This window comes from Pseudomonas sp. GW821-FHT11G12 (assembly GCF_058808055.1).
The window spans coordinates 179,083-294,425 of the sequence record NZ_JBXARH010000003.1; the positions used below are offsets into that span (position 1 = coordinate 179,083).

Annotated in this window: 88 protein-coding genes, 1 tRNA gene and 1 riboswitch (1 of these 90 running past the window's edge); of the genes, 28 read left to right on the plus strand and 61 right to left on the minus strand. The window is 61.5% G+C overall.

Annotated features, from left to right (window positions below; genetic code table 11):
- Nucleotides 1-255: 255 nt before the first annotated feature.
- The 3 genes from AC1RR7_RS12155 to AC1RR7_RS12165 all read left to right on the plus strand — a co-directional run bounded on the left by AC1RR7_RS12155 (nucleotide 256) and on the right by AC1RR7_RS12165 (nucleotide 3,110).
- A tRNA-Leu gene (locus AC1RR7_RS12155) sits at nucleotides 256-342 on the plus strand.
- 192 nt (nucleotides 343-534) lie between these two features.
- Nucleotides 535-1,545: an iron ABC transporter substrate-binding protein gene (locus AC1RR7_RS12160; protein ID WP_096819814.1), complete on the plus strand. Its 1,011-nt coding sequence runs from the start codon at nucleotides 535-537 to the stop codon at nucleotides 1,543-1,545.
- Nucleotides 1,545-3,110: an ABC transporter permease gene (locus AC1RR7_RS12165; protein WP_273539096.1), complete on the plus strand. Its 1,566-nt coding sequence runs from the start codon at nucleotides 1,545-1,547 to the stop codon at nucleotides 3,108-3,110. Before AC1RR7_RS12160 ends, AC1RR7_RS12165 begins: the two co-directional genes overlap by 1 nt.
- Nucleotides 3,111-3,153: 43 nt before the next feature.
- Here AC1RR7_RS12165 and AC1RR7_RS12170 read toward each other — a convergent pair whose 3' ends face one another.
- From AC1RR7_RS12170 to AC1RR7_RS12225, 12 genes are all read right to left on the minus strand, one after another.
- Nucleotides 3,154-5,088, minus strand: coding sequence for a methyl-accepting chemotaxis protein (locus AC1RR7_RS12170; protein ID WP_249482574.1), 1,935 nt, complete (start codon nucleotides 5,086-5,088; stop codon nucleotides 3,154-3,156).
- Nucleotides 5,089-5,228: 140 nt separating this feature from the next.
- Nucleotides 5,229-6,518, minus strand: a complete 1,290-nt coding sequence (locus AC1RR7_RS12175) for an adenylosuccinate synthase (RefSeq protein WP_085711159.1) — start codon at nucleotides 6,516-6,518, stop codon at nucleotides 5,229-5,231.
- A 54-nt stretch (nucleotides 6,519-6,572) separates the two neighbouring features.
- Nucleotides 6,573-7,760, minus strand: a complete 1,188-nt coding sequence (locus AC1RR7_RS12180) for an ATP phosphoribosyltransferase regulatory subunit (RefSeq protein WP_085746509.1) — start codon at nucleotides 7,758-7,760, stop codon at nucleotides 6,573-6,575.
- Nucleotides 7,761-8,073: 313 nt separating this feature from the next.
- Nucleotides 8,074-8,943, minus strand: a complete 870-nt coding sequence (hflC, locus tag AC1RR7_RS12185) for a protease modulator HflC (protein ID WP_007950723.1) — start codon at nucleotides 8,941-8,943, stop codon at nucleotides 8,074-8,076.
- Nucleotides 8,943-10,112 carry an FtsH protease activity modulator HflK gene (hflK, locus tag AC1RR7_RS12190; RefSeq protein ID WP_085685164.1) on the minus strand — a complete coding sequence of 390 codons (1,170 nt, stop codon included), beginning with the start codon at nucleotides 10,110-10,112 and terminating at the stop codon, nucleotides 8,943-8,945. The genes hflC and hflK overlap by 1 nt, the downstream gene beginning before the upstream one ends.
- Before the next feature lie 96 nt (nucleotides 10,113-10,208).
- The gene (hflX, locus tag AC1RR7_RS12195) at nucleotides 10,209-11,510 is read right to left on the minus strand and encodes a ribosome rescue GTPase HflX (protein WP_096819817.1); all 1,302 of its coding nucleotides are present in this window, start codon (nucleotides 11,508-11,510) and stop codon (nucleotides 10,209-10,211) included.
- A 12-nt stretch (nucleotides 11,511-11,522) separates the two neighbouring features.
- The gene (hfq, locus tag AC1RR7_RS12200) at nucleotides 11,523-11,783 is read right to left on the minus strand and encodes an RNA chaperone Hfq (protein WP_007902656.1); all 261 of its coding nucleotides are present in this window, start codon (nucleotides 11,781-11,783) and stop codon (nucleotides 11,523-11,525) included.
- Nucleotides 11,784-11,876: 93 nt separating this feature from the next.
- Complete coding sequence (gene miaA, locus AC1RR7_RS12205; protein ID WP_085732663.1) at nucleotides 11,877-12,848, minus strand: tRNA (adenosine(37)-N6)-dimethylallyltransferase MiaA; 972 nt, start codon at nucleotides 12,846-12,848, stop codon at nucleotides 11,877-11,879.
- The gene (gene mutL / locus AC1RR7_RS12210) at nucleotides 12,848-14,749 is read right to left on the minus strand and encodes a DNA mismatch repair endonuclease MutL (protein ID WP_493157764.1); all 1,902 of its coding nucleotides are present in this window, start codon (nucleotides 14,747-14,749) and stop codon (nucleotides 12,848-12,850) included. Before mutL ends, miaA begins: the two co-directional genes overlap by 1 nt.
- Before the next feature lie 5 nt (nucleotides 14,750-14,754).
- Nucleotides 14,755-16,143, minus strand: a complete 1,389-nt coding sequence (locus AC1RR7_RS12215; protein ID WP_493157766.1) for an N-acetylmuramoyl-L-alanine amidase — start codon at nucleotides 16,141-16,143, stop codon at nucleotides 14,755-14,757.
- Between the two features lie 51 nt (nucleotides 16,144-16,194).
- Nucleotides 16,195-16,665 carry a tRNA (adenosine(37)-N6)-threonylcarbamoyltransferase complex ATPase subunit type 1 TsaE gene (gene tsaE, locus AC1RR7_RS12220; protein ID WP_096819821.1) on the minus strand — a complete coding sequence of 157 codons (471 nt, stop codon included), beginning with the start codon at nucleotides 16,663-16,665 and terminating at the stop codon, nucleotides 16,195-16,197.
- Entirely contained in the window at nucleotides 16,653-18,152 is a 1,500-nt protein-coding gene (locus AC1RR7_RS12225) for an NAD(P)H-hydrate dehydratase (RefSeq protein ID WP_493065812.1), read from the minus strand. Before AC1RR7_RS12225 ends, tsaE begins: the two co-directional genes overlap by 13 nt.
- A 63-nt stretch (nucleotides 18,153-18,215) precedes the next feature.
- On the opposite strand from AC1RR7_RS12225, the gene queG reads away from it, so the two are divergent.
- Nucleotides 18,216-19,295 (plus strand): tRNA epoxyqueuosine(34) reductase QueG, encoded by a 1,080-nt coding sequence (gene queG, locus AC1RR7_RS12230; RefSeq protein WP_102620135.1) that lies wholly within the window; start codon nucleotides 18,216-18,218, stop codon nucleotides 19,293-19,295.
- Here queG and AC1RR7_RS12235 read toward each other — a convergent pair.
- Together AC1RR7_RS12235 and orn are read right to left on the minus strand one after the other, a co-directional pair.
- Complete coding sequence (locus tag AC1RR7_RS12235) at nucleotides 19,277-19,888, minus strand: trimeric intracellular cation channel family protein (protein ID WP_096819823.1); 612 nt, start codon at nucleotides 19,886-19,888, stop codon at nucleotides 19,277-19,279. The two genes, queG and AC1RR7_RS12235, sit on opposite strands and share 19 nt — an antisense overlap.
- A gap of 84 nt (nucleotides 19,889-19,972) precedes the next feature.
- Entirely contained in the window at nucleotides 19,973-20,515 is a 543-nt protein-coding gene (gene orn, locus AC1RR7_RS12240; RefSeq protein WP_493157534.1) for an oligoribonuclease, read from the minus strand.
- Nucleotides 20,516-20,622: 107 nt separating this feature from the next.
- Between orn and rsgA the strand changes: the two genes are divergently transcribed.
- The gene (gene rsgA, locus AC1RR7_RS12245; protein WP_102620136.1) at nucleotides 20,623-21,654 is read left to right on the plus strand and encodes a small ribosomal subunit biogenesis GTPase RsgA; all 1,032 of its coding nucleotides are present in this window, start codon (nucleotides 20,623-20,625) and stop codon (nucleotides 21,652-21,654) included.
- A gap of 104 nt (nucleotides 21,655-21,758) precedes the next feature.
- Here the strand turns inward: rsgA and dinD are convergent, their stop codons facing one another.
- The 3 genes from dinD to motA form a co-directional block, all read right to left on the minus strand.
- Nucleotides 21,759-22,610: a DNA damage-inducible protein D gene (dinD, locus tag AC1RR7_RS12250; RefSeq protein WP_102620137.1), complete on the minus strand. Its 852-nt coding sequence runs from the start codon at nucleotides 22,608-22,610 to the stop codon at nucleotides 21,759-21,761.
- A gap of 166 nt (nucleotides 22,611-22,776) precedes the next feature.
- On the minus strand, nucleotides 22,777-23,856 hold the full coding sequence (gene motB / locus AC1RR7_RS12255) for a flagellar motor protein MotB (RefSeq protein WP_493157536.1): 1,080 nt from the start codon (nucleotides 23,854-23,856) through the stop codon (nucleotides 22,777-22,779).
- Nucleotides 23,857-23,859: 3 nt separating this feature from the next.
- Nucleotides 23,860-24,711: a flagellar motor stator protein MotA gene (gene motA, locus AC1RR7_RS12260; RefSeq protein WP_007952169.1), complete on the minus strand. Its 852-nt coding sequence runs from the start codon at nucleotides 24,709-24,711 to the stop codon at nucleotides 23,860-23,862.
- A 166-nt stretch (nucleotides 24,712-24,877) separates the two neighbouring features.
- Here motA and AC1RR7_RS12265 point away from each other — a divergent pair, with 166 nt between their 5' ends.
- From AC1RR7_RS12265 to asd, 3 genes are read left to right on the plus strand one after another with little or no spacing between them, the layout of a single operon-like run.
- Nucleotides 24,878-26,416 carry an HDOD domain-containing protein gene (locus AC1RR7_RS12265; protein WP_192559625.1) on the plus strand — a complete coding sequence of 513 codons (1,539 nt, stop codon included), beginning with the start codon at nucleotides 24,878-24,880 and terminating at the stop codon, nucleotides 26,414-26,416.
- A 39-nt stretch (nucleotides 26,417-26,455) separates the two neighbouring features.
- Nucleotides 26,456-27,271, plus strand: coding sequence for a rhodanese-like domain-containing protein (locus AC1RR7_RS12270; RefSeq protein ID WP_493157538.1), 816 nt, complete (start codon nucleotides 26,456-26,458; stop codon nucleotides 27,269-27,271).
- Nucleotides 27,272-27,289: 18 nt separating this feature from the next.
- Nucleotides 27,290-28,150, plus strand: coding sequence for an archaetidylserine decarboxylase (gene asd / locus AC1RR7_RS12275; protein WP_096819830.1), 861 nt, complete (start codon nucleotides 27,290-27,292; stop codon nucleotides 28,148-28,150).
- A 60-nt stretch (nucleotides 28,151-28,210) separates the two neighbouring features.
- Here the strand turns inward: asd and AC1RR7_RS12280 are convergent, their stop codons facing one another.
- A complete protein-coding gene (locus AC1RR7_RS12280; protein WP_096819831.1) occupies nucleotides 28,211-28,612 on the minus strand; it encodes a lectin OAA family protein in 402 nt (133 codons plus the stop codon).
- 222 nt (nucleotides 28,613-28,834) lie between these two features.
- Here AC1RR7_RS12280 and AC1RR7_RS12285 point away from each other — a divergent pair, with 222 nt between their 5' ends.
- Nucleotides 28,835-30,589: a cyclic-di-GMP receptor FimW-related protein gene (locus AC1RR7_RS12285; RefSeq protein ID WP_493157540.1), complete on the plus strand. Its 1,755-nt coding sequence runs from the start codon at nucleotides 28,835-28,837 to the stop codon at nucleotides 30,587-30,589.
- 39 nt (nucleotides 30,590-30,628) lie between these two features.
- Here AC1RR7_RS12285 and serB read toward each other — a convergent pair whose 3' ends face one another.
- The gene (gene serB, locus AC1RR7_RS12290; protein WP_096819833.1) at nucleotides 30,629-31,843 is read right to left on the minus strand and encodes a phosphoserine phosphatase SerB; all 1,215 of its coding nucleotides are present in this window, start codon (nucleotides 31,841-31,843) and stop codon (nucleotides 30,629-30,631) included.
- A gap of 134 nt (nucleotides 31,844-31,977) precedes the next feature.
- Here serB and AC1RR7_RS12295 point away from each other — a divergent pair, with 134 nt between their 5' ends.
- Nucleotides 31,978-33,492, plus strand: coding sequence for an AhpA/YtjB family protein (locus AC1RR7_RS12295; RefSeq protein WP_102620142.1), 1,515 nt, complete (start codon nucleotides 31,978-31,980; stop codon nucleotides 33,490-33,492).
- A gap of 390 nt (nucleotides 33,493-33,882) precedes the next feature.
- On the opposite strand, the gene AC1RR7_RS12300 is transcribed toward AC1RR7_RS12295, so the two are convergent.
- The 9 genes from AC1RR7_RS12300 to AC1RR7_RS12340 form a co-directional block, all read right to left on the minus strand.
- Entirely contained in the window at nucleotides 33,883-34,593 is a 711-nt protein-coding gene (locus tag AC1RR7_RS12300) for a PqiC family protein (protein WP_102620143.1), read from the minus strand.
- A gap of 231 nt (nucleotides 34,594-34,824) precedes the next feature.
- Nucleotides 34,825-37,089, minus strand: coding sequence for a DNA topoisomerase IV subunit A (gene parC / locus AC1RR7_RS12305; protein WP_096819836.1), 2,265 nt, complete (start codon nucleotides 37,087-37,089; stop codon nucleotides 34,825-34,827).
- A gap of 7 nt (nucleotides 37,090-37,096) precedes the next feature.
- Complete coding sequence (locus AC1RR7_RS12310) at nucleotides 37,097-37,621, minus strand: retropepsin-like aspartic protease family protein (RefSeq protein WP_096819837.1); 525 nt, start codon at nucleotides 37,619-37,621, stop codon at nucleotides 37,097-37,099.
- Entirely contained in the window at nucleotides 37,618-38,607 is a 990-nt protein-coding gene (locus AC1RR7_RS12315) for an esterase-like activity of phytase family protein (protein WP_192559620.1), read from the minus strand. Before AC1RR7_RS12315 ends, AC1RR7_RS12310 begins: the two co-directional genes overlap by 4 nt.
- Nucleotides 38,607-40,514 carry a DNA topoisomerase IV subunit B gene (gene parE / locus AC1RR7_RS12320; protein ID WP_457382956.1) on the minus strand — a complete coding sequence of 636 codons (1,908 nt, stop codon included), beginning with the start codon at nucleotides 40,512-40,514 and terminating at the stop codon, nucleotides 38,607-38,609. Before parE ends, AC1RR7_RS12315 begins: the two co-directional genes overlap by 1 nt.
- A gap of 50 nt (nucleotides 40,515-40,564) precedes the next feature.
- A complete protein-coding gene (locus AC1RR7_RS12325) occupies nucleotides 40,565-41,173 on the minus strand; it encodes a YqiA/YcfP family alpha/beta fold hydrolase (protein ID WP_085711138.1) in 609 nt (202 codons plus the stop codon).
- A gap of 96 nt (nucleotides 41,174-41,269) precedes the next feature.
- Nucleotides 41,270-42,085, minus strand: coding sequence for a 3',5'-cyclic-AMP phosphodiesterase (gene cpdA / locus AC1RR7_RS12330; RefSeq protein WP_273538407.1), 816 nt, complete (start codon nucleotides 42,083-42,085; stop codon nucleotides 41,270-41,272).
- A gap of 126 nt (nucleotides 42,086-42,211) precedes the next feature.
- Nucleotides 42,212-42,664 carry a DUF1249 domain-containing protein gene (locus AC1RR7_RS12335; RefSeq protein ID WP_096819841.1) on the minus strand — a complete coding sequence of 151 codons (453 nt, stop codon included), beginning with the start codon at nucleotides 42,662-42,664 and terminating at the stop codon, nucleotides 42,212-42,214.
- Nucleotides 42,655-43,272 (minus strand): NUDIX domain-containing protein, encoded by a 618-nt coding sequence (locus AC1RR7_RS12340; RefSeq protein WP_096819842.1) that lies wholly within the window; start codon nucleotides 43,270-43,272, stop codon nucleotides 42,655-42,657. The genes AC1RR7_RS12335 and AC1RR7_RS12340 overlap by 10 nt, the downstream gene beginning before the upstream one ends.
- A gap of 228 nt (nucleotides 43,273-43,500) precedes the next feature.
- Between AC1RR7_RS12340 and AC1RR7_RS12345 the strand changes: the two genes are divergently transcribed.
- Nucleotides 43,501-44,247 (plus strand): RsiV family protein, encoded by a 747-nt coding sequence (locus AC1RR7_RS12345; RefSeq protein ID WP_096819843.1) that lies wholly within the window; start codon nucleotides 43,501-43,503, stop codon nucleotides 44,245-44,247.
- Here the strand turns inward: AC1RR7_RS12345 and cytX are convergent.
- Entirely contained in the window at nucleotides 44,216-45,508 is a 1,293-nt protein-coding gene (gene cytX / locus AC1RR7_RS12350) for a putative hydroxymethylpyrimidine transporter CytX (RefSeq protein WP_192559617.1), read from the minus strand. The two genes, AC1RR7_RS12345 and cytX, sit on opposite strands and share 32 nt — an antisense overlap.
- A gap of 79 nt (nucleotides 45,509-45,587) precedes the next feature.
- Nucleotides 45,588-47,477 (minus strand): phosphomethylpyrimidine synthase ThiC, encoded by a 1,890-nt coding sequence (gene thiC, locus AC1RR7_RS12355; protein WP_096819845.1) that lies wholly within the window; start codon nucleotides 47,475-47,477, stop codon nucleotides 45,588-45,590.
- 146 nt (nucleotides 47,478-47,623) lie between these two features.
- A riboswitch (TPP riboswitch) is annotated at nucleotides 47,624-47,729 on the minus strand.
- 219 nt (nucleotides 47,730-47,948) lie between these two features.
- Here thiC and AC1RR7_RS12360 point away from each other — a divergent pair.
- On the plus strand, nucleotides 47,949-49,382 hold the full coding sequence (locus AC1RR7_RS12360; protein WP_102620150.1) for a TolC family outer membrane protein: 1,434 nt from the start codon (nucleotides 47,949-47,951) through the stop codon (nucleotides 49,380-49,382).
- 31 nt (nucleotides 49,383-49,413) lie between these two features.
- Here AC1RR7_RS12360 and waaA read toward each other — a convergent pair whose 3' ends face one another.
- Nucleotides 49,414-50,694, minus strand: a complete 1,281-nt coding sequence (gene waaA, locus AC1RR7_RS12365; protein ID WP_493157544.1) for a lipid IV(A) 3-deoxy-D-manno-octulosonic acid transferase — start codon at nucleotides 50,692-50,694, stop codon at nucleotides 49,414-49,416.
- An 11-nt stretch (nucleotides 50,695-50,705) separates the two neighbouring features.
- On the minus strand, nucleotides 50,706-51,608 hold the full coding sequence (locus AC1RR7_RS12370; protein WP_096819848.1) for a LysR family transcriptional regulator: 903 nt from the start codon (nucleotides 51,606-51,608) through the stop codon (nucleotides 50,706-50,708).
- 102 nt (nucleotides 51,609-51,710) lie between these two features.
- On the opposite strand from AC1RR7_RS12370, the gene AC1RR7_RS12375 reads away from it, so the two are divergent.
- From AC1RR7_RS12375 to AC1RR7_RS12390, 4 genes are all read left to right on the plus strand, one after another.
- A complete protein-coding gene (locus AC1RR7_RS12375; protein WP_096819849.1) occupies nucleotides 51,711-52,043 on the plus strand; it encodes a DMT family transporter in 333 nt (110 codons plus the stop codon).
- A 135-nt stretch (nucleotides 52,044-52,178) separates the two neighbouring features.
- Nucleotides 52,179-53,354 (plus strand): FAD-dependent oxidoreductase, encoded by a 1,176-nt coding sequence (locus AC1RR7_RS12380; RefSeq protein ID WP_273536195.1) that lies wholly within the window; start codon nucleotides 52,179-52,181, stop codon nucleotides 53,352-53,354.
- Entirely contained in the window at nucleotides 53,351-54,163 is an 813-nt protein-coding gene (locus AC1RR7_RS12385; RefSeq protein WP_096819851.1) for an aldo/keto reductase, read from the plus strand. The genes AC1RR7_RS12380 and AC1RR7_RS12385 overlap by 4 nt, the downstream gene beginning before the upstream one ends.
- A gap of 31 nt (nucleotides 54,164-54,194) precedes the next feature.
- Nucleotides 54,195-55,163: a metal ABC transporter ATPase gene (locus tag AC1RR7_RS12390; protein WP_096819852.1), complete on the plus strand. Its 969-nt coding sequence runs from the start codon at nucleotides 54,195-54,197 to the stop codon at nucleotides 55,161-55,163.
- Nucleotides 55,164-55,229: 66 nt separating this feature from the next.
- On the opposite strand, the gene hldE is transcribed toward AC1RR7_RS12390, so the two are convergent.
- The 4 genes from hldE to msbA form a co-directional block, all read right to left on the minus strand.
- Nucleotides 55,230-56,654 carry a bifunctional D-glycero-beta-D-manno-heptose-7-phosphate kinase/D-glycero-beta-D-manno-heptose 1-phosphate adenylyltransferase HldE gene (gene hldE, locus AC1RR7_RS12395; protein WP_096819853.1) on the minus strand — a complete coding sequence of 475 codons (1,425 nt, stop codon included), beginning with the start codon at nucleotides 56,652-56,654 and terminating at the stop codon, nucleotides 55,230-55,232.
- Between the two features lie 102 nt (nucleotides 56,655-56,756).
- On the minus strand, nucleotides 56,757-57,368 hold the full coding sequence (gene cysC, locus AC1RR7_RS12400) for an adenylyl-sulfate kinase (protein WP_096819854.1): 612 nt from the start codon (nucleotides 57,366-57,368) through the stop codon (nucleotides 56,757-56,759).
- Complete coding sequence (locus AC1RR7_RS12405) at nucleotides 57,361-58,065, minus strand: sulfotransferase family 2 domain-containing protein (protein WP_096819855.1); 705 nt, start codon at nucleotides 58,063-58,065, stop codon at nucleotides 57,361-57,363. Before AC1RR7_RS12405 ends, cysC begins: the two co-directional genes overlap by 8 nt.
- Before the next feature lie 164 nt (nucleotides 58,066-58,229).
- Nucleotides 58,230-60,032 (minus strand): lipid A export permease/ATP-binding protein MsbA, encoded by a 1,803-nt coding sequence (gene msbA, locus AC1RR7_RS12410; protein ID WP_102620153.1) that lies wholly within the window; start codon nucleotides 60,030-60,032, stop codon nucleotides 58,230-58,232.
- A gap of 154 nt (nucleotides 60,033-60,186) precedes the next feature.
- Between msbA and AC1RR7_RS12415 the strand changes: the two genes are divergently transcribed.
- Together AC1RR7_RS12415 and AC1RR7_RS12420 are read left to right on the plus strand one after the other, a co-directional pair.
- The gene (locus AC1RR7_RS12415; protein WP_493157545.1) at nucleotides 60,187-62,052 is read left to right on the plus strand and encodes an O-antigen ligase family protein; all 1,866 of its coding nucleotides are present in this window, start codon (nucleotides 60,187-60,189) and stop codon (nucleotides 62,050-62,052) included.
- A 2-nt stretch (nucleotides 62,053-62,054) separates the two neighbouring features.
- Nucleotides 62,055-63,275, plus strand: coding sequence for an acyltransferase family protein (locus AC1RR7_RS12420; RefSeq protein ID WP_102620155.1), 1,221 nt, complete (start codon nucleotides 62,055-62,057; stop codon nucleotides 63,273-63,275).
- Nucleotides 63,276-63,279: 4 nt separating this feature from the next.
- On the opposite strand, the gene AC1RR7_RS12425 is transcribed toward AC1RR7_RS12420, so the two are convergent.
- The 17 genes from AC1RR7_RS12425 to AC1RR7_RS12505 form a co-directional block, all read right to left on the minus strand.
- Nucleotides 63,280-63,903, minus strand: coding sequence for a CatB-related O-acetyltransferase (locus tag AC1RR7_RS12425; RefSeq protein WP_493157546.1), 624 nt, complete (start codon nucleotides 63,901-63,903; stop codon nucleotides 63,280-63,282).
- Between the two features lie 3 nt (nucleotides 63,904-63,906).
- Entirely contained in the window at nucleotides 63,907-64,791 is an 885-nt protein-coding gene (locus tag AC1RR7_RS12430) for a glycosyltransferase (protein ID WP_493157768.1), read from the minus strand.
- 14 nt (nucleotides 64,792-64,805) lie between these two features.
- On the minus strand, nucleotides 64,806-65,960 hold the full coding sequence (locus AC1RR7_RS12435) for a glycosyltransferase family 4 protein (protein WP_096819860.1): 1,155 nt from the start codon (nucleotides 65,958-65,960) through the stop codon (nucleotides 64,806-64,808).
- Complete coding sequence (locus tag AC1RR7_RS12440) at nucleotides 65,957-67,402, minus strand: PIG-L family deacetylase (RefSeq protein WP_493157548.1); 1,446 nt, start codon at nucleotides 67,400-67,402, stop codon at nucleotides 65,957-65,959. The genes AC1RR7_RS12435 and AC1RR7_RS12440 overlap by 4 nt, the downstream gene beginning before the upstream one ends.
- 8 nt (nucleotides 67,403-67,410) lie before the next feature.
- Nucleotides 67,411-68,307 (minus strand): antimicrobial resistance protein Mig-14, encoded by an 897-nt coding sequence (locus tag AC1RR7_RS12445; RefSeq protein WP_096819862.1) that lies wholly within the window; start codon nucleotides 68,305-68,307, stop codon nucleotides 67,411-67,413.
- Nucleotides 68,307-69,437, minus strand: a complete 1,131-nt coding sequence (locus tag AC1RR7_RS12450) for a glycosyltransferase (protein ID WP_096819863.1) — start codon at nucleotides 69,435-69,437, stop codon at nucleotides 68,307-68,309. The genes AC1RR7_RS12445 and AC1RR7_RS12450 overlap by 1 nt, the downstream gene beginning before the upstream one ends.
- Nucleotides 69,421-71,178, minus strand: a complete 1,758-nt coding sequence (locus AC1RR7_RS12455) for a carbamoyltransferase family protein (protein ID WP_007952261.1) — start codon at nucleotides 71,176-71,178, stop codon at nucleotides 69,421-69,423. Before AC1RR7_RS12455 ends, AC1RR7_RS12450 begins: the two co-directional genes overlap by 17 nt.
- Nucleotides 71,179-71,350: 172 nt before the next feature.
- Nucleotides 71,351-71,686, minus strand: coding sequence for a YceK/YidQ family lipoprotein (locus tag AC1RR7_RS12460; RefSeq protein ID WP_102620161.1), 336 nt, complete (start codon nucleotides 71,684-71,686; stop codon nucleotides 71,351-71,353).
- A gap of 159 nt (nucleotides 71,687-71,845) precedes the next feature.
- Nucleotides 71,846-73,297: a lipopolysaccharide kinase InaA family protein gene (locus AC1RR7_RS12465; RefSeq protein ID WP_493157550.1), complete on the minus strand. Its 1,452-nt coding sequence runs from the start codon at nucleotides 73,295-73,297 to the stop codon at nucleotides 71,846-71,848.
- Nucleotides 73,297-74,049 (minus strand): lipopolysaccharide kinase InaA family protein, encoded by a 753-nt coding sequence (locus tag AC1RR7_RS12470; RefSeq protein ID WP_493157552.1) that lies wholly within the window; start codon nucleotides 74,047-74,049, stop codon nucleotides 73,297-73,299. The genes AC1RR7_RS12465 and AC1RR7_RS12470 overlap by 1 nt, the downstream gene beginning before the upstream one ends.
- Complete coding sequence (locus tag AC1RR7_RS12475) at nucleotides 74,046-74,780, minus strand: lipopolysaccharide kinase InaA family protein (protein WP_102620164.1); 735 nt, start codon at nucleotides 74,778-74,780, stop codon at nucleotides 74,046-74,048. Before AC1RR7_RS12475 ends, AC1RR7_RS12470 begins: the two co-directional genes overlap by 4 nt.
- Nucleotides 74,780-75,586 carry a lipopolysaccharide core heptose(I) kinase RfaP gene (gene rfaP / locus AC1RR7_RS12480; RefSeq protein ID WP_096819869.1) on the minus strand — a complete coding sequence of 269 codons (807 nt, stop codon included), beginning with the start codon at nucleotides 75,584-75,586 and terminating at the stop codon, nucleotides 74,780-74,782. Before rfaP ends, AC1RR7_RS12475 begins: the two co-directional genes overlap by 1 nt.
- Nucleotides 75,587-76,708, minus strand: a complete 1,122-nt coding sequence (locus AC1RR7_RS12485) for a glycosyltransferase family 4 protein (protein WP_102620165.1) — start codon at nucleotides 76,706-76,708, stop codon at nucleotides 75,587-75,589.
- Nucleotides 76,708-77,769, minus strand: coding sequence for a lipopolysaccharide heptosyltransferase I (gene waaC, locus AC1RR7_RS12490; RefSeq protein ID WP_085711109.1), 1,062 nt, complete (start codon nucleotides 77,767-77,769; stop codon nucleotides 76,708-76,710). The genes AC1RR7_RS12485 and waaC overlap by 1 nt, the downstream gene beginning before the upstream one ends.
- A 1-nt stretch (nucleotide 77,770) precedes the next feature.
- The gene (gene waaF, locus AC1RR7_RS12495) at nucleotides 77,771-78,805 is read right to left on the minus strand and encodes a lipopolysaccharide heptosyltransferase II (protein ID WP_039766536.1); all 1,035 of its coding nucleotides are present in this window, start codon (nucleotides 78,803-78,805) and stop codon (nucleotides 77,771-77,773) included.
- Nucleotides 78,806-78,856: 51 nt separating this feature from the next.
- Entirely contained in the window at nucleotides 78,857-81,796 is a 2,940-nt protein-coding gene (glnE, locus tag AC1RR7_RS12500) for a bifunctional [glutamate--ammonia ligase]-adenylyl-L-tyrosine phosphorylase/[glutamate--ammonia-ligase] adenylyltransferase (RefSeq protein ID WP_493157555.1), read from the minus strand.
- The gene (locus AC1RR7_RS12505) at nucleotides 81,793-81,918 is read right to left on the minus strand and encodes a hypothetical protein (protein ID WP_255261909.1); all 126 of its coding nucleotides are present in this window, start codon (nucleotides 81,916-81,918) and stop codon (nucleotides 81,793-81,795) included. Before AC1RR7_RS12505 ends, glnE begins: the two co-directional genes overlap by 4 nt.
- A gap of 262 nt (nucleotides 81,919-82,180) precedes the next feature.
- Between AC1RR7_RS12505 and aceE the strand changes: the two genes are divergently transcribed.
- From aceE to msrA, 5 genes are all read left to right on the plus strand, one after another.
- Nucleotides 82,181-84,826, plus strand: a complete 2,646-nt coding sequence (aceE, locus tag AC1RR7_RS12510) for a pyruvate dehydrogenase (acetyl-transferring), homodimeric type (protein WP_096819872.1) — start codon at nucleotides 82,181-82,183, stop codon at nucleotides 84,824-84,826.
- An 11-nt stretch (nucleotides 84,827-84,837) separates the two neighbouring features.
- Entirely contained in the window at nucleotides 84,838-86,796 is a 1,959-nt protein-coding gene (gene aceF / locus AC1RR7_RS12515) for a dihydrolipoyllysine-residue acetyltransferase (RefSeq protein ID WP_493157557.1), read from the plus strand.
- A gap of 279 nt (nucleotides 86,797-87,075) precedes the next feature.
- Nucleotides 87,076-88,473 carry an alkaline phosphatase D family protein gene (locus tag AC1RR7_RS12520; protein WP_493157559.1) on the plus strand — a complete coding sequence of 466 codons (1,398 nt, stop codon included), beginning with the start codon at nucleotides 87,076-87,078 and terminating at the stop codon, nucleotides 88,471-88,473.
- Nucleotides 88,474-88,711: 238 nt separating this feature from the next.
- On the plus strand, nucleotides 88,712-91,408 hold the full coding sequence (locus AC1RR7_RS12525) for a putative bifunctional diguanylate cyclase/phosphodiesterase (protein WP_102620169.1): 2,697 nt from the start codon (nucleotides 88,712-88,714) through the stop codon (nucleotides 91,406-91,408).
- A 107-nt stretch (nucleotides 91,409-91,515) separates the two neighbouring features.
- On the plus strand, nucleotides 91,516-92,181 hold the full coding sequence (msrA, locus tag AC1RR7_RS12530) for a peptide-methionine (S)-S-oxide reductase MsrA (protein ID WP_102620170.1): 666 nt from the start codon (nucleotides 91,516-91,518) through the stop codon (nucleotides 92,179-92,181).
- 169 nt (nucleotides 92,182-92,350) lie between these two features.
- Here the strand turns inward: msrA and AC1RR7_RS12535 are convergent, their stop codons facing one another.
- The 5 genes from AC1RR7_RS12535 to putP all read right to left on the minus strand — a co-directional run bounded on the left by AC1RR7_RS12535 (nucleotide 92,351) and on the right by putP (nucleotide 98,772).
- A complete protein-coding gene (locus tag AC1RR7_RS12535) occupies nucleotides 92,351-93,190 on the minus strand; it encodes a 23S rRNA (adenine(2030)-N(6))-methyltransferase RlmJ (protein ID WP_007952304.1) in 840 nt (279 codons plus the stop codon).
- 504 nt (nucleotides 93,191-93,694) lie between these two features.
- Complete coding sequence (locus AC1RR7_RS12540) at nucleotides 93,695-94,012, minus strand: hypothetical protein (protein ID WP_493157562.1); 318 nt, start codon at nucleotides 94,010-94,012, stop codon at nucleotides 93,695-93,697.
- 335 nt (nucleotides 94,013-94,347) lie between these two features.
- On the minus strand, nucleotides 94,348-95,055 hold the full coding sequence (locus AC1RR7_RS12545) for a DUF4123 domain-containing protein (RefSeq protein WP_493157564.1): 708 nt from the start codon (nucleotides 95,053-95,055) through the stop codon (nucleotides 94,348-94,350).
- Entirely contained in the window at nucleotides 95,045-97,060 is a 2,016-nt protein-coding gene (locus AC1RR7_RS12550) for a type VI secretion system Vgr family protein (RefSeq protein WP_493157566.1), read from the minus strand. Before AC1RR7_RS12550 ends, AC1RR7_RS12545 begins: the two co-directional genes overlap by 11 nt.
- 227 nt (nucleotides 97,061-97,287) lie before the next feature.
- On the minus strand, nucleotides 97,288-98,772 hold the full coding sequence (putP, locus tag AC1RR7_RS12555; RefSeq protein WP_493065834.1) for a sodium/proline symporter PutP: 1,485 nt from the start codon (nucleotides 98,770-98,772) through the stop codon (nucleotides 97,288-97,290).
- Nucleotides 98,773-99,230: 458 nt separating this feature from the next.
- Here putP and putA point away from each other — a divergent pair, with 458 nt between their 5' ends.
- Complete coding sequence (gene putA / locus AC1RR7_RS12560; protein ID WP_493157568.1) at nucleotides 99,231-103,184, plus strand: trifunctional transcriptional regulator/proline dehydrogenase/L-glutamate gamma-semialdehyde dehydrogenase; 3,954 nt, start codon at nucleotides 99,231-99,233, stop codon at nucleotides 103,182-103,184.
- A 278-nt stretch (nucleotides 103,185-103,462) separates the two neighbouring features.
- Nucleotides 103,463-105,265, plus strand: coding sequence for an acyl-CoA dehydrogenase (locus AC1RR7_RS12565; RefSeq protein ID WP_493157570.1), 1,803 nt, complete (start codon nucleotides 103,463-103,465; stop codon nucleotides 105,263-105,265).
- 219 nt (nucleotides 105,266-105,484) lie between these two features.
- Here AC1RR7_RS12565 and AC1RR7_RS12570 read toward each other — a convergent pair whose 3' ends face one another.
- The 3 genes from AC1RR7_RS12570 to AC1RR7_RS12580 form a co-directional block, all read right to left on the minus strand.
- Nucleotides 105,485-107,422, minus strand: a complete 1,938-nt coding sequence (locus tag AC1RR7_RS12570) for a methyl-accepting chemotaxis protein (protein WP_102620177.1) — start codon at nucleotides 107,420-107,422, stop codon at nucleotides 105,485-105,487.
- Between the two features lie 99 nt (nucleotides 107,423-107,521).
- Nucleotides 107,522-107,824 carry a cell division protein ZapA gene (locus tag AC1RR7_RS12575; protein WP_096819884.1) on the minus strand — a complete coding sequence of 101 codons (303 nt, stop codon included), beginning with the start codon at nucleotides 107,822-107,824 and terminating at the stop codon, nucleotides 107,522-107,524.
- Nucleotides 107,821-108,051, minus strand: coding sequence for a hypothetical protein (locus AC1RR7_RS12580; RefSeq protein ID WP_007952320.1), 231 nt, complete (start codon nucleotides 108,049-108,051; stop codon nucleotides 107,821-107,823). Before AC1RR7_RS12580 ends, AC1RR7_RS12575 begins: the two co-directional genes overlap by 4 nt.
- A 277-nt stretch (nucleotides 108,052-108,328) precedes the next feature.
- Between AC1RR7_RS12580 and AC1RR7_RS12585 the strand changes: the two genes are divergently transcribed.
- The 3 genes from AC1RR7_RS12585 to mscK all read left to right on the plus strand — a co-directional run.
- The gene (locus AC1RR7_RS12585; RefSeq protein ID WP_096819885.1) at nucleotides 108,329-109,954 is read left to right on the plus strand and encodes a methyl-accepting chemotaxis protein; all 1,626 of its coding nucleotides are present in this window, start codon (nucleotides 108,329-108,331) and stop codon (nucleotides 109,952-109,954) included.
- Between the two features lie 312 nt (nucleotides 109,955-110,266).
- Entirely contained in the window at nucleotides 110,267-112,009 is a 1,743-nt protein-coding gene (locus AC1RR7_RS12590; protein ID WP_096819886.1) for a potassium/proton antiporter, read from the plus strand.
- Nucleotides 112,010-112,043: 34 nt separating this feature from the next.
- Nucleotides 112,044-115,343, plus strand: partial view of a mechanosensitive channel MscK gene (mscK, locus tag AC1RR7_RS12595; protein WP_493157572.1) — the 5' portion only. 54 nt of this gene lie beyond the right edge of the window; the window shows 3,300 of its 3,354 coding nt (coding positions 1-3,300); the start codon lies at nucleotides 112,044-112,046; the stop codon falls past the right edge of the window.

Consider the following 115,343-nt stretch of genomic DNA (forward strand, 5'->3'; position numbering starts at 1 on the left):
AAATTGGTAGACACGCCAGCTTCAGGTGCTGGTGACCTTACGGTCGTGGAAGTTCGAGTCTTCTTCTGGGCACCAATTTCGAGTTTGAGACTAGATCAGTTTCAAGACTCACACAAAAACCCGCGAAAGCGGGTTTTTTGCATTCTAAGCCGTCATTTTCTTAAAACTGATTTATTAAAATCAAATCAGGGGTTTACAGATCAAAAGACGCTCCGTATAGTGCGCCACATCAACAGCGGCAACGCTGAAGATGAAGCCCAGATGGTGAAATTGGTAGACACGCCAGCTTCAGGTGCTGGTGACCTTACGGTCGTGGAAGTTCGAGTCTTCTTCTGGGCACCAATTCAAATTCAAGGTCACGATCTTGAATCTCACAAAAACCCGCGAAAGCGGGTTTTTGCGTTTCCGGGGTTTGGAAAAGCCCGAGACACAGCGCCTACCAGACACACCCTCTCCCCGCAAGGAGCATTTGAGAAACGATATCGTTTATCATTGTTGCAAGTTTTTGCAATGCGACAGTGAGGAACCCTGCGAATGATGTTTCGAAATACCCTGCGCCGCGGCTTGACCTTCACCCTGCTCGGCCTGGCACTCGCCACTCCCCTCACCCAGGCTGCCGACGCGGTTTCCCTGACGCTCTACAACGGTCAACACAAGGAAGTCGGCGATGCGATCGCCAAAGCCTTCGAAGCCAAGACCGGCATTCACGTCAATGTACGCAAGGGCAGCAGCAACCAGCTCGCCAGCCAGATCATCGAAGAAGGCGACCGCTCCCCTGCCGACGTCATCTACACCGAAGAATCCCCACCGCTGAACAACCTCGGCGAACAAGGCCTGCTGGCCAAGGCCGACGATGCAACCCTGGCCGTTCTGCCAAAAGAATACGTCGCCGGCAACGGCACCTGGATCGGCGTCACCGCCCGGGTTCGCGTGGTGGCCTTCAACCCGAAACTGGTCGATGAAAAGGACCTGCCGAAATCGGTCCTGGATTTCGCCGATCCGCAATGGCAAGGCAAGGTCGGATTCGTGCCCACCAGCGGCGCGTTTCAGGAACAGGCCGTCGCCATCATCAAAAAGCACGGTCGCGAAGCCGCCGAAGAATGGCTGACCGGCCTGCGCGCCTTCGGCAAGACCTACAGCAACAACATGGTCGCCCTCAAGGCTGTGGAAAACGGCGAAGTCGCCACCGTACTTGTGAACAACTACTACTGGTTCGCCCTGCAACGGGAGAAAGGCAAGCTTGACTCTAAACTGCATTACTTCACCGGCGGCGATGTGGGCGGTTTGATTACCGTCTCCAGCGCAGCCGTGCTGAAATCCAGCAAGCATCCAAAAGAAGCCCAGCAGTTCCTCGCGTACATGGCCAGCGAAGAAGGCCAGCGTGTGATCACCCAGACGACTGCCGAGTATCCGCTGCACAAAGGCATGGAGTCGGATCGCGGCCTCAAGCCTTTCAGTGAACTGGAAGCGCCGGACGTCACGCCCGCCGACCTGGGCAATGCCGAAGAAGCGCTGGACCTGGAACGCGAAGTTGGCCTGAACTGATGACCGCATCGCTATCCGCCTCCGCCGCTCGCGGGGGTTACGTGCCACGCCGCAAGCGGCCATCGATCTGGCTGGTGCTGCCGGTGTTGCTGCTGGTGGTCATGAGTCTGCTGCCGCTGGCCTACGTCGGGCTCAAAGCCTGGCAGGCCGGCTGGAGCGAAGCGCTGCACTTGCTGTGGCGCCCCTACGTGTTCGGCCTGCTGCGCAACACGCTGGCACTGATGGTTGGCGTAACCGTAACTTGTGGCGTGATCGGCCTGTCGCTGGCCTGGCTGCTGGAGCGCAGCAATCTGCCGGGCCGGCGCCTGTGGGGCGTGATTCTATGCTTGCCGTTCGCGGTGCCGGCCTTCGTCAGCAGCTTTACCTGGGTTTCACTCAGCGCGCAGTTCGAAGGGCTCGGCGGGGCGATTCTGGTGATGAGCCTGTCTAAATACCCGCTGATCTTCCTGCCGGTCGCAGCCACGCTGCGCAATCTCGATCCGTCCCTTGAAGAGTCCGCCCGAACGCTGGGGCAGAATCGCTGGGGCGTGTTTTTCCGCGTCACCCTGCCGCTGCTCTGGCCGTCTTTGCTGGCGGGCTCATTATTGATTGCGCTGCACATGTTGGTGGAATTCGGCGCACTGTCGATCATTGGTCTGCAAACCTTCACCACCGCGATCTATCAGCAATTCGAACTGGAATTCAGCAATGCCAACGCGGCGATGCTGTCAGCGGTGCTGCTGGCGTTGTGTTTGATGCTGTTGTGGCTGGAACTGCGAGTGCGCGGCAAGGGCCGTCATGTGCGTACCGGCCAAGGGGCTGCGCGTCGCGCCGAGCAAGTGCAATTGGGACCGTGGGCCACTGCGGGTCAGCTGTACTGCCTGATGCTGGCGATTGTCGGCAGCGGGATTCCACTGGGGATGCTGGCGTACTGGCTCGCCGTGGGATCGTCAGCGGCGTTCCCGGTTGCAGCGATCACTGAAGCTTTGCTGTCTTCATTGGCGCTGTCTCTGGGTGGCGCAGGATTGTGTCTGGTGCTGGCGGTGCCGGTCGGGTTGCTGGTCGTACGTTACAAAGGCCAATTGGCGATCTGGGCCGAGCGCCTGCCTTATCTGCTGCACGCGCTGCCGGGGCTGGTGATCGCCCTGACACTGGTGTATTTCGCCCTGCATTATGTGCCGGCGCTGTACCAGACCTCCGCGTTGCTGCTGATCGCTTATGCGCTGCTGTTCCTGCCGCTGGCTCAAGCGCCGATCCGCACGGCGCTGAACAAGGCAGCACCACAACTGGAAGAGGCCGCCCGCACACTGGGCGCGTCTTCGTTCACCGCGTTCTGCCGCGTGACTTTACCGATCATCTTCCCGGCACTGGGCGCAGCGTTTGCGCTGGTATTTCTGGATGCCATGAAGGAACTGACGGCGACGCTACTGCTGAGTCCGACCGGGCTCAACACCTTGGCGACCGAAGTCTGGGCACACACCGCGAACGTCGAATTTGCCGCGGCAGCGCCTTATGCGGCGTTGTTGATTGTGGTGTCGGGCTTGCCCGTGTATCTGCTGACGACCCGAATGTATTTGAGCCGATAAAAAAATCGCAGCCGAAGCTGCGATTTTTTTTGCCCGCAATATATCAAGCCCGGAACTGACCCAGACTGGCCTTGAGCTGCGCCGCCAGCCCGTCCAGCACCTTGCCGCTGGCCGTTGTTTCGACCACCGCCTGAGCGGCTTTCTCGGCCTGGGCATGAATCGTCTCGACGCGCCCACGCACAGCCTGCGCGCCCTGCGCCTGATGCGCCGCGGCCTGAGTCGCCAGACCAATCGCCGCATGCACCTGCTCGACCGACGCCTGTACCGATTGCTGCAGCCGTGCACTGTCACGCAGCACCAGCAAACCTTCGCTGGCCTGGCGCCCGGCCTGCCCGATCGCCTCAACCGCCTCACGAGCGCCCTGCTGCAAGGCCACGATGTGCGCCTGGATGTCGCCAGTGGAGCTTTGGGTCTTGCTCGCCAGCGCACGGACTTCATCCGCCACCACCGCAAACCCTCGTCCGGTTTCACCGGCCCGGGCCGCTTCGATGGCGGCGTTGAGCGCCAGCAGGTTGGTCTGCTCGGCGATGCCGTGAATCACGGTCAACACCACTTCGATCTGCTCACTTTGCTGCGCCAGGCGCTCGATGACTTTCGCGCCGGTATCGACCTGCCCTGCCAGCGCCTCGATCAGGCTGCCGACCTTGGCCGACGTGCGAGTGTTCTCGTCAGTGGCCTGACGAATATCCACCACCTGCTTCAGCGCCGCCTGCATCGCATGGCTTTCCGACTGCGCCTCATCAGCCATTTGCGACAGCGCGCGCAAGCTCTCGGCCACTTCATCACGCTGCATCCCGGCCGCCGCGTCGGCACCGGCATTGCGCAACGTCATCGCGCCGATTTCCACACCGGTACGCTGAGCCACATCCCCGGCCTCGCGCACGATTGGTTGCAACTTATCCACAAAGCGGTTGACCGCCGAAGCCATGTCGCCGATTTCGTCTTTGCTGTTGATCTGCACACGCTTGGTCAGATCGCCCTCACCCGCCGCGAGATCATCCATGGCGGCGTTGAGCATCTTCAAGCGGTTGACCACACGGTGACCAAGTACCACGGCCAGCAGCAACAGCACGCCGGCACCAACCAGCGCCAGACCCATGCCGATGCGCCAGCGCAGCGTCGCGGCGGCGTCCTGTACGGTGCTGGTGGTGTTGGCTTTCATCTCGGCAGCGGTGGACTGCGCCGATTGCAGGCGCGCGCGCATGGCCGTGGCGCTGTCGGCGGCCGCGCCCTTGAGGCTGTCGCCGACCAGTTGATCGCTGCTGGCGATCAGCGCCGAGAAGCGTTGATCGAGCGCCGCCAGATCGGTATCCACCGAGGCCGTCGAGACGCCCATCAGCACCTTGCCGATTTCCACCCCGTTGGGATTGATCGACGCTTCTAGGTAATAGACCGAGGGATCGTGCTTCGCCGCATCCAGCACCTTATCCAGCGCCCGCTCACCCTGGCCTTTTTCCAAAAGGGCCTTGTTGATCGGGTTTTCGCGGTTGAGATAGCGGGTCAGATGCTGGCCGGTGGCGTCGTCGTAAACCACGAACAGCACGTTGGGATTGCGCTGGGCTCGGCGGGCGAATTCGGACAGGGTCGGCACGTCGCTGTCCCACATGGCGCGAGGCGCTACGGAGGCGAGCAACTGGGCCATGTCGTTGGCCGAGTCCTTCAGGTCTTTTTCCAGGGTCGCACGCAGTTGTGCCTGCTCGTCCTTCAGACGCGAGGACAGGCCGGCAGTCAGCCGCTGACGAGTATTGGTGGATAGCGTATCGAGGCTCGACGTGACTTCCCGCCCGGCCTGCTCCAGCTCACCGGACAGCTTCTGGCTGTCGACGCCCAGGCGAGCACCGAGATCGGCTTCCAGCGCGGTGACGGTGCTCCGCGTCAGGGCGACGGCCACCAACACTTGCACCAAAAGGGCGATACCAAGGGTAACGAATACGGGCCGCAACAAACGGCTTTGTAACAGTGAGAGAACGGCCGACACTGTGAATCCCTCTACTTCTGACGCCATTAATTTGATGGCACTCTTGTAGACAGATTCACAGCAAAGGTCATGCCGTCCAACAGGCATAAACGACAAAGGCCCCGATGAAGGGGCCTTTGTGTTTTTACATCAACGACTTATCAAGCGAACGGATGACGCAGAACGATGGTTTCGTTGCGGTCCGGGCCCGTCGAAATAATGTCGATCGGCGCGCCGATCAACTCTTCAACGCGTTTGATGTAGGCACGAGCGTTGGCCGGCAGCTCTTCCAGGGTCTTGGCACCCACGGTCGATTCGGTCCAGCCCGGCACTTCTTCGTACACAGGCTGCAGGCCCACGTAGCTGTCAGCGTCAGTCGGCGCAACAGCGTTGCCTTGCGCGTCTTTGTAGCCGGTGCAGATGTTGATGGTTTCCAGGCCGTCGAGTACGTCCAGCTTGGTCAGGCAGATGCCCGAGATGCTGTTCACATCGATAGCGCGACGCAGGATAACGGCGTCGAACCAGCCGCAACGACGGGCACGGCCGGTGGTAGCACCGAACTCGTGACCTTGTTTGGCCAGGTGTGCGCCCACTTCGTCGAACAGCTCAGTCGGGAATGGACCCGAACCTACGCGAGTGGTGTAAGCCTTGGTGATGCCCAGGATGTAGTCCAGGAACATCGGGCCAACGCCCGAACCGGTCGCCACGCCACCAGCAGTGGTGTTGGAGCTGGTCACGTACGGGTAGGTACCGTGGTCGATGTCGAGCAACGAACCCTGGGCGCCTTCGAACATGATGTCTTTGCCGGCGCGACGCAGGTCGTGCAGCTCGGCAGTGACGTCCAGCATCAGCGGCTTGAGCAGCTCAGCGTATTCCTTGCACTCGGCCAGGGTCTTTTCGAACTCGATGGCAGGCTCTTTGTAGTAACCAACCAGCATGAAGTTGTGGTAGTCCACCAGTTCACGCAACTTGTCTTCAAAGCGCGGCATGTTGAGCAGATCGCCAACACGCAGGCCACGACGTGCAACCTTGTCTTCGTACGCCGGGCCGATGCCGCGACCGGTCGTACCGATCTTCAGCTCGCCACGGGCCTTTTCACGGGCCTGGTCCAGCGCCACGTGGAAGGACAGGATCAGCGGGCAGGACGGGCTGATACGCAGGCGCTCGCGCACCGGTACGCCTTTCTCTTCCAGCTTGGTGATCTCGCGCAGCAGGGCGTCGGGTGCAACCACCACGCCGTTGCCGATCAGGCACTGCACGCCTTCGCGCAGCACGCCCGACGGGATCAGGTGCAGGACGGTTTTTTCACCGTCGATCACCAGCGTGTGGCCAGCGTTGTGGCCACCTTGGTAGCGCACTACGGCGGCAGCATGTTCGGTCAGCAGATCAACGATCTTGCCTTTGCCCTCATCACCCCATTGGGTGCCCAGGACTACGACATTCTTACCCATAACACTTGTCCTCATTCGCGCAAACTTGGTGCCGGCGGTGGCCGGCAGGAAAACTCAAGAAGCCAGTGGCGATACTTGCCAAAGCCCGTTCTGCTGGATCAATTGCCGGTCGCAGTCCGCATCACGGGCGGCGGCCAAAGGTTGTCCAGGCAACGCCTGAACGACACGCTGACCCTCACTGCGCAACTGGCAAACCTGCTGCCAGAGTGCCGCATCCGTACTGTCAGGCATCCAGATACCGCCAGACGGTAGCTCGATCTCAGCACGCCCCAGGGTCACCAGGGTTTTCAAATCGGTGGAAAAGCCGGTGGCCGGACGGGCGCGACCGAAGTCGGCGCCGATGTCGTCGTAACGACCGCCCTGAGCGATGGACTGACCAACACCCGGTACGAACACCGCAAACACCACACCCGTGTGGTAGTGGTAACCGCGCAACTCGCCCAGATCGAAGTACAGCGGCAGCTCCGGGAAGCGCGCCGACAGCCGCTCGGCGATCGCCAGCAAATCTTCCAGCGCGGCCAGTACCGGCGCCGGCGCATTGGCCAGACGCTCACGGGCAGCGCTCAATACTTCACGGCCGCCGCACAGGTCGACCAGCGCACGCAGCATGCCGGACAGATCGGCCGGCAGGCCTTCGGTCAAGGTAATGACCTCGTCGATAGCCTTGCGTTGCAACGCATCGAACAACTGCTGCTCGACCTCACCCGACAGACCGGCCGCCTGGGCCAGACCGCGGTAGATGCCGACATGCCCCAGGTCCATGTGCACGTCCGGCACATCGGCCAGTTGCAGCATGGCCAGCATCAGGCTGATGACTTCAACGTCGCTGCTCGGGCTCGCATCGCCGTACAACTCGGCGCCCAACTGGATCGGGCTGCGCGAGGACGACAAGGCACGCGGCTGGGCATGCAGCACGCTGCCGGCGTAGCACAGACGGCTCGGGCCTTCGCGACGCAGGGTGTGCGCATCGATGCGCGCCACTTGCGGCGTGATGTCGGCACGGAACCCCATCTGCCGGCCCGATTGCGGGTCGATGACCTTGAAGGTACGCAGATCCAGGTCCTGGCCCGCGCCGGTCAGCAGGGATTCCAGGTACTCGATATGGGGAGTCACGACAAACTCGTAACCCCAGCTCTGGAACAGATCCAACACCTGACGACGCGCGACTTCAATGCGCGCCGCTTCCGGTGGCAGTACTTCTTCGATGCCATCTGGCAGCAGCCAGCGGTCTACCGTTGCCATTACGCCATTCCCCTTAGATCCGGGCGGCCAGCCCGAGGGCGAGCCTTGAGTGAAGCAGAAAATGACCGGCCCGTTCAAAACGCACGCGCATGAACGACGCGGCGAAAGGCCTGTTACCGGCTTCGCCCATCACTTTCCTCGAAAAACTGTCGGGTCATTCAACCCGATCTTCTGCAACAAAAACAGCAATCAAACGTGCAGACGCAAAAAAGCCGGGAATTTCCCGGCTGCCGCATCATACACACGTTTTCCCAAAGGATCACCCCGCCCGAGGTTTTAGCCGCCGGGCGGAATGATTCAGGTCAACGTCGTATCAAGGCTTGGACTTTTCCAGGTAACGGAAGAAGTCGCTGCTTGGGTCGAGGACCAAGACGTCGGATTTGTTCGCGAAGCTTTCACGGTAGGCACGCAGGCTACGGTAGAAACCGTAGAATTCCTGATCCTGACCGTAGGCCTTGGAGTAGATCGCAGCAGCCTGGGCGTCACCGTCACCGCGAATCTCTTCGGATTCACGATAGGCTTCAGCCAGCAACACGCGGCGTTGACGATCGGCGTCGGCACGGATGCCTTCGGCCAGCTCGTTACCCTTGGCGCGGTGCTCGCGAGCTTCACGCTCACGCTCGGTGCTCATACGTTCGAACACACTGCGGTTCACTTCTTTCGGCAGATCGATGGCCTTGACCCGGACATCGACCACTTCGATACCCAGCTCTTTTTCCGCCATCTTGTTCAACGACGCCGTGATATCGGCCATCAGCGCATCGCGCTCACCGGACACCACTTCGTGCAGGGTACGTTTACCGAACTGGTCACGCAGGCCCGATTCCAGACGACGGGACAGACGCTCGTCGGCGATCTGCTTGAGGCCGGAAGTCGCGGTGTAGAAGCGCTCGGCATCCTTCACGCGCCACTTGGCGTAGGCATCGACCATCACGGCTTTCTTTTCCAGCGTCAGGAAGCGTTGTGTCGGTGCATCCAGCGTCATCAGACGTGCGTCGAATTTACGCACCTGGTTAACGTAAGGCACTTTCACATGCAGACCTGGCTGAACATCAGCCTGAACCACACGACCGAACTGCAGCAGCACCGCACGCTCGGTCTGAGCCACGATGTAGAAGCAGTTCCAGCCGACCAGTACCACAACAACGCCAACGATCAGGGCGATCAGCGATTTATTGCTCATCAGCGGGTCTCCCTTGTGCGCGACTGCGGCAGGTCAGTGACATGCGGCGTGACGTCCGTGTTGTTGCTGGCGGCAGCCGAGCCGGTGACCGGTGCATTGCTGCCCGAACTGTTCTGAATCATTTTGTCCAGCGGCAGGTAAAGCAGGTTGCTCTGGCCGTTCTTGTTGCCGGTCACGAGTACCTTGCTGGTGCTGCTGAAGACTTCCTGCATGGTGTCCAGGTACAGACGCTGACGCGTGACCTCGGGCGCCTTGCGATACTCGGCAACCAGCTTGGTGAAGCGATCAGCCTCACCCTTGGCGCGCGAGACCGTTTCGTCGCGGTAGCCGTTGGCATCTTCGAGGATGCGCTGGGCCTGACCACGGGCTTCCGGCACCACGCCGTTGGCGTAGGTTTCAGCCTGGTTGCGCGAACGCTGCTCGTCTTCACGGGCGCGGATCACGTCATCGAAGGCTTCCTGCACTTCACGCGGTGCGGCTGCGCTCTGTACGTTGACCTGGGTGACGGTGATACCGGTGCGATAGGTATCGAGGAAACGTTGCAGACGCTCCTTGATCTCGCTGGCCATCAGCTCACGACCTTCGGTCAGCACCTGGTCCATCGCGGTGGAACCCACCACATGGCGCAGCGCACTGTCGGTCGCATGTTGCAGGCTGATTTCCGGCTGGTCGACGTTCAGCACGAAGTCCTGCAGGTTGCTGATCTTGTACTGCACGGTCAGCGGCACTTCGACGATGTTCTCGTCTTCGGTCAGCATCTGGCCCTGCTTGGTGTAGGCACGCTCACGCGTGACGTTTTCCATGTACTTCTTGTCGATCGGCGGGAAATAGATGTTCAGGCCCGGGCCGACGGTCTCGTAGTACTTGCCGAAGCGCAGCACCACGGCTTGCTCCTGCTCGTCCACCACGTACACCGCGCTGTACAGCCACACGGCCGCCAGCACGACGAGGCCGATGCCGAGCAGGCCGCCGAAGCCGCCACTCTTGCCCGAACCACCGCCATCGTCACCCCGTTTCTTACCACCACCGAACAACCCGTTCAGGCTTTCCTGCAGCTTTCGGAAGGCCTCGTCGAGATCTGGTGGTCCCTTGCGGTCGCCGTTATTGCGGCGCTTGCCACCCCAAGGATCCTGATTGTTCGAGTTGCCACCCGGCTCATTCCAAGCCATAGCGCTCTCCATCTGATAAAGCAAAGACGCACCCACGGCGCGCCGACCAATGCTACAGAATGCCTGCCGTTGCGGCACAACCGCTTTTTCAGGCTTTTATTGCAAAGTGTGTTGCTCGATGAACTCCGTCGGCACAACGCCTTCACGACTGACCAGTCGATTGAGCTCCGAGCGTGGCAATCGAATGGCCAGCAAGCTGACACCTTCTTCGTCGTATTCTTCTTTCTGTACCGCGCCCAGCTCGAAGAACTGTGCACGCAGACGCGCAAACCGCTGGGGCAAACGCAAGGTTCCGACAAACAAATCACTGCCCAGCAATTCGGCAATGGCTTGCTCAAGCAATTCCAGACCAGTGCCATCCCGCGCCGACAGCCAGACCCGTTGAGGCCTGCCGTTTTCGTCGCGCTGGATTTGTGGCTCAACGCCTTCAAGCAAATCGAGTTTGTTATAGACCTCGAGGATCGGCAAGTCCTGGGCACCAATCTCGCCCAGCACCACCATCACCTGCTCGATCTGCAACATGCGATCCGGTTCGGCCGCATCGATCACGTGCAACAGCAGGTCGGAATTGCTCGACTCTTCGAGCGTAGACCGAAATGCCTCGACCAGCTTGTGCGGCAAATGACGAATGAAACCCACGGTGTCGGCCAGGACAATCGGCCCCAGGTCGTCCAGCTCCAGACGGCGCAGGGTCGGGTCCAGCGTGGCGAACAACTGGTCCGCCGCGTACACGTCGGATTTCGTCACGTTATTGAAGAGCGTGGATTTGCCGGCGTTGGTATAGCCCACCAGAGACACGGTTGGTATATCCGCACGCGAGCGGCCGCGACGCGACTGTTCGCGCTGGCTGCGCACTTTTTCCAGCCGCCCCTTGATCTGGCGCAGGCGAACCCGCAGCAGTCGCCGGTCGGTTTCGAGCTGGGTTTCACCCGGACCGCGCATGCCGATACCGCCACCCTGACGCTCAAGGTGAGTCCAGCCGCGAACCAGCCGGGTGCTCATGTGGTCAAGCTGGGCCAGTTCGACCTGGAGCTTGCCTTCATGGGTGCGGGCGCGCTGGGCGAAAATATCGAGAATCAGACCGGTACGGTCGATCACGCGACACTCGAAAACACGTTCGAGGTTACGTTCCTGACTGGGCGTGAGGACGTGATTGAAGATCACCAGATCGGCTTCTTCGGCGTGGACCAGGTCGCGCAGTTCCTCGACCTTGCCGCTGCCAATCAGGAATTTGGCCGTTGGCCGATGACGCGGCACGTTAAAAAACGCAACGGTCTCGGCGCCGGCCGAATTTGCCAACTCCTGAAACTCCTGCGGATCTTCGCGCGCCTCAGGGTCCTGTCCATCCAAGTGAACGAGGATGACTCGCTCACCACCACCGTGGCGCTCAAAGAACAAAGGAGACTCCTATCAGGCGTTACCTGGCTCAGCGTCACCTGCTTCGGATTCGGTTGCGCTTGGCAGACGAATTGGACGAACCGGCACGACTGTAGAGATAGCGTGTTTGTAAACCATCTGGCTGACGGTGTTCTTCAGCAGGATAACGAACTGGTCGAACGACTCGATCGTGCCTTGCAGTTTGATACCGTTGACCAGGTAGATGGAAACCCCAACTTTCTCTTTACGTAAAGTATTCAAGTAAGGGTCTTGTAGCGAATGCCCTTTTGACATGTGCCGCACTCCTTTAAGGATTCAATATAAAAAATAGGTAATCAGATGGCTTTTGCCGCCACACCCCCAAGGATAGACGGCAATTGCAAGGACTCAGCTCAATATGGAGATGGTCCCAAGGTATTTCAAGGCGCGTGGCAGATTGTCGCAATCCAGACTGTCGAGCCAGTGTAAATCGTCCCAGCTGCGCAGCCAGGTAAACTGGCGTTTGGCCAATTGGCGCGTGGCAATGATGCCCCGCTCCTGCATTTCAGCCGACGTCAGCTTGCCATCCAGGTAATCCCAGACTTGGCGATAGCCTACCGCACGTATAGACGGCAACCCGGCATGCAGGTCACTTCTATTACGCAGGGCTACGACCTCGTCGATGAATCCCTGTTCCAGCATATTTGTGAATCTTTGTTTAATGCGGTCGTGCAGTACCTGACGATTTGCCGGAGCAATGGCCAAGTTCGCGACAGTATAGGGCAATTGTTGCAGTCCCGATGCCGCAGCTTGGGTACTTTGTTCAGATTGTTTCAGCCGCAGTTCAGTCATGCTCTGACCGCTGACCCGATAGACTTCCAGCGCACGACTCAGGCGCTGAGGATCATTCGGGTGAATACGCGCCGCCGATTCCGGGTCGATCACTGCCAACTGATCGTGCAAGGCTTGCCAGCCAAGGCGTGCAGCCTCTTCCTCGATCTGCGCACGAACCTCGGGATCCGCCGCCGGCATATCCGCCAGACCTTCGACCAAAGCCTTGTAATAGAGCATCGTGCCGCCTACCAGCAGCGGAATTTTTCCGCGTGCGGTGATTTCGGCCATGGCTTGCAGGGCATCGCGGCGGAAATCGGCCGCCGAATAACTCTCGGCCGGGTCGAGAATGTCGATCAGCCGATGAGGATGTTCGGCGAGCAGTTCTTTGGACGGTTTGGCCGTGCCGATGTCCATGCCGCGATAGACCAGCGCCGAATCGACGCTGATCAACTCGCACGGCAGCACCTTGGTCAGCTCGATGGCCAGGTCGGTCTTACCCGCAGCGGTCGGGCCCATCAGGAAAATCGCTGGAGGAAGCTGGCTCATCAACGACCGCGCAGAAACAGTTTGTCCAGATCGTCCAGGCCCAGTTGGGTCCAGGTCGGTCGGCCATGGTTGCATTGACCGCTGCGCTCGGTGTTTTCCATGTCGCGCAGCAGACCGTTCATTTCCGGCAAGGCCAGGCGGCGGTTGGCGCGGATCGCGCCGTGGCAGGCCATGGTGCCGAGCAGTTCATTCAGGTGCGCCTGGATCCGGTCACTGGTGCCGTATTCCATCAAGTCCGACAGTACGTCGCCCACCAGACGGTTGGCCTCGGCCTGTTTGAGCAGGGCCGGAATCTGGCGGATCGCCAGGGTTTCCGGGCCCAGACGCTGCAATTCGAACCCGAGACGCTGGAACCACGCCGCATGCTCTTCGGCGCAATCGGCCTCGCGCTGACTGACCGCCAGCGACTCCGGCACCAGCAACGGCTGACCGCTCAGGCCTTCGCTGGCCATGGCGATCTTCAGGCGCTCATACATGATCCGCTCGTGAGCGGCGTGCATATCCACCAAAACCAGGCCCTGGGCGTTCTCGGACAGAATATAGATACCCTTGAGCTGCGCCAGCGCATAGCCAAGTGGCGGAATGTCTTCCTGACCGGCCGGTAGCGCATTGGCATTCGCCTCGGGCAGCGGCGCGAAAAACTCGCGGTACGCAGCCTGAGCTTCAGCGGCCGGCGGCACCGCAGATTGCGGACGCGGCGTGTATTGATACTGATAAGCGCCACCAGTGCTGGCGCCCGACGAGGTATTGAAAGTCGGTTGTGCCTGCGGCTGCTCCAGCAGCGCATTGGCGGCCAGACGCATTTCACCCTGCGGACCAAACTCACCGGCTTCGAGGCCGGTTGGCCGCACGATTGCGGTAGTGACCGAACCGGCAAGCTGATCTTCCGGTCGCACATCGCCGAGGGCACGGTGCAAGGTGCCATACAGGAAGTCATGCACCATGCGCCCGTCACGGAAGCGCACTTCGTGTTTGGTCGGGTGCACGTTGACGTCGACCGCTGCCGGATCGACCTCGAAAAACAGCGCGAACGTCGGATGCCGGCCGTTGAACAGCACATCGCGATAGGCCTGACGCACCGCGTGGGCCACCAGTTTGTCGCGCACCGCACGGCCGTTGACGAAGAAATACTGCAAGTCCGCCTGACTGCGGTTGAACGTCGGCAGACCGACCCAACCCCACAGATGCAAGCCATTGCGCTCGATCTCGATCGGCAAGGCCTGTTCAAGGAAGCCCGAACCGCAGATCGCCGCCACACGCCGGGCGCGGGCCGCGTCATCGTGAGCCTCGTGCAGGCTGAGGATGGTCTTGCCGTTATGGCGCAGATGAAACGCCACGTCGAAACGCGCCAGCGCCAGACGCTTGATCACTTCTTGCAGATGATCGAATTCGGTTTTTTCGGTCTTGAGGAATTTGCGCCGTGCCGGGGTGTTGAAGAACAGGTCACGGACTTCCACCGAGGTGCCGACCGGATGCGCCGCCGGCTGCACGCGGGGTGCCATGTCGCGACCTTCGGTCTCAACCTGCCAGGCCTGATCGGCATCGCGGGTACGCGACGTCAGGGTCAGGCGCGCCACGGAGCTGATCGACGCCAGTGCCTCGCCCCGGAAACCCAGGCTCATCACCTGTTCGAGGTCTTCAAGGTTGCGGATCTTGCTGGTGGCGTGACGGGCCAGCGCCAGCGGCAGGTCATCGGCGGAAATGCCGCTGCCATCGTCACGCACCCGCAGCAGCTTGACGCCGCCCTGCTCGACATCGACGTCGATGCGCCTGGCGCCGGAGTCGAGGCTGTTTTCCAGCAATTCCTTGATCACCGAGGCCGGGCGCTCAACCACCTCGCCAGCGGCGATCTGGTTCGCCAGCCGTGGACTGAGCAGTTCAATGCGGGCAGCGTTCAACACCTGATTCATTCTTTGGACGCCAGTTCGGTACCAGGAATGGTCAGGTGCTGACCGACCTTCAGCTCATCGCTGCTGAGGTTATTGGCACTGCGCAAAGTGGCTGGCGACACCTGATAACGCACGGCAATCATCGCCAGGGTTTCGCCCGGGTTGACGCGGTGATCACGTGGCCCCTGGGCGATCTTGCCTGAGTCACGCAGCCAGGCAATGTAAGTGCCCGGTGGCGGGTTCTGCTGGAAGAACTGGCGCACGCCGCTGCTGATCGAACGCGCCAGCGCCTGCTGGTGGCTTGAGGCCGAGAGCTTGTTCGCTTCGTTGGCGTTGGAGATAAAGCCGGTTTCCACCAGGATCGACGGGATGTCCGGCGACTTCAGCACCATGAACCCGGCCTGCTCAACGCGTTGCTTGTGCAACGGCGTGACGCGACCAATGTTGGTCAGGACTTTCTGGCCGACGTTGAGGCTGGAGGTCAGCGAGGCGGTCATCGACAGGTCGAGCAGCACGCCGGCAAGCATCCGGTCCTTGTCGTCGAGGCTGACGTTGCCGGCACCACCGATCAAGTCAGAACGGTTTTCACTGTCTGCCAGCCAGCGGGCGGTTTCCGAGGTGGCGCCACGGTCGGACAAGGCAAACACCGAAGCACCGAAGGCCGCCGCAGACGGCGCGGCGTCGGCGTGGATCGAGACGAACAGATCGGCGCCTTTCTTGCGGGCGATTTCGGTACGGCCACGCAACGGGATGAAGTAGTCGCCGGTACGGGTCAGTTCGGCGCGGAAGCCTTTCATGCCGTTGACCTGACGCTGCAACTCACGGGCGATCTGCAGCACCACGTCTTTCTCGCGCTGACCGCGTGAGCCGGACGCGCCCGGGTCTTCGCCGCCGTGGCCGGCGTCGATCACCACAATGATGTCGCGCTTGCCGGCCGGGGCCGGAGGCAGTTTGATCGCCGGTTCTGTCGGGGTGACCGGCACGGCCGGAACGGTCGCAACTGTCGGTGTCGGCGCAGGTGTGGGTGGTGGCGGCGCGGCATCGGCCGGGTTATCGAACAGGTCGACCACCAGACGGTTGCCATACTGCGCGTTTGGCGCCAGCGAGAAACTCTTCGGGGTGACGGCTTTTTTCAGGTCGATGACCACCCGCAGGTCGGTCGGCGTACGCTGGGCCGAACGCATCGCAGTGATCGGCGTATTGGCGGTGGAGACTTTCAACGGCGCGCCGAGGGTGGCGCCATTGATGTCGATGACCAGGCGGTCCGGCGACGTCAGGGTGAAAACGCTGTGCTGCACCGGACCGGTCAGGTCGAACACCAGACGCGTGTTGTCCGGCGCCCGCCACAGGCGCACGCTGTTGACCTTCGTGTCGGCCACAGCGTTGACGGTTACTGCCATCAACATCAGTCCAGCGGCAGCCACCAACGCGCGAAAGCGCATACCTAACCCCATCATTTAATTGGTTTCCAATGCCAAAGCGGCACACCAGGCCTCGCCACGCGAGCCCTGGGACAAAATAGTCAGCGAACGCCCGCTGTCTTGCGGGCTAATGGTAATGGTCAGGTCAGGCTTTGGCAAAAAGCCTGCACCTTTATCGGGCCACTCGATCAGGCACAGGGCGTCGTCTTCGAAATAGTCGCGAATGCCGAGAAACTCCAGCTCTTCCGGATCGACCAGACGATACAGATCAAAGTGGAAGGCGCGGATGTCACCGATCTCGTAGGGCTCGACCAGCGTGAAGGTCGGACTTTTCACCGCACCGACGTGCCCCAGCCCTCGAATGATGCCCCGCGACAGCGTGGTTTTACCCATGCCGAGGTTGCCTTCGAGGAAGATCAGGCCATGCCCCCCGGTCACGCGGGCGATCCGTGCGCCAAAGTCGCTCATCGCCTGTTCATCGGCCAGGTACAGGGTTACTTCAGACACGGTGCATGCTCCTCCAACAACTGACGAATGGCTGGAATCAGATCACTGGCCGCCAGCCCACGGCCGAATTTACCTTGTTGCGCTCCTGCGTTGGCGTGCAGCCAGACCGCCAGGCACGCCGCATCGAACGCATTCATGCCCTGAGCCAGCAACGCACCGACCAGACCGGCCAGCACATCGCCGAGGCCCGCAGTGGCCATGGCCGGGTGGCCTTGATGACACAACGCCAGACGCCCGTCGGGATGAGCGATCAGACTGCCGGCGCCCTTGAGCACCACCACCGCTGTATATTTTTTGCTCAAGGCCAGTACTGCCGCAGGACGATCGGCCTGCACCTCGGCGGTGCTGATCCCCAGCAAACGCGCCGCTTCACCCGGATGCGGCGTGATCACACAATCTTTGGGCAGAGTGACAAATCCGGACGCCAGCAGATTCAACGCGTCGGCATCCCACACTTGCGGCAGCGGCGCATTGGCGGCGGCCGACAGCAGTGCCCTGCCCCAACTCGCTTGCCCAAGCCCCGGACCTACTACCAGCACGGACACCTTTTCCAGCAGCCCCATCAGTTGATTGGCCGACGAAGTGCCCAACGCCATGGCTTCCGGAACCCGGCTCAACGCTGCCGGGACATGTTCCGGGCGGGTCGCCAGTGACACCATTCCGGCTCCGCTGCGCAACGCACTTTCGGTGCTGAGAAGAATCGCGCCGCCAAAGCCGTGATCGCCACCGATCAGCAGGACATGGCCAAAACGCCCCTTGTGCGCAGCCGGCAATCGAGCAGGCAGGTGCGGCAGATTACCGGCATTGAGCCGGCGGGCGGCGACGGCAATGTCACTGTAGGTTTCGGCAGGCGCTTGCAGAACGTTAAACAGCAGGTCGCCGACGTGATCCGCCGCGTCCCCGGTAAACAGGCCGAGTTTCAGCCCGATGAAGGTCACGGTCAGGTCAGCGCGCACCGCGCTGCCCAGCACCTGGCCGGTATCGGCACACAAACCGGAAGGGATATCGACCGCCACCACCGGCAGACCGCTGGCATTGATGGCTGCGATGGCAGATGCATACTGCTCGCGCACCTTACCGCTCAATCCGGTGCCGAGCAGTGCGTCGACAAGAATTCCGCGCAATTCACTGGAAGCAGTCCACGCCGCAATCGCAACGCCTTCAGCCACTGCTTCGGCATGCGCCAGGGCCGCATCGCCCTGCAAGCGTTGCGGATCGCCGACGGCCAGCACCTGCACCGTCCACCCCGCACGCCGGGCCAGCGCAGCCACCAGATAACCATCGCCGGCGTTGTTGCCGTGCCCGGCCAGCACCGTCAATTCATTCGCGGCTGGCCATTGGCGCACCAGTGCACGCCAGGTGGCATGGGCGGCACGCTGCATCAATTCGAAGCCCGGCGTGCCGGCGGCAATCAGCCGTGCGTCGAGTGCCCGCACTTGCGCGGCGCAGTACAGCGCGTCGGGTAATTGATCTTTAGTGTGCGGCATGCGTCTTCGGGCTCCGATGTCTGGCAGAATTATACGCACCTCAGCTCCGGTTTCTCTCGCCTCATGTCCGCCATCACCACAGATCTTCCCGCCCTCGCCCAATCCATCAAGGACTGGGGCCGCGAGCTGGGCTTCCAGCAAGTCGGCATCAGCGGTCTGGACCTGGCCGAGCACGAGCAGCACCTGCAACGCTGGCTCGAGGCCGGCTACCACGGCGAAATGGATTACATGGGCGCCCACGGCAGCAAACGCTCGCACCCCGAAGAGCTGGTGCCGGGCACCTTGCGCGTGGTGTCCTTGCGCATGGACTACCTGCCGGGCGACACGCAAATGGCGCAATTGCTGGCCAAACCGGAAAAGGCCTACATCTCGCGTTATGCCTTGGGCCGCGATTATCACAAATTGATCCGTAAACGCGTGCAACAACTGGCGGACAAGATTCAATCCGAAATCGGCCCGTTCGGCTTCCGCGCCTTCGTCGACAGCGCCCCGGTGCTGGAAAAAGCCATCGCCGAACAGGCGGGGCTGGGCTGGATCGGCAAAAACACCCTGGTGCTGAACCGCAAGGCCGGCAGTTACTTCTTTCTCAGCGAGCTGTTCGTCGACCTGCCCCTGCCGGTGGATGACCCCCATAGCACCGAACATTGCGGGCGCTGCACCGCGTGCCTCGACATCTGCCCGACCAACGCTTTCGTCGGGCCGTATGTGCTGGATGCGCGGCGCTGCATTTCTTACTTGACCATCGAGCTGAAGAACGCCATCCCCGAAGACCTGCGACCGTTGATCGGCAATCGGGTGTTCGGCTGCGACGACTGCCAGATCTGCTGCCCGTGGAACCGCTTCGCCCGCCCGTCCGGCGAAAGCGACTTCAAGCCACGGCACAATCTGGACAACGCCGAACTGGCCGAGCTGTTCTTGTGGGATGAGGACAAGTTCCTCAGCAGCACCGAGGGTTCGCCGCTGCGCCGCGCGGGATACGAACGCTGGCTGCGCAATCTGGCGGTGGGACTGGGTAACGCACCGTCGAGCATTCCGGTGCTGGAAGCGCTCAAGGCGCGGCGTGAATACCCGTCAGAGCTGGTGCGTGAACATGTGGAGTGGGCGCTGAAACAGCACGCCGACCGTCAAGGCGCGTCGTTATAAACGAACTTCGGCATTTCCCAATGGAAGCGAATCGCCAACAGCCGCAATAGAAAGCCACCAAACAGCGTGATCAGAATCGCCTGCTCGCTCGGCACGTTGAGGAACAGACAGAGCATGTAGCACCACGCTGCGGCGAACGAGACGCTGGCGTAGAGTTCGCGGCGGAAGATCAGCGGGATGTCGTTGCAGAAGATGTCGCGCAGGATGCCGCCGAACACCCCGGTGATCACGCCACTGACCGAAGCCACCAGCATGCCGTGACCCATTTCCAGCGCGGTCATGCAGCCGATCAGGGTGAACGCCACCAGACCGACCGCGTCGAGCACCAGAAACAGCGAGCGCAGATGGCGCATCCAGCGTGCCGTGAACACGGTGATCATCGCCGCGACCGTGGTCAGCACCAGGTATTCCGGGTGTTTGACCCAAGTCAGCGGGTAGTGCCCGAGCAGCACGTCGCGCACCGAACCGCCGCCCAATGCCGTGACGCAGGCGATCAGCACCACGCCGAACCAGTCCATGCCGCGACGGCCCGCAGACAGGGCGCCGGTCATGGCTTCGGCAGTAATGGCGACGAGGTAGAGCATCAGCAACATGGTGGCGATCCTGGCAGGAAGGCGCGCAGTCTACTCACTTCGCCGGGGCACCAAAAGAGGGCGCCTCGGCGTGGGTCGCCGATCTCAGAACTTGATGAAATGCTTGCGGTAGTGCTGCAGCTCGGCGATGGATTCACGGATGTCGTCCAGCGCTAGGTGAGTGCTGCCCTTCTTGAAGCTGTCGCGCACGTCCGGCGCCCAGCGCGCGGCCAGTTCCTTGAGCGTGGAAACGTCGAGGTTGCGATAGTGAAAGTAGCTTTCCAGCGACTTCATGTGGGTATAGAGGAAGCGGCGATCCTGGCAGATGCTGTTGCCACAGATCGGCGACTTGCCCTTCGGCACCCACTGCTCGAGGAAGGTGATGGTTTCGGTTTCAGCCTCGGCCATGCTGACACGACTGTCGCGCACGCGCTGGGTCAGGCCGGAGTTGCCGTGGGTGCGGGTGTTCCACTCGTCCATGCGGGCCAGCACTTCGTCGCTGTGGTGGATGGCGATCACCGGGCCTTCGGCCAACGTATTCAGGTCACTGTCGGTGACGATGGTGGCCATTTCGATGATGACGTCGTTTTCCGGATCCAGACCGGTCATTTCCAGGTCGATCCAGATCAGATTCTGCGGGTTTTGCATATTTCGGCTCCTAGGCAATGCTGCGCAGTTTAGCCTAGGGCGGTGCCCGGGCGTGCTAAACTCGCGGCCGTTTTACCTAATCGCTGCATTCTTCAGACGGAACACCCATGGCCAAACGCCAACTCAATCGTCGTCAAAACTGGCGCATCGAAAAGATTCAGGGCGAGCGCGCCGCCCGCGCCGCCAAACGCGAGTCCTCGGCTGTCGAGGCGCTCGAAGGCGGCGATCTGGGCCCGGAACAGCACGGCCTGGTGATCGCCCACTTCGGTGTGCAGGTCGAAGTCGAGGCCGTTGACGGCGAACTGGCCGGCCAGGTTTTCCGCTGTCACTTGCGGGCCAACCTGCCTGCGCTGGTGACCGGCGATCAGGTGGTCTGGCGCGCCGGCAACCAGGGCATCGGCGTGATCGTTGCGCAACTGCCGCGCACCACCGAACTGTGCCGCCCGGACAGCCGTGGCCAGCTCAAACCGGTGGCCGCCAACGTCGACATGATCGTCATCGTCTTCGCCCCGCTGCCCGAGCCCCATGCGAACCTGATCGACCGCTATCTGGTCGCGGCCGAGCACGCCGGCATCCGCCCGTTGCTGCTGCTGAACAAATTCGACCTGATCGACGAACAGAACGCCCCGGCGCTGAACGCGTTGTTGGCGGTGTACCGCACGCTGGGTTATCCGGTGCTGGAAGTGTCGGCGCATCACGGCAACGGCATGGAGCAATTGCAGAAGCAGCTCGACGGGCGCATCAGCGTATTCGTCGGTCAGTCCGGTGTCGGCAAGTCATCCTTGGTCAACAGCCTGCTGCCCGAGGTGGAAACCCGCGTCGGCCCGCTGTCCGAACTGTCCGGCCAGGGCACCCACACCACGACCACCGCGCGCCTGTTCCACTTCCCTGGTGGCGGTGAGCTGATCGACTCCCCGGGTATCCGCGAATTCGGCCTGGGCCACGTCAGCCGAGCCGACGTCGAGGCTGGCTTCATCGAGTTCGACGACCTGCTCGGCACCTGCCGCTTCCGCGACTGCAAGCACGACCGCGAGCCAGGATGCGCCCTGCTCAAGGCCCTGGAAGATGGCCGCGTGCAACAGCAGCGAATGAACAGCTACCGCTCGATCATCGCCAGCCTGCCTGAAAACGGCTACTGAACAAGATCGCCAGCAACGCTGACTTTGGGAATGTCCCAGCCAAACAAAAGCCGCAGTCATCTGCGGCTTTTGTTTGTGGATCCACTCCAGCGACCACCTCAATATCAGTCAGCCGGTAGCTTCGGCGCCTGCTTTGCGATGCTCCTTTCCTGTGATTTAACCCGACGTTCAAGCTTGCGAATATCCTCTTCCGCAGGGAGTTCCTCGGGTTTGATACCACGCTGGTCCAGCATGTCGCGCACGCTCAAATTGTTCTGGACATGCTCGCTCGCAATAGCCGACTCACCCTGTAAATCAACCTGAAGCACATTGTGATTGGTCATCTCAGTGGCAAGATTTTTCGCAGCAATAGTCAATGTAGGCAGAAAATCAGCAAGTGGCCGACTCTTGATGATGCCGTAGCGATCTTTCATCGCTTGAGTCGTTTTCCCACCGAAAAGCGCTGCATCTCCCCGGGAGCGGATACGAGCAAACCCCTCATCATCCACGCCACGTTCGTAAATATTCTGCGACAGTTCTTTTTCCGACTCGCGCAAGCGATCACGAGCATCAAAGCGGGCCAGCAGGCGCATCCGGTCTTCAATCAACTCTTGCTTGCGCGTTTGTAGCGCGAAATAGCTCTGAGCAAAGGCAATGGGCCGTTTACGCGGATCGCCATTCTGCGCAATCAAGTAACAGGCATAGCGCGTAAGCATGAAATCGTCGGTAGCTCGTTGCCCACCTTTGCCAATCTCGATCATTTTCGTAACGCCACGAAAATGATCGAGAGCATCCACACCGGTGGCTTCACACGAGGCTATTGCACGCTGGACAACGGTGAGAAAGTTTTCCCAACGTGCATAACCCAAAGGCTCCTGCAGTTCGCGAGCGAACCAGAACTCGATACCCTCGCCAGGCACCCGTTGCGCTAATTCGTCAAATTGCTGTTGCAGCAAAAAGATTGTCTGATTTTCCATCGTCACGACTCCCTGTGGTTCAGAAGGATTTGAATTCATTGCTGGCCATTTAAAGCAAAACACCCGTGTGCGCTGATCGGGGATTATCCGTGAGAGGCTGATCAAAAAAGCGCCCAGTCGTCGCCGGATACAAAAAAGCCGACATCACTGTCGGCTTTTTTGTGGGTCACTGTTTCGGCGCGGGCGCCGGTGCAGTGGCGGGTGCAGCGGGCGCCGGGGCTGGCGCCGCGCTGCCCGGCGCGGCTGGTTTCGGCGCCGCGTCGTCAAACAGGTTCAACCGTTCGCGCAGTTCGTGCGCCGGCACTGGCTGCTGATCCGCCGGCAAGGCGTTCGGGTCGACCGGTGTGGCCGGGGCCGCACCGTTCTGACCTTGATCTGCCGGTTTCGACGGTTCGGTACCTTGCGAACCTTCGATGGCCGCCTGGGCCTTCTTGGTCAGTACCACGATGTCGATGCGACGGTTGACCGGGTTGAACGGGTTCTCCTTGTCGAACAGCGCCGACGAGGCGTAACCCACGACCCGCGCCACTTGCCCGTCCGGATAACTACCCGCCACCAGCGCACGCCGGGCGGCGTTGGCACGGTTGGCCGAGAGCTCCCAGTTACCGAAGTCACCGGTGCCGGTGTACGGCTTGGCGTCGGTGTGGCCGCTGATGCTGATCTTGTTCGGCACCGCTTTGATGGTGTCGGCCATGGCCAGCAGGATGTCTTCGAAGTACGGCTTCAGGCGTGCAGAACCGGAGTCGAACATCGGACGGTTCTCGGCGTCCATGATCTGGATGCGCAAGCCGTTCGGCGTGATCTCGAACAGGATCTGATCCTTGAACTTCTGCAGCTGCGGATTCTCGTCGACCTTGTTCTGCAGTTCTTGCAGCAACAGTTCCAGACGTTCCTTCTCGACCTGCTCGGCCATGCCTTCAACCTGCTCGGTGTCGACCGTGACCTTGTCCGGTTGCGGCTGCGACTTCACTTCAGGGTTGAGGGTGTTTTCCGGCGCCAGGGTCGGCGTACCGCCCAGGTCGATGATGTACGGCGTGCCGCTCTCGGAGAAACCGACCGGGTCCTTGAAGTAACCGGCGATGGCGATCTTCTGTTCCGGGGTCGCGGTGGACAGCAGCCACAACACCAGGAAGAACGCCATCATCGCCGTCGCGAAGTCGGCGAAGGCGATCTTCCACGCCCCGCCGTGATGCCCGCCGGCGATGCGCTTGACGCGCTTGATGATTATCGGCTGGTTATTTTCCATGACTTAACGACCGCGAACGGCTTGTTCCAGCTCGGCAAAGCTTGGACGGTGAGCCGGGTACAGAACCTTGCGACCGAACTCGACAGCCAGCGATGGCGGCATGCCGGACGCCGAAGCTACCAGCGAGGCCTTGATGGCTTCGTAGACGTTCAGCTCTTCCTTGGCATCGTGCGCCAGGGAGTGCGCCAGCGGGCCGAAGAAACCGTATGCCGCGAGAATACCGAAGAAGGTACCCACGAGTGCCGCACCCACGTGCAAACCGATGGACTTCTGATCGCCTTCACCCAACGAGGCCATGGTCACCACGATACCCAGTACCGCCGCGACGATACCGAAACCCGGCATGGCGTCGGCGATGCCGTTCACCGCGTGGGACGGATGCTCGAGGTCTTCCTTGAGGCTGTACAGTTCCATGTCGAACAAGCCTTCCAGCTCGTGCGGCGCCATGTTGCCGGACGACATGATGCGCAGGTAATCGCAGATGAACGCGGTCATGCGTTCGTCTTTCAATACCGCCGGGTACTTGGCGAAGATCGGGCTCGCAGCGGCATCTTCGATGTCGCCCTCGATGGCCATCATGCCTTCACGGCGGCTCTTGTTGAGGATCTCGTAGATCAGGCCCAGCACTTCCAGATAGAACGTGTGGCTGAAACGCGAGCTGAACATGCTCAGGGATTTCTTGAGCACGTGCATCGTCATGTAACCGGGGTTGGCCTGGAGGAATGCTCCGAGTGCCGCACCACCGATGATCATCACCTCGAAAGGCTGGATCAGGGCGGCAATCTTGCCGTGGGAGAGCACGTATCCGCCGAGCACGCTCGCGAATACGACGATGATGCCGATAATTTTAGCCATAGGTAGAAAGTACTTATTTAAGTCGGGTTCAAGGTCATATTCGGAAGTTAAAAAATCTCTTCTTCTACTTATCGGCAAAACTGCGCCAGACTATAGCCAGTTCAGGCGAAAAGCCAATTTAGCCCATGCCGGGCGCGTCTACAGTCAGTGAAGATCTCGTCCAGACATGGCTAATGAAACGAACGTCCCACACGTAAAACCCACCACACTCGATGGCTGGGTGAAGCTGCTCGACGGCGTGCGCCTGCCGGTGCCGCAAGAAGCCCACGATCGTGTCTGCCGCGCCATCCGCGATAATCGCAGCTCGCTGCGCGACATCGCCGACCTGATGCAGGACAGCCCGGCGCTGGCGCTGAGCATCATTCGCGAAGCCAATCGCCACACCCAGGGCAGCATGACTGCACCGGCGGAAAACCTTGAGGTCGCGATCAATCGCCTTGGCCTCGCCCGCACCGAAGAACTGCTGGCTCGCCTGCCCGCCGAACCGCAGGCACAAATTCCCCAGGCCTTGCGCCAGATACAGATGATCAGCCAGCACGCCACGCAACAGGCCAACGGCTTTTTTGCCAGTCGCCTGGCGCGGCTGTGGCAGGACATTCATTGGGGCAGTCTGTTATTTCTGTCGCCGCTGTGGCCGCTGGCGCTGACCTTTCCCCAACTGCTCGAAGAGTGGGAAGTGCGGGTTATCCACAAGGGCGAATCGGCCCGCGACGTGGAAAAGCAATTGTTCGGCGTGCGCCTGCTGAAGATCGGTGAGGCGCTGGTCGAAGTCTGGCGATTGCCGATCTGGGTGCAGCAGGGCTATCGATTGCTGCTCACCGAGCAGCGCGAACTGGTCAAGGTTTTGCGCATCGCCCGCGATGTCGATCACCCGCTACGCCAGCAGAATCGCCTCGATGACGACCCGACCCTGCGCCACTGGCTCAATCAGCCGGCCAACACCGTGCTGCTGGCCAACGGCCTGGCGCTGTCGGCACAACAGGCCTGGGACAGTCCGCACAGCGAGCGCTGGCAATACCTGACCAGCCTCTATCTGCAAATCTCGATGGACGAGGTGCAACAACAGTTGCACCAGCAGGCCGCCAACAGCGCACGCCGGCATTCGATGCCGGATCTGTGGCACCCGGCGGTTTCCCTGTTGTGGCCGTGGGGCACCCATCGCCTGCCCGCCGGAATGCTGCCGGCCGCCGCACCCAATGCCGACGACCTCGCCAAGTGGCGCCGGCAATGCGCCGAACTGCTGGCCGAGCCGAGCCGTTTCACCAATGCCATGCACTTGACCATTGCCGCTCGCGACGCGCTGGTGGCCAGCGGCATGCGCCGGGTGATGATCCTGATGGCCGACCGCACGCAGTCCAGTCTGCGCGTGCATCAGATTTCCGGCCTGCCGAAGGAAGCCGCTGCGCTCAACTTCGTCGTCAGTCAAAGCACCGTGCTGCAACGCTTGCTCGCGCAGCAGGCACAAGTGCGGATCACCCCGGACAACAACGCCCAGTTTTCCGCCCTGCTGCCGCCCTCGCTGCGCACGCTGTTCCGAGGCGAACACCTGTTCCTGCGCTCGCTGGTCCACAACGGCCGCGTCATCATGATCGTGGTGGCCGACCAAGGTGGCGGGCCGTTCGCCGACATCACCGTGCAAGCCTTCGGCAAAACCGCGCAGTGCATCGAGAAAGCCCTGCACAGCTTTAGCCAGCGCGGCCAATGACAGCTACAATCCTTCCCCTTTGTGCTCTGGAGACCTCACATGTCTGACTTCTCTGGCCTGGCGCTGGTGATCGAGCCGAGCGACCTGCTCCCTCGCCTCGAAGCCCGCAACCTGATTCTGGTGGATCTGACCAGTGCCGCCCGCTATGCCGAGGGTCACATTCCCGGCGCACGCTTCGTCGATCCGAAGCGCACCCAGCTGGGCCAGGCACCGGCTCCGGGCCTGTTGCCGACAAAAGAAAAACTCGAAGAACTGTTTGGTGAACTGGGTCATCACAAGGACGCGGTCTACGTGGTCTATGACGAAGAAGGCGGTGGCTGGGCCGGACGTTTCATCTGGCTGCTCGACGTGATCGGTCACGACAAGTACCACTACCTCGACGGCGGCCTGCCGGCGTGGCTGGCGGAAGGCTCGCCGATGTCGATCCAGATCCCTCCTGTCGTCGGCGGTCCGGTAGCCCTGACCCTGCACGACGAACCGACCGCCACCCGCGAATACCTGCAAAGCCGCCTCGGTGCCGCCGACCTGGCGATCTGGGATGCTCGCGGGCCACTGGAATACTCCGGCGAGAAAGTGCTGGCGGCCAAGGGTGGACACATCCCCGGCGCAGTCAATTTCGAATGGACGGCAGGCATGGATCAGGCGCGCCAGCTGCGCATCCGCACCGACATGCCGCAGATCCTCGAAAGCCTCGGGATCACGAAAGACAAAGAAATCATTACTCACTGCCAGACCCATCACCGGTCCGGTTTCACTTATCTGGTGGCCAAATCCCTCGGTTATCCGCGGGTCAAGGGCTACGCCGGTTCCTGGGGCGAATGGGGCAATCACCCCGACACCCCCGTCGAGCTTTAAGGATTTTTAAGGACAGTCATGAAAGAGCGTTTGTTTATCATCAGCCAATACCTGCTGCCTCACCACTTGCTGTCGCGCCTGGCCGGCTGCATTGCCGAGTGCCGCGTGCGCTGGTTCAAGAATGCCTTCACCACCTGGTTCGCCAAGCGTTATCAGGTGGACATGTCGCTGGCGCTGGTTGAGGACGTGACCGCTTACGAGCACTTCAACGCCTTCTTCACCCGCGCTCTGAAAGACGGCGCCCGTCCTCTGGACGAGACACCGGGCGCGATCCTCAGCCCGGCCGACGGTGCGATCAGCCAGCTCGGCCCGATCGAACACGGTCGCATTTTCCAGGCTAAAGGCCACAGCTTCAGCGTGCTGGAACTGCTGGGTGGCGACGCGGCCAATGCTGCGCCGTTCATGGGCGGCGAATTCGCCACCGTTTACCTGTCGCCGAAGGACTACCACCGCGTGCACATGCCGCTGGCCGGCACCCTGCGCGAAATGGTCTACATCCCGGGCCGGATCTTCTCGGTCAACAAGACCACCGCTGAAAACGTCCCTGAGCTGTTCGCCCGCAACGAGCGCGTAGCGTGCATCTTCGACACCGAGCGCGGGCCGATGGCCGTGGTGCTGGTGGGCGCGATGATCGTGGCGTCGATTGAAACCGTGTGGGCCGGTCTGGTCACGCCACCGAAGCGCGAACTGAAAACCTTCCGCTACGACGAAGCCGCCCGTGCGCCGATTCATCTGGAAAAAGGTGCGGAACTGGGTCGCTTCAAGCTGGGTTCGACCGCGATCGTGCTGTTTGGCCCGGATCAGGTGAAATGGGTTGAAGAAATGAAAGCCGGCTCGCCGGTACAGATGGGCCAGGCCCTGGCATTGCCGAACGCCTGAACCTGTTGATCCGCCCTTTCGCACGTCTGCGAAGGGGCGGACACGACCTGGCTGGCGCCGTTACTCTATCTGCCCACGGAAGCCGATCGGCCCTTCGTTGGCGTAGGTATTGGTGCCGCTGAGGTTTTTCCCGCCGTCACTTGACGTGACACTCAACGCGATAACGTTCTGGTTATCCCGACCGCCGATCACCCATTTGCCACCTGGGTGCCACGGGGCATCGTTGCCACCCCACTGGTTCTCGACGTTGTACTGGTTCTGGCCAGTGCGCTGAGCCTTGAAGCCAATAGGGCCTTCGCCGGCGTAGGTCATGGTGCCGGTGAAGCTTTTGCCGCCGTCGCCGGACTTGATCTCGATCGCGACGACTTTCTGGTTGTCCCGCGCGCCCAGTACCCAGGTTCCACCCGGATGCCAGGGTGCCGAATTACCGCCCCATTGATTTGCCACTGCGTATTTAGACATGAACCTCATCTCCTTGAAGTTGTTCAGAGACCTGCCCGACGTGTGCGGCAAGCCATGCAACCGTGCGTTTCCGATCGCACGCCAAAGAGCCTAGTAGCGCCTGCCGAAATGGCACCAAGCCAGCAGACCAACGGTAAAAAAGCCTGACAAACGCCTGCGAAACAGACCACAACTGCTAGAGTTTTTGGCATCGTCCTATTCGCCGCCGGAGCGGGTCACGGCATGAGTGAGCCTCGATCCCAACCACCACTGAGCGCCCCGACGCCGACTCAGTTGCGCCTGTCGTTCTGTGAAGCGACTCCGCGCGATCTCAAACGCTGGATCGCCGGCCTGCCGAAAGCCAACATCGGCGAAACCGCGCGCCAGCTTTATCAGGGCCTTGGCGAACTCAATCAATTGCTGACGCCCAGTGACAATCGTCTGCATCTGCTGGAACTGCTGCGGCCCGAGGTGTACTTCGTCTGCCAGCACCTTGAGCGGCACTTTCTGCATCAGGCGATCATGCTCGATGAGCGTTCACGCAAGATCAGCAACCTGTGCCAGGCGCTGCAAAGCCAACTGGCCATCGGTTACAAACAGATCGTTCTGCGGATCGCGCCCAAATACACAAAGGATCGGGCGACTCTGCTGAGCGAGGCGCTGCAACGCGCCACCCATGCGCTGAAAGGGCAACTGGTGCGCGCCACGCAGTTGTACAGCCCGGCGCCGGAACAGCTGTGGTTTGAATTGCACCAATTGTTTCGCTGCGCCTGCGACTTGCAGCTGCAACACCGTCGGGTCCGTGATGACCTGGCCAGCCTCGCCGGGGAACTGAGCGTCGAACAGACCTACATCGCCGCCCTGCTGCTGGGCAGCGCCCGCTGCAATCAACTGCGCCAGAACCCGATCGCCCAACTCGCGCAGGTGCTTGAGCCGTGGAGTGCCTGGTTGAAACTCCATCCCGGTGCCTCGGGCGAAGGGCTGTTTGCCATTTCTGCGGAGATCGACGCAGGTCCGCGCTATCGCAGCAAATTTCGCAGCGAACAACAGCCGGGGCTGCTCGGCTTCGATCCGCAACCGCTGGTCGATGCCATCGAAGCCCACTTGCTGCATCAGGACACCTCGACACCGCTGCCAGTGCCGGCCGGCCTGACACTCGACACCCTGCAACATCTGCATGCCACCTGGGGCGAAGCCGCCGAGCGCAGCTTCCAGCGCACCGTCGGCCAGGGCAACCTGACCGTATGTGTGGGCATGAGCGCCCTGCACTTCTATCTGGGTGGCGAACGCACCTTCAGCGAACTGCTCCGGCATCCCGGTTCACGCGCCGCAAACTTCAGCCGCGCGGTGGCCCAAGGCGAAAAGGACAGCTGGAGTCAGGCATTCGATGCAGCCCCACAGAGCAAGTCCGACGACTTCCTGCCTTACGAGGAAATCCGCTACGAACCGCTGGCCGACGACGAAGGCGACGCTGACAGCCCGCCGCATTACCCGACCTATGCGTTGCCCGTCATCAACCACAGCCCCGGCGGTTATTGCCTGGCGTGGCCAAAAGAAGTGCCTGCCGAATTGCAGACCGGGGAGATGGTCGGCATCCAGGACACCACGAATCAGGGCTGGAGCATTGCCGTGGTGCGCTGGATCCGCCAGGTGCGCGGTGCCGGGACACAAATGGGCATCGAACTGGTGGCGCCACACGCCCAGCCCTGCGGCTTGCAACTGGTGCGCACGCGGGACGATCACAGCCATTACTTGCGGGGTTTGTTGTTGCCGGAAATCAGCGCCATCGACTTGCCCGCGACACTATTGGCGCCACGACTGCCGTTTCAGGAAGGCAGTAAAGTCATGATCAACACCCAGGGCGAAGAGCACCGCGCCGGGCTGGATCGGCGGGTGGCGAGCACCCACAGTTTCAATCAGTTTGCCTATCGCTCGCTGGAGGCCGCGCAGAATGGCGGGAGCGAGGAGGATTTCGACTCGTTGTGGAAATCCCTTTGAGCCAGGACCGCAGCCGGGAGCTGCGATCCTGTGCCGTTGTCAGAGCTGCCCGTCGCGATCCCGGAAGCCCAGCAGGTACAGCACGCCATCCAGCCCGAGGGTCGAGATCGCCTGTTTCGCCGACTGTTTGACCAGCGGCTTGGCGCGGAACGCCACACCCAGACCGGCAATCGCCAGCATCGGCAGGTCGTTGGCACCGTCACCCACCGCGATGGTCTGTTCCAGGCGCAAACCTTCTTTTTCAGCCAGCTGTTTCAGCAGATCAGCCTTGCGCTGGGCATCGACGATCGGCTCGATCGCCACGCCGGTGCATTTGCCGTCGACCACTTCCAGTTCGTTGGCGAACACGTAGTCGATGCCAAGCTTGGCCTGCAATTGCTTGGCGAAGTAGGTGAAGCCGCCGGACAGGATCGCGGTCTTGTAGCCCAGGCGCTTGAGTTCGGCGAACAGGGTTTCGGCGCCTTCGGTCAGGCGCAGCGAGGCACCGATCGAATCGAGTACACCGACATCCAGGCCCTTGAGCAGCGCCAGACGCTCTTTGAAGCTGGCGCGGAAGTCCAGCTCACCGGCCATTGCCCGCTCGGTGATTTCCGACACCTGGTCGCCAACGCCGGCCGCCTTGGCCAGTTCATCGATGACTTCGGCTTCGATCAGGGTCGAGTCCATGTCGAACACCGCCAGACGACGGTTGCGACGGAACAGCGAATCTTCCTGGAATGCGATGTCGACGTTCAGCTCCTGGGCCACGCTGAGGAATTCGGCGCGCAGGGCCTGCGGATCGGCAGCTTCGCCGCGCACGGAGAACTCGATGCAGCCCTTGCCCTTGTCCGCCGGCGTGTCCAGCGGCATGCGACCCGACAGACGGTCGATATGGTCGATGTTCAGGCCATATTTGGCGGTGATCGAGCTCACGGCCTGCAACTGGCCGGCAGTGACCTTGCGGGTCAGCAGGGTGACGATGTGGCGTTTCTTGCCCTGATTGCCCACCCATTGCTGGTAATCCTCTTCGGACACCGGGGTGAAGCGCACCTGCTGGTCGAGCTCGTAACCCTTGAACAGGATGTCCTTGAGCACCGACTTGCCTTGCTCGGAGTCGGGGATTTCCACGAGGATGCCGAACGACAGCATGTCGTGGATCACCGCCTGACCGATATCGAGGATGTTCACACCACCCTGGGCCAGAACACCGGTAATGGCCGCCGTCAGACCGGGACGGTCGACTCCCGTGATGTTAATCAGGACGATTTCGCGCAACGCGCACCCCCGCAACTGGAAAAAAACCGCATTCTACCCACTTTCAGTGACCATCGGGCACCGCCAGCGCTTTGCCGGTCTAGGGCCTGTCGCTATACTGCGCGTCAACTTCACGGACAAAAGAGCCGAGCTCAGTGAACCGGCCCACGCCAGTTAAAACCGATAACTTCTTTCTGCTGATCTTCCGTGCACTGCGCCACCGCCGTGTACCGATTGCATTACGCATTGCCAGCCATAACGTGATCCTGGTCGCCCTGGCCCTGGTGATCTATGCCTGCGTGATGGGCTTGCAGTTCAAGCAGGCCATGCACGAGCAGGCCGATGCGCTGGGCGAAAGCCTGACCACGCAGACCGCCACCTCCGCGACCGAGCTGCTGGTGTCCAACGACATCCTCAGCCTCAACGTGCTGCTCAACAACCTGACCAAGAACAAGCTGGTGGCCCACGCCGCCATCTACAGCGTGGACAACCGCATCCTCGCCGAGTCCGGTCAGCGGCCCAAGCACAGCCTGCTGGGCGAAGCCGAGGGCATGTACGAGAGCAAGATCACCTTCCAGGACGTGACCGCCGGGCAACTGCGCATCAGCCTGGACATGGATCAGTTCCAGCAGCCGATGACCATCAGCCTGCAAAGCATGGGCATTCTGAGTGCGATCCTGCTGGCACTGTCCCTGGCCCTGAGCCTGCGCCTTGGCCGGCACATCTCCACGCCGCTGCTGCAATTGCGCGTGTGGCTGCGCCGGATCGACGAATACACGCCGGGGATCGAGCGTCAGGACGAGATCGGCGATCTGGCCCGTCAACTGCACGCCAGTTACGCCCCGGAACCAACCATTCCCGAGCCTGAGCCGGAACCCGAGTTCGAGGACGACGACGTCGAGCCGGAATTCGAAGTGCGCAACCTGCGCGATCCGAGCTTTGACGAGAGCCGCCCGATGGCCGCGCAGAAGCCTGCGCCGCGCCATGTGGTCAGCACCGTTGAAGACGACGATGACGAAGACCCGTTTGCCGATCTGCGTGACGAATCGCTGAACGAACCCGCGCAACCTGCCGTTCGCAAGCCAACCCCGAGCGTGCCGCAGCACACGGCGGTGCTGGCAGTGCAACTGGGTTCGCAGGAGCAACTGCGCCGCTTGCCGCGCGCACGTCTGGAAGAGCTGCAGGAGCGCTATCGCGACTGCCTGGAGCAGGCGGCTTCGCTGTATCAGGGTGAAATCGAAACCCTGAACGATGGCAGCACGCTGATGCTGTTCCACACCGAAGACAGCGGCGACGATTACCTGACCAACGCCATCTGCTGCGGCGAACTGCTGCGAGCGCTGGGCCACCAGTTGCAGATCGAAGTCGCCGACAGCGGAATCACCCTGCAATTGCAGCTTGGCCTGACCCTCGGCGACGAACTGTTCGGACTGAGCCAGATCGACCTGCTGCTGACCGACTCCGCCCAGGACGCCCTGGCGCTGTCGCAACACAGCCGCAACCTGCTGCTGGTGGAGCGCAAGATCGGTGATGACGCGCTGATTCGCCAGCGTGCGCGGATCCGGCCGATTGCCAGCCCTGAAGGGGCTTGCTGTGTGGAGCGATTGATGGAGCCTTATCCGTCGATGCTCGAGCGGCAGCTGGCGCGGATGCATGAGCGCCGGGCCTGAGGCCTTGATGTGAAGAAGCCCGCAGACGAGTGATTGTCTGCGGGCTTTTTTGTGTGTGGCGTTTTCGTGATCTCGCCAGGCTTTGGAGTCCCCTCACCCTAACCCTCTCCCGGAGGGAGAGGGGACTGATAGGGGGATATTCGGGATCTACACCGACCTGAACATGCTGTGCCGAATCCATAATTGTGAGACCGCTCTGCGCCAAATCCATAATCGCCAAGACTTCGCAGGTCGATGAATGACGCAAGACACCTCGGTCAGTCCCCTCTCCCTCCGGGAGAGGGTTAGGGTGAGGGGAGCTTTTCGAGACAGGCATCAATGCATGTACCACCAACGCCCAGAAACGACAAAGCCCGCACAAGGCGGGCTCTGTCCTGACTCGATCCAGCCTTAGAAGCGAAACACTTCCATATCGGTGCGAATCGGCGAAGCCATCGGAATCTTCGGTTGTTTCTCGGCTTCTGCCGCCGGCGCTGCCGGTTTCGGTGCCGGTTTGCGTGGCGCTTCGGCAACCGGTGGCTGGTTGGCCAACGGCTTGAGCGCTACAGAGAGCTGCTCGGCCAGGCGTTGCAGCAAGATGCCTTGCGCCTGAACCTGCGAAGCCGTGCCGCCACTGTGCTGCTCTTGCAGATGCACGATGCGGTTGTCACGCACCTGGCCACGACGGTCGATCAGACGCCATTGAGCATCGAGAATCGCCGGCTGCGACACGCCGGAATCCAGACGCGTGATGGTCAACAGCACCTGCACATCCGGGGTGAAACCCAGAGTGGCCGGCGCCAATACCACACGCTGGCTGTCCAGATGGCCGGCGACCTGACGCAACAGCAACTGATCGATGTCCGAAGACAGGCTGCCGGCCCAGCGGCCGTCGATCGATGCCTGCAGGCTGCCGTCCGGCTGACGCTGCAACAGGGTTTCACGTTGCAGGTAGTCGGCAACCACCACAGGGCCCAGCAAAACTGCCATGCCCGCGCTTTGCGCAGGCTGAGCCGGACTTCCGCTGTCCAGCTGATACAGCGACACCGGCTGGTGAACGCTGCAACCCGCCAGGCCAAGAACGCCGGCGAGCAGGAAAATAAGGGGGCGCAGAGAAGTCATCATCCCGTCCAGGTGGCCGCCACAAGGCTGACCACAGTGAAAATACTCAAAAAATATGAAGAACGCTCGGCCACGCCGGCGCTTGGAAAGGCCATATCATCCGTGAATATGCGTTCCGACTCCAGCGCCAAAGCGCCGATCTACGGGTTAAATCGAAGATCGGGCGCTCTAGAGAGGCGTTCTCAGTCATTTTCCCCGAAGGAGAAATGAGTGCGAACGCTTCCTGGCCGCTTAATTGAGGTTTTCGACGAGCAGCGCATCCACTCGCTGGAAGCCCCGTGGCAGTTTATTGCCACGGCGACCACGCTCACCCTTGTAGTGTTCGAGGTCGTCGGCTTTCAGCGACAAGGTACGTTTTCCGGCCTGCAGCACCAGCGTGGCGCCTTCCGGAAGAACGGCGATGTCCGTGACATATTCTTCGCGACTGGCCACTCGTTCACCGGAAATGCCGATGATCTTGTTGCCTTTGCCCTTCCCTAATTGTGGCAGATCGCTGATTTTGAAGATCAGCAGGCGACCCTCGGTCGTCACCGAAGCCAGCCAGTTCTGCTCGCGATCGGCCACCGGACGCGGCGCGATCACCTTGGCGTTGTTCGGCAGGCTCAACAGGGCCTTGCCGGCCTTGTTCTTGGCTTGCAGATCTTCGCCCTTGACCACGAAACCGTAGCCGGCGTCAGAGGCGATCACGTACAGCGCATCGTCTTCCGGCATCAGCACGCATTCGAACGTAGCGCCAGGCGGCGGCGTCAGACGGCCGGTCAACGGCTCGCCCTGGCCCCGTGCCGACGGCAAGGTGTGCGCGGCCACCGAGTAACTGCGACCGGTGGAGTCGATGACCACGGCTGACTGGTTCGAACGCCCCGCCGCCGAAGTCTTGAAGCCGTCGCCGGCCTTGTACGACAGGCCGGTGGCGTCGATCTCGTGGCCCTTGGCCGAACGAATCCAGCCTTTTTCCGACAGCACAACGGTCACTTTCTCGTTCGGCAGCAGATCGTGCTCGGTCAGCGCCTTGGCTTCCGTGCGCTCGACGATTGGCGACCGACGGTCATCGCCGTAGGTTTCGGCGTCTTTCAACAGCTCGGTGCGCACCAGTTTCTTCAGCTTGGCTTCGCTGCCCAGCAGCGCTTGCAGTTTGGCTTGTTCCTTGAGCAGTTCGTCCTGCTCGTCGCGCAGCTTCATCTCTTCCAGACGCGCCAACTGACGCAGACGGGTATCAAGGATGTAGTCGGCCTGGATTTCGCTGAGGGCAAAACGCTCGATCAGCTTGGCTTTCGGGTGTTCCTCGGTGCGGATGATGTGGATCACTTCATCCAGGTTGAGGTAGGCGATCAGCAAACCGTCCAACAGGTGCAGGCGACGCTCGACCTTGTCGAGGCGGAACTGCAGGCGGCGACGCACGGTCAGCACGCGGAATTCCAGCCACTCCACCAGCAACGCACGCAGGTTTTTCAGCTGCGGCTTGCCGTCCAGACCGATGATGTTGACGTTGACCCGATAGGTCGACTCCAGCTCGGTGCTGGCGAACAGGTGCTGCATCAGCGCCTCGTGATCGACACGGCTGTTGACCGGGATGATCACGATGCGGCACGGGTTTTCGTGGTCGGACTCGTCACGCAGGTCGGCGATCTGCGGCGCTTTCGACGGTTTGGCCTGCATCAGTGCGGCGATCTGTTCCAGCACCTTGGCCCCGGAGACCTGGTGCGGCAGCGCGGTGACGATGATGTCGCCGTCCTCGACGTGGTACACAGCGCGCATGCGCACCGAGCCCTTGCCGGTTTCGTACATTTTCAGCAGGTCGGCACGCGGGGTGATGATTTCCGCTTCGGTCGGGTAGTCCGGGCCCTGAATGTGCTCGCAGAGCTGTTCGACCGTGGCTTTCGGCTCATCGAGCAGGCGCACGCACGCGGTGGCGACTTCGCGCAGGTTGTGCGGCGGCACGTCGGTGGCCATGCCCACGGCGATACCGGTGGTGCCGTTGAGCAGGATGTTCGGAAGGCGCGCAGGGAGAACCAGCGGTTCCTGAAGGGTGCCGTCGAAGTTCGGGCCCCAGTCTGCGGTGCCCTGGCCCAGCTCGCTGAGCAGCACTTCGGAGTAACGCGACAGCCGCGCTTCGGTGTATCGCATGGCGGCGAAGGATTTCGGATCGTCCGGCGCACCCCAGTTGCCCTGGCCGTCCACCAGCGTGTAGCGATAGCTGAACGGCTGGGCCATCAGCACCATCGCTTCGTAGCACGCCGAGTCGCCGTGGGGGTGGAACTTGCCGAGCACGTCGCCGACGGTACGCGCCGACTTCTTGTGCTTGGAATCGGCGTCCAGCCCCAGCTCGCTCATGGCGTAGACGATACGCCGCTGTACCGGTTTCAGACCGTCGCCGATATGCGGCAAGGCACGGTCCATGATCACGTACATGGAGTAGTTGAGGTAGGCATTTTCGGTGAAGTCAGCCAGCGACCGGCGTTCTACGCCATCTAAGCTGTCTGCAAGGTTGTCGCTCATGCGGGCCTCATCGGTTCGTTGTCTGGCGCAGCAGCATGGTGCCGCCGCGCTGAGTAAATTCAAGTTTGTTCAGGGCGCTCATGCCGAGCAGCACCTGATCACCATGCAGACCGGGCGCCACCAGTGCGCGGACGTCCCGCAGCACGATGTCGCCCAGTTGCAGGCGGTCGATACGGGTGCGATAGCCCTGGCTCAGGCCATTGGCCGTGCTCAGGGTCACACCGAAACCTTCTTCCAGCTTCAGGCTTTTCGCCACCTCCGCCGGGATTGCCACATCGGTCGCGCCGGTGTCGAGCATGAACTCCACCGGCCGACCGTTGATCAGGCCGCTGACGACAAAATGTCCCTGGGCGTTGCCGATCAGTTTCACTTCGATATAGCCGTTGCCCTGCTGCGAAGTCACCTCTGCATTGGGATTACGCTGGCGGTCTTCCCACTGGCCGAAAAACCGCGTGGCCAGAAACAGCGCCGCGCACCAGGCCAGAATCATCAGCACACGCCCGGCGCGCTTGCCCGGCGGTTGCTGACTCATGGCTTGGCGCTCCAGCCACCCTCAGGCGCGGCAAAGCGCCAGACAATCGGGCGGACCTCGCCATCGGCGCGAGGACCAAAATTGTTGTCGACGCCGATCCAGGCGCCTTGAGCATCGACGACCAGCGCCTCTTCCAGCCCGAAGTTCTGCGCGTAACGACGATTGCCCTGCAACAGCTCGGCCGCGTACGACCAGCAAAGCTCGACCTTGGCCGTCTGCGCATCGCGACGACAGATCTGGTAGGCGTTGCGCTCAAGGGTAAACAGTTTGCCGTTGAACAATGACAGGTCGGAAAAATCCCGATTGACCGGTCTGGCCTTGGGAAACTGCGGCGGCTGCATTTCCATCCCGCCTTCGCTCAGCAACACGCAGCGACCGTCACAGTCCCACACCGTCTGTTGGCGCTTGATCAGCAACAAACCACGGCTTTGCCGTTCGGCGGCCAGCCACATCTGATCGCCCGCCGGATTGATCGCCAGGCCTTCGAAAATCGCATTGAATTGCAGCAGCAGGCCACTGGCCCGCGCTTCGCGCACCATCATCGGCGAGATTTTCAGCCATGACGACGGCCCTTGCGGCGGTACTTGCAATACGGCTGCGTGGCCTTCGCTGACAATGTAGCGATTGCCGGCGCTGTCGCAGGTGATCCCTTCGAAATCCAGGTCTCCGCCGCGAACGAACGACGCCGCCCAGGTCCGAGACTTGATGCCCCACGGCAAACCGCTGTCGGGGACTGGCGGCGGATCGATGCGCACGGCAGTCGCCTGCCAGACGGGATCGCGAGTATCGAGACGGTAGATCTGATCATCATCGCGATCCGACACCGTCCACAGCTCGTTGCCGCACAGGGCCAGCCCCGACAGATTGCCGCCGCGCATGCCTTCGACCGGGTGTTCGGCGAGCACGCGCAGTTCTTGCACTGGCTCCGCCGACGCCGTCATCGACCCCAGCAGCAACGCACCCGCCAAGGCCCAGCCAAACCGCATCAGGCCAGGACCTCGGCGAGGTTGCCCTTGGACTCGAGCCAGGTCTTGCGGTCACCGGCGCGTTTCTTCGCCAGCAGCATGTCCATCATTTCCGAGGTCTCGGCGAAGTCCGCCCCGAGGGTCAGCTGCACCAGACGCCGGGTGTTCGGGTCCATGGTGGTTTCACGCAGTTGCGGCGGGTTCATTTCACCCAGACCCTTGAATCGGGTGACCTGCGGCTTGCCGCGCTTCTTCTCGGCCACCAGACGGTCGAGGATCCCGTCGCGCTCGGCATCGTCCAGGGCGTAGAAAATCTCTTTACCCAGATCGATACGGTACAGCGGCGGCATCGCGACGTAGACGTGACCGGCATCCACCAACGGGCGGAAATGCTGGACGAACAAGGCGCACAACAACGTGGCGATGTGCAGACCGTCGGAGTCGGCGTCGGCGAGGATGCAGATCTTGCCGTAACGCAGCTGGCTCATGTCCTCGGCGCCCGGATCGACACCGATGGCCACGGCAATGTTGTGCACTTCCTGGCTGGCCAGCACTTCGCTGCCGTCGACTTCCCAGGTGTTGAGGATCTTGCCGCGCAACGGCAGGATCGCCTGGAATTCCTTGTCCCGCGCCTGCTTGGCCGAACCGCCGGCGGAATCACCTTCCACCAGGAACAGCTCGGAACGCATCGGGTCCTGCCCGGCGCAATCCGCCAGTTTGCCCGGCAGTGCCGGCCCCTGGGTGATGCGCTTGCGCTCGACTTTCTTGCTGGCTTTCAGGCGACGGCCGGCGTTGCTGATTGCCAGCTCCGCCAACGCCAGACCGGTTTCCGGGTTGGCGTTGAGCCACAGGCTGAACGCGTCCTTGACCACGCCGGAGACAAACGCCGCCGCTTCACGGGACGACAGACGCTCTTTGGTCTGGCCGGAGAATTGCGGCTCCTGCATCTTCATCGACAGCACGAAGGCGATGCGTTCCCAGACGTCTTCCGGCGCCAGCTTCACGCCGCGCGGCAGCAGGCTGCGGAATTCGCAGAACTCGCGCATCGCATCGAGCAGGCCCTGACGCAGACCGTTGACGTGGGTGCCGCCCTGCTCCGTCGGGATCAGGTTGACGTAGCTTTCGGTGACCGAGGTGCCGCCTTCCGGCAGCCACAGCAGGGCCCATTCGACCGCTTCCTTGGTGCCTGCCAGGTTGCCGCAGAACGGCGCGTCCGGCAGACGCTCGAATTCACTGACCGCGTCTACCAGATAGGAGCGCAGGCCATCTTCGTAATGCCACTCGACCTTTTCGCCGGTGCCCTTGTCTTCGAAGCTGATCAGCAGACCCGGGCACAGCACGGCCTTGGCCTTGAGCACGTGCTTGAGGCGGCTGATCGAGAATTTTGGCGAATCGAAGTATTTCGGGTCCGGTGCGAAGTACACGCTGGTCCCGGTATTGCGCTTGCCGACGGTGCCGATCACCTGAAGATCGGTGGCCTTGTAGCCGTCGGCGAAGGTCATCTCGTATTCGTTGCCGTCACGCTTGACCCGCACCCGCACCTGGGTCGACAAGGCGTTGACCACGGAAATACCCACCCCGTGCAGACCGCCGGAAAACTGGTAGTTCTTGTTGGAAAACTTGCCGCCCGCATGGAGCTTGGTGAGGATCAGCTCAACGCCCGACACACCCTCTTCCGGGTGAATGTCGACCGGCATGCCACGACCGTCATCGCAGACTTCCAGCGAGTGGTCGGCGTGGAGGATGACCTGGATCGATTTGGCATGGCCGGCCAGGGCTTCGTCGACACTGTTGTCGATGACTTCCTGGGCGAGGTGGTTCGGCCGACTGGTGTCGGTGTACATGCCGGGGCGTTTGCGCACCGGGTCGAGGCCCGAGAGGACTTCGATGGCGTCGGCGTTATAGGAGCTAGCGCTGGGAGTGGCCATAAGGTCTCGTCGTCAGTGTTCGGTGAATAAGGAATTAATGGGGCAACCGCTCACAGCGCGGTGAAATCGATTGCCTGAAACAAATCGGCGCCAATGCCGGCAAAACTCAGCAACGCCGGCAATTGCCCGGCAAACCCCTGGAAACTATGGTCGCCGCCGGCCTGAATGCGCAAGGCACAGGCCCGGTAATACTGCTGGGCATGGCGATAGTCCAGCGTTTCGTCCCCGGTCTGCAACCACACCTGATACCGCTGCGAATCCTGCGGTGCCGGCACTTCCAGTTCGGCCAGGGCCGTCACGTGGTCGTGGGTCAATTCCCAGGTTTCGTCGGTGTACAGGTTTTTCTGCGTCCCCAGGTATCCGTCGAACATCCGGTGCGGACTGACGGCCGGGTTGACCAGCAGGGCTTTCAGGCCATGGCGCTCGGCCAGGTGAGTCGCATAGTAGCCGCCGAGCGAGCTTCCCACCAGCAACGGCCGGCCGAGTTCGGCGATTGCCTGCTCCAGCTGACCGATGGCTTCACGCGGGTGGTGATGCAGCGCCGGGACACGCAGTTGATCGCTCAAACCCAGCCGCTCCATCACCTCGACCAGCTGACAGGCCTTCTTCGAGGCCGGTGCGCTGTTGAAACCGTGGATATAGAGGATCGAACCGGACATTTGAGCTCCCTGGGTGTCGGCTAAAGAAAGCGGAGTTTACAGGGAGTCAGGGGGTGTTGGGCCAGCACCCGAGGAAATCAGCGCCGCGCCCCTGAATCAGTAGCCGTTGGAGCCGTAATCGACGGTGAACCGGAAATCGGTGACACGCTCCACGCCCGTCTCGATCCGCCCGTCCGGCAACAGCCGCAACCAGCGATAGCCCGGTGACTGCTCGCCGACCTTGAAGTCGACACTGCCCGGCTCGAACTGAATGCAGGTCGACGGCGAGGCGATCAGTCGCACGCCGTTGCGTTCGCGGTCGATCTCCTGATGCACATGTCCCCACAACACGGCGCGGGCCTGCGGAAAACGGTCGAGCACGTCGAAAAACGCTTCGGGATTGCGCAAGCCGATCGGCTCCATCCAGGCACAACCGATCGACACCGGGTGATGGTGGAAACACACCAGATGATGCCGATCCGGCGCCTCGCTCAGCGAACGCGCCAGCAATTGCAGTTGGTCATCCTGCAAATACCCCGGCACCGAGCCCGGCACCGCCGAGTCGAGCAGGGTCACGCGCCAATTGCCGACATCCACCACCGGCTCCAGCAATGCACTTTGTACCGCGGCCATCTGCATGATCTGCGGTTCGTCGTGGTTGCCGGGGATCCAGCGGGCCGGCGCGTCGATCTGCGCCGTCATCTGACGAAATTGCTGGTAGGACTCCAGCGTGCCGTCCTGGGACAGATCACCGCTGGCAACGATCAGGTCGATCTGCGGCTGCTGCTCGAGCACCAGTTCGATGACTTTCTGCAGGCTCTCGCGGGTCTTCATGCCCAGCAGCGCACCGTCCGCTTCGGCGAACAAATGACTGTCGGACAGTTGCACCAGCAACGCCGCATCGGCGGTGGTCAGAGTCGATACGCTCGGCAAGGCGTTCTCCCAAGGCTGGATCGCCGGGTCGGAAAGGTTCGCAATTATGCTGGGGGAAGCCCCCGGGAAGAAACCGCCGAACCGGACGCAGTTCACAACTTGCCGCTGTTATCACAGCTATCGAAGCTATCGAACGGCAGCGTACTCGTGACCGCAGGCCAGACAATGACTCAGCCATTCTCCGAGGAACAGATTGAGCTGGGCCTTTTCGTCCGGCTGATGCATGGCCGCGTTGGGGTAAGGATAGATGCCGCGAAAGCGTCGTGCATGTTCGGCGCTGATCACTTCGGCCATGCGCGCGTCGTGATAGACCTGCACTTCCAGTTGCGGCACCGGCAGCCAGGGCAGGCTGTGTTCCTGACGCACTTGCAGGGTCGTGGTGTACGGACAGGCCTGCAACACTTCGATGGCCAGCACGCCGAGCATCTGGTCGCCCTGGGTCACGGCGATGCGCCGCGCTTCAGGTTCGCGGCGCATGTCCGGCAACAGTCGCATCAGGCGCGCGTAGTTGGCCTCGCAGGCGGCTTGCAGGCCCACGAGGTCGACACGATAGCGATCGCGCAGTTTGTTTACGACCATAGCCCCCTCACTTCGGCGCGATTGAGCGCCAGCCACTGCAAGGCGATGATGCTCGCCGCATTGGCAATCCGTCCGTCGCGTACAGCCTGCAGGGCATCTTCGAAGGCCCAGACCGTGACGCGGATATCTTCTGCCTCTTCCTCCAGCCCGTGCAGGCCGCCAACGCCTTCGGTGCTGCAACGCCCCAAGTACAAATGCACGAACTCGTTGCTGCCCCCCGGCGACGGGAAATATTGCATCATCGGCCACAGGGCCTTGATGTCCAGTCCAGCTTCCTCCTGCGCTTCGCGGCGAGCAACTTCTTCCGGCACTTCTTCCTTGTCGATCAGACCGGCGACCAGCTCCACCAGCCAGGGATTGGTGGTCTTGCCCATGGCGCCGACGCGAAACTGCTCGATCAGCACCACTTCATCGCGCTGCGGATCGTAGGGCAGCAGGCACACGGCGTCGTGTCGCACGAACACTTCACGATTGATCTCGCGGCTCATGCCACCGGCGAACAATTCATGGCGCAAATGCACGCGATCGAGCTTGTAGAAGCCCTTGTAGCATTGCTCGCGTCGCACGATGTCGATGGCGGACGGAATGGCTTTGGCAAAATCGGTCATGAGCATCCTCGTTTACTGCAAATCCTATACGAGGTTCATTTTTGCTACCTGCAACCTCGACTTCGCGCCATCCTAACGCGCCCGTGACGTTTGATGCAGCCCCTTTACCGTCAGCGGGATGGACGGTGGAGGTGAAACCCACTCTAATTAGCTTAGTGGCGAACTGACTGCTTCGTAGAGAGTCGAAGCGGTAACTTTTTGCCTTCCCCTGTTTCAGAAAGGACGCCCATGTCGCTTTTCAAAATTGCCTCCGTGGCCGCCATCGCCCTGACCCTGGGCGCTTGCGCCAGCCTGTTCCAGCCCAACTACCGCACGCCGCTGGAAACCACCCGCGATGCCTCGGAAACGCTGAAACCCGGTTGCTCCAACCCGGATTGCCCGCTGGTGAACATCGACACCCTGCACTTCCCGGCAGAGCCTGCACTGGATGGCATCATCGAAAAACGCCTGCTGCAATTCACCCGCACAGCGCCGGATGCACCGGTGGCGCCGACCCTGGCCGCCTACCGCGAGCAGTTCCTGCGCACTGCCGGCCCGCGCAACAGCAGCTATTTGCAGGCGAAAGTACGCGAGCAGCATGACGGTCTGGTGATTGTCGAAGTGTCGAGCTACCTGGATACCGGCGGCGCCCATGGCACACCGGGTCGTGGCTTCATCAACTATTCGCGCCAGCAGCACAAGGTGCTGAGCCTGTCGGATATGTTGGTGCCGGGTCAGGAAGAGGCCTTCTGGAAGGCTGCGCAAGTCGCGCATAACAGCTGGCTGATCAGCACCAAGCTGGATCAGGAACCGGAATATGTGAAGAACTGGCCGTTCGTCAAAACCCCGCACGTGGCGCTGACTTACGGCGGCGTGATCCTCAAGTACGACGTGACCACTATCGCGCCTTATGCGCTGGGCCACGTCGAACTGAAGATCCCTTACCCGCGCCTGAACGGCATCATCAAGCCCGAGCTGTTTCCCGGCCGTAACTGAAAGCCCGACCGAGCACGAGCTGCAGCAGCCCTGCCAGGACCAGCGCCGGCAGGGTTGCGCCGACATCCGGATACAGATTGGCCAGCAGATGATAGGTGCTGATGCCACCCAGCCAGGCCAACAGCGCCGGCCAGCGCAACGCGGCCGAAGCCACCTGGCCACTGCGCTTGCGCAGGATGAAGTGATCCACCAGCACCACGCCGAACAGCGGCGCGAACACCGAGCCGATCAACAGCAGGAAGTTCTGGTATTGCGCCAGTGGCGCGAGCAAGGCGATCAGGGTGCAGATCACGCCGATAGCCAAAGCCAGATGCTCGACTTTCAGACGCAACAGAATCCCGCTGGAAACCGCTGCCGAGTGAATGTCGGCGAAGGCGTTTTCCGACTCGTCCAACAGGATCAGCAGCAACGGAATCCCCAGACCGGCACCGGCCAGCGCCAGCAGCAACGCGTTGACTTCACCGCTCGGCGCAAAGGCCAGGGTGTAGGCAACGCCCAGGCTCATCAGCCAGAAGTTGCCGATGAAGAAACCGATCGCCGTACCACCGAACACGTTCTTCGCCTTCTTGCCGAAACGCGAGTAGTCGGCAATCAGCGGCAGCCATGACAGCGGCATCGCGATGGCAATGTCGAAGCCCACGGCGAACGGCATAGAACCATCCCCGGCCTGCGCCCACAAGGCGCTCAGATCGGCCTTGGCGAACAGGTTCCAGGTCAGCCAGATGCACGCGGCCAGAATCAGCCAGATGCCCCATTTGCGCAGGATCTTGCGCACGAACGTCAGCGGACCGCTGACGGCGAGCAGCGTCGCCAGTGCACCGAAGCACAAGGTCCACAACATCGGGCTGGCCCACAGCGAACCCTCGCTGAACGCACGGGTGCCGAGCAGGCTGGCGGCGTCACGCATGACGATGATCTCGAATGACCCCCAACCGATCAGTTGCAGCAGATTGAGCAGCGCCGGCAGGCTCGCGCCCTGGCGGCCGAGGCTGAGTTTCAGCGCGGCCATCGACGACAGGCCGGTGTCGCTGCCGATCACGCCAACGGCGGCCAGCAACAGGACGCCGACCAGCGTGCCGAGGAAGATCGCCAGCAGCGATCCCGACAGGCCCAGCCCTGGCGCCAGCAACGCACCGGTCTGCAATACCATCAGGCCGATGCCGAGGGAGAACCACAGGGAAAACAGATCGCGACCGCCGAATACACGCTTGTCGGCGGGCACGGCGAGGTCGGGGGAATAAGTACCGGGTTGAATGCTCAAGGGTGTTATCTCAGAGGGACATTTGTTGTTTTTTTGATCGTCATCGCGGCGGCGCGAACGCCGCCCGACTCAGGTCAGATCAAACCTTCTTGTACAGCTGACTGCCTTCCTTCTTGAACCGCTCGGCCTGTTCCGCCAGGCCCTGGGCGACGTCCACGTCGACCGCGTCGATCCGCTGGTTGGCCGCGTATTCGCGGACTTCCTGAGTGATCTTCATCGAGCAGAATTTCGGCCCGCACATCGAACAGAAATGCGCGACCTTCGCCGAGTCCTTCGGCAGGGTTTCATCGTGATACGAACGGGCGGTGTCCGGGTCCAGACCAAGGTTGAACTGGTCTTCCCAACGGAATTCGAACCGCGCCTTGCTCAAGGCGTTGTCGCGGATCTGCGCGCCCGGATGCCCCTTGGCCAAGTCCGCGGCGTGAGCGGCGATCTTGTAGGTGATGATCCCGGTCTTCACGTCATCCTTGTTCGGCAGACCCAAGTGCTCCTTCGGCGTCACGTAGCAGAGCATCGCGCAACCGAACCAGCCGATCATCGCCGCACCGATGCCGGAGGTGATGTGGTCGTAGCCCGGTGCAATGTCGGTGGTCAGCGGGCCGAGGGTGTAAAACGGCGCCTCGTCACAGCACTCCAGCTGCTTGTCCATGTTCTCTTTGATCAACTGCATCGGCACGTGGCCCGGGCCTTCGATCATGCATTGCACGTCGTGTTTCCAGGCGATCTTGGTCAGCTCGCCGAGGGTCTCCAGTTCGCCGAATTGCGCTTCATCGTTGGCGTCGGCAATCGAGCCCGGACGCAGGCCGTCGCCCAGCGAGAAGCTGACGTCGTAGGCCTTCATGATTTCGCAGATTTCGTCGAAGTGGGTGTAGAGGAAGTTCTCTTTGTGGTGCGCCAGGCACCACTTGGCCATGATCGAACCGCCACGGGAAACGATGCCGGTCACGCGTTTGGCGGTCAGCGGCACGTAGCGCAACAGCACGCCGGCGTGGATGGTGAAGTAGTCGACGCCCTGCTCCGCCTGCTCGATCAGCGTGTCGCGGAACAGCTCCCAGGTCAGGTCCTCGGCCACGCCATTCACTTTTTCCAGCGCCTGATAAATCGGCACGGTGCCGATCGGAACCGGCGAGTTGCGGATGATCCACTCGCGGGTTTCGTGAATGTGTTTGCCGGTGGACAAGTCCATGACGGTGTCCGAACCCCAGCGAATGCCCCAGGTCAGTTTCGCCACTTCTTCTTCGATGGACGAACCCAGTGCGCTGTTGCCGATGTTGCCGTTGATCTTCACCAGGAAGTTGCGGCCGATGATCATCGGTTCCAGTTCGACGTGGTTGATGTTGGCCGGGATGATCGCGCGGCCGCGAGCAATTTCTTCACGCACGAACTCAGGGGTGATTTCTTTCGGGATGCTCGCACCGAAGCTGTGACCGGCGTGCTGCTGCTTCAACAGGCCGGCGGCGCGGGCCTCTTGCAGCTTCATGTTTTCGCGGATGGCGACGTATTCCATCTCGGCGGTGATGATGCCTTGGCGGGCGTAGTGCATCTGGCTGACGTTGGCCCCGGCCTTGGCGCGGCGCGGGTTGTTGACGTGGGCGAAACGCAGTTTGGTCAGTTCGGCGTCGGCAAGGCGTTGCTGGCCGAAGTTCGAGCTCAGGCCTGGCAGGCGCTCGGTGTCGCCACGGTCGTCGATCCACGCCGAACGCACGTCACCCAGACCTTTGCGCACATCGATCACCACGTTCGGATCGGTGTACGGGCCGGAAGTGTCGTAGACGGTGACCGGCGCGTTGATTTCGCCGCCGAAGTCGGTCGGGGTCACATCGAGGGTGATTTCGCGCATCGGCACGCGGATGTCCGGGCGGGAGCCCTGAACGTAGACTTTTTGCGAACGGGTGAACGGTTGAACCGACTGTTCATCGACCTTGGCCGAGTCACTCAGGTTGATCGCGTTTTTAGATTTTGTAGTCATCACGGGCTCTCCAGACAGCATCCAGGCAGTGGATTGTCGGAGCAGAACCTGAAAGGCACGGACGCACCAGGACTGGTGCTGTGCATCGTCGTCGAGCGTTCGATTGTCGAACAATTTCCCGGACGAAGCACAAGAGGACTCGCCGGGTGACGAGAAATCTTGTTCCCTACGCAGGCGCTAACCTGATCAGGTTCAACGGGATCCGAAATTATTCGATCTCAGCCTCATAGCAAGGCACCCCGACAAGAACCCGGCCAGTCTAGACACAACCGGCAAAGAACGCCAACACCGTGGCAAACACCATGATGAATGGCGCAATTGCGGCGGCCGACAGGATTGTGAGCGCCTCAATGCACAACTACACTCGCCTTGCCCTGCCACGCCTTGGCGCCAAGCCTTGACGATGCAGTGCCCGCGCCCTACCTTTGGCGCCCGGATTATTTCCATAATATTCACGCTAGGGATCGCCTCATGCTGCGCAAACTCTCACTGGCTGTTGCCGTGTCTTGTGCGTCCAACGCAATGGTCTGGGCAGCAGAAGCGCCCTTGTCGACCAAGACCGATCTGGTCAGCGTCTATCAGGAAGCGGTCGACAACAACGCCGATCTGGCCGCCGCCCGCGCCCAGTACGGCGCCCAGAAAGAAGTGGTGCCACAGGCCCGCGCCGGATTGCTGCCGAACCTCTCCGGCGGCGCCGAAACCGCCAATGTGCGCACCTCGATCGACCAGCCTTCGGCCACCGCCAACCGCAGCGCCCACTCCTATCAGGCGACACTGGCTCAGCCGCTGTTCCGCGCCGATCGCTGGTTCCAGTACCAGGCCGCCAAGGACGTCAACGAGCAAGCCGCGCTGCAACTCTCGGCCACCGAGCAGAACCTGATCCTGCAATCGGCCGAAAGCTATTTCAACGTGCTGCGCAGCCAGGACAACCTGGCCTCGACCAAAGCCGAAGAAGCCGCGTTCAAGCGCCAGCTCGACCAGTCCAACGAGCGCTTCGACGTGGGCCTGTCGGACAAGACCGACGTGCTGCAATCGCAAGCCAGTTACGACACCGCACGCGCCAACCGGATCGTCGCCCAGCGTCAGGTCGATGATGCGTTCGAAGCGCTGATCACCCTGACCAACCGCCAGTACAACTCGATCCAGGGCATCGTCCACACCCTGCCGATCCTGCCGCCGGCGCCGAACGACGCCAAGGCCTGGGTCGACACCGCCGCGAAACAGAACCTCAACCTGCTGGCCAGCAACTTTGCGGTGAGCTCCGCCGAACAAACGCTGAAGCAACGCAAGGCCGGCCACTTGCCGACCCTCGACGCCGTGGCCAAATACGAAAAAGGCGACAACGACGCCCTCGGATTCGCCAACCCGAATGCCTTCGGTACGCCGTACAGTGGCAACGTCGAGCAGAGCACCGTGGGCCTGCAACTGAACATCCCGATCTACAGCGGCGGGCTGACCAGCTCCCAGGTGCGCCAGTCCTACGCGCAACTGGATCAGAGCGAGCAGCAGCGCGAAAGCCTGCGCCGGCAGATCGTGGAAAACACCCGCAATCTGCATCGCGCGGTGAACACCGACGTCGAGCAGGTGCAGGCGCGCCGCCAGTCGATCATCTCCAACCAGAGCGCGGTGGAAGCCACGGAAATCGGTTATCAGGTGGGGACGCGCAACATCGTCGACGTGCTCGACGCCCAGCGCCAGCTCTACACCTCGGTGCGCAACTACAACAACACCCGTTACGACTACATTCTCGACAACCTGCGCCTGAAGCAGGCGGCGGGCACCTTGAACCCGGGCGATCTGCAGGACCTGACACGTTATCTGAAAGCCGACTACAACCCGGACAAGGATTTCCTGCCGCCGGATCTGGCCAAGGCTGCGGAAGCACAGCTCAAGGCCCGGCCTTAAACAAAAAACGCAGCCCTGAGGCTGCGTTTTTTTATGGGCGGTCGATCAACCTTCCCAGGCCATCAAGCAAGCGCTGCAACGCGCCCTGATTGCGGCGCATCACGCTCAATCCGGCTTCGGCCATGCGCTGTGCGTCGCGCGGCAGTTCGAACAGTCGCTGCACTTCTGTCGCCAGGCCTTCGGCGTCATCCACCTCGGCCAACGCCCCGGCGCTGCGCAGTTGTGCGGCGATGTCGAGGAAATTGAACAGGTGCGGGCCGCTGATCACCGGTTTCGCCAGGGCCGCCGGTTCCAGCAGGTTGTGTCCGCCGTTGGGCACCAGGCTGCCGCCGACAAACGCGCTGTCGGCCAGGGCGTAGAGAAACAGCAACTCGCCCATGGTGTCGCCGAGCAGCACCGACGTTGTGGCATCGACGTTGACGCCGGTCGAACGACGCACGGTGGTGAAACCTTCGCGCTGGCACAGTTCGAACACCGAGTTGAAACGCTCCGGATGGCGCGGCACCAGAATCAGCAACGCATCGGGATGGTTGGCCAGTAAACGGCGATGTGCGTTCAGCACCACCTCGTCTTCGCCTTCATGGGTGCTGGCGGCGATCCACACCGGACGCTCCTGCGCCTGCCATTGGCCGCGCAGTTCAGCGGCGCGTTGCAACAGCTGCGGGTCGATGGTCAGGTCGAACTTGATCGAGCCGGTGACTTCGACTGTCTCAGGGCGTGCGCCCAAATCACGGAAACGCTGGGCTTCCGCTTCGGTCTGCACGGCGAACAGGCTCATTTCGGCGAGCATCGGCGCGGTCAGTTTGCTGAACCGGCCATAGCCTTTGGCCGAACGCTCGGACAAGCGTCCGTTGGCCAAAGCCACCGGGATCCCGCGTTTGGCGCATTGGTGAATGTGGTTGGGCCAGAGTTCAGTTTCCATGATCACCGCCAGCTTCGGCTGCACGCGATCGAGAAAACGCGCCGCCGCGCACGGCAAATCGTAAGGCAGGTAGCAGTGCTGGATGCGCGGTTCGTCGGCGAACATCGCATGGATGCGCTCCGACCCGGTCGGCGTCATGCAGGTCACGGTGATCGGCAGCTGTGGATAACGTTGCAGCAGCGCGCGGATCATCGGCGCGGCCGCGATGCTTTCGCCCACCGACACCGCATGGACCCAGATGCCGCCAGGTTGCAGCGTCGGCATCCCATAGGAGAAACGTTCGCCAATCCGCTTGGCATACGCCGGCGCCTTGCGCGAACGCAGCCATAGCCGAATCGCCACCAATGGCAGCCCCAGGTAAAACAGCGCGGTGTAGAGAGTTCTATTCATGGCGGCGGAGTTTATCGGCTTTTGCCGCCGATCGCCCGCAGGTGTATGGCAAATCGCTCCGCCAGCCAACGCGCCGCCGGCCCCAGCGGTTCGTCACGACGCCAGACCAGTTCCACCACCAGCGCCGGCGGCGTCCATTCGCTGTCGAGTTCCACCATCAGCCCTTGATACGCCGAGTACTGCACCACGTGGCGCGGCAGCCAGGCCCAGCCGAGGTCGCGCACCAGCCATTCGGCCATCACGTAGAAACTGTCGGCGCGCCACACCTGCGGGCTGGCCGGTTCGCTGCCGGGGTAAACGCTGGTCTGGGTCGACATCAACAGTTGCCGATGCTGCGCCAGTTGCTGGCAATTAACCCGGGATTGCGCCGCCAGCGGGTGATTGACGCCACACACCGTGACCATCTCCACGCTGCCCAGCACCCGGCGCTCCAGTGCCTCGGGAATTTCATCGTGATAGAACAACAGCCCGAGATCGGCCCGGCGCTCCACCAGTTTGCGCGAAACCTCGCCCTGGGCCGCGCTGGTCAGTTGCACCTCCAGACTCGGAAACTGCTCGGCCAGTGCGCCGAAGCTCTCCACCAGTGCCTGATACGGCATCGCCTCATCCTGGGCGACCCGCAGTTGCGCCTCCTGACCGCGCAACATGGCCATGGCCCGGCCGTTCAGGCGCTCGCACTGACGCAGGACTTCCCGCGCCTCTTCGAGCAAGGCTTCACCCGCTTCGGTAAGACTCGGCTGGCGACCGCTGCTACGCTCGAACAAACTGACACCAAGGTCGTCCTCCAGCATGGCAATCGCGCTGCTGATCGCCGACTGCGCCTTGCGCTGCTGGCGCGCCACAGCGGAGAACGAGCGTTGTTCGGCGACCGCGACGAACACGCGTAACTGATCCAGATTCCACTGCATGCTCATCGGCCAACCCATCTCGTAAACAGATAGGTAATGACTTTACCCCATCTGGGGAGTCACTAGAATGCCGCCTCAGAAAGCAACGCTTCACACGAGGATTTGAACATGAACGCTTACGTCTACCTGGCCATCGCCATTTGCGCCGAAGTGATCGCGACCGTTTCGATGAAAGCCGTCAAAGGTTTCAGCACGCCTTTGCCACTGGTGCTGGTCATCGTCGGCTACGGCATCGCGTTCTGGATGCTGACGCTGGTAGTGCGCAGCGTGCCGGTGGGCGTGGCCTACGCGGTGTGGGCCGGCATGGGCATCGTGATGGTCAGCATCGCGGCGCTGTTCATCTACGGACAGAAGCTGGATATCCCGGCGATGCTCGGGATGGGCTTGATCGTGCTCGGCGTGGTGGTGATCCAGCTGTTCTCGAAAACCGCCGGCCACTGATAGGTCGATCCAGATCCCTGTGGGAGCCAGCGTGCTCCCACCGTGGCGGGTGCCTTCCCTCTGTTGATCAGCAACAAATCCCCTTTTCCCCGAGTCTGTATACTGCGCCCTCGTCTTGAACACTGAGGTCGTTGCATGCCATCTCCAATTTCCACCGACGTGCTGATTGTCGGCGCGGGTGTCGCCGGTCTCTGGCTGAACGCGCGCCTGCGCCGCCAGGGTTTTTCGACCGTGCTGGTGGAAAGCGCCAGCCTCGGCGGCGGGCAGAGTGTGAAGTCCCAGGGCATCATCCATGGCGGCGCCAAGTACGCGTTGCACGGTGCGCTGACCGGCGCCTCGGAAGCCATCGCCGACATGCCGCGCCGCTGGCGTGAAGCCCTGGCCGGCGACGGCGAACTGGACCTGAGCGGCGTGCGCCTGCTGTCCGAAGCCCATTACCTGTGGTCGCCGGGCACCCTGGCCGGCAACCTCACCAGTTTCTTCGCCAGTAAAGCGGTGCGTGGCCGGGTCGATCAAGTCAAGGGCGACCAATTACCGCCGGCCCTGCAGGACAAGCGCTTCAAGGGCAAGGTTTACCGCCTCGCCGAGCTGGTGGTCGATGTGCCGAGCGTGATCCAGCGCCTGGCCGACCTGGCGGGCGACGGTCTGCTCGCCGGCCAGAACATCGAGCCGTTGCTGGAAAGCGGCGTGCTGGTTGGCTTGAAAGTTGATGGCCGAGAGATTCGTGCCCAGCGCATTGTCATCAGTGCCGGTGCCGGCACCGCAGCGCTGCTGGAAACCCTCGGCCTGACTCATCCGGCCATGCAACGCCGGCCGTTGCACATGATCATCGCCAAGGGCCCCGGCCTGAAGCCGCTGTACGCTCACTGCCTCGGTGGCGGCACCAAGCCACGGATTACCGTGACGACCCATCCGGCAGCGAATGGTCAGTGGGTCTGGTACATGGGTGGCGACATTGCCGAAAGCGAAGGCGTTGCCCGCGAGCCGGCCGAGCAGATCGCCACTGCGCAAAAGGAAATTGCACAGTTGTTGCCGTGGATCGATCTCAGCACCACGCAGTGGGCGACCCTGCGCGTCGACCGCGCCGAACCGCTGCAAACCGGCCTGACCCGCCCGGACAACGCCTTCCTCGCCGAAGAAGGTCGCCTGCTGGTCGGCTGGCCAACCAAACTCGCCCTGGCGCCGGACTTCGCCGACCGGGTGATCGCGTCCCTCGAACGTGACGGCATCCAGCCGAGCCACCCGGCTCCGCTGCCCGAGCTGCCGAAACCACCGATGGGCGTTCCGGCCTGGGAGCAACTGCTGCCATGAGCCTGCCGACCCTGCACGATTTGCATCGCCCGTTGGGCAGCACCGGCCTGAAGGTTTCGCCGCTGGGCCTGGGCACCGTCAAACTCGGTCGCGACCAAGGGGTGAAATACCCCAACGGCTTTCAGATCCCCGACGACGACGCTGCGCGGATGCTGCTCAAGCAGGCGCGAGAGCTGGGCATCAACCTGATCGACACCGCACCGGCCTATGGCCGCAGCGAAGAGCGCCTCGGCCCGCTGTTGCGCGGCGAGCGCGAGGATTGGGTGATCGTCAGCAAGGTCGGCGAAGAATTTGTCGATGGCCAGTCGACCCACGACTTCAGCGCCGCTCACACGCGAATGTCGGTGGAGCGCAGCCTGCAACGTCTGGAAACCGATTTTATCGACCTGGTGCTGGTGCACTCCGATGGCAACGATCTTGCGATTCTCAATGACAGCGAAGTCTACGCGACCCTCGCGGCGCTGAAGGCCGAGGGCAAGATTCGCGGCTTCGGTTTCTCCGGCAAAACCGTCGACGGTGGCCTGAAAGCACTGGAGCAAGGCGATTGCGCGATGGTCACCTACAATCTGAACGAGCAAAACGAGAAGGCAGTCATTGACTATGCTGCTGCCCACGGCAAAGCCATTCTGGTGAAGAAGGCGCTGGCCAGCGGTCACGTGTGCCTGAGTCCCGGCGTGGACCCGGTGCGCGCCAGCTTCGAGTTGCTGTTCGCCCAGCCCGGTGTGGCCAGCGCCATTGTCGGGACGATCAATCCGCTGCACCTCGCCCATAACGTTGCGACCGTTGCTCAGGTCCTTCGTGGTCAATGACGCCGCCCCGCGGCCTTAAGCAGGAGCCGACATGCCGCGTACGCTCATCAGAAAGAACCCGAGCAACTTCAAGACGCTGCCGCTGTTCGTCGAAGCGACGCCCGAAGGCCTGACCTACCAGAGCGTCGGCATGCCGCTGAATTTCGCCCAGACCCTGCAACGGCGCAAACCGGTCAGCGTGGCGGATGCCGAACGCTTTGCGCTGGAGCTGGCCAACCTCGGCGTCTCGGTGCGCCTGACCCTGCACTGGCAGAATCGTGATTACTGGGTGCTGGTGCGCCAGCGGCGGCAGGATCGCGGCGATGTCGTGCTCAAGCTGATTTCCGGCTACGTGCCGGCGCATGAACTGAACATTCCGCTGCACACGGCGATCCAGGAGATCGCCGAGGAATGCCTGCTGGAAACCCCGGAAGGCTGGCTCGGCGGGCGCTTCAACGACACCTGGCTGCCAGCGCCGTACGCGTCGGCGCTGCATTACCGCGAGGCCCTGCCCTTTCGCCTGACGCCGCTGTCCGGTTCGGCCCGACCGGTGCGCTGCGCCAACCTGCAATTGCTCGAACGGCCACAGGCCTACGTGCACTTGCCGACCGCGTCCCTGCAATTGATCTACGACCTGCGGCTGGACGTGCCCAAGGAAGCCAAGAGTCTGAGCCTGTTCCATGTCGATGAACGGCTGGAAGGCGATCAACTGGTCGCCCGGCTCGACCGCAAACGCCCCGATCTGTACTTGATGCCGTTGCAGGACGGCGAACCGCTCCCTGAGCTGTACACGCTGAAGAAAGGTCAGCTGTACCCGGCGGGCACTCGCGGTCTGTATCTGGCGGAGAGCTTCGCCCGACAGGACGGCTGGCTGGTGCGCGAGGAGCGGATTCGCTGGAAGGACTGGCTGCGGCAGCAAGGTTTGACGCCCCCGCCCAAGGACACGGGGCTGGCGCGATTGCGCGGCAAGGCGAAACAACTGCTGAAGAAGATCGTGCCGCGCAAGAAAGTGAACTCCTGAACGGCAAAAGACCGCGCCTGCGAGTGACTCCAGAGAGTCGTCGCAGGCGCGGTCTTTATGCTTGCATCACTCGGACTTGCGGATTTTTTCCACAATCGCCGTGGTCGAGCTGTTTTCCACCAGCCCCAGCACTTTAACGGTGCCACCGTAGGCCTTGACGATGTCGGCGCCGACAACCTGGTCGATGCCATAGTCGCCGCCCTTCACCAACACGTCCGGCTTGACCTCGCGCAGCAGGTTTTCCGGGGTGCCTTCGGCGAAGCTGATCACCCAATCCACCGCACCGAGACCGGCGAGAACCGCCATGCGCCGATCGACGCTGTTGATCGGCCGGCCCGGGCCTTTCAGGCGGCTGACCGAAGCGTCATCGTTGATCGCGACGATCAGGCGATCGCCCTGGGCCCGCGCCTGCTCGAGGTAGGTCACGTGGCCGGCATGGAGGATGTCGAAACAGCCGTTGGTGAACACGATCCGCTCGTTGTGCGCCCGGGCATCGGCAACCGCCAGCAGCAGTTGCTCCAGACCCAGCACACCCCGCTCGGAACCTTCCTCGCGCTGAATCGCGCGGCGCAGTTCCGGAGCGCTGATCGCCGCCGTACCCAGCTTGCCGACCACGATGCCGGCCGCCAGGTTGGCCAGCGCCACCGCGTGCGGCAGTTCTTCGCCAGCGGCAATCGCGGCCGCCAGGGTGGAAATCACCGTGTCGCCGGCACCGGTCACGTCGAACACTTCACGGGCCCGGGCCGGCAGGTGCAGCGCCGGATGATCCGGACGCAGCAGGGTCATGCCGTGCTCGCCGCGGGTCACCAGCAGTGCGCCGAGCTCGAGGTCGTGCATCAGCGTTGCGCCCTTGCTCACCAGTTCGTGCTCATCGGCGCAACCGCCGACGATAGCTTCGAACTCGCTGAGATTCGGGGTGATCAGGCTCGCGCCACGGTAGATCGAGAAATCCTTGCCCTTCGGGTCGGCCAGCACCGGAATGCCTTTGGCACGGGCGGCCTGGATCAACGCCTGATGGTTTTTCAGGGCGCCTTTGCCGTAGTCGGACAACACCAGCACCTTGATGCCTTCCAGCAGGTCGTCGACCTGGGAAGCAAGGGCCAGGGCGTCAGTGGCGAACGGCTCTTCGAAGTCGATACGCAGCAATTGCTGGTGCCGGCTCATGACCCGCAGCTTGACGATGGTCGGCTGGTGCGCAATGCGCTGGAACAAGGCCCGCACGCCCGCACCCTTGAGGCTGTTGCTCAGGCTGTCGGCGGCTTCGTCGTCACCGGTCACACCGACCAGCGACGCCGGCGCGCCCAGCGCGGCAATGTTCAAGGCAACGTTGGCGGCACCGCCCGGGCGGTCTTCGATTTGCTCGACCTTTACAACCGGAACCGGCGCCTCAGGGGAAATCCGTGAGGTACCACCATGCCAGTAACGGTCGAGCATGACATCGCCGACCACCAAGACAGGGGCTTGATCGAATCGCGGCATGGACAACTTCATGGAGCAACCCACATACAAAATGAACAGGGGCGCGATATTAACACAGGGTTGGCGAAGGCTTGTGCGGTGGCTGCAACAGGATGAAACGACAGGCTTTTTTGCTCATTTTTTGCACAGGAACGCGGCCAGTCGATGGCAGGCATCGGCCAGTTCCACCTCATCGGTATCGATCCGGCACTCGGCCGCCAGCGGCGCCTCGTACGGGCTGTCGATCCCGGTGAAGTCCTTGATCCGCCCTTCCCGCGCCGCCCGGTACAACCCCTTCGGGTCGCGTCGGGCGCAGACCTCCAGCGAGGTGCTGACATGCACTTCAATGAAATCGCCTTCGGCAAACAGCCGGCGTGCCGTATCCCGCTCGGCACGAAACGGTGAAATGGCGGCCACGATCACGATCAACCCGGCGTCCACCATCAACCGTGCCACTTCGGCGGTGCGCCGGATGTTCTCGCGCCGACAGGCCTCGGTCATCCCCAGATCGCGACAAAGACCGCCGCGCAGGTTGTCGCCATCGAGCAGGAACGTATGCAGACCGAACTGATGCAGATGCAGCTCCAGTGCATTGGCCAGCGTCGATTTGCCGGCCCCGGACAACCCGGTCAGCCACAGGCAGCGCGGTTGCTGCGACTTCTGCTCGGCGCGAGCCTGGGCGGGCAGTGCCAGGGCATAGGGGCGGATGGCCGGTGGCAACAGGGAAACGGACAGTGCTTCATTCATAGCCGAGCATCTCGTAGTCACGTTCATAGACCCGCCGAACCAGGCGTCGGGTGCGCTGCGTGCAGAAATCACGCGCCGGCAGCGGACGCCGCTGCCGGGAAACGTTGACGTGCTGCAATTGACTCGTCAGCCCCAGGTGCTCACACACCAGGCGGAAGTCCCGCTCCAGATGCTCCTGATAGCCAACGAAATCCAGCGCCAGGCGGCCCAGCGAATCGGTGAGAAAGTCGGTTTGCGCGGCAAAGTGCAATTGTCGCGCAATGGTGTCGGCATGTAGCCAGCGTGCAACAAAATCGTCGAAGTCGCGGTAATGCCTGACCATTTGCTGCGCTGCGTGATCACGCTCGCTCAGTTCGTTGCCCCGCAGGAACGCGTAGGCCGAATAGGCACGCTCCAGCGGATCACGCACGAAAGCGAACTTGTAGGCAGCCGCAAACTGCGCGGGAAACTGTTCTTCATACCAGTACAACGGCAGATGGCCCGGCCGCCAGCCGTCGAACATCGCCGCGCACACGCTGCTGCCGGCGCATTTGGGCACATGAATGAACAGACAGGAATGCTGCTCGAAAGCTTTGGGAAAGCGCAAGTTGGCCGACATCGACTTGTTCACCACTTGCCGGTCGACCACCGACAGGCGCCCAAGCAGGAAGGTTCGCTGCGACTTGGGCAACAGTTTCCACAGATAGCGTTGCAGCATGAGAGTACCCGCGCGACGGGGATAGCCCCTTCGTTGGAAGTCAGAGTTCAGTCAGGAACCTTAACAAGCGCGATGCCGGGTTTTATGCAGGTTTGGTCAAGAAGGGTAAAGATTCGGATACAAATGGCCGGGCGCATTGCGCGCCCGACCTTCACAAGGCTGGATCAGGCGATGTCTTCGGCCGGCGCATCGAGGCCCATGGCGTTCAGACGCGCGTAGTAGCCGTTCTGCGCCAGCAGGTCGCCGTGAGTCCCGCGCTCGACGATCCGGCCCTGATCCATGACCAGAATCAGATCGGCCTTCTCGATAGTCGACAGACGGTGAGCGATCACCAGCGTGGTGCGGCCTTTCATCACCTGGTCCAGAGCCGCCTGAATGTGCCGCTCGGATTCGGTGTCGAGAGCCGAGGTGGCCTCGTCGAGGATCAGCAGCGGCGCGTTCTTGAGCAAGGCACGGGCAATCGCCAGGCGCTGGCGCTGACCGCCGGAAAGCAGCACGCCGTTCTCGCCGACCTGGGTGTCCAGGCCTTCCGGCAGTTGCGCGATGAAATCCATCGCGTACGCATCACGCGCCGCTTTCTCGATGTCTTCACGCGGTGCCCCGGCCAGGTCGCCATAGGCAATGTTGTTGGCCACGGTGTCGCTGAACAGCGTGACGTGCTGGGTCACCTGGGCGATGTGGCGGCGCAGGTTGAGCAACTTGTACTGCTCGACTTCCACGCCATCGATCAGGATTTCACCCTTGTCGTGGTGATAGAAGCGCGGGATCAGGTTGGCCAGCGTCGACTTGCCGCTGCCGGAGCGCCCCACCAGCGCCACCATCTGCCCCGGCTCGACCGAGAAGCTGATGTTGTCGAGTACCTGACGTTCGGTCCCCGGGTAGGTGAAGCTCAGGTTGCGCACATCGAGACGACCGCTGACCGCATCGCGCTCGATCGTGCCGGTATCGATTTCCGGCTCGACGTCCAACTGCTCGAAAATGCTTTCGGCACCGGCAACGCCCTTCTGGATGGTCGAGCTGACTTCGGACAACTGGCGAATCGGCTTTGGCAGCAAGCCGGCCAGGGTGATGTAGGCCACCATGTCACCCGCCGAAGCGTCACCGCGCAGGAACAGCACCAGGAACATCAACACCGCCATGGCGCTGTAGATCACCAGTTGCAGCATCGGCGTGTAGATCGCGCCGGTGCGGGTCATGCGCAGTTGTTTGTCGGTATTGCTCTGACTGGCGTTGAGGAAGCGTTTTTCTTCGTAGGTTTCGCCGCCGAAGCTGCGCACCACGCGATAACCCTGGATGGTTTCCGAGGCCACGTGTGTCACGTCGCCCATGGCCGCCTGGATCTTCTTGCTCTGCTTGCGGAATTTCTTGCTCGCGGTACGCACCATCACGGCGATCAGCGGCAGGATGGCGACCATCACCAGCGTCAGCTTCCAGTTCATGAACAACAGGGAGGCGAACAGGAAGATCACCGTCATGCCTTCACGGATTACGACCTTGATCGCATCTGTTGCCGCCCCCGTGACCATGGTCACGTTGAAGGTGATACGCGAAATCAGATGGCCGGAGTTATGCTTGTCGAAATACCGGTTCGGCAGCACCAGCAGGTTGTTGAACAGCTGCACCCGCAGATCGTGCACCAGGCCCAGGGAGACCTTGGCCAGGAAGTAGTTGCCCAGATAGGATCCCAGGCCCTGCCACGCAGCGATCAGGATGATCAGCAGCGGTACGGCCTGCAACAGTTGCAGGTCGCGCAGGTACGGCACGGTGGGAAACAGCACTGCCTCGGGATTGGACAGACCGTCGACGAAATACTTGAGAATGTAACCGAGCATCGGCTGGGTCGATGCGAAAATCAGAAAACCGACGATGCTGATCAGGAACAGACTGATATACGGCCGGACGTAGCCGAGCAGGCGGAAGTAGATTTTCAAGCTCGAAGGGCTTGCGGCGAGACTGGAGTCGGTCATATCACGCGAGAGTCGATAAAAAGGACGCTGACTTTAGCACAGCTTCTTCAGGGTTCTGGCAATCGGGCAAAGGCTGTTATTGTTAGGCATCTTTTTCAGCATCAAATAGCCATCAATGAAATGGCCGATCAACTTCAGGATTGAATCTCACAGCATGCAACTTCGCGGCTTCAGCAGTACGTCCAATCGAATCTTCGATTTCATCAGCCTGTGGATACTTCCCGTCGGCTTCTTCCTGCTCTTGTGCGCGCTGTTCTTCCTGCCGGGTCGCAGCCTGCATCACAAACTGTTTTATGGTCTGTTCAGCATTCCTGCACTGATCGCCCTGTGCCTGCGCCCGCGGGAGTTGAAAGAGCTGCTGGCCGAACCGGTGATTCTTGCGGTGCTTGCGTTCATCGCCTGGGCGTTGCTCAGTCTGTGCTGGGGTCCGCCCGATGGCGAATCGTTCGGCGGCATGCTCAAACCCCCGCTGCATACCTTGCTGCTGTTCGTCGGTTGCTACCTGGTGGTGCGCTACCGCAGTGACATTATTTCGCCGATGCTGTTCGTCGCGGCCGTGGTTGCCCTGATCGCCACGATCTGTTTCCTGATCCCCTTTATCCATCATTACCAGCCAGGTGCGCGTCTGGTCGGCGGCGGGGCGTTCGACAACCCGCTGCTCAGCTCCCATCTGTTCGGTTTTTTCTGCGCCTACTGGCTCAGCGTCAGCATGTCCTGCAAACATGGCCGCCTGCTCTGGCTCAGCCTGCCGGCGATGCTGATCATGTTCGCGGCGGTGATCTCGACCGGTTCCAGAACGCCGCTGGTCGCCTTGACCATGGCGGCCTTGTGGCTGGCCTTCATCTGCTGGAACCGGCGTTCGCTGGTGATGCTGGGGTCGCTGGCGGCCGTCGGCATCGCCGTGGTCGCCCTGTTCTCGAAGATGATCACCGAGCGCGGCGACTCCTACCGTTTCGAAATCTGGCAGATTGCCCTGCAAAAAATTGCCGATCACCCCTGGATCGGTCATGGCTACAACGCCGATCTGGCGATTGACCCGGGCGTTGGCTACAGCTTTCAGGAACCGCACAGCTTCGTCCTCGGCGTGCTTTATTACGTCGGCATCCTGGGCCTGCTGCCGTGGCTGTTCTTCCAGGGCTGGAGCTTGCTGAGCAGCTGGCGTCAACGCGTACAACCCTTGCTGATCATCGCTTCCACCTGGCTGGTGTTCGGCATCGGTGCCGGGCTGACAGAAGGTGGCGGCATCATTTCGCGCCCCAAGGAACACTGGTTCCTGCTGTGGATTCCGCTGGCGCTGATTGCTGCGATCAGCATCAATCAGCGGGCCCGACGTCTGCTGGCAATACCGGTGCAGAAACTGTCGGTCTCCGGCCTGCAACAACGCTGCGCCGATGCTCAGGTGATCGAAGAGGACGGCCTGGGTCCAAAGGTCCTGCGCCTGACCGATGGCAGCTTCCTCAAGCTGTTCCGTCGCCGCCGCTGGTACACCTCCGGCAACTTCAACCCGTACTCCGAACGCTTCGCCATCAATAGCGAACAATTGCGCCGGATGGGCATCCCGACCCCGCAGGTGCTGAATCTGTATCGCCTGGACGATGGCAGCAGCGCGGTGCACTACGCTCCGTTGCCGGGTCACACCTTGCGTCAGGTGCTGCAGGGCATCCCCGCACCAGCGGTGCGACAGGCGCTGGTCGAACGTTTCGGCAAGTTCATGGCCCGGCTTCATGAGCAGGGTGTCTATTTCCGCTCACTGCATCTGGGTAACGTGCTGGTGCTGGAGGACGGTGAGTTCGGGCTGATCGATCTGGCCGACCTGCGCATCTATCCATCACCCTTGAGCCTTTCATTGCGCCAGCGCAATTTGCGCCACATGCAACGCTACACGGAAGACAAGCGCTGGCTGTTCGAGGATCACTTCGATGCCCTGCTCCAGGGGTATTCGGTGACGGCCTCCAAGGCTGCCGTCGACAATCTGCACCGGCAAGTGCAACAGGGAGGTCGCCCGGCTCGGGCCCACTGATCATGACGGATACAAACCCAGTCTTTGCCGCGATAGCGTATCTGCTCGCTATCGCGACGTCGGTAATGTTCCTGCGTCTGATACCCAAAGCCGCCCAGCACCTGCGTCATAGCGGCGAAAGCCGCTATAACAGCATTGACGGCTTGCGCGGCTATCTGGCTTTTGGCGTGTTCATTCATCACGCAATCATTACCTGGTTCTACCTGCGCACCGGCGTCATCGACTTTCCGCCCAGCAATCTCTACTCCCAATTGGGCCAGGCCAGTGTCGCGCTGTTTTTCATGATCACCGGCTTCCTGTTCTGGAGCCGCCTGCTCAAACAGGGTCGCGACCATGACTGGCAGGCATTTGCGGTCTCACGGGTGTTTCGGCTTTATCCGCTTTACCTGCCGCTGATGCTGATCGTGTTTGTCACCGTCTTCCACCTGCAAGGCTGGGAACTGAAAGACTCCGGCACGCAGCTGGCCGGGCAGATACTGGCCTGGCTGACGTTCGACCGACCCGACATCAATCAGTACCCCCATAGCGGCATGTTGATTTCCAACGTGACCTGGACGCTGGCCTATGAGGTGTTTTTCTACCTGGCGCTGCCACTTCTGGGGCTGATATTCATCTACCGCAAGCACTGGCTGCAGGTGGTCCTGTGTCTGATCGGGATTTATGCCCTTTATCAGGTGGTCGGCTGGGAGCATTCGCTGAAAAAGCACTTTCTGGCGAGTTTCCTGGGGGGGATCGCCGCGGCTTACTGGGTGAGACGTCCCCATCTGGTGGCATGGAGCCAGACACGGTTCGCCACCTTCATTGCCCTGCTGGCCCTTGTTCTCGTGATGACGCAATACAAACGCGCCTTCAGCCTGATGCCGCTGCTGTTGCTGGGCGTGTTTTTCGTCATCGTGGCATCGGGCAACGCGCTATTTGGCGCCTTGCGCCTGCGTAGCGTCCGCTGGCTGGGAGAGATCAGCTACAGCACCTATCTGCTGCACGGCTATGTGCTCTGGATGATGGTGCAGCAACTGCCACACCTGGTTCCCTTCAATCCACAGAACCCGATCCTCTATCTGCTGTTGATGGCCGTGTGCAGTTGTCTGCTGATCGTGATCGCCAGCCTGACATTTCTGTACATCGAGAAACCGGGCATCGAAGCAGGCAGGAAGTTTCTGCAATGGTTACGCCAGAAGCAGGCGCCGAAAAAACTGGCCGACAAAGCCGTTCAGGACCACTGAGCGGCTACACCGGCTGACGTTGACGGGCATAACTCAGGAAAGCCTCGATGTCATCGCTGCAGAGCGTGTCGACCAGCCCGCGCAGTTCGGCTTCCGGCCAATCCCACCAGGCACTCTGCAACAACTCCTGACGCTGCTCCTCGGGAAACCGCCAGCGCAGGAACTTCGCCGGATTGCCGCCCATGACCGCATAGGGTTCGACATCCCGTGTGACCAGTGCACCGGCAGCGATGATCGCGCCACTGCCGATCGTGACACCCGACAGGATTGTGCAGTTGGAGCACAGCCAGACATCGTTGCCGATTATCACGTCCCCGTGAGTACCGCTGTAATCGCAGATGCCAGCGGCCTCCGGCAGCATCGCCGGAAAGGGAAACGTGGTCACCCAGTCCGCCCGGTGATGCCCGCCAAGAAAGATCTGCACACCTACGGCAATCGAACAGTAGGCACCGATCTTCAGCGTCGAGCCTTCCTTCCAGTCATGAACGATCGGCAGACCATAACTGCCCCGGCCAAAGCTGTAGTCAGGGTAAGCCCGGGCGAACCGCGCCGCGCCGCGTTCGATCTTCGGCAGCTTGCGAATCGCCCGTTTGGCGCGCTGCTCACGCCAGCGCTGAAGCCAGCCCATGGCTCAGTCCTTTTCCAGCGGTGAAAACAGCAGCCGGCCCAGACCGCGCCAGGTTTTCTTGTTCCAGGCCTTGAGCGGAATCTGTGCCAGCAGCTCCCGCGCCAGTTTGCGGTCACGGTTGGCGGTTTTCAGGAACATCGAATTGAGCGACTTGTAGCGCACCTCGTCGTACAGCGGGTGATCGCTGAACAGCGCGTAGGTGCGCAGGATGTTTTCGATCATGAAACGGTGGTTCTTGTACGAGTTCGTGGCGTGTTTGCGATAGCGCGCCATCACCACGTTCAGGCCGTCGATGAAATACCCGGCGCGGGTGACTTTCAGCTCGATGTACAGATCCTCAAGACGAATCGTCGGATCGAACCCTCCCACCTTGTCCAGCGCCTCGCGGCGGATCATCAGGGTCGGCGCCGGCGGATACGGCTTGCGCTCCAGGAACATGTCATCGAAATCCAGGCGACGGAACGGCACGTCCCGACGCTGGCGCTTTTCCGGGTAGAGGTTGCCGTCTGCGTCCATCAACTCGATGTTGCCGGCGCAGATACCCACTTCCGGCTTGCCGTCCATGTACGCGACCTGGGTGGCGATCCGGTCCGGGTACATGATGTCGTCGGAGCCGAACGGCACGATCAGGCTGCCCCTGGCCCGCGCAATCGCGCCGTTCAGCGTATTGGTCAGGCCCTGGTTCTGCTGCACGCGGAAGTCGAAGCCGTGCCTGGCCTGCAAGGCATTGATGCGCTCCACGCTGTCATCCTTCGAGCCGTCGTCGACCACCAGCAGCTCAATATTCTTGTAGCTCTGGTTGATGACGCTGAGGATGCTTTCCTCGATGTACGGTCCGTGGTTGTAGGACGCGATGATCACGGTGACGATGGGTTGTGCATCGCTCAGGGCGGTGACCTCACTCATGGCTGTTCCTTGCGGGCCTGCGCCAGGCCGGAGTCGATCAGGGTCAGGTATTCCTGGCGGAAGACCTCGATGTCGTGTTGTTCCTGCAAATAGCGATAGGCCTGCTCGCCCTTGGCCTTGAGCTCGTCATCCGACAGCCCGAGGTAGGTATCCAGCGCCGTCACCAGGCTCGTCACGTCCTTGGGGGTGATCGACAGGCCACCGGCACCTTCGATCAGCGGCAACATGGCCGGCACGTTCGACGCGATCACCGGCAGATGCCCGCTCATGCCTTCCAGCAAGGCCAGGCCCAGGCCTTCGGCCAGCGACGGCATGGTCCAGATATCGAACGCTCGTACGTATTGCAGGGCGTTTTCCTTGAAGCCCAGCAGGTGCGCGCGACCGCTCAAACCCAACTGTTCGATCTCGGCCGCCAGCGGCGCTTGCAGGCGCCCGGCACCGATGATTGCCAGTTGGGTGTTCGGGTATTTGTCTTTCAGTTGGGCGAAAGCCTGCAACAGGTAAGTGTGGCCCTTGACCGACACCAGCCGGCCCAGCGCACCGATCAGCCGCACCTTCGGGTCGATACCGAGCAGCTCACGGGCCCGCTCGCGGCTGTGCTGCAAACCTTCGGCCTGTTCGATGTCGATGGCGTTGGTGATCGCGTACGTATTCTGATCGGTGAAACCGCAATCGCAGTCCAGCAGGTACTGCTTGACCGCCGGCGACACACCGACAAAGCGCCAGTGGCGATCGATCAGACGCTGGGTCTGACGACGGCGATAGAAGCGGTCGTACTCGCCAAAACCGTGGGAAATGCCGATGCACAACGGCACTTTCAACCAGCGGTTGAGCGTCAGCATCATGTTCACCGGTTTGAACCGGTTGCAGATCACCACATCAAACTTTTCCCGCCGGCAGAACTTGTACAGCTGCCACATCGCCCGCAAGCGCATGCCTTTGAGGGACTTGTCGGAAAACTCGAAATACACCGAACGGTCGGCCCGGCTGACGGCTTCACCCGGCCCGGGCTTGCCGCGCAGGAATGCTGCCGTCACCTCATAACGATCCGTCGGCAAAGCCTTGACGATCTGTTCGGCGAGGTCGGCGAAATCATGGGATTTGACGTTGTAGTCGGGCTGCAGCTGCAGAACCTTTGCGCGTTGACTCATGACTCTCCCCGTTGCGAACCCGTCGCGCCTGTTTCGCTCTGCTTCAGCACCCAGAACAACTCCTGGCGCCTGACCGCTTTGCGGAAAAATTCGTTCTCGCCATAGACCGACGGCATACGACCGGCCAGCAGTCGCTGAAACAGCCGGCGCAGGCGCCGCTTGAACGGTGCCGGCGGCTGCAGGTCATGCATCATGCCCAGCGCCATGGCCTTGTCACGTTGCAGCTCGATCGGCAGCGGCAGGCACAGCGGCTGCATCGCCACGTTTGCATCGAACGTCGGCGGCAAGGCGATGCCCTGCCCGCTGTCGCCCATCGGCCAGCGATCGTTGTCGTGCAGGTGGTTGGCGTAACCGAGCAGGGTCGGTTGGTAATCGAGACCGCGCAAGGCTTCCAGTACGGCCTCCTGGGCGCAGATATGGTCGGGATGCGGATCCAACGTCGGGTGCGGCAGCACGATCACATCCGGACGCGCACGAGACAGGACGTCACGCAGGTCGGCCAGCAGATTGTTCCAGGTCGGCGCGCCGTCGGCATCGCCGGGCAAGGCAAACGGATTCAACTGACGAAAAATTCGCGTGTCGCTCAGATCGGCTTCCCGCGAACCCACCGGTTGATTCGGCGCAGCCTGCATCGCCGCCAGTTGCAGGCAGAAATACCCGAGCTGCACGCAGTGTTCCTGCGGCACACCGGCCCAGCGCGGCACGGCGAGGCTGTCCCAGGCCCGCAAGCGGCCCTTGAGTCGCGCCGCCTCGACCTTGTTCAGGCCCATTTGCTGATAGTGTTCGGCTTCGATCTCGCCGGCGGTCAGGGTAACGATCCAGGCCTCATCGGCCTGACTGTACAAACCGTAAGCGGCCAACTCGGCATCGTCGGCGTGCGGCGCGATCACCATCACCCGCTGATGGCGGTAATCCGGTTGTTCCAGCGCCCATAGCACCGGCTCGCCGGTCACCCGGCAGAAACGTCCGCGCAGGCGCAACAGGCCTTGCGACAAGGTCTGCGCCTGACCGCTGAGGTTCAGATAACGCAGGCCGTTGACGCCACGTTCGAAGGTCTGTGCATCCGGATTCGCTCCGCCCGCAAGCTCCACGCGTGGATCGAAGAAACGTCCCAGCCAGGTGCTTTTCACCCGCACGGCGAGGATCAGCGTGGCGTCGTCCACCAGCATCACGCCCTCGTCGAGGCGCAACTGCTCACCGCTCAAATGCACTTTCGGCTGCGGTGTGAACGGCGGAAAGCTGTATTGGTAGTCGTCTTTCGGCGAGTAGAACAAATGATCGGCGAACCACGCTTCGTGAGCGATCCAGCCAACCACCGCCAGCACCAGCGGCAACCACCAGGCCACCAGCACACCGAGGGCGATCAACACGATCAGCGCGATCAACAGGCCGATGCGTTTATTGCGCCGGTGACGCTTGAGCAGTTGCTGTTTGCGGCTCATGGGCTGACTCATACGGTGAAGACCGGCACAGGATTGCACCAGCGATCCTTGTATTCACGGTCGGCACGACCGAAGGAAAAGCGTAGCGGCTTGTTCAGCGCCCGGGCGTGCTCCCACGCCGATTGCGTATTGAGGAAGCTCAAGACACTGCCGGGGCTGAATTCACGGGTTTCGGGGTCGACGCCGCCGTTGATGTATTCGACGCTGATCCACTCCGGCGCTTCGACGCGATACACCAGTTGAATGGCGATCGGCGCATCGTTGAGGAAGATCACCGAACCGATCAACAGCTCGCGCAACAACTCGATGACCTCGGCCATGCGTGCCGCGCCAGTGGCCGGGAATCCCCAGCGACGCTGGAACAGGTCGCAATAAATGGCTGCCAGTTCCGCACTCGTGAACTCGCTGACCGGCCGTACGACACCGCCCGCCTCTTCAAGCAGGCGCAACTCACGACGCTGGTTGTAGCGAAACTTCTTCGACAGTTCTTCCGGGGTGCGGGCCATGGCCAGTTGTTCGGTCTGCAACTTGAGACCGCTGAAGCGGTTTTCATTGAGCGCCGACAGGTAGCGCCCGCGATGGCGCAGCGGGGCCTGGGCATCGACGGCGGCCGGCAGGATCAGCTCGGCGTTGCCGAGGTCGAACAGGCCTTTCTTGCCGTTGCGCTTGAGCACGTCCTTGGACAAGGCCAGATCGCGGCCCCAGGTCGGGATCGCCGCTTTGACTTCGCCCTGCTGCTCCCAGGCCAGATAGCGCACCGGGATGCCGGCCAGATCCGCCAGACGCTCGACGACCAGCGGATGAGTCGCGACGCTGCCGCCAAAACGCTGCCAGGCCTGTGCATAAGTTGAGGCGTCAACGGGCGACCAGCCACGTTCGCGCCAGCCTTGAAATCGGTTGAGCATCAGCCCCTCGGTGCCAGATCGGTAACTTGCGGCAAATGCCAGAAGGTGTCGCGTACGGCGCGGTCGGAGAAGCGCTCGCGCAGGCGATCGAACATCATCTCGGCGCATTGACGGCGTTGCTGCTCGTCCATGCCGGCCAGATGTTTCAGGCCCTGGGCCAGATGTTCGGCATCACCCAGCGGGAACAGAATGCCCACGCCTTCGACCACTTCCTTCGCCCCGCCGCACGCAGTCGCCAACAACGGCACGCCAGCGGCCATGGCCTCCAGCAGCACCATGCCGAACGGTTCGTGGTCGGAACTCAGGGCAAACACATCGAATGCACGGAAATAATTGCGCGCGTCCGGCACCTGACCGAGAAACAGCACGCGATCACCGACGCCCAGTTCGCGGGCCAGCGCCTTCAGATCATCCTCAAGACGCCCCTTGCCGAGAATCACCAGTTGGCTGTTGGCCGGCAGACCGGGCAGCGCCGCGGCAAAACCGTGCAGCAGCGTGGCCTGATCCTTGTCCGGGTGCAGGCGACCGACGTTGCCGACAATGAACGCATCCGCTGAAAGACCGAGGGTCTCGCGGGCTTCACGGGCGGACACCTGACTCATCTGCAACGCCGAAACATCGATGCGGTTGTAGAGGGTCTGGATGCGCGTCGCCGGCCATTTCGGCAGGCAGCGGCGCATGTCGTCGCGCACCGCGTCGGACACGCCGAGCAGGCTCAGGCGCTTGCGGAAAATGTGCGCGAACAGCTTGCGCGTGCCGCGTTTGTAATCGCCAAACGCGTGGTGCACGCCAATCACCGGCAGCGAAGTGCCGAGCAAGGCGATGTAGATCGGCTTGAAGCGATGGGCGATGCAGAAACTGAAATTGCGTGAAGCGGCGATCTTGCGCAGATCGCCGATGGCGCCCAGCTTCAGGCCACGAATGGCCTTGGAGCTGTATTCCATGAACAACACTTCGTCGGAGGCGCAGGCCGCAGCCACCTCGCTATCGGCCGCCCCGGTCAGAAAGACCGTGGTGACCCGATAACCGGTGCCCGCGAACAGGCTGGCGTACTGCCGCGCGCAGTCCAGGAACGGCCCGTCATAGCCGTGGCAGAACTGCAGCACATGGCGTTCAGCCGAGCGTGTCATAAGCGTTTGCGCCTTCTTTGACCACCAGGATGTCTTCCATGATCAGGTACTGCAGATCGGAGCCGAAGAACATGTTCAGGGCGTCGGTCGGCGAGCAGATCATCGGTTCACCACGGCGGTTGAGCGAGGTGTTCAGGGACACGCCGTTGCCGGTCAGCACTTCCAGCGCCTTCATCATGTCGTAGTAGCGCGGGTTGTATTCGCGCTTGAGCACCTGGGCCCGGGAAGTACCGTCTTCGTGGACGACTTCCGGCACGCGGGTCTTCCACTCTTCCGCCACTTCGAAGGTGAAGGTCATGAACGGCGCCGGGTGATCGATCTTGATCATCTGCGGCGCAACGGTGTCGAGCATCGACGGGCAGAAAGGCCTCCAGCGCTCGCGGAACTTGATCTGGTGGTTGATGCGGTCAGCCACGCCAGCGACGCTCGGGCAACCGATGATCGAACGACCACCCAGAGCACGCGGACCGAACTCCATGCGGCCCTGGAACCAGGCCACCGGGTTGCCATCGACCATGATCTTGGCGATCTGCTCCGGCATGTTGTCGAGCTTGCGCCAGGTCGGCTTGTTCTCGTGACGGGCGCACGCGGCGATCACGTCTTCGTTGCTGTACGACGGGCCGAGGTAGACGTGTTCCATCTTCTCGACCGGTACGCCACGGGCGTTGGACACATAGGCCGCTGCGCCGACTGCGGTGCCGGCGTCGCCGGATGCAGGCTGCACGAACAGTTCCTTGACGTCGTCGCGGGCGATGATTTTCTGGTTGAGCTTGACGTTCAACGCACAGCCACCGGCGTAAGCCAGTTTGCCGGTTTCCTTGAGCACGTCGCCCAGGTAGTAGTCGATCATCTGCAGCGCAATTTTTTCGAACAGCGCTTGAATGCTGGCGGCGTAGTGGATGTACGGCTCGTCGGCGATGTCGCCTTCGCGCTTCGGACCCAGCCACTCGATCAGCTTCGGCGAGAAGTAGTAACCCTTGCCCTTCTCTTTATAGCGACGCAGACCGATCACGTTGGCGTAGTCGGTGTTGATCACCAGCTCGCCGTTCTCGAACGAGGCCAGGCGCGAGAAATCGTATTTGCTGGCGTCGCCGTACGGCGCCATGCCCATGACCTTGAACTCACCGTCCAGCATGTCGAAACCGAGGAACTCGGTGATCGCGCCGTACAGGCCGCCGAGAGAGTCCGGATCGAAGAATTCCTTGATCTTGTGGATCTTGCCGTTTTCGCCATAACCGAAGAAGGTCGTGGCGTACTCGCCCTTGCCGTCGATGCCGAGGATCGCGGTTTTCTCTTTGAAACCCGAGCAGTGGTAGGCACTGGAAGCGTGGGCCAGGTGGTGTTCGACCGGTTCGATCTTGATTTTCTTCGGATCGAAGCCCAGTTGCTCCAGGCACCAGACGATCTTGTTGCGATAGCGCTTGTAGCGGCGGTTACCCATCAGGATCGCGTCGAGTGCACGGTCCGGGGCGTACCAGTAACGCTTGGCGTACTGCCAGCGGGCCTTGCCGAAAATGCTGATCGGGGCGAACGGAATCGCTACCACGTCAACGTCGGACGGCTTGATGCCAGCCTGCTCCAGGCAGAACTTCGCCGATTCGTAGGGCATGCGGTTCTTTGCATGTTTATCGCGTACGAAGCGCTCTTCCTCAGCCGCCGCGACCAGCTTGCCGTCGATGTACAAGGCTGCTGAAGGATCATGGCTAAGGGCGCCGGACAGGCCAAGAATCGTCAATGCCACAGGGGTCTAGCCTCTTTAGTCTGCATTCAGGCGCGATGCGCCTTGAAAAATGATGTGCCCTCGCACCGGGCGAGAGACAGCTAAAGGGCGGGATTATAGCGTAAACGTGGCGGGAATGACCCTGTGCGAATTGCCCCATGTCGTTCACCCCGCAGAACCCTTGTCGATTGGCCTATCCACGGCTCGGCCGCCAATAAACACTGATATTCCCGTCCACCGCCTGACGATAGATCGTATAAGGCAGGCAAGCCGTGTCGAAGACGCCGGACAGGGTCAGGTCGAGCAGGACGACCGGCACCAGAATGCCGGTGGGGTCGGGCGGCGCGTGCAGCAGGCAGAAGTCGTGGGCGAGTCCGCTGTAAATGCGCGGAATGGACTGGCAGTAGGTTTTCTGTTTTCGCAGGCCGCGCGTGGCGTCCTCGTCATCCTGCAACACGGTGACGGCGGTGCCGCAGCCGGATAGCGCCAGGGAAAATGCGCCGATGGTGATAGCCGTTTTGATGGTCAAGGTTTGCCCTCCGGGAACGTCGGGGCAAACTAGCATCGGGGCTTTATGCGGGGCAGTTCATGGGTTCCGGGAAGGCCGTAGGACAAGTCACAAGGATTTGTCACCACATGCCTTACCCGATTTTTATTGCAGAAACGTCTTACCGACTTGCGAAAGAAATCACGCAGCGCCCGATGCATCCTTGGGCAAACGCTGATCAATCACCTGATACAGCGCACTGCTCTCAGGCCAGTTGCGCATGAACCGCGCACGATCCTTGGCATAAGCCGGAGCAAAGCTGCCCGCCGAGCCGTGCTGGCACATCGAATCCAGATCGATCAGCGCCCAGCGGTCCTCGTGCCAGAACAGGTTGTGGCCCTTGAAATCGCCGTGACTGATGCGCTCGGCAATCAACCGCGCAAACAACTGATCCAGCGCCTGCAACTCGGCTTCCGGCGCTTCGCCGCTTTCAACGTACGGTGCAAAACGCTCGATGATGTCCGGCCCGGCCAGGTACTCGGTGATCAGGTACGCCTTGCTGCGCAACCAGAAGAAGCGTGTTTCCAGCACCGCCAGCGGTTTGGGCGTAGCAATGCCGAGAAACGCCAGGCGATTGCCTTCGCGCCAGGAATGCCAGGCACGGCTCGGGCGCCAGAAGCGCTTGAGCCAATGGGCAAAATTCTTGATGTTGTAACGTTTGATCACCAGCGGACGCCCGGCGACTTCGACCTTGCCGACGCTGGCCGCGCCGCCGGTCTTGTACAGGTGCCCCTGATCGAGCAAGGCATCGGCCTGCTCCAGCACCGGCAGCATCGCGGGTTCTTCCTCGCGACGGATCGAACGCAGGCCAAAGGCTCCGCGTCGCACGCTGAACAACGTGCATTCACGACCGACTTTGATCAGGAAATCCTTCAACCGCCAGGCGCGCACCTTGTCGATCTGCTTCTGCAAGGCTTCCAGCGGCAGCGCGTGTTCGCTGTTGCTCAGCAGGTAATACACCAGCAGCTCTTCAGTGAACGGCTCGAGCGACTTGGGCAACTGGGCGAAAAACACCCCGAGGTTTTCCAGCACTTTCTGCCGGGACAATGGCTGGCCAGCGTTTTCCGCACAAATGCCGGCGCCATCGATCAGGTACAACTGACCGCCGTGGCGCAGCAGGTTGTCCAGGTGCAGGTCCTCCTGCCACAGGCCTTTGCCGTGCAATTGGCCAATGGCGCCGAGGGCTTCGGCCAGCACCGCCGACTGTTCGTCGGCCAGCACCGGCAAGGACTCGACCTTCTTCCAGGCATCACCGAGGCTTTCGGAACCTTCAAGGAACTCGAACAACAACCAGCCACCCTCGCCGTCCTTCAGGCCATCGGCCAGCAGTAACGGTGTGGTCATGCCTTGGGCGGCGAGCAGTTTCACCCCTTCCAGTTCACGCTGAAAATGCCGTGCAGCCTTGCTGCCAACCAGCAATTTGGCCAACACCGGACGCCCGCGCCACACGCCGGCACCGACATAGCGCTGCCCCGGCAACACCCGCAACAGGCTGAGCAACTGCAAATCGGCGGCACCCGCCGCATCGGCCAACGAAACCGTCAGCGGCAGGCTCGGTGTACGCCCGGCGTTTTTCAGGTCGGACAACTGCATTAGCGCGTCTCCTTGCGACTGCGCCGCGCGGTCAGCCGCGTGACCCAGGTATCGACCAGTGAACTGTCGACCGACTGATCGAGATACGCCGCCAGCAACTCGCGCAACTGGGCATCACTCCACTCCGGAGCGCGACGCAGCAGCGGCTCAAGGTCCTTGACCCGATCACGCTGGCCGAACAGCAGGGGCCGGGTCTTTTCCAGGTCGATCAGTTGCGCCTGATACCCGGTACCCTCGGCACGCAGGAAAATGTGCTTGGGATAGAAGCAGCCGTGCACCTGACGTACACCGTGCAGGCGCCGCGCCAGTTGGCCGCAGGCCTTGAGAATCGCCGAATGCTGCGTGACTTCCAGGCTGGACCAGCGCTGCAGCAACGAATCCAGATCATCCCAACCGTCGAGGGCGCGGGTCAGCAGGATCGCGCGCACTTCGCCGTTGATTTTACGCTGGCCGAAAAACGCCGCTTGCAGCGCCGGAATGCCGAGCTGGTTGTAACGGCTGATGTTGCGAAACTCCCGGGCGAACGTCGGCTCGCCAAACGGAGCGTGCAGGGTGCGGGTCAGGTAGTTGCTCTGACGCTTGAGGTAATAACCGTGGCCTTCGAGTTCGAGCCGGAACACACTGCTCCAGCCGCCGCCGTCGGTGTTCGGTTCATCCACCGCATCGAGTTGCTTGTCCCACAACGCGTCGAACGTGCCGAGGCCGTGGCGCTCCAGTAGCGCACGGTCTTCAGCGGCCAGAAAATCAGTCATTCGCGTCCCTCGAAAAATCTCACCACGTGGCGAATCCGTTTCTTGTCGGCGGCATTGAGCCGGTCACGCTGGCGGTATTGCAGGTAGAAGCGCAGGCGCTGGGTGTTCGACAGGTGATATTTGGCAACCTTGTCGAGACAGGCCAGGTCCTTGGTAATCCGGTATTTGAGCCAGAAACCGCGCCAGAAATCGCCGTTCGGGCAGTCGATCAGAAACAGCCGCGCCTGATCGTCGATCAGCAGGTTGCGCCACTTCAGATCGTTATGGGTGAAGCGATGGTCGTGCATTGTCCGGGTGTAAACGGCCAACTGCCGACTGATGCCGTCGACCCAGCTGTGATTCTTCAGCTTGGGATCGTTGCGCTCGGCCAGCGCCGAGAGGTCCTCGGTACGCGGCAGTTCGCGAGTGATCATCGCCCCGCGATCGTAGGCCATGCCATTGCGCTCCAGGCCCCAGGCCACCACTTCGGCGGTGGGAATGCCCCACTTGGCGAAACGCTTGAGGTTCTGCCACTCCATCTTCACCCGCGGCTTGCCGAGGTAACGGCGCAAGCCCTTGCCGGCGCCGACGTAGCGTTTGACGTAGTAATTGACACCGTTGCGCTGCACGCGGATGACTTCGGACAGCGGGTCGCGGGTCAGACGCTCGCCTTCAAGCGCGAATACCGCTTCAAGGCTGCCAAAATCCGCTGCGAGGTCGCTGTACCCGGGTTCAAGATTCCAACCCGCCATCAGAGCGCATCCCCGTAGCGCAACTTGCGCTCGTAGAGTTTGTTGGCCTTGCCTTCGAGCCAGCTCAGCAACGGCGCTTCTTCCGCCAGGATCTGGCGCAGCGGTTGCTGGAAGTAACCCTTGAGAAAGCGCAGCTTGTCGCGACGGGTCAGGCCGATGTCCAGCGCGGAGAAATACAGCGCCGCCAGATCCTTGTTGCGCCAGCGCTGAGTGATGGCCGGGCGGGTCTGGGCGCGGTGCAGGTCGATCACCGAGAGTTTGAAATCTTCCGGGGTGACCGGTTTGTCGGTGTGCAGCAGGAAGTGGCAGATGTAGCAGTCGCGGTGGTTGACCCCCGCGCGGTGCATCATCCCCGTCATGCGTGCAACTTCGGCGATCAGCGCGCGCTTGAGCTTTGGCTGCGGCGGCTGCTTGACCCAGTCGATGCTGAAGTCTTCGAGGCTGATGGTCGGCGCCAGTTCTTCGGTGACGATGAACGAATGCTGGTCCGCCGGGTTGCTGCCCTTCTCGCCGTACGCGACGGCGGTCATGGTCGGCACACCGACTTCCTGCAGACGCTGGATAGCCTTCCATTCCTGGCCCGCGCCAAGCACCGGCAGCTTGGCAGTCAGCAGGTTCTTGAAAATCTCGCCCCAGCCGATGCCTCGGTGGATCTTGACGAAAAATCCGTTGCCATCGACTTCCGTGCGCAAAGTCCTGCGGGCTTCCAGCTCGCGGTACACCTCGCCCTGCAAGCCCTCGACTTCCGCGAACGCATCGCGGCCGGCCCAGAGGCTCTTGAACGGTTCAGCCAGCATCAACTTCATTTATGCGTGCTCCGCCAGAATCACATCGGCCGCGTGCTGCGGCATGCTGTAGAGGTCGGCCGTCTCGGCGAAAGCCAGACCGTTGCGGCTCCAGGCCGCCCGTGCAGCGTCGTCGTTCAACATGTCAGTCAGGTATTGCGTCAGTTGCGCCTGATCGAACGGCTCGTCCAGCACGCGCCCGGCATCGGCCTCGGCAATGTAATGGGCGTAGCCGCAGACCGCGCTGACCAGCACCGGCAACCCGGCGACCAGCGCTTCAAGCAATACCGTACCGGTGTTCTCGTTGTACGCCGGGTGGATCAACAGATCGGCGCCGAGCAGGAAACGCGGGATATCGCTGCGCCCCTTGAGGAATGTCACGTTGTCGCCCAGACCCAATGTTGCACTCTGCATCTGGAACAATTTGGGGTCATCCTGGCCGATTACAAACAGCCGGGTGCGTTTCTTCAGTTCGGCGGGCAATGCGGCCAGCGCCTTCAGGCTGCGATCGACGCCCTTGGTCTTGAACCCGGAGCCGATCTGCACCAGCAACAGTTCGTCGTCCTTGAGGTTGAATTCGGCGCGGAAGCCGGCGCGAATTTCGTCGGCATCCGCCGGACGCCGACGATCCTGGGCGATGCCCGGAGGCAGCAGGTGGAAGCGCTCGAGCGGCGTGTCGTAATGCTTGATGAACAGCGGCTGCTGCACTTCGGAGATCATCAACACTTCAGTCTTCGCGTCTTTGGCGAACACCGCGCGCTCGTACTCGGCGAAGTGGCGATAGCGCCCCCAACGGCGATACAGCGAATTGCGCAGGTTCTGCGCCTTGTCCTCGAAGCAGCCGTCGGCGGCGTAGTAGACGTCCAGCCCCGGCATCTTGTTGAAGCCGATCAGGCGATCCACCGGGCGCTTGGCCAGGTCCGCTTCCATCCACGCGCTGAGTTTCTCGTTGCGGCGATGGTTGAAGAACGCCTTGACCGGCGCCACCAGCACTTCGAAACCGGGCGGCACGTCGCCTTCCCAGATCAGGGTGTAGACGCGAATCTTGTGGCCACGCTTCTGGCATTCGAGGGCGATGCGCATGAAGTCGCGCTGCAAACCACCGAACGGGAAATACTTGTAAAGGACAAATGCCAATTGCATCAACGCAGCTCCTCAGCCATCAACAACGTGCTCAGTCGGCTGGCGACACGCTCGGGATTCAGACGCGTGAAGCACAAAGGCAACTCGCGTTTCAGGTCAAACTGACGGGCATCCTGCGCGGTCGGTTGATACGTACATTTCTTTTGCAGGCACGGCGCGCACGGGAAATCGCTGCCGAGGTGAATCTGCAGCTTGCCGTAGGCGCCGGTCAGGCCCGGATTGGTCGGGCCGAACAGCGAAATCGTCGGCACGTCCAGTGCCGCAGCGAGATGGCCGAGACCGGTGTCCACCGCGACGCAGGCCTGGGCACCGGCCAGCACCTTGCCGACTCCGGCCAGGTTGAGCTTCGGCAGCACTTCGGCATGCTTGAAGCCGGCAGCGATGCGCTCGGCCCGGGCCTTCTCCAGCGGGTTGCCCCACGGCAGCTTGATCCCGACGCCGAGGTAGCCGACCCGCTCGGTCAGCTCACGCCAATAGCTTTCCGGCCAGTGTTTGGTGTCCCAGGTGGTGCCGTGCAAAAACACCACGTAAGCATTCTTGCGTGGCAGTTCCACCAGACGCTCGACGTTGAGGCCGTAATCACCGAGGCCTTTGGGCAAGTCGTAGCCCAAGGCGATAGCGAACAACTGACGCACGCGCTCAACGGCGTGCTGCCCACGGGCCACCGCCAGTTTGCGATCATAAAAACGCGCGGCGATCGGCTCACGGGCCGAGCCCTTGTCGAGACCGGCCACCGGTGCTTTGACATAGCGAGTCAGCCAGGCGCTTTTCAGCAGGCCCTGAGCATCGATCACCAAGTCATATTTGTTCGCCCGAACGGATTGCTTGAAGCGTTTCCACTCGCCGCTGGTGATGGTTTTCCAGAGATTCTTGCGCCAGCGGCGAATCGCCACCGGAATCACCTTGCCCACCGCCGGGTGCCAGGTCGGAATTTCGGCAAAGCCTTCTTCCACCACCCAGTCGAACTTGATCCCGGGAATCGCCCGGGCAGCGTCGGTCAGCGCCGGCAACGCATGAATCACGTCGCCCAGCGATGAGGTCTTGATCAGCAATACCCGCAACTTAATGAACCTCGACCACAGAGCCCTGCAAACGCTGCAAGGCATCGTTGACCGCGTCCGGCATCAGCTGGCGCAGGCAGTTGTAATGGCCGAAACGGCAGGTGCGGTCGAAGCACGGGCTGCAATCGAGGCCCAGGCGGACGATTTCCACATGTTCGGCCAGTGGCGGGGTGAAACCCGGCGAAGTCGAACCGTAGACCGCCACCAACGGACGGTTCAGCGCAGCGGCCACGTGCATCAGACCGGAATCGTTGGAAACCACAGAGTCAGCGCAGGACATCAGGTCGATGGCTTCGGCCAGCGAAGTACCGCCACTGAGGTTCACGGACTCTTCACGCAGGCCCGGAATCAGCCGCGCGCGGATGTCTTCGCCCACCGCGTGATCGTTCTTCGAGCCGAACAGCCAGACTTGCCAGCCTTCGCGGATACGCGCTTCGGCGACCTTGGCGTAATGCTCGGACGGCCAGCGTTTGGCTTCGCCGAATTCGGCACCGGGGCACAACACCAGCACCGGGCGATCGAGGGTCAGACCGAACTTGGCCAGCGCCGCCTCGCGGGTCACCGGGTCGATCTGCAGGCTCGGGCGCGGATACGGTTTCGGCAGCTCGGCGTTCGGCTCGTAGGCCAAGGCCATGAAGCGCTCGATCATCAGCGGATAGCGTTCTTTATCCAGCGTGCGCACGTCATTGAGCAGGCCGTAGCGGAATTCGCCGCGCCAGCCGGTGCGTTTCGGGATGCCGGCGAAGAACGGCACCAACGCCGACTTCAGCGAGTTCGGCAGCAGGATCGCCTGGTCGTACTGGCCGGCCAGGGATTTGCCGATCCGCCGACGGGTCGCCAACTCCAGCGCGCCGTGGCCGAGCGGAAAGCTCAAGGCCTTGCGCACTTCGGGCATGCGCTCAAGGATCGGCCGGCTCCACTCGGGGGCCAGCACGTCGATTTCGCACTGCGGGTGGCGTTGCTTGAGACACTGAAACAGTGTCTGCGCCATCACCATGTCACCGACCCAACTGGGCCCAACGATCAGAATATTCATGTGGTTTCCAAAAACGAACCGGGGAGGCTTTACGCCTCCCCGTCTCGAGAATCAGCTTAGCCCCAGCTCGCGCCAGATCCGCATCACCTGCCGCCGTTCGTCCGCGAACTGATCGCCCGGTATCACCCCGGCATCCTTCTGCAAGGCCTGCCGGTGCGCGGCGGAACGATAGGCTTTATAGGCCTCGCGCAACAGGCTGGCGTCTTCGACGGGCATCAGCCCCTCGTGTTCCAGCTCTTCCAGAATGCGGATATTGTCCGTCCAGCGCAGCAACGGCGGGTGGGTCTGCGACCACGCCAGGGCCGCGTATTGCACCATAAATTCAATATCGACGATACCTCCGGCGTCCTGCTTGAGGTCGAACGGCGCCGTGGCGTCGAAGGCATTCGCCCCGGTACCGGCGGCGGTGCTCTTGCTGCCGAGGTTATCGCGCATCTTGGCGCGCATCTCGCTCACTTCCTGTTGAAGTTTCGCCAGATCCCGCGCCTTGCCCAGCACCTGAGCCCGTACTTTCTCGAACGCCTGGCCGACATCCTGACTGCCCACCAGCACCCGCGCCCGCACCAGAGCCTGATGCTCCCACGTCCAGGCTTCATTTTCTTGATAGCGGGCAAATGCCCCCAGCGAACTGACCAACAGCCCCGACGCACCGGACGGCCGCAGGCGCATGTCCACTTCATACAGCTGGCCGGAGTTGGTCTGCGCCGTCAGCAAGTGAATGATCCGCTGGCCGAGCCGGGTAAAGAACTGCGCACCATCAATAGGCTTCGCCCCGTCGGTTTCTGCCTGTGGATCGCCGTCATGGATGAACACCAGATCCAGGTCCGAACCATGCCCCAACTCGATCCCGCCGACTTTCCCATAACCGACAATGATGAAGCCGGGATCGCACAACGTGCCGTCGGTGCGCAGCGGCGTGCCGTACTTGGCCACGGTCTGGCGCCAGGCCAGGGCCAGCACTTGTTCCAGAATCGCTTCCGCGAGCCAGGTCAGGTAATCGCTGACTTTCATCAACGGCAGGCTGCCGGCGATTTCCGACGCGGCGACGCGCAAGCGATGCGCCAGTTTGAAATGGCGCAGGGCTTCCATCTGCTGTTCGAGGTCGTCCTCGGGGATCCGAGTCAGGCGCTCGCGCAATTCGGCGGCCAGTTCCGGCGCCAAGGGCGGCTTGAACAGCCGACCTTCGTTGAGCAACTCATCCAGCAGCAGCGGGAAACGGGTGATCTGCTCGGCGATCCACGGACTCGCGGCGCACAGAGTCAGCAAGCGACGCAGCGCGCCCGGGTTTTCCGTCAGCAACACTAAATAAGCCGAACGCCGGGCCACTGCTTCGACCAGCGGCAGAACCCGTTCAAGCACCAGATCCGGGTTGTCATGCTCCACCGCCTGGGCGAGCAGGCGCGGAATAAAGGCGTCGAGGCGTTCACGCCCCAGACGCTGCATCGCCCGCAGCTGCGGACTGCTGCGCAGACCGGCCAGCGCTTTCAAGGCTTTGGTGGCATCAGCGAAACCGCCTTCTTCCAACTGACGGCAAGCGGCTTCTTCGTCCTGCGCCTCTTCCCACAGCGGCAGCCATTCACCGCCGACCACCACTTCGCAATCGGCGCCCTCTTCTTCATCAGGGTCAGCGATCACTTGCGCAAAGTGCCAGGCCACCCGGCCACGCCAGAACATCAGCTTTTCATGGAAGGCGTCCCAGTCGGCGAAACCGAGCATGAACGCAATGCGCGCCTGATCCTGCGGGCTGTCCGGCAGCATCTGGGTCTGCCGATCGGCAATCGCCTGGATCGCGTGTTCGGTGTAGCGCAGGAATTCGTAACCTTCACGCAATTCGCTGATCACTGCCGGCGGCAGATAACCCTGCCCTTCCAGCGTGCTCAACACCTTTAATAGAGGCCGCTGTTGCAGGCTCAGATCGCGACCGCCATGAATCAACTGAAAGGCCTGGGCGATGAACTCGACTTCACGAATGCCACCGGAGCCGAGCTTGATGTTATCGGCCATGCCCTTGCGCCGGACTTCCTGCTGGATCAGTTGCTTCATGGTGCGCAGCGCTTCGATCGCCGAGAAATCCAGATAGCGCCGGTAAACGAACGGCCGCAGCATTTCCTGCAACTGCGCACCGGCCACCTGATCACCGGCCACCACCCGCGACTTGATCATCGCGTAGCGTTCCCAGTCGCGGCCCTGATCCTGGTAGTACTGCTCCAGCGCATTGAAGCTCAGCACCAGCGCGCCGGACGAGCCGTACGGGCGCAGGCGCATGTCGACGCGGAACACAAAGCCGTCGACGGTCATCGGGTCGAGGGCCTTGATCAGGCGCTGGCCAAGACGAATGAAGAATTCCTGGTTATCCAGTGCGCGCTTCACGCCGACGGTTTCGCCGCCCTCGGGGTAGGCGAAGATCAGGTCGATGTCCGACGACAGGTTCAGCTCGACCGCGCCGAGCTTGCCCATGCCGAGGATGACCATTTGCTGCGGTTCGCCGCTGCGCCGGCCGGTCGGCGTACCGAACTGTTCGCAATGGCGGCTGTACAGCCATTGATAAGCCTGGTCGATGCTGGCGTCGGCCATGTCCGAGAGGTCGCGGCAGGTCTGCACCAGATCGGCCTGGCGAGTCAGGTCGCGCCAGATGATCCGCACCTGATGCCGGGCGCGCTGACGACGCAGGACGCGACCCAGTTCATCCTCGCTCTGCGCGGTGCTGACCGCCGTCGCAATCTGCCCGCACAGCTCGCCGGGGGCGAACGGCCGATCGAGCTCGCCGGACTGCACCAGCGACAGCAACATCAAAGGGTCACGAACGCTCTGTTCAATCACGAAATCGCTGGCGGCGGTGACGCGGGCGAACTGAGCCCAGCGCTCCGGAGTCCAGGTGGAGAAGCCTTGATCATCCTCAAGTCCGGCGACGGCCGTACGGAACGACTGCTCGGATCGGCTGACCAACGGCAGGAGAATGGCGGGCAGTTCGGCAAGCGCGGGCAGGGTCATGGTCTATCCTTGATCGGCGTGTAAATGGCCGCTTGTAGTGATGATTGAAAAACCGCTACGCGAAGGACTGTCGAACAAAAGTGAGAAATAGCTGAAATTTCTTTTTCTTTGGCAGCCAGCATCAAACTTTCACCTTTTTCGGATGGCTAAAGAGCAACCTTAACGATTATTCTCACAACGCAGTCGGAGGCCACAAGCCTTTCATCTGTAGTTTTACTACTCGTCTATACATTCGAAAGGCTGAAATGCCGGATGATTTGTAGTAAAACTACACGCCGCCGGAACAACCTGTCGGCAATCCAAGAATTTTAAATCGTCTGCCCACAAGGCCAGTCGCAAACTCAGGCAACCGATTCTGGAAGCCTTTCCGCCCTGGAGCAAGCCATGCAAGACCTCGATCCCGTCGAAACCCAGGAATGGCTGGACGCCCTGGAATCGGTTCTCGACAAAGAAGGCGAAGACCGTGCTCACTATCTGATGACCCGTATGGGCGAACTCGCGACCCGCAGCGGCTCGCAACTGCCTTACGCCATCACCACGCCTTACCGCAACACGATTCCCGTTACCCACGAAGCACGCATGCCTGGCGACCTGTTCATGGAACGCCGCATTCGCTCGCTGGTACGCTGGAACGCGATGGCCATGGTAATGCGTACGAACCTGAAAGATTCTGACCTGGGCGGTCACATCTCCAGCTTCGCCTCCAGCGCGACCCTGTACGACATCGGCTTCAACTACTTCTTCCAGGCCCCGACCGACGAACACGGCGGCGACCTGATCTACTTCCAGGGCCACACCTCGCCAGGCGTCTACGCCCGTGCGTTCATGGAAGGCCGCATCACCGAAGACCAGATGAACAACTTCCGCCAGGAAGTCGACGGTCAGGGCCTGTCGTCCTATCCGCACCCTTGGCTGATGCCTGACTTCTGGCAGTTCCCGACTGTATCGATGGGTCTGGGCCCGATCCAGGCGATCTACCAGGCTCGCTTCATGAAGTACCTGGAACACCGCGGCTTCATCCAGCCGGGCAAACAGAAAGTCTGGTGCTTCCTGGGCGACGGCGAGTGCGACGAGCCGGAATCCCTGGGCGCGATCTCCCTGGCCGGCCGCGAGAAGCTGGACAACCTGATCTTCGTCATCAACTGCAACCTGCAGCGCCTCGACGGCCCGGTTCGCGGCAACGGCAAGATCATCCAGGAACTCGAAGGCGTGTTCCGCGGTGCTCAGTGGAACGTGACCAAAGTCATCTGGGGCCGTTTCTGGGACCCACTGCTGGCCAAGGACGTCGACGGCATCCTGCAACGTCGCATGGACGAAGTCATCGACGGCGAGTACCAGAACTACAAAGCCAAAGACGGCGCGTTCGTTCGCGAACACTTCTTCAACACGCCTGAACTCAAGGCGATGGTTGCAGACCTGTCCGACGACGAGATCTGGAAACTCAACCGTGGCGGCCACGACCCGTACAAGGTCTACGCGGCGTACCACGAAGCGGTCAACCACAAAGAACAACCGACCGTCATCCTGGCCAAGACCATCAAGGGTTACGGCACCGGTGCGGGCGAAGCGAAAAACACCGCGCACAACACCAAGAAAGTCGACGTCGACAGCCTGAAGCTGTTCCGCGACCGCTTCGACATCCCGGTGAAAGACGAAGAGCTGGAAAACCTGCCGTTCTTCAAGCCGGAGCCAAACAGCGCCGAAGCCCGTTACCTGGCCGAGCGTCGCACTGCACTGGGCGGTTTCGTCCCTCAGCGTCGCGCACAGAGCTTCAGCGTACCGACCCCGGATCTGGATACCCTCAAGGCAATCCTCGACGGTTCCGGCGACCGTGAAATTTCCACCACCATGGCGTTCGTGCGGATCCTCGCGCAACTGGTCAAGGACAAGGAAATCGGCCCGCGCATCGTTCCGATCATCCCGGACGAAGCCCGTACCTTCGGTATGGAAGGCATGTTCCGTCAGCTGGGCATCTACTCGTCCGTCGGCCAGCTCTACGAGCCAGTCGATAAAGACCAGGTGATGTTCTACAAGGAAGACCAGAAAGGTCAGATCCTTGAAGAAGGCATCAACGAAGCGGGCGCCATGAGCTCCTTCATCGCGGCCGGTACTTCGTACTCCAGCCACAACCAGCCAATGCTGCCGTTCTACATCTTCTACTCGATGTTCGGCTTCCAGCGTATCGGCGATCTGGCCTGGGCTGCCGGCGACAGCCGTACCCGTGGCTTCCTGATCGGCGGCACCGCCGGCCGTACCACCCTGAACGGTGAAGGCCTGCAGCACGAAGACGGTCACAGCCACCTGCTGGCTGCCACCATCCCGAACTGCCGCACCTACGATCCGACCTACGGCTACGAGCTGGCGGTGATCATTCAGGACGGCATGAAGAAGATGACCGAAGAGCAACAGGACATCTTCTATTACATCACCGTGATGAACGAGTCCTACCAGCAGCCAGCCATGCCGGCCGGTGCCGAAGAAGGCATCAAGAAAGGCATGTACCTGCTGGAAGAAGACACCCGCGAAGCGGCGCACCACGTACAGCTGATGGGCTCCGGCACCATCCTGCGTGAAGTCCGTGAAGCGGCGAAGATCCTGCGTGAAGAGTTCAACGTCGGTGCCGACGTGTGGAGCGTCACCAGCTTCAACGAACTGCGTCGCGACGGCCTGGCCGTAGAGCGCAGCAACCGTCTGAAACCAGGCCAGAAGCCTAAGCGCAGCTACGTCGAAGAGTGCCTGAGCGGCCGTAAGGGTCCGGTCATCGCCTCTACCGACTACATGAAACTGTTCGCCGAGCAGATCCGTCAGTGGGTACCGTCCAAGGAATTCAAAGTCCTGGGCACCGACGGTTTCGGCCGCAGCGACAGCCGCAAGAAACTGCGTCATTTCTTCGAAGTCGACCGTCATTTCGTGGTGTTGGCAGCCCTGGAAGCACTGGCTGACCGTGGTGATATCGAACCTAAAGTCGTGGCCGAGGCCATCACCAAGTTCGGTATCGACCCGGAAAAACGCAACCCACTGGACTGCTGAGGAGAAACTCTGTGAGCGAACTCATTCGCGTACCTGACATCGGCAGCGGTGAAGGTGAAGTAATCGAACTGTTTGTGAAGGTCGGCGACCGTATCGAAGCCGACCAGAGCATCCTGACTCTGGAATCGGACAAGGCCAGCATGGAAGTGCCGGCCCCGAAGGCCGGCGTCATCAAGAGCCTGAAAGTGAAGCTGGGCGATCGCCTGAAAGAAGGCGACGAACTGCTGGAGCTGGAAGTCGAGGGCGCCGCTGCTGCGGCCCCAGCGCCTGCCGCTGCTCCTGCTGCCAAGGCTGAAGCCAAACCGGCTGCCGCTCCTGCTGCTGCCGCGCCAGCCGCTGCGCCTGCTGCCGCTTCGGTTCAGCAAGTGCACGTGCCGGACATCGGTTCGTCGGGCAAGGCCCAGATCATCGAGATCCAGGTCAAGGTCGGCGACAAGGTCGAGGCTGATCAGTCGCTGATCACCCTGGAATCCGACAAGGCGAGCATGGAAATCCCGTCGCCTGCCGCTGGCGTGGTCAAGGCCATCAGCGTCAAGTTGAACGACGAAGTCGGCACTGGCGACCTGATCCTGGATCTGGAAGTGGCGGGTGCTGCGGCCCCTGCTGCGGCCGCTCCGGCCCAGGCTGCTGCTCCAGCCGCTGCCGCTGCGCCGGCTCCGGCCGCTGCACCTGCCGCACCGGTTGCCGACAGCGTTCAGGACATCCACGTTCCGGACATCGGTTCGGCCGGCAAGGCCAAGATCATCGAAGTGTTGGTCAAGGCTGGCGACAGCGTTGAAGCCGACCAGTCGCTGATCACTCTGGAATCCGACAAGGCGAGCATGGAAATCCCGTCGCCTGCCGCTGGCGTGGTGGAAAGCATTTCCATCAAGCTGGACGACGAAGTCGGCACCGGCGACCTGATCCTCAAGCTGAAAGTCAAAGGCGCCGCTCCGGCTGCTGCCCCGGCACCTGCCGCTGCCGCTCCGAGCGCTCCTGCGCCAGCTGCTCCGGCTGCCGCTGCACCTGCACCTGCTGCCGTTCCAGTTGCTGCTCCAGCCAAGCCTGGTGCGAAAGTTCACGCCGGCCCTGCCGTGCGTCAACTGGCTCGCGAGTTCGGCGTCGAGCTGAGCGCTGTCGGCGCCAGCGGTCCGCACGGTCGCATCCTGAAAGAAGACGTGCAGACTTACGTCAAAGCCATGATGCAGAAGGCCAAGGAAGCACCGGCCGCTGCTGCTGGCGCAACCGGTGGCGCGGGCATCCCGCCGATTCCGGTCGTCGACTTCAGCCGTTTCGGCGAAATCGAAGAAGTGCCGATGACTCGCCTGATGCAGATCGGCGCGTCGAGCCTGCACCGCAGCTGGCTGAACATCCCGCACGTGACTCAGTTCGATTCGGCTGATATCACCGAGCTGGAAGCGTTCCGTATCGCTCAGAAAGCCGTTGCAGAGAAGGCTGGCGTCAAGCTGACCATTCTGCCGCTGCTGCTCAAGTCCTGCGCACACATGCTCAAGGAACTGCCGGACTTCAACAGTTCGCTGGCTCCAAGCGGCAAGGCGATCATCCGCAAGAAGTACGTGAACATCGGCTTCGCCGTCGACACCCCGGATGGCCTGCTGGTACCGGTCATCAAGAACGTCGACCAGAAGAGCCTGCTGCAACTGGCAGCCGAAGCCGCTGCGCTGGCCGCCAAGGCCCGCGACAAGAAGCTCACCGCTGACGACATGCAGGGCGCCTGCTTCACCATTTCCAGCCTCGGCCACATTGGCGGCACCGGCTTCACGCCGATCGTCAACGCGCCGGAAGTGGCGATCCTCGGTGTTTCCAAGGCAACCATCCAGCCAGTCTGGGACGGCAAAGCCTTCCAGCCGAAACTGATGCTGCCACTGTCGCTGTCCTACGATCACCGTGTGATCAACGGCGCCGCTGCCGCACGCTTCACCCAGCGTCTGAGCAGCCTGCTGGCGGACATCCGCACCATCCTGCTGTAAACCGCTTGGCCCTCCGGCAACGGAGGGCCGACCGGGTTCCACGTTTTCGAGCGCCACACGCTCGTACCTCAACCCCGTCAGTTTGGCGGGGCTTTTTTTTGCCTTAAATAACTGCCGCCCGCACTTTTCCCACAATTTGCGCTGATATAAGCCACGACCCAAGTCCACTTCCTATCGATATTTTTCAGCAACAGACAACTAACCTTTGCGCATTAAAGTTACGCCTATAAAGCTGGATAACTTTATTCATTACCAATACTTATTCGAATGGATTCGAACATGCTGAAACCTACTGTCGGCCCGATCGTTGGCCACACAACAACTAATCAGGCGCGGATCTTCATTCGCGGCGGACCGCAACATGACACGGCCGTATTTGCCGGTATTCGCTATCGAATATTGGATTCGAAACAATGGCAACCGGGCCAGTTTGTCAAACTGGATTCAACCCGCGACATGACTGAAGTGCTGGTACTCGATCATTTGCAAGCCGACACCGACTACGAATACCAGACCGGCTGGTTCAGCCCGATGAGCCCCGTCCACACCATCCACAGCGTGGCGGAGTTGCCGCTGCAATGGCCACGGGAGACGTATCGCCTGCGCACCCGCAGCCATCGGCCTTTGCAGCCTCGCGCCTACATCCTCGGTTCCTGCCGCTATCTGCGCCTGACCGCCGGCATCCCGTCGCTCCCGCATCTGGGCGACCGGATCTTCGCGTCCATCAGCCAGTTGATCGAGGGGGCACAACCGGCGATCAGTGCAATCATGATGTGTGGCGATCAGATCTACGCGGACGATCTGAACCTGTTCGCACCGGATCGCGACTACGACGAGTTCATTGAAAAGTATCGTGTGGCGTTTTCCCTGCCCAATATCCGACGACTGATGTCCGGCACTTCGACTTACATGATCCTTGATGATCACGAAATAGAAGACAACTGGCCAATGAATGCCAGCAAGTCTGATAAAACCCTGTATCGCAATGCAATAGCGGCTTACGATATTTATCAAGCAAGTCATAGCCCGATCTGCGCGACAACAACTAACGGCACAATTGATCGCACGACACTGAAGCACTACTGGTATCAATTCAGCGACGGTGATATCGAATGGTTTGTGACGGACAGTCGAACTCGCCGCAACTTGTCGACCGAGAACCGCCGCATCCTCGATGAAGAACAGGAACAGGCCTTGTGCAAGTGGTTGGTCGAGAGCCCGGCGCGGATCAAGTTCGTGGTCACCAGCGTCATGTTCTACCCCGACCGCAAAATGAACGGCGATGATGCCTGGGCGGGCTTCCCCGAACAGCGACTGCGCCTGCTGGAAACCATCCGCTGGCATCGGCTCAAAAACGTCGTGTTCATTTCCGGCGATGTGCATGGTTCGCTGACCAGTCGCCTGACCCACAGCGAAGACCAGGACTTTGAAGTACACACCGTCGTGTCCTCGCCGCTGAGCAACAGCAAACTGCTGCCCTATGCCAGGGCATCGACGTTCATTCTCGATCAGCCGCTGGCTCGCACAGACGCGGGAGAATACCGGCACACGCTGACCAGCCAAGTCGTCAGCCAGGACAATTTTGCCCACATGGTGGTCGAGGTCGAACACATCCGGGTCAACTACCACGACCGGGATGGCAAACACTTGCAATCAATCGACATTCCACTGCGCTGAATGGAAAAATGCCGCCGCTCCGGATGCCAGAAGGCTCTGGAACGGCGCTCTCAGCGCGCCGCTGCATTACTTTCCAGCGCCCGCTGGAGAAATGTTCAGCGCAGCCGACATATTCTTATAGCACTTGGCCTTCATGTCTCTTGTCAGTCGGTGCCGCAATGATGCAACCTTGCCGCAGGCAACAGTAAAGAGGGCGAGAGCCCGGCGCGTTCAGCAAATTTCCAAGCGAGTTCCCTTCATGAAGAGCCAACCCGATGCCGCCAGCCGTATGGCGGCCGAGGTAGTGACGCAGTTGCCTGTGCCCTCGCGGCTCGGCATGCTGCGTTTCGAGCGCCTGAATGAAGCCAGCTGGGCGATGCTGTTTCTCGATCCCAACTGCGAACGCCAGTTCGGCCAGCCTGCCGTCGAACTCTGCGCTTTGGTCGGTTCACCCTACGCCAGCCTGATGGAGCCCGAAGCGCGCTATCAGTTGCACGATGCGATCCAGCAACAACTGCGCGACAGCCCGCATTATCTGGTGCGCTATACCCTGCACACCGCCGCCGGGGCGCTGAGTATTCTCGAACTCGGTGAAGCCTACAAACAGCACAACCGCCACTTGCTGCGCGGTTACCTGCTGGCGGTCGATGACGTGTTCGACGAAGCGCCAGCATTGCCGTCCGTCGACCTGGAAACCCAGAACTCGCGCCTGCAAATCGCCCTTGAGCTCAATCAGCGTGCCCAGCAGGAACAACTGCAGCATCTGGAGCGGGTGCGCGCCCAGCAGGACCTGATCCTGTTGCTGGCCCGCCAGCGCTACAGCAGCCAGAACTCCCTGCAAGAAGCCGCCGAGCTGATTACCCGCTGCGCCTGCGATATCTATGAAATCGACTGCGCCAGCCTGTGGAACCTCGAAGGCCAGAAGCTGGTACCGATTTCCGCCTACCACCGCGCCACCCAGGAATACATCCTGCCGGAGGTGATCGACGTCAGCGGCTTCCCCGATTACATGGACGCCCTGCACGGCAGCCGCGCCATCGATGCGCACAACGCGATGCGCGACCCGCGTACCCGGGAGATGGCCGAAGCCCTGCGTCCGCGTGACGTCAACGCGATGCTCGACGCCAGCATCCGCGTCGACGGCCAAGTGGTCGGCGTGCTGTGCCTGGAGCAGACCGGCGTGACACGCGCCTGGCAGTCCGACGAAATAGCCTTCGCCGGCGAGCTGGCCGATCAGTTCGCCCAAGTCATCAACAACCACAACCGCCGCACCGCCACCAGCGCCTTGCATCTGTTCCAGCGCGCGGTCGAGCAAAGCGCCAATGCCTTCTTGCTGGTCAATTGCGACGGCGTGGTCGAGTACGTCAACCCGAGCTTCACCGCGATCACCCAGTACACCACCGAGGAAGTCCACGGCCAGCGCCTGTCAGAGCTGCCGGCCCTGGAAAACCTCAGCGAGCTGTTGTTCGACGCACCCTCGGCGCTGGCCAAAAGCAACAGCTGGCAGGGCGAATTCAAGAGCCGCCGCAAGAACCTCGAACCCTACTGGGGCCAGTTGTCGATTTCCAAGGTCTACGGCGACAACCGTGAGCTGACGCACTACATCGGCATCTACGAAGACATCACCCAGACCAAACTGGCGCAGCAGCGCATCGAGCGTCTGGCCTACACCGACAACCTGACCAACCTCGGCAACCGCCCTGCATTTATCCGCAATCTGGATGAGCGCTTTGCCCGAGACAGCGATACCCCGATCAGCCTGCTGCTGGTGGACATCGACAACTTCAAGCGGATCAACGACAGCCTCGGCCACCAGACCGGCGACAAACTGTTGATCAGCCTGGCCCGGCGTCTGCGCAACAGCCTGAGCCCGAGCGGCAGTCTGGCGCGGTTCGCCAGTAACGAATTCGCGGTGTTGCTCGACAACACCGACCTTGAGGCCGGCCAACAGATCGCCAGCCAGTTGCTGCTGACCCTCGACAAACCGATGTTCGTCGACAACCAGTTGATCAGCGTCACCGGTTCCGTGGGCCTGGCCTGCGCGCCGCTGCACGGCCGCGACCCGCAGACCCTGATGCGCAACGCCGGCCTCGCCCTGCACAAGGCCAAGGCCAACGGCAAACATCAGGTGCAGGTATTCACCGAAGCGCTGAACGCCGAGGCCAGCTACAAACTGTTCGTCGAGAACAACCTGCGCCGCGCCCTGACCCAGAACGAACTGGACGTGTTCTACCAGCCGAAGCTGTGCCTGCGCAGCGGCCGGTTGCTGGGTATGGAAGCACTGCTGCGCTGGAATCACCCGGAACGCGGCATGATCCGCCCGGACCAGTTCATCAGCGTGGCCGAGGAAACCGGCCTGATCATTCCGATCGGCAAGTGGATCGCCCGCCAGGCCTGCCGCATGAGCAAGGCGCTGACCGCTGCGGGCATGGGCAACCTGCAAGTGGCGATCAACCTGTCGCCCAAGCAGTTTTCCGACCCAGATCTGGTGGCTTCCATCGCCAACATCCTCAAGGAAGAAGCCCTGCCGGCCAATCTGCTGGAGCTGGAGCTGACCGAAGGCCTGCTGCTGGAAGCCACCGAAGACACCCACTTGCAGCTCGACCAGCTCAAGCGCCTGGGCCTGACCCTGGCCATGGACGACTTCGGCACCGGTTACTCGTCGCTCAGCTACCTGAAAAAATTCCCGATCGACATCATCAAGATCGATCGCAGCTTCATCCACGAAATCCCGGACAACCAGGACGACATGGAAATCACCTCCGCCGTGATCGCCATGGCCCACAACCTGAAACTCAAGGTCGTGGCCGAAGGCATCGAGACCGCCGAGCAGCTGGCGTTCCTGCGCCGTCACCGCTGCGACGTCGGCCAGGGCTACCTGTTCGACCGGCCGATTCCGGGCGCCGAGCTGATCCAGGCGCTCAAGCGCTATCCGCGCGGCCCTCTCCCGCTGTAAACCACAACCGCAGTACCCGCACATTTTGACTAGTGATTAACTGGGCATCATTGGGCACACTGGTGGTCTGTGTAATTGACATCCCATCCTGACTGAGAGGAACGATCATGGTTCTGCGCTCGGAAATTCTGGTGAACAAAAACGTGCTACCGACTAAAGAACAAGCTCTGCCTGGCCGCGAAACGGCAATGACCCTGCCTGAAAACCATTTCGTCTTCAAAGACACGCCGTTGCTTGGCCCGTTTTTCCAGGACGTCGATTTCGCGATTTTCGGACTGGGATGTTTCTGGGGTGCGGAACGCCGCTTCTGGCAGCGTGAAGGCGTGGTCAGCACCGTGGTCGGTTACGCCGGCGGCTTCACGCCGAACCCGACCTACGAAGAAGTCTGCTCGGGCCTGACCGGTCATTCGGAAGTGGTGTTGGTCGTTTTCGACAAAGACAAAGTCAGCTACGAAGAGCTGCTGGCAATGTTCTGGGAATTGCACAACCCGACGCAGGGCATGCGTCAGGGCAATGACATCGGCACCCAGTACCGTTCGGTGATCTACGCGACCCATCCGGAGCAACTGGATGCGGCGTTGAAGAGCAAGGCCGTTTATCAGGCTGAACTGTCGAAGGCAGGTCTGGGTGAAATCAGCACCGAGATTGAACAGGCGCCGACCGTTTACTTCGCCGAGACTTATCACCAGCAGTATCTGGCGAAAAACCCGGAAGGCTACTGCGGGATTGGCGGTACCGGTGTGTGCATGCCACCGAGCCTGGCGGGTAACTGACCGCGTCGTCTGATCGCCTGATCACCCGATCGTTCCCACGCTCCGCGTGGGAATGCAGCCCGGGACGCTCCGCGTCCCAACAGCGGACGCAGAGCGTCCATTGAGGCATTCCCACGCAGAGCGTGGGAACGATCACCGCCTCGACGTGGGAACGATCATTGACGGTTGATCAGCTCTCGGCGATCAACCAATCCATCTGCCACCCACCCTGGGTCTGGCCCAGTTTCTTGGACAGCCACGGCAGCAGCTCACGCAATTCTTCCTCCAGCCCCCACGGCGGATTGGCGATCGCCAGGCCAGAGCCGTTCAGACTGTTCGGCGTATCCAGCGGATGCACCAGCAGCTCGACCCGCAGCAACTTCGGCGCACCGGTGCCGGCCAGATCCTGATAGAAACGACGCAGTGCGCGCTGGTCCTTCACCGGATACCAGATGGCCGCCACGGTTTGGCGCATCCGGCCAATGGCCTCTTTCATCGAGGCTGCACAGCGCTGCATTTCATCGAGCTGTTCGAACGGCGGATCAATCAGCATCACCGCGCGCTTCTCCTGCACCGGCAACATCGCGCGGGCGACATGCCAGCCCTCGCCCAGATGCACTTTCACCCGACGATCGCCGGCCATGTTGTCCTTGAGCAGGACGCCGTCTTCGGGGTGCTTCTCGTTGAGCATCACCCGATCCTGCGGCCGGGTCAGACGCCGCGCCAGCTCCGGCGACCCCGGGTAATAGCGCAACTGGCCGTCCGGGTTCATCTCGTGCAGCACTTTCATGTAATCGGCGGTCAGCGCCGGCAGATCCGGCTGGTCCCACAAGCGCGCGATGCCTTCCAGGTACTCGCCGGTACGGTTGGCCTGATCGCCCTGCAGGTCATACAGACCGATGCCGGCGTGGCTGTCGAGATAGGCAAACGGCTGCTCCTTGCGCGACATCAGGGCGATGAGGCGGGTCAAGGTCAGGTGTTTGAACACATCGGCGTGATTGCCGGCATGGAAGGCGTGACGATAATTCATGGCTGCTCCTGCGAGGGCCGTGAAGTTTACCTTTTACCGGGCGGCAAGTCAGGGGTTGGGGGCTGAGTGGGCGGTCTTGCTGTCGGGTACATCCTTGAGAAGCCCCTCACCCTAGCCCTCTCCCGGAGGGAGAGGGGACTGACCGAGGTGATCTTTCGGTTTGCATCGACCTGAAAAATCACCGCTACCTCAGGCTTGGCCAAGCCAAGTTCCCCACCGCAGTCGCAGGTCGGCGTACATCACTCAAACAACTCGGTCGGTCCCCTCTCCCCCTGCGAGAGTGCTATTACATCCGTGAGAGCCCCCTAACCCTAACCCTCTCCCAAAGGGAGAGGGGACTGACCGAGGTGATCTTTCGGCTTGCATCGACCTGCAAAATCACCGCGACCTCAGGCTTGGCCAAACCAAGTTCCCCACCGTAGTCGCAGGTCGGCGTACATCACCCAAACAACTCGGTCGGTCCCCTCTCCCTCTGGGAGAGGGCTAGGGTGAGGGGTTGGGGATCTAAGACCGGTCACGCAACTTGCGGCCAATCACATCCAGCACATCACAGCCATCGCGCAACGGAATCACGCAGAGCTGGGCGAAGTCGCTGAGGATGACCGAGTCGCACTCGACCGAGCCGCGCATGCACATGTTTTCCAGAACCTGGATTACCGCGCGGATGCGGTAGTTGGCGGCGTCCATCAGGATGTCGAGCGGGGCGTGGGTGTCGATGAACAGGGTGGGCATGTCGTTGCAGTTGCTGGTCAGCGCCATGAGGCGGTTGTTGGGGTGGGGGATGAAGGGTTCGTACGGTGGATCGGGTTTTAACGTCGACATATTGTTTGCACCTCGGCAGGTTAAGTGAGGCTGCCAACGACCTTCCTACAGGTTTGGGTGGCAGCTGTACGCGAGAGTAGGAAACTGAGGAACCCACCAAACTCAGCTACGCCGAAGCGTTCCCGCGCACAGCCGCCGCGAACGATGTTATGGACACACTTAAGTGCCGCAATCAAAGGACAGAGCTAATGCACGGTGAGTTTTCCAAGGGTTCCTACACCCTGTCACCACTCTCGCAGTGACAGCCAAAAGACTATCCCCGCACCACCGCCCCCACCAGTTCACGCAAACCGCCACAACTCGCGGGAAACGTCCGAAGCCATTGCCCGGAAATTTCACTCTGACTCGTCCCATAAGTAGTCCAGCAACGCCGAATCCGAAGATTCGTCCGACGCCGAAACCGCAAAAAACCTGACAACCTTGCAGCGCAGGACATCGGCGGGGAATGCCTCGAACAATGCCGGATGTTCCTCGCTCAACCACTGCAAGGCATTGTTGATCCGGGCATCACCACCGAATTGCGCCAGCAGTTTTTCCGGCACCGACCACCAAGGAAATTCCCGCCCCGAGGCCTGTCCCCTGCCCCCGATCTCGACGGCCTGACCGTTGACCAACCCTCGCGAGAAGACCGGTAGAAGTTGCCCGGCCTCCACCTCGGGCGACTCAAGGATCGGCAACAAATACCGCCCATCCCAAAACCGAAAGAACACCGCTTTCCCGTCCGGCATCAGTACCTGAGTCAAACTGCGAAAATGCTCGACCACCGCCTCAAGCCCCGCCGAGGACACTACCAGCCAGCCCCAGTCCCGAGACTCCGTGGTCGCCACCCAATCCAGAAACTCACTGCCTGCGTCGACGATTCCCACGTAGGGCATCACCGCATCCCACTCGGCATAGATCGTTCCCGCCCAGACCGGCTTCGGCATCTGCGCATTCGACGGCCAGGTTTTCAGCGGGTCCACCGCACTCGCACGACTGAAAATCGCAAACAACTGCTCCGTCGCTTTCAGCGGCTCATCCTTCAACCATCGATCAGGCTGCACAGACACCGTCCTTGCAGCGCTCGCATTCTTCGCAGAACGGCGCGTCTCCCTTAAGGCTCATGATTTGCGCGGCCGTCAGAATCGCAGCCGGTGCCGCCACCAGTTTTTCCGGCAACCCCGGCACTGTTGGTGCTGCGCTCATCGCCGCCATCGGCGCACCACCCACCATAATCGGCACACTGCTGAAGATCCCGCCGGGACCGATGTTGATCCACTGCCCGCCCGCCTGAATCGTTGCGCTCGCGCCGCCGTCAATCACCACTTGCTGGCCGGCGCTGACGTGAAATTGCGCATTGGCGCTGAACGTCTGGTTGTTCACGCGGATATTACGGTCGCCGGTCACCGTGAGGTGATCATCCTGCTTTACCTCGGTCTGACGCTGACCGTGGGTGATGTGCTGCTCATCGGCCTTCAGCTCATGCTTGGCGAGGCCCGTGACAACGACGCTGCGCTGGTTGTCGACCTGAACTTGCTGATCATTCAACACATGCTGCGTCCAGTTTCGCTGGGCGCGCAGGTAGATTTCCTCGGCGCCTTTGCGATCCTCGATGCGCAATTCGTTGTAACCGCCGCCACCGGGACTGCTCTGGCTGCGGAAAATACTGCGGGTCTTGTCGGCCGGCAGGTCCAGCGGCACCGGCGTCGCCGCGTTCGGCAGGCAACCCATGACCAGCGGCTTGTCGGCATCGGAATCGATGAAACCCACCAGCACTTCCATGCCGACCCGTGGAATCAGCACGCTGCCATAACGGTCGTGGGCCCAACCGCTGGCGACCCGCAGCCAGCAACTGGAATGTTCGTTGAGATCGCCGTCGCGATCCCAGGCCAGTTGCACCTTGACCCGGCCGTACTCGTCGCAATGGATTTCACTGTCTTTGGGGCCGGTGACCACGGCCGGTTGATAGCCGAGCATCCGTGGTTTGTCTGGCCCAAGAGCTGGACGGAAAAACACATCCCACGGCGTTGCAAGAAAGGCATTACGGTAACCTTGAGCATCCTCCCCATCACTGGTCACCAATTCCTCCAGCACTTGCGGCTGTCGGCCATAGTGCTCGATGGCTGTCAGCAACCAGAGGTCATTCCAATCCTGGCGTGGGTGTTCGGCCAGTTGCAGGAAGTGTCCGCAGGCCAGTGCGGATGCATCGCTGCGCCCCTCGACCTGCCGATAATCGGCGACATGTCGCTCAAGTGCGCGCTGAACCAGTTGCCTGCCGCTCTCGCGATCACTGAACTGGCCGGGAAAGTGATAGTCCTCCAGCACCGGGCGCTGTTCACTGTCGATGCCGCTTTGCATGTGCAGCAGCGGTTTCTCGAAGTTGTAGTCGCGCCGAGTGACAACACTGGTCCGCGTTTCCAGGCGAACGTTGAAGCGCTGGATCGCCGACGCCGTCCCGATCATGCCGCTGCCGGGCAGATACAAGACGGGCTCGGCCAGTCGTGGAAACACGGTCTGGTCATCGCCGAATACCAGAAAATGTCCGCTGGAACTGTGTTGAAAGTGGAAATGAATGCCCACCTCAGCACAAAGGCGCTGGATAAACGCCAAATCACTCTCGGCGTACTGCACGCAATATTCGCGCGCGGGGTAGTCACTCCCCAGTCGGAACTCGAAGGCGTCGCGCAGGATTGCATGATCCTTGAGGATCTGCGCGACAATCTGCGGAACCGTCTGATGCTGGAAAATCCGTTGATTGATCCGATGACCGAGATACATCAGACGCGGAACAAGGCTCAAGTGGTAGCGGGTCAGACGTTTTCCGGAATCCCACTGACCAATCTGATAAATCTGCCCGTGAACACCGTTACCTTGGGCATCAAAACTCAGAAACGCCTGACAATGCAGCAGGCTTTCCAGATCCAGATCCGGCCGCTCACTGACCAACTCCACCTCGAATCGATAGGGTTGGCTGATGGCTTCCTTGCCCGTGAACTCAAGGACTTTGAGGTCAAACTGGGCGCCTTCGACGGTCAACGTGAAACGTGGTTGATTGGCAGGCGCGAACATCCGATGTCTCTCTGCAGAATGAGGGCGGGCGATTCTGCATGAGGGGCAAGGGGTGCAGGATGGGTGACCGGAAAATCAGATTTTCCCTACTTTAAACTTCGATCTCCCCTTCAATAACCGGCGTATTCGCCTACAGACTTTTCCTTCAGAAAAATCACAGGCAATAAAAAACGGCCCGCTTCCTACAGGAAACGGGCCGTTTTCTTGTGAGCATCAGCTCTTTCCCATCACTTGTTCAGATGGAAATCCTTCTCGGCCGCTTCAAAGCGCTGAACCATGCCGGTGCTCGGCTGGCCCAGCAGGCTGACGAAGTAGATCGCCAGGCTGGCGAAGATGAAGCCCGGGATGATTTCGTACAGGCCCAGCACCTCGAAATGCTTCCACACGATCACGGTGATCGCGCCGACCAGGATGCCGGCCAATGCGCCGTTGCGGGTCATCTTTTTCCAGATCACCGAGATCAGTACGACTGGACCGAACGCTGCGCCGAAACCGGCCCAGGCGTAGGACACCAGGCCCAGCACGCGGTTTTCCGGGTTGGCGGCCATCGCGATAGCGATCAGTGCAACCAGCAACACCATGGCGCGGCCGACCCATACCAGCTCGACTTGCGAGGCGGATTTACGCAGGAAGGTTTTGTAGAAGTCTTCGGTCAAGGCGCTGGAGCACACCAGCAACTGGCAGCTCAGGGTGCTCATCACCGCCGCCAGAATGGCCGACAGCAGGACACCGGCAATCCACGGGTTGAAGAGGATTTTCGCCAGTTCGATGAACACACGCTCGTGGTTCTCGCTCACGGGCATTGCCACGTCCGGGTTGGCCGAGAAGTAAGCGATACCGAAGAAGCCCACAGCCACGGTGCCGCCCAGGCACAGGATCATCCAGGTCATGGAGATGCGGCGGGCGTTGGCGATGGATTTCACCGAGTCAGCGGCCATGAAGCGCGCCAGGATGTGCGGCTGACCGAAGTAACCCAGGCCCCAGCCCATCAGCGAGATGATGCCGATGAAAGTGGTGCCTTTGAGCATGTCGAAGTTGCCAGGATCGTTGGCTTCGATGGCCAGGAACGTGGTGTCGACGCCACCGGTGGCCAGCAGCACGATGATCGGCGTCAGGATCAGCGCGAAGATCATCAGGGTGGCTTGCACGGTGTCGGTCCAGCTGACCGCGAGGAAACCGCCGACGAAGGTGTAGGCAATCGTCGCCGCAGCACCGGCCCACAGCGCGGTCTCGTAGGACATGCCGAAGGTGCTTTCGAACAGACGGGCGCCGGCAACAATGCCGGAAGCGCAGTAGATGGTGAAGAACACCAGAATCACCACCGCCGAAATGATCCGCAGCAGGCCGCTTTTGTCTTCGAAACGGCTGGCGAAGTAGTCCGGCAGGGTCAGCGCATCACCGTTGTGTTCGGTTTGAACACGCAGACGACCGGCAACGAACAGCCAGTTCAGGTAGGCACCGACGATCAGGCCGATGGCGATCCAGCTTTCGGACAGGCCGGACATGTAGATGGCGCCCGGCAGGCCCATCAGCAACCAGCCGCTCATGTCGGAAGCGCCGGCGGACAATGCGGTCACCACGCTGCCCAGGCTGCGGCCGCCCAGAATGTAGTCGGAAAGGTTGTTGGTGGAGCGATAGGCCATGAAGCCGATCAGCACCATTGCTGCGATGTAGATCACGAACGTGATCAGGGTTGGATTGCTTGCGCTCATTACGTACGTGCCCTGGCTTTGTTTTTATGTAGCGGCGGCGGTTGCACCGTTTGCAGACTGACGTCTGACAGACGATTCGCACGGCCGCGCATTTATGACCAATGTTTCCCCAGGAAAGCCATTGGCCGGTACACCGGGTTCCCCGGTTGCACCTTGGGCGCGAATCCTATGCAACAAAGCAAAACAGGTGCAACCTGTTTCTTGAGAATTAGTTGCACCTACGTCGTTTTTTCGACTGCAAACCGCCTATTTTGCACAGTTCCGGCGCAGTGACACCCCTCCATCTGCCTTGAAAGCACCTATCTAGAGCGGTCATCGCGAAGCTGAAATTTATTCCTGACAAGTTGCCGAATATTCCGACAAAAAAAGGGTTGCACCCGGTTGCACCTCTGCAAGCTCACGGCTAATCTTGCCGCCAGCTGTTGTCGCGCAACTGCGGCACCTATGAGGATAAAAATATGGCTACCACCACCCTTGGGGTCAAACTCGATGACCCGACCCGCGAGCGCCTGAAGGCCGCCGCAACCTCGATTGATCGCACACCGCACTGGCTGATCAAGCAGGCAATTTTCAATTACCTGGAAAAACTCGAGGGTGGTGCAACCCTGACCGAGCTGAACGGTTTGACCGCCAAGGACGCCGATGAGGCAGGCGAAGTCCACACCGATCACGCTCACCAATGCTTCCTCGAATTTGCCGAAAGCATCCTGCCGCAATCGGTGCTGCGCGCCTCGATCACCGCCGCTTACCGTCGCCCTGAGCCGGAAGTGGTACCGATGCTGATCGAACAGGCTCGCCTGCCGGCGCCGATGGCCGAAGCCACCAACAAACTCGCTGCCTCGATCGCGGAAAAACTGCGTAACCAGAAGAGTGCCGGCGGTCGTGCAGGCATTGTTCAGGGTCTGCTGCAGGAATTTTCCCTGTCGTCCCAGGAAGGCGTGGCGCTGATGTGCCTGGCCGAAGCGCTGCTGCGTATCCCGGACAAAGGCACTCGCGATGCACTGATCCGCGACAAGATCAGCACCGGCAACTGGCAGCCGCATCTGGGCAACAGCCCGTCGCTGTTCGTCAACGCGGCGACCTGGGGTCTGCTGCTGACCGGCAAACTGGTGTCGACCCACAATGAAGCCGGCCTGACTTCGTCCCTGAGCCGCATCATCGGCAAGAGCGGCGAGCCGATGATCCGCAAGGGCGTCGACATGGCCATGCGCCTGATGGGTGAGCAGTTCGTGACCGGCGAAACCATCGCCGAAGCCCTGGCCAACGCGAGCAAGTTCGAAGCCAAGGGTTTCCGCTATTCCTACGACATGCTTGGTGAAGCAGCGCTGACCGAACACGACGCCCAGAAGTACCTGGCCTCGTACGAACAAGCTATTCACTCGATCGGCAAAGCCTCTCACGGCCGTGGGATTTATGAAGGCCCGGGCATCTCGATCAAACTGTCGGCCCTGCACCCGCGTTACAGCCGCGCCCAGTACGAGCGCGTGATGGATGAGCTGTATCCGCGCCTGCTGTCGCTGACCCTGCTGGCCAAGCAATACGACATCGGCCTCAACATCGACGCCGAAGAAGCCGACCGCCTGGAGCTGTCGCTGGATCTGCTCGAGCGCCTGTGCTTCGAGCCGCAACTGACGGGCTGGAACGGCATCGGTTTCGTGATCCAGGCCTACCAGAAGCGTTGCCCGTACGTGATCGACTACGTGATCGACCTGGCTCGCCGCAGCCGTCATCGCCTGATGATCCGTCTGGTGAAAGGCGCGTACTGGGACAGCGAAATCAAGCGCGCCCAGGTCGAAGGCCTGGAAGGCTATCCGGTCTACACCCGCAAGGTGTACACCGACGTTTCCTACATCGCTTGCGCCCGCAAACTGCTGTCGGTGCCGGAAGTCATCTACCCGCAGTTCGCCACGCACAACGCCCACACCCTGTCGGCGATTTATCACATTGCCGGTCAGAACTATTACCCGGGCCAGTACGAATTCCAGTGCCTGCACGGCATGGGCGAACCGCTCTACGAGCAAGTTGTAGGCAAAGTTTCCGAAGGCAAGCTGAACCGTCCGTGCCGTGTGTACGCTCCGGTCGGCACCCACGAAACCCTGCTGGCGTACCTCGTACGTCGCCTGCTGGAAAACGGCGCCAACACCTCGTTCGTCAACCGCATCGCCGACCAGTCGATTTCGATCCAGGAACTGGTGGCCGATCCGGTGGCCAGCATCGAGCAGATGGCAACCGTGGAAGGTGGTTTCGGCCTGCCGCACCCGCGCATTCCGCTGCCGCGTGACCTGTACGGTTCCGAGCGCGCCAACTCCAGCGGTATCGACATGGCCAACGAACATCGTCTGGCATCGCTGTCCTGCGCCCTGCTGGCGTCCGCGCACAACCACTGGAAAGCCGCACCGATGCTCGGTTGCGCCTCCAGCAACGAAGCGCCGGTACCAGTCCTGAACCCGTCCGATCTGCGTGACGTGGTCGGCCACGTGCAGGAAGCTACCGTCGAAGACGTCGACAACGCCATTCAATGCGCCCTGAACGCCGCACCGATCTGGCAGGCCACCCCGCCGGCCGAACGCGCCGCGATTCTGGAACGCGCCGCCGACTTGATGGAAGGCGAGATTCAGCCGCTGATGGGCCTGCTGGCTCGCGAAGCCGGCAAGACCTTCGCCAACGCCATCGCCGAAGTCCGCGAAGCCGTCGACTTCCTGCGCTATTACGCAGTGCAGGCCCGCAACGATTTCAGCAACGACGCCCACCGCCCACTGGGCCCGGTGGTCTGCATCAGCCCGTGGAACTTCCCGCTGGCGATCTTCAGCGGTCAAGTCGCCGCCGCACTGGCCGCCGGCAACCCGGTCCTGGCCAAACCGGCCGAACAAACTCCGCTGGTGGCTGCACAAGCCGTACGCCTGCTGCTCGAAGCCGGGATCCCGGAAGGCGTGCTGCAACTGCTGCCGGGGCGCGGTGAAACCGTCGGCGCTGGCCTGGTGGGTGACGAGCGCGTCAAAGGCGTGATGTTCACCGGCTCCACCGAAGTCGCGCGTCTGCTGCAACGCAATATTGCCGGTCGTCTCGACAACCAGGGCCGTCCAATCCCGCTAATCGCCGAAACCGGTGGCCAGAACGCGATGATCGTCGACTCTTCGGCACTGACCGAACAAGTGGTGATCGACGTGGTGTCGTCGGCCTTCGACAGCGCCGGCCAGCGTTGCTCGGCCCTGCGCGTCCTGTGCTTGCAGGAGGATTCCGCTGATCGCGTCATCGAAATGCTCAAGGGCGCGATGGCTGAAAGCCGTCTCGGCAACCCGGAGCGCCTGTCCGTGGACATCGGCCCGGTGATCGACGCCGAAGCCAAGGCCGGCATCGAGAAGCACATCCAGGGCATGCGCGACAAAGGTCGCAACGTGTACCAGGTGGCCATCGCCGATGCCGAGGAAGTCAAACGCGGCACCTTCGTCATGCCGACCCTGATCGAACTGGAAAGCTTCGACGAGCTGCAACGCGAGATCTTCGGCCCGGTGCTGCACGTGGTGCGCTACAAGCGTAAAGAGATCGACCAGTTGATCGCCCAGATCAATGCGTCCGGTTACGGCCTGACCCTCGGCGTGCACACCCGCATCGACGAGACCATCGCCAAGGTGATCGACAACGTCAACGCCGGTAACGTCTACGTCAACCGCAACATCGTGGGTGCCGTGGTCGGCGTCCAGCCGTTCGGTGGCGAAGGCCTGTCGGGTACCGGTCCGAAGGCCGGTGGCCCGCTGTACCTGTACCGCTTGCTGTCGACGCGTCCTACCGATGCCATCGAACAATCCTTCGCTCGCGGTGATGCGGCCGTGGCACCGGACGTTCGTCTGCGCGACGCCCTAAGCAAACCGCTGGTCGCCCTGAAAGCCTGGGCCGACAGCAACAAGTTCGCCGACCTGAGCACTCTGTGCGTGCAATACGCAGCCCAGTCGCAAAGCGGTATCACCCGCGTACTGGCCGGCCCGACCGGCGAGAAGAACAGCTACGCGATCCTGCCGCGCGAGCACGTGCTGTGCCTGGCGGACATCGAAGGTGACCTGCTGACCCAACTCGCGGCAGTACTGGCAGTGGGCGGTTCGGCGGTCTGGCCGGAATCCGACACCAGCAAGGCATTGTTCGCACGCCTGCCGAAGGAGATTCAGGCGCGGATCAAACTGGTTTCCGACTGGAACAAGGACGACGTGGTGTTCGATGCAGTTCTGCATCACGGCCACTCCGACCAGTTGCGCGCGGTCTGCCAGCAGATCGCCAAGCGTGCCGGCGCCATCGTCGGGGTTCAGGGCCTGTCCCAGGGCGAGACCAACATTGCGCTGGAGCGCCTGGTGATCGAGCGCGCGTTGAGCGTCAACACCGCAGCGGCGGGCGGCAACGCCAGCCTGATGACCATCGGCTAACCCCCGCGCGATCGTTCCCACGCTCCGCGTGGGAATGCAGCCCTGGACGCTCCGCGTCCCATCGGTGCCAGGCTTGAAGTTGGCAGCGCGGCTGGAACGCGGAGCGTCCCTTGAGGCATTCCCACGCAGAGCGTGGGAACGATCAGCACAGCAACCTGAAAATGGGCGCCCTCACCGGCGCCTATTTTTTTGGCCTCTCCATCACCGTTATCAATCTTCCTGTTCAGCCTTTATTCGCACGCCTAGACTCGGTCCATTCCAAAAAAAGGTAGGCCGCCATGTCCGAGACGCTGCTCAGTTCCCGCAATCTGGCTTTCGAGCTGTACGAAGTCCTCGATGCCGAGGGCCTGACCCGGCGCGAGCGGTTTGCCGAACACAACCGCGAAACCTTCGATGCCGCCATCGGCACGGCGCGCAACATCGCCGAGAAGTACTTCGCACCGCACAACCGCAAGGGCGACGAGAACGAGCCGCGCTACGAGAACGGTCAGGCGATTCTGATTCCCGAAGTGAAACCGGCGGTGGATGCCTTCCTCGAAGCCGGATTCCTCAACGCGGCGCGCAGTTTCGACGCCGGCGGCATGCAACTGCCTACATTGTTGTCCCAGGCCTGCTTCGCCCACTTTCAGTCGGCCAACGCGGCTTCGACTTCCTACCCGTTCCTGACCATGGGCGCGGCCAACCTGATCGAAAGCTTCGGCACCGAAGAACAGAAGCAACGGTTCCTGCAACCGATGATCGACGGTCGTTTCTTCGGCACCATGGCCCTGACCGAACCCCATGCCGGTTCGTCGCTGTCGGATATTCGTACCCGCGCCGAACCAGCGTCCGACGGCACTTATCGCCTGAAGGGCAACAAGATCTTCATCTCCGGCGGCGATCACCCGCTCTCGGAAAACATCGTGCACATGGTGCTGGCCAAACTGCCGGACGCACCGGCCGGGGTGAAGGGGATTTCGCTGTTTATCGTGCCCAAGTTCCTGGTCAACGATGACGGCAGTCTCGGCAAACGCAACGACGTGTTGCTGGCCGGGCTGTTCCACAAGATGGGCTGGCGCGGCACCACGTCCACGGCACTGAATTTCGGCGATAACGGCGAGTGTGTCGGCTATCTGGTGGGCAAGCCGCATCACGGCTTGAGCTACATGTTCCAGATGATGAACGAGGCGCGGATTGGCGTCGGCATGGGCGCGGTGATGCTCGGTTACGCCGGCTATTTGTACTCGCTGGAATACGCTCGCGAACGTCCGCAGGGCCGGGTGCCGGACAGCAAGGACCCGACGACGGCGCCGGTGGCGATCATTCAGCACGCGGACGTCAGACGCATGCTGCTGACGCAAAAGTCCTACGTTGAAGGTGCGTTCGATCTCGGCCTGTACGCGGCGCGGCTGTTTGATGACACCACCACGCTGGAAACCGAAGCCGAGCGCAAACAGGCGCATGAGCTGCTGGACTTGCTGACGCCGATCGTCAAATCCTGGCCATCGGAGTTCTGCCTCAAGGCCAACGAACTGGCGATCCAGATTCTCGGCGGCCACGGTTACACCCGCGAATACCCGGTGGAGCAGTATTACCGCGACAACCGACTGAACCCGATCCACGAAGGCACCCACGGCATTCAGTCGCTGGACTTGCTGGGACGCAAACTGGCGCAGAACGGTGGCGCCGGGCTCAAGCAACTGATCCGCCTGATTGCCGACACGGCCGAACGCGCGGTGGCGTACGAATCGTTGACCGCATTGCGTGAGCCCTTGGAGAAACTGGTCGCTCGCCTACAAACCGTGACCATCGGTCTGTTGACCGATCTGGCCCAGGGCAAGGTCAACAGCAGCCTGGCGAATTCGGCGCTGTACCTGAAAGTGTTCGGGCACACGGTGATTGGCTGGCGCTGGCTGGAGCAGGCGATTCGCGCCGAGGAAGGGTTGACCAAGGGGAATGTGGCGGATGCCGACTTCTATAAGGGCAAGTTGCAGGCGGCGCGGTATTTCCTGACGTGGGAAGTGCCGGGTTGCCATCATGAGCTGGCGTTGCTGGAGGTGCGGGATGATACGTGTCTGGGGATGCAGGATGCGTGGTTCTGATCATTAACCGAGCTGGGCCCCTTCCCCTCACCCCAGCCCTCTCCCGGAGGGAGAGGGGGCCGACCGCATAGTTTTGCGAGGTACATCGACCTGAACGACCGAGTCGATTATGGATTCAACGCCGATCCTTCAAGTCGGTGAACCTCTTCAATATTCCCCAATCAGTCCCCTCTACCTCCGGGAGAGGGTTAGGGTGAGGGGCTCTTTGGCTCTTGGCACTCAACTCAACTTGAACCCACCCATCTGCCGCGCCAGATCATCCGCCAGCCGCTGCAGCATCTGACAATCCTCACGACAAGCCCGAACCTCCCCCGCCGTCGCCCGGGCCAGATCGGAAATTCCCTGCACGTTGCGGTTGATCTCCTCGGTCACCGCCGACTGCTCCTCAGTCGCCGTCGCCACCTGATGGTTCATGTCGCTGATGCGCTCGACCTGCCCGGTAATCGCGGTCAAAGACGCACCCGTACGCTGGCTCGACTCAACGCCGGTGCCGGTTGCCGCCTGTCCCGTACGCATTGAAGACACGGCATTCTCCGCCCCCTGTTTGAGACTGCCGATCATCTGCTGGATCTCGTCAGTGGATGCCTGAGTGCGGCGCGCCAAGGTGCGCACTTCATCGGCCACCACCGCAAAACCACGCCCCATGTCCCCGGCCCGCGCCGCTTCAATCGCCGCGTTCAACGCCAAAAGATTGGTCTGTTCAGAAACGCCGCGAATCACCGCCAGCACCTGATCGATCGAAGCCACCTGATGCGCCAACTCCCCCACCGCGCCGGCCGCGACGCCGATTTCATCAGACATGCTTTCTATATGGCGAATCGAGCCGCCGACCACTTCCCGCGCCTGCATCGCTTCATCTCGCGCCGTTTGCGAGGCGAGCGCGGCGTTGCCGGCGTTCTGGGCGATTTCCTGCACGGTCAGGCCCATTTCGTGGACGGCGGTGGCAACCATGTCGGTCATTTCCTGCTGGCGACCGGAGCGCTCGGCGGTGTTATCCACAACCCTGGCCACCTGACCCACAGCGACACGCAAACGCTCACTGGTGGTCAACACCTCGGCGATCATCCCGCGCTGACTGTCGAGGAAACGGTTGAAGCCCCGAGCGAGGTCGCCCAGCTCGTCGGCGCGGCTGGAATCTAACCGATGGGTCAAATCTCCACCACCGCTACCGATTGCTACCAGCGCAGCTGTTACCTGACGAATCGGTCGCACCAATCCCTGAGCCAGCCAGATCACCAGCGCCAGGCAAACCAGCGCCACCGCCAGACCGATGCCACTGCTCATCCACATCGCCCGGCGGGCTTCGGCGTAGATCTGTGACTGCGGCACTTCGGCCACCAGGGTCCAGCCAAGGTCACGCAAAGGCAGGCTGAAGGCGAGGAAGTCTTCGCCGTCGCGCTGGAAGCTGCTGTTGGCGGCCACTTTATGGCCCATGACCGCTTGTGCCGCGCTTGCGCCGATCTGCTCCGTAAGCGTGCGCTTGCCGCTGAATTGCGCCTCGGGATGGACCTGGATCAAACCGTCGGAACGCACGAGATAGACCTTCCCGCGCTCGCCGAAGCTGAAATTGTGGATCAGCTCGGACAGCTCTTTCATGCTCAGACCTAGCCCCGCAACGCCGACCACTTTGCCGGCCTGTTCGACCTTCAGGTCGATGAACAGCGCCAACTCTCCGGTGGCCCCGTCGTTGTCGATGTTCAGGGTTCGGGGCTGATTGCTGTCCAGGAATGAGTAGAACCACGCATCGGCCGGTTTGGCGCGGCTGAGGGTGCGATCCAGGCCTTTTTCGGTGATGTAGTGATTGGATTCGGTGCCGATGATCAGCGCGGTAAACGCCTTGTGTTCGGCGCGGATGCCTTCCAGATATTGCGCGAAGCCTGCCGTTTTGGCGGAGTCTTCACCTGTGGCCAGCCAGTCGCGGACCATTGTGTTGCTGGCGATGTCTTTGGCGGCGGTGAGGGGTTGAACGAGGATTCGCTCGATGTCGTTGCGCGTCGCTTCGATGCTCGACGGCAACGCCTGCTCGACCAGATAGCTCTGGGCGAGGCGGTTGACCACCAGGGTATAAATGCCAACCACGATCAGGATGCTGACCAGCAGGGCGGTGCCCATGCCGAGGATCAACTGCCATTGAATACTGCGACGCCAGAACTGCATGGAGCACCCCCAAAGAATAAGAGGCTGAAACACTGCAACAGCCGTGCCGATTGTATACAACGCAATCGACAATCTTATTCTTTGGTTGTGCGCAACCCATCAACCCTGATTGATGGTCTTGGCGATGGTCTCGACCGTGGCGCTGACTTGCTCTTGGTAACGCTCGAGTTCCTGCTGGTGCTGCTTCTTCATTTCAATCTGCTGCGAGCACAGATTCATCGCCGCCAGCACCAGCAGGCGGTCGCCGATCAGCGTCGGGTATTTGCGTTTGGTGTCGGCCAGTGCGGCCTTGAGCATCAATGCGGCGTCCAGCAGGGTCTGTTCTTCCCCGGCCGGTGCCTTGATCGAATAGTCCTCCCCCATGATGGAGACGACTTTTACCCCTGCTGTGCCGTGGTTCATGCGCTGACAGGACCTGCGTTGACGCGATCAACCAGGGCCTGGATGCGAGCGGCAGTGGCGCCGTGTTTTTCTTCCTGTTCCATCAGGCTCAGTTGCAGGCTTTCGTTTTCATCCTTGGCCTGGGCCAGTTCCGTGGACAGGGTCTGGTTGGTTTCCGAGAGAGTCTGGTTCTGTTGCACCAGGTCGCTGACGAGCTGTTCCAATTGGCTGAGGGATGCTTCCAACATTTTGATCTTCCAGGGCATTTTCAAAGGGCGCGTACGATAAAGAAAAGTCGTCGTGGATGCCAGGGTTAAACCGGCGCAAGGCCTTGATTTTCCTGGTGGCCGACCGTTCCTGCGAGTGTTAGAGACTGTGATCTGCCGATCTGGTTCCTGCACTTCGTCGCCCGGCCTTCAGTGCGACAAATACGCGCACGGGCTCAAGACTTTAGTCGTATGACCGATAAGTCATCCAACAGCAGTCTCAGCCCGCATGGATGCGGCCCTTCCTGGTATACGCCCCATGTCCCTTCGCAATATGAATATCGCCCCCCGGGCGTTCACCGGTTTTGCCCTGATCGGCGGCCTGATGCTCATTCTCGGTGTGTTCGCCCTGAACCAGATGAGCAAGATCCGCGGCGCCGCCGAAAACATCACCACCACCAGCGTGCCGAGCATCAAGAACCTCGACGAGTTCACTCAGCTGACCCTGCGTCTGCGGGTGCTGTCGTACCGCTTACTGGTGAACCGCGAGCCGGACATCCAACAGAAAACCATCGAACTGCTGGAGATGCGCAACCAGCAGATCCGCAAGGCCCAGACCGATTACGAGCCGTTGATCGGCAGCCCGGCCGAACGTGCGGCCTATGACCAATACGTGCAGTTGCTGGGTCAATACCGCCAGATCGAAGACCGGATGAAAACCCTGTCGCGCAACAATCAGGTGGATGAGCTGCGCAACCTGCTGAACACCCAGTTGCTCGACAACTCCGAAGCAATGAACTCGGTGCTCAACCGTCTGATGCAAATCAACGGCGAGCAGATCAGCACCACCAACCAGCAAGCCGCCGAGCAGTTTTCTTCGGCTTTCAGCCTGGTGGTGACGCTGCTGGTGATCGCGACCGGCCTGACCTTCCTCTTCGCCTGGCTGCTGACCCTGAGCATCACCAAGCCGATTTCCAAAGCGCTGGATGCGGCGGAAACCATCGCCGAAGGCAACCTGACCCAGCCGATCCACGTTGACGGCACCGACGAAGCCGGTCGCCTGCTGGCGGCCATGGCCAAGATGCAGTCGAAGCTGCGCGACACGCTGCAGCGAATCTCCGGCTCGGCCACCCAACTGGCGTCCGCCGCCGAAGAGCTGAACAGTGTCACCGACGAAAGCGCCCGTGGCCTGACCCAGCAGAACAACGAAATCGAGCAGGCCGCCACGGCGGTCAACGAGATGACCAGCGCCGTGGAAGAAGTCGCACGCAACGCGGTCAGCACCTCGGAAGCCTCGAAGAACGCCACCACTTCCGCCGGCGACGGTCGCGATCTGGTGCAGGAAACCGTCAGCGCCATCGAGCGCATGAGCGCCGATGTGCAGAGCACCGCGACCCTGATCGGTGATCTGGCCAACGAATCCCGTGACATCGGCAAGGTGCTGGACGTGATCCGCGGCCTGGCTGACCAGACCAACCTGCTGGCACTGAACGCTGCCATCGAAGCGGCCCGTGCCGGTGAAGCCGGTCGCGGTTTTGCCGTGGTGGCGGACGAAGTCCGTGCCCTCGCGCACCGCACCCAACAGTCGACCAGCGAAATCGAGCGCATGATCGGCAGCATCCAGAGCGGCACCGAACACGCCGTGGATTCGATGCGCAACAGCACCGAGCGCGCCGAATCGACCCTGAACATCGCCCGTGGCGCTGGTCTGTCGCTGGACACCATCAACACGGCCATCGTCGAAATCAACGAGCGCAACCTGGTAATCGCCAGCGCTGCCGAAGAGCAGGCACAGGTTGCACGTGAAGTGGATCGCAACCTGGTCAACATCCGCGATCTGTCGGTGCAATCGGCGACCGGCGCGAATCAGACCAGTGCGGCGAGCAACGAGCTGTCGCGCCTGGCGCTGGATCTGAACAATATGGTTGGACGGTTCAGCCTGTAATTTTTGAGATCAAGATCAAAAGCCCCTCACCCCAGCCCTCTCCCGGAGGGAGAGGGAGCAGATTGGGGGCTTTTCAGATCCTGAGTTCGACTCGGGATTTCAGGTCGCCGTAGCTCACACAAACACCACGATCAGTCCCCTCTCCCTCTGGGAGAGGGCTAGGGTGAGGGCAGCAATCGCGCGCCGAACGCAAATCCGAATACCCCACTGAAAAAGCTTTTTGACAGCATCACATTTCAACAGGTTAGAATCGCTGGCACGCAGACTGCATGGTCAGTTTGTGCCCGTCTTTCCGCTTCTGGAGTACTGCCTTTGAATGCGACGACCATCAACAGCCTGTTCTTGATCGGCGCGTTGCTGGTAGGTGCGAGCATTCTTGTCAGTTCCCTTTCGTCGCGTCTCGGCATCCCGATTCTGGTGATCATCCTTGCAGTCGGCATGACTGCCGGGGTCGATGGCGGCGGCATCATTTTCGATAACTACCCGACGGCCTATCTGGTCGGCAACCTCGCTCTGGCGGTGATCCTCCTCGACGGCGGTTTGCGCACCCGGGTGTCCAGTTTCCGCGTGGCCTTGTGGCCGGCCTTGTCGCTGGCCACCGTCGGCGTCCTTATAACCACCGGTCTCACCGGCATGGCCGCTGCGTGGCTGTTCGACCTGAACCTGATTCAAGGCCTGTTGATTGGCGCCATCGTCGGCTCGACGGACGCCGCAGCGGTGTTCTCGCTGCTCGGCGGCAAGGGCCTGAACGAACGGGTGACCGCCAGCCTGGAAATCGAGTCCGGCAGCAACGACCCGATGGCGGTGTTCCTCACCGTGACCCTGATCGACATGCTCGCCAGCGGCCAGACCGGCCTGCACTGGAGCCTGTTGACCCACCTGATCCGCGAGTTCGGCATCGGTGGCGTGATCGGCCTCGGCGGCGGCTGGCTGATGCTGCAACTGGTCAACCGGATCAACCTCGCCACCGGCCTCTATCCGATCCTGGTAATCGCCGGCGGTCTGGTGGTGTTCGCCCTGACCAACGCCCTGCACGGCAGTGGCTTCCTCGCCGTTTACCTGTGCGGCCTGGTGATCGGCAACCGTCCGGTGCGCAGCCGCCACGGCATCCTGCACATGCTCGACGGCATGGCGTGGCTGGCGCAGATCGGCATGTTCCTGGTGCTGGGCTTGCTGGTTACTCCGCACGACTTGCTGCCGATCGCCCTGCCTGCTCTGGGCCTGGCGCTGTGGATGATCCTGTTCGCACGGCCGCTGTCGGTGGTGGTCGGGTTGCTGCCGTTCAAGGCGTTCCATGGTCGCGAAAAGGCGTTCATTTCCTGGGTCGGCCTGCGCGGCGCGGTACCGATCATTCTGGCGGTGTTCCCGCTGATGGCCGGGCTGCCGAATGCGCAGCTGTATTTCAACCTCGCGTTCTTCATCGTGCTGGTGTCGCTGCTGGTGCAGGGCACGAGCCTGCCGTGGGTGGCCAGACTGCTCAAGGTGACGGTGCCGCCGGAGCCTGCGCCGATCTCCCGTTCGGCCCTGGAAGTGCACATCACCAGCGAGTGGGAGCTGTTCGTTTACAAGCTTGGCGCAGAGAAATGGTGCATCGGTTCACCCCTGCGGGAGCTGAAAATGCCCGAAGGCACCCGTATCGCCGCCCTGTTTCGCGGTCAGCAACTGCTCCATCCGTCGGGTAGTACGGTGCTGGAAGTCGATGATTTGCTGTGCGTTATCGGCCATGAACACAACTTGCCGGCCCTCGGAAAACTGTTCAGCCAGGCACCGCAACGGGGCCTCGATCTGCGTTTCTTCGGCGACTTCGTACTCGAAGGAGACGCCCAGCTCAAAGCGGTTGCGGCCCTGTACGGCCTACCGGCCGAAGGCATCGATCCGGACATGACCCTGGGCCACTTCATTGCCCAGAAAGTCGGCGGTGCGCCGATCGTGGGCGACCAGGTGGAATGGAACAACACCCACTGGACGGTTGCGGTCATGGACGGGAACAAGATCGCCAAAGTGGGCGTCAGATTCCCCGAAGGAAGTCGCCCGGGCCCCGGGCTCTTCCTCTAAACTGCCTCCACTCTCACTTGCTTGACCGGTCTCTATGCCTACCCTGCGCTCCTTTTTCCTCGCGGCCCTGCTGGGCCTGAGTCTTACTGTCGGCCCGCTGCACGCCGCAGAACCGCCATCCAGCGACGCCGTGCAGGCCAACCTGGACAAGCTCACCGACAGCAAACTGCCCGAGGCCGACAAAAAGGCCCTGCAAACGCTCCTGCAAAACACGCTGAACCAGCTCAACAACCGGCGTGACTACGAGCAGAAGCTGAGCGACCTCAAGCAGCAATTGGCCACCGCACCGAAGCAGACCATCGAGAACGCGCGCGAACTGACGCGACTCAAGGCCACCCCTGTGGTGCCTGTGGCGCAGCGCTTCACCAAAGAGAACATCCAGCAGCTGGAGCAGATACTCACCGAGCGCTCGACCCAGCAAAGTGATCTGCAAAAAGCCTTGGCCGATGCCAACAGCCTGATCATCACTGCGCAGACTCGCCCGGAGCGCGCCCAGGCAGAAATCGCCAGCAGCCAGACGCGCATCCAGCAGATCAACAACATCCTCAAGACCGGCAAGGACAGCGGCAAGACCCTGAGCGCCGAGCAACGCGACCTGCTCAACGCCGAGCTGTCGGCGCTCAATGCACTGATCCCGCTGCGCCGTCAGGAACTGGCCGGCAACAACCAGTTGCAGGACCTGGGCAACAGCCAGCATGACCTGCTCACGGAAAAGTCCGACCGCCTGGACCATGAGATCCAGGAACTGCAAACCCTGATCAACCAGAAACGTCTGACCCTGTCTCAGGAAACCGTGACGCAGCAGTCGATCGAGGCTCAGAAGTCGGGCAGCAGCACCCTGCTCGCCACTGAAAGCGCGGCCAACCTCAAGCTCTCCGACTACCTGCTCAAAAGCACCGACCGCCTCAACGAGCTCACCCAGCAGAACCTGCAGACCAAGCAGCAGCTGGACAGCGTGACCCAGAGCGATTCGGCCCTCGACGAGCAGATCAACGTGCTCAAGGGCAGCCTGCTGCTGTCGAAGATTCTCTATAAACAGAAACAGGCGCTGCCGCGCCTCAAGGTCGACCGCGACCTGGCGGATCAGATCGCCGACATTCGCCTGTACCAGTTCGAAATCAACCAACAGCGCGAACAGTTGAGCAATCCGGCGACTTACGTCGACAACCTGCTGTCCACCCAGCCGCCGGAGCAAGTCACGCCACAGCTGCGCAAGAGCCTGCTGGAGCTGGCCAACACCCGCGTCGATCTGCTGGAGCGGCTGAGTCGCGAACTGAGCGCGATGCTCAACGAGTCGATCACCCTGCAACTGAACCAGAAGCAACTGCTGAGCACCGCGCAAAGCCTGCGCGCGACCCTCGACGAACAGATGTTCTGGATCCCCAGCAACAAGCCGCTGGACAACGAGTGGATTCGCGGCGTGCCGGAACGCCTGAAACGCCAGATCGACACCCTGCCGCTGGCCTCGAGCCTGAGCGAACTGACCGACGGCCTCACTCAGCGCCCGCTGCTGTTCCTGCCGCTGGCGTTGCTGATCGGCGCGCTGCTGTGGCGCCGCAAACAGCTGTATTCGCGACTGAACAAGGTCCACCAGGATATCGGTCACTTCAAACGTGACAGCCAGTGGCACACCCCGCAGGCAATTCTGATCAACATCCTGCTGGCGATGCCGGTGGCGCTGGGCCTGGCGTTGTGCGGGCTGGCGCTACAGATCGACGCCCGGGGCCAGAACGCCAACATGGGTGCGGCCCTGCTGCAAATGGGCCAGGCGTGGCTGGTGTTCTACACCGCTTACCGGATCCTCGCGCCGGGCGGTGTGGCCGAGCTGCATTTCCGCTGGGAAAAACCGCAGGTCGAATTCCTTCAGGGCTGGGTGCGTCGCCTCGGTCTGGTGGTGATGGCACTTGTGGCGGTGGTGGCGGTTGCCGAACTGCAACCGGCGGCGCTGGCCGATGACGTCATCGGCATGCCGGTGGTGCTGACCTGCTACGCCCTGATGGGGTGGCTGCTCAGTCGACTGCTGATCAGCAGCCCGGCCCACGAAAACGCCTCGCTGTTCCGCAAGGCCGTGGGTGTGATGTTCACCCTCCTGCCGATCGCCCTGTTCGTCGCGGTGTGCTTCGGCTACTACTACACCGCGCTGAAACTCAGCGACCGCTTGATCAACACCCTGTACCTGCTGATGTTCTGGCTGGTGATCGAAGCCACCTTCGTCCGTGGTCTGGCGGTCGCGGCACGGCGTCTCGCCTACCAGCGGGCCCTGGCCAAACGTCAGGCAGCGAAAGAAGCCGGCGACGGCGAAGCGGTGATCGAAGAACCGACCCTGGACATCGAAAAGGTCAACGAACAGTCCCTGCGCCTGATTCGCCTGGCGCTGCTCGGCGGTTTCATCGCCGCGCTGTACTGGGTCTGGGCCGACCTGATCACGGTGTTCTCGTACCTCGACAACATCACCCTCTACGAATACACCAGCGGCACCGGCGCCAACATGAGCATGGTGCCGATCAGCATCGGCGACATGCTGGGCGCGCTGATCATCATCGGCATCACCTTTGCGCTCGCCCGCAACTTGCCGGGTCTGCTGGAAGTGTTCGTGCTGTCGAAACTCAATCTGGCCCAGGGCAGTGCCTACGCGACCACGACGCTGCTGTCGTACGTGATCGCCGGGGTCGGTTTCGTCTCGACCCTGTCGACCCTCGGGGTGAGCTGGGACAAGTTGCAATGGCTGGTGGCGGCGCTGTCGGTCGGCCTCGGTTTCGGTATGCAGGAGATCTTCGCGAACTTCATCTCCGGCATCATGATCCTGTTCGAACGCCCGGTGCGGATCGGTGACACCATCACCATCGGCAACCTGTCGGGCACGGTGAGCAAGATCCGCATCCGCGCCACGACCATCACCGACTTCGACCGCAAGGACATCATTGTCCCGAACAAGACGTTCATCACCGGGCAACTGATCAACTGGTCGCTGACCGATACCATCACCCGGGTGACGCTGAAACTCGGCGTCGATTACGGCTCCGATCTGGATCTGGTCAAGGAACTGCTGCTCAAGGCCGCCCGGGAAAACCCGCGCGTGCTGAAGGAACCCGAGCCGCACGTGTACTTCCTCAACTTCGGCGAAAGCACCCTCGACCACGAACTGCGCATGCACGTGCGTGACCTCGGTGACCGCAACCCGGTGATCGACGAGGTCAACCGCTTCATCAACCGCGAGTTCAAGAAGCAGCACATCAACATCTCGTTCCGGCAGATGGAGGTTTACCTGAAGAACCTCCACGGCCAGGAGTACAAACTGGTGCCGGTCGAAGACGACAGCAAAACCATCGTGCCC

What these genes read in the sequence shown, in the direction of transcription:
- AC1RR7_RS12160 (WP_096819814.1), top strand. Translation starts at nt 535, where the DNA reads ATGATGTTTCGAAATACCCTGCGCCGCGGCTTGACCTTCACCCTGCTC.
- AC1RR7_RS12165 (WP_273539096.1), top strand. Translation starts at nt 1,545, where the DNA reads ATGACCGCATCGCTATCCGCCTCCGCCGCTCGCGGGGGTTACGTGCCA.
- AC1RR7_RS12175 (WP_085711159.1), bottom strand. Translation starts at nt 6,518, where the DNA reads ATGGGTAAGAATGTCGTAGTCCTGGGCACCCAATGGGGTGATGAGGGC.
- AC1RR7_RS12180 (WP_085746509.1), bottom strand. Translation starts at nt 7,760, where the DNA reads ATGGCAACGGTAGACCGCTGGCTGCTGCCAGATGGCATCGAAGAAGTA.
- hflC (WP_007950723.1), bottom strand. Translation starts at nt 8,943, where the DNA reads ATGAGCAATAAATCGCTGATCGCCCTGATCGTTGGCGTTGTTGTGGTA.
- hflK (WP_085685164.1), bottom strand. Translation starts at nt 10,112, where the DNA reads ATGGCTTGGAATGAGCCGGGTGGCAACTCGAACAATCAGGATCCTTGG.
- hfq (WP_007902656.1), bottom strand. Translation starts at nt 11,783, where the DNA reads ATGTCAAAAGGGCATTCGCTACAAGACCCTTACTTGAATACTTTACGT.
- miaA (WP_085732663.1), bottom strand. Translation starts at nt 12,848, where the DNA reads ATGAGCCAGCTTCCTCCAGCGATTTTCCTGATGGGCCCGACCGCTGCG.
- AC1RR7_RS12215 (WP_493157766.1), bottom strand. Translation starts at nt 16,143, where the DNA reads ATGTTGATGGCAGTAACCGTCAACGCTGTGGCCGACACGAAGGTCAAC.
- AC1RR7_RS12225 (WP_493065812.1), bottom strand. Translation starts at nt 18,152, where the DNA reads ATGCCGCACACTAAAGATCAATTACCCGACGCGCTGTACTGCGCCGCG.
- queG (WP_102620135.1), top strand. Translation starts at nt 18,216, where the DNA reads ATGTCCGCCATCACCACAGATCTTCCCGCCCTCGCCCAATCCATCAAG.
- AC1RR7_RS12235 (WP_096819823.1), bottom strand. Translation starts at nt 19,888, where the DNA reads ATGTTGCTGATGCTCTACCTCGTCGCCATTACTGCCGAAGCCATGACC.
- orn (WP_493157534.1), bottom strand. Translation starts at nt 20,515, where the DNA reads ATGCAAAACCCGCAGAATCTGATCTGGATCGACCTGGAAATGACCGGT.
- rsgA (WP_102620136.1), top strand. Translation starts at nt 20,623, where the DNA reads ATGGCCAAACGCCAACTCAATCGTCGTCAAAACTGGCGCATCGAAAAG.
- dinD (WP_102620137.1), bottom strand. Translation starts at nt 22,610, where the DNA reads ATGGAAAATCAGACAATCTTTTTGCTGCAACAGCAATTTGACGAATTA.
- motB (WP_493157536.1), bottom strand. Translation starts at nt 23,856, where the DNA reads ATGGAAAATAACCAGCCGATAATCATCAAGCGCGTCAAGCGCATCGCC.
- motA (WP_007952169.1), bottom strand. Translation starts at nt 24,711, where the DNA reads ATGGCTAAAATTATCGGCATCATCGTCGTATTCGCGAGCGTGCTCGGC.
- AC1RR7_RS12265 (WP_192559625.1), top strand. Translation starts at nt 24,878, where the DNA reads ATGGCTAATGAAACGAACGTCCCACACGTAAAACCCACCACACTCGAT.
- AC1RR7_RS12270 (WP_493157538.1), top strand. Translation starts at nt 26,456, where the DNA reads ATGTCTGACTTCTCTGGCCTGGCGCTGGTGATCGAGCCGAGCGACCTG.
- asd (WP_096819830.1), top strand. Translation starts at nt 27,290, where the DNA reads ATGAAAGAGCGTTTGTTTATCATCAGCCAATACCTGCTGCCTCACCAC.
- AC1RR7_RS12280 (WP_096819831.1), bottom strand. Translation starts at nt 28,612, where the DNA reads ATGTCTAAATACGCAGTGGCAAATCAATGGGGCGGTAATTCGGCACCC.
- AC1RR7_RS12285 (WP_493157540.1), top strand. Translation starts at nt 28,835, where the DNA reads ATGAGTGAGCCTCGATCCCAACCACCACTGAGCGCCCCGACGCCGACT.
- AC1RR7_RS12300 (WP_102620143.1), bottom strand. Translation starts at nt 34,593, where the DNA reads ATGACTTCTCTGCGCCCCCTTATTTTCCTGCTCGCCGGCGTTCTTGGC.
- parC (WP_096819836.1), bottom strand. Translation starts at nt 37,089, where the DNA reads ATGAGCGACAACCTTGCAGACAGCTTAGATGGCGTAGAACGCCGGTCG.
- AC1RR7_RS12310 (WP_096819837.1), bottom strand. Translation starts at nt 37,621, where the DNA reads ATGAGTCAGCAACCGCCGGGCAAGCGCGCCGGGCGTGTGCTGATGATT.
- AC1RR7_RS12315 (WP_192559620.1), bottom strand. Translation starts at nt 38,607, where the DNA reads ATGCGGTTTGGCTGGGCCTTGGCGGGTGCGTTGCTGCTGGGGTCGATG.
- parE (WP_457382956.1), bottom strand. Translation starts at nt 40,514, where the DNA reads ATGGCCACTCCCAGCGCTAGCTCCTATAACGCCGACGCCATCGAAGTC.
- AC1RR7_RS12325 (WP_085711138.1), bottom strand. Translation starts at nt 41,173, where the DNA reads ATGTCCGGTTCGATCCTCTATATCCACGGTTTCAACAGCGCACCGGCC.
- AC1RR7_RS12335 (WP_096819841.1), bottom strand. Translation starts at nt 42,664, where the DNA reads ATGGTCGTAAACAAACTGCGCGATCGCTATCGTGTCGACCTCGTGGGC.
- AC1RR7_RS12340 (WP_096819842.1), bottom strand. Translation starts at nt 43,272, where the DNA reads ATGACCGATTTTGCCAAAGCCATTCCGTCCGCCATCGACATCGTGCGA.
- AC1RR7_RS12345 (WP_096819843.1), top strand. Translation starts at nt 43,501, where the DNA reads ATGTCGCTTTTCAAAATTGCCTCCGTGGCCGCCATCGCCCTGACCCTG.
- thiC (WP_096819845.1), bottom strand. Translation starts at nt 47,477, where the DNA reads ATGACTACAAAATCTAAAAACGCGATCAACCTGAGTGACTCGGCCAAG.
- AC1RR7_RS12360 (WP_102620150.1), top strand. Translation starts at nt 47,949, where the DNA reads ATGCTGCGCAAACTCTCACTGGCTGTTGCCGTGTCTTGTGCGTCCAAC.
- waaA (WP_493157544.1), bottom strand. Translation starts at nt 50,694, where the DNA reads ATGAATAGAACTCTCTACACCGCGCTGTTTTACCTGGGGCTGCCATTG.
- AC1RR7_RS12370 (WP_096819848.1), bottom strand. Translation starts at nt 51,608, where the DNA reads ATGAGCATGCAGTGGAATCTGGATCAGTTACGCGTGTTCGTCGCGGTC.
- AC1RR7_RS12375 (WP_096819849.1), top strand. Translation starts at nt 51,711, where the DNA reads ATGAACGCTTACGTCTACCTGGCCATCGCCATTTGCGCCGAAGTGATC.
- AC1RR7_RS12380 (WP_273536195.1), top strand. Translation starts at nt 52,179, where the DNA reads ATGCCATCTCCAATTTCCACCGACGTGCTGATTGTCGGCGCGGGTGTC.
- AC1RR7_RS12385 (WP_096819851.1), top strand. Translation starts at nt 53,351, where the DNA reads ATGAGCCTGCCGACCCTGCACGATTTGCATCGCCCGTTGGGCAGCACC.
- AC1RR7_RS12390 (WP_096819852.1), top strand. Translation starts at nt 54,195, where the DNA reads ATGCCGCGTACGCTCATCAGAAAGAACCCGAGCAACTTCAAGACGCTG.
- hldE (WP_096819853.1), bottom strand. Translation starts at nt 56,654, where the DNA reads ATGAAGTTGTCCATGCCGCGATTCGATCAAGCCCCTGTCTTGGTGGTC.
- cysC (WP_096819854.1), bottom strand. Translation starts at nt 57,368, where the DNA reads ATGAATGAAGCACTGTCCGTTTCCCTGTTGCCACCGGCCATCCGCCCC.
- AC1RR7_RS12405 (WP_096819855.1), bottom strand. Translation starts at nt 58,065, where the DNA reads ATGCTGCAACGCTATCTGTGGAAACTGTTGCCCAAGTCGCAGCGAACC.
- msbA (WP_102620153.1), bottom strand. Translation starts at nt 60,032, where the DNA reads ATGACCGACTCCAGTCTCGCCGCAAGCCCTTCGAGCTTGAAAATCTAC.
- AC1RR7_RS12415 (WP_493157545.1), top strand. Translation starts at nt 60,187, where the DNA reads ATGCAACTTCGCGGCTTCAGCAGTACGTCCAATCGAATCTTCGATTTC.
- AC1RR7_RS12420 (WP_102620155.1), top strand. Translation starts at nt 62,055, where the DNA reads ATGACGGATACAAACCCAGTCTTTGCCGCGATAGCGTATCTGCTCGCT.
- AC1RR7_RS12425 (WP_493157546.1), bottom strand. Translation starts at nt 63,903, where the DNA reads ATGGGCTGGCTTCAGCGCTGGCGTGAGCAGCGCGCCAAACGGGCGATT.
- AC1RR7_RS12435 (WP_096819860.1), bottom strand. Translation starts at nt 65,960, where the DNA reads ATGAGTCAACGCGCAAAGGTTCTGCAGCTGCAGCCCGACTACAACGTC.
- AC1RR7_RS12440 (WP_493157548.1), bottom strand. Translation starts at nt 67,402, where the DNA reads ATGAGCCGCAAACAGCAACTGCTCAAGCGTCACCGGCGCAATAAACGC.
- AC1RR7_RS12445 (WP_096819862.1), bottom strand. Translation starts at nt 68,307, where the DNA reads ATGCTCAACCGATTTCAAGGCTGGCGCGAACGTGGCTGGTCGCCCGTT.
- AC1RR7_RS12450 (WP_096819863.1), bottom strand. Translation starts at nt 69,437, where the DNA reads ATGACACGCTCGGCTGAACGCCATGTGCTGCAGTTCTGCCACGGCTAT.
- AC1RR7_RS12465 (WP_493157550.1), bottom strand. Translation starts at nt 73,297, where the DNA reads ATGCAGTTGTCCGACCTGAAAAACGCCGGGCGTACACCGAGCCTGCCG.
- AC1RR7_RS12470 (WP_493157552.1), bottom strand. Translation starts at nt 74,049, where the DNA reads ATGACTGATTTTCTGGCCGCTGAAGACCGTGCGCTACTGGAGCGCCAC.
- AC1RR7_RS12475 (WP_102620164.1), bottom strand. Translation starts at nt 74,780, where the DNA reads ATGGCGGGTTGGAATCTTGAACCCGGGTACAGCGACCTCGCAGCGGAT.
- rfaP (WP_096819869.1), bottom strand. Translation starts at nt 75,586, where the DNA reads ATGAAGTTGATGCTGGCTGAACCGTTCAAGAGCCTCTGGGCCGGCCGC.
- AC1RR7_RS12485 (WP_102620165.1), bottom strand. Translation starts at nt 76,708, where the DNA reads ATGCAATTGGCATTTGTCCTTTACAAGTATTTCCCGTTCGGTGGTTTG.
- waaF (WP_039766536.1), bottom strand. Translation starts at nt 78,805, where the DNA reads ATGAATATTCTGATCGTTGGGCCCAGTTGGGTCGGTGACATGGTGATG.
- glnE (WP_493157555.1), bottom strand. Translation starts at nt 81,796, where the DNA reads ATGACCCTGCCCGCGCTTGCCGAACTGCCCGCCATTCTCCTGCCGTTG.
- AC1RR7_RS12505 (WP_255261909.1), bottom strand. Translation starts at nt 81,918, where the DNA reads ATGCTGGCTGCCAAAGAAAAAGAAATTTCAGCTATTTCTCACTTTTGT.
- aceE (WP_096819872.1), top strand. Translation starts at nt 82,181, where the DNA reads ATGCAAGACCTCGATCCCGTCGAAACCCAGGAATGGCTGGACGCCCTG.
- AC1RR7_RS12520 (WP_493157559.1), top strand. Translation starts at nt 87,076, where the DNA reads ATGCTGAAACCTACTGTCGGCCCGATCGTTGGCCACACAACAACTAAT.
- AC1RR7_RS12525 (WP_102620169.1), top strand. Translation starts at nt 88,712, where the DNA reads ATGAAGAGCCAACCCGATGCCGCCAGCCGTATGGCGGCCGAGGTAGTG.
- msrA (WP_102620170.1), top strand. Translation starts at nt 91,516, where the DNA reads ATGGTTCTGCGCTCGGAAATTCTGGTGAACAAAAACGTGCTACCGACT.
- AC1RR7_RS12535 (WP_007952304.1), bottom strand. Translation starts at nt 93,190, where the DNA reads ATGAATTATCGTCACGCCTTCCATGCCGGCAATCACGCCGATGTGTTC.
- AC1RR7_RS12540 (WP_493157562.1), bottom strand. Translation starts at nt 94,012, where the DNA reads ATGTCGACGTTAAAACCCGATCCACCGTACGAACCCTTCATCCCCCAC.
- AC1RR7_RS12550 (WP_493157566.1), bottom strand. Translation starts at nt 97,060, where the DNA reads ATGTTCGCGCCTGCCAATCAACCACGTTTCACGTTGACCGTCGAAGGC.
- putP (WP_493065834.1), bottom strand. Translation starts at nt 98,772, where the DNA reads ATGAGCGCAAGCAATCCAACCCTGATCACGTTCGTGATCTACATCGCA.
- putA (WP_493157568.1), top strand. Translation starts at nt 99,231, where the DNA reads ATGGCTACCACCACCCTTGGGGTCAAACTCGATGACCCGACCCGCGAG.
- AC1RR7_RS12565 (WP_493157570.1), top strand. Translation starts at nt 103,463, where the DNA reads ATGTCCGAGACGCTGCTCAGTTCCCGCAATCTGGCTTTCGAGCTGTAC.
- AC1RR7_RS12570 (WP_102620177.1), bottom strand. Translation starts at nt 107,422, where the DNA reads ATGCAGTTCTGGCGTCGCAGTATTCAATGGCAGTTGATCCTCGGCATG.
- AC1RR7_RS12575 (WP_096819884.1), bottom strand. Translation starts at nt 107,824, where the DNA reads ATGAACCACGGCACAGCAGGGGTAAAAGTCGTCTCCATCATGGGGGAG.
- AC1RR7_RS12580 (WP_007952320.1), bottom strand. Translation starts at nt 108,051, where the DNA reads ATGTTGGAAGCATCCCTCAGCCAATTGGAACAGCTCGTCAGCGACCTG.
- AC1RR7_RS12585 (WP_096819885.1), top strand. Translation starts at nt 108,329, where the DNA reads ATGTCCCTTCGCAATATGAATATCGCCCCCCGGGCGTTCACCGGTTTT.